95 protein-coding genes and 3 pseudogenes (2 of these 98 running past the window's edge) are annotated in these 115,343 nt (G+C 72.8%); 52 read left to right on the forward strand and 46 right to left on the reverse strand.

All coding sequences use genetic code 11. The features are described 5' to 3' along the window. The 5 genes from ACGH2B_RS26540 to car all read left to right on the forward strand — a co-directional run. Positions 1 to 1,325: the final stretch of an amino acid adenylation domain-containing protein gene (locus ACGH2B_RS26540; RefSeq protein ID WP_399094925.1), read on the forward strand. The gene continues 7,963 nt to the left of window position 1, outside the view; the window shows 1,325 of its 9,288 coding nt (coding positions 7,964-9,288); its start codon lies off the left edge, out of view; its stop codon occupies positions 1,323 to 1,325. Continuing rightward, the gene (locus tag ACGH2B_RS26545) at positions 1,312 to 2,955 is read left to right on the forward strand and encodes a phytoene desaturase family protein (RefSeq protein WP_399094928.1); all 1,644 of its coding nucleotides are present in this window, start codon (positions 1,312 to 1,314) and stop codon (positions 2,953 to 2,955) included. The genes ACGH2B_RS26540 and ACGH2B_RS26545 overlap by 14 nt, the downstream gene beginning before the upstream one ends. A 17-nt stretch (positions 2,956 to 2,972) precedes the next feature. Next, a complete protein-coding gene (locus tag ACGH2B_RS26550; RefSeq protein ID WP_399097355.1) occupies positions 2,973 to 4,637 on the forward strand; it encodes a phytoene desaturase family protein in 1,665 nt (554 codons plus the stop codon). Between the two features lie 79 nt (positions 4,638 to 4,716). Further along, positions 4,717 to 4,902 carry a hypothetical protein gene (locus ACGH2B_RS26555; RefSeq protein ID WP_399094931.1) on the forward strand — a complete coding sequence of 62 codons (186 nt, stop codon included), beginning with the start codon at positions 4,717 to 4,719 and terminating at the stop codon, positions 4,900 to 4,902. A gap of 301 nt (positions 4,903 to 5,203) precedes the next feature. Beyond that, positions 5,204 to 8,749, forward strand: coding sequence for a carboxylic acid reductase (gene car / locus ACGH2B_RS26560; protein ID WP_399094934.1), 3,546 nt, complete (start codon positions 5,204 to 5,206; stop codon positions 8,747 to 8,749). 115 nt (positions 8,750 to 8,864) lie between these two features. On the opposite strand, the gene ACGH2B_RS26565 is transcribed toward car, so the two are convergent. From ACGH2B_RS26565 to ACGH2B_RS26580, 4 genes are all read right to left on the reverse strand, one after another. Continuing rightward, positions 8,865 to 9,026 carry a hypothetical protein gene (locus tag ACGH2B_RS26565; RefSeq protein ID WP_399094937.1) on the reverse strand — a complete coding sequence of 54 codons (162 nt, stop codon included), beginning with the start codon at positions 9,024 to 9,026 and terminating at the stop codon, positions 8,865 to 8,867. A 306-nt stretch (positions 9,027 to 9,332) separates the two neighbouring features. After that, positions 9,333 to 9,992 (reverse strand): rhomboid family intramembrane serine protease, encoded by a 660-nt coding sequence (locus ACGH2B_RS26570; RefSeq protein WP_399094940.1) that lies wholly within the window; start codon positions 9,990 to 9,992, stop codon positions 9,333 to 9,335. Between the two features lie 789 nt (positions 9,993 to 10,781). Further along, the gene (locus tag ACGH2B_RS26575; protein WP_399094944.1) at positions 10,782 to 11,141 is read right to left on the reverse strand and encodes a hypothetical protein; all 360 of its coding nucleotides are present in this window, start codon (positions 11,139 to 11,141) and stop codon (positions 10,782 to 10,784) included. A gap of 466 nt (positions 11,142 to 11,607) precedes the next feature. Then, positions 11,608 to 12,750: an FAD-dependent monooxygenase gene (locus ACGH2B_RS26580; protein ID WP_399094947.1), complete on the reverse strand. Its 1,143-nt coding sequence runs from the start codon at positions 12,748 to 12,750 to the stop codon at positions 11,608 to 11,610. A 165-nt stretch (positions 12,751 to 12,915) separates the two neighbouring features. Here ACGH2B_RS26580 and ACGH2B_RS26585 point away from each other — a divergent pair, with 165 nt between their 5' ends. Together ACGH2B_RS26585 and ACGH2B_RS26590 are read left to right on the forward strand one after the other, a co-directional pair. Continuing rightward, entirely contained in the window at positions 12,916 to 13,251 is a 336-nt protein-coding gene (locus ACGH2B_RS26585; RefSeq protein WP_399094950.1) for an ArsR/SmtB family transcription factor, read from the forward strand. Positions 13,252 to 13,464: 213 nt separating this feature from the next. Continuing rightward, a pseudogene (locus ACGH2B_RS26590) lies at positions 13,465 to 13,994 on the forward strand (transposase family protein); the annotation flags it as partial. Here the strand turns inward: ACGH2B_RS26590 and ACGH2B_RS26595 are convergent. Continuing rightward, positions 13,989 to 14,499 (reverse strand): annotated as a pseudogene (locus ACGH2B_RS26595) (transposase); the annotation flags it as partial. The pseudogenes ACGH2B_RS26590 and ACGH2B_RS26595 sit on opposite strands and share 6 nt — an antisense overlap. A gap of 402 nt (positions 14,500 to 14,901) precedes the next feature. Here ACGH2B_RS26595 and ACGH2B_RS26600 point away from each other — a divergent pair. Continuing rightward, positions 14,902 to 15,621, forward strand: coding sequence for a DinB family protein (locus ACGH2B_RS26600; protein ID WP_399094953.1), 720 nt, complete (start codon positions 14,902 to 14,904; stop codon positions 15,619 to 15,621). 6 nt (positions 15,622 to 15,627) lie between these two features. Here the strand turns inward: ACGH2B_RS26600 and ACGH2B_RS26605 are convergent, their stop codons facing one another. After that, positions 15,628 to 15,723: a DUF3418 domain-containing protein gene (locus ACGH2B_RS26605; RefSeq protein WP_399094956.1), complete on the reverse strand. Its 96-nt coding sequence runs from the start codon at positions 15,721 to 15,723 to the stop codon at positions 15,628 to 15,630. Between the two features lie 148 nt (positions 15,724 to 15,871). Here ACGH2B_RS26605 and ACGH2B_RS26610 point away from each other — a divergent pair. The 3 genes and pseudogenes from ACGH2B_RS26610 to ACGH2B_RS26620 all read left to right on the forward strand — a co-directional run. Next, positions 15,872 to 16,024: pseudogene (locus tag ACGH2B_RS26610) on the forward strand (NAD(P)-binding protein); the annotation flags it as partial. 439 nt (positions 16,025 to 16,463) lie between these two features. Next, positions 16,464 to 16,622: a hypothetical protein gene (locus ACGH2B_RS26615; protein WP_399094959.1), complete on the forward strand. Its 159-nt coding sequence runs from the start codon at positions 16,464 to 16,466 to the stop codon at positions 16,620 to 16,622. Between the two features lie 647 nt (positions 16,623 to 17,269). After that, on the forward strand, positions 17,270 to 17,758 hold the full coding sequence (locus ACGH2B_RS26620; protein ID WP_399094962.1) for a hypothetical protein: 489 nt from the start codon (positions 17,270 to 17,272) through the stop codon (positions 17,756 to 17,758). A 28-nt stretch (positions 17,759 to 17,786) separates the two neighbouring features. Here the strand turns inward: ACGH2B_RS26620 and ACGH2B_RS26625 are convergent, their stop codons facing one another. Beyond that, positions 17,787 to 18,839 (reverse strand): LuxR C-terminal-related transcriptional regulator, encoded by a 1,053-nt coding sequence (locus ACGH2B_RS26625; protein WP_399094965.1) that lies wholly within the window; start codon positions 18,837 to 18,839, stop codon positions 17,787 to 17,789. 823 nt (positions 18,840 to 19,662) lie between these two features. On the opposite strand from ACGH2B_RS26625, the gene ACGH2B_RS26630 reads away from it, so the two are divergent. Together ACGH2B_RS26630 and ACGH2B_RS26635 are read left to right on the forward strand one after the other, a co-directional pair. After that, positions 19,663 to 19,821, forward strand: coding sequence for a hypothetical protein (locus ACGH2B_RS26630; RefSeq protein WP_399094968.1), 159 nt, complete (start codon positions 19,663 to 19,665; stop codon positions 19,819 to 19,821). Between the two features lie 299 nt (positions 19,822 to 20,120). Beyond that, a complete protein-coding gene (locus ACGH2B_RS26635; protein ID WP_399097358.1) occupies positions 20,121 to 21,425 on the forward strand; it encodes a helix-turn-helix domain-containing protein in 1,305 nt (434 codons plus the stop codon). Positions 21,426 to 21,758: 333 nt separating this feature from the next. Here the strand turns inward: ACGH2B_RS26635 and ACGH2B_RS26640 are convergent, their stop codons facing one another. The 9 genes from ACGH2B_RS26640 to ACGH2B_RS26680 form a co-directional block, all read right to left on the reverse strand. Beyond that, positions 21,759 to 23,069 carry a PLP-dependent aminotransferase family protein gene (locus ACGH2B_RS26640; protein WP_399094971.1) on the reverse strand — a complete coding sequence of 437 codons (1,311 nt, stop codon included), beginning with the start codon at positions 23,067 to 23,069 and terminating at the stop codon, positions 21,759 to 21,761. Then, positions 23,066 to 24,223, reverse strand: a complete 1,158-nt coding sequence (locus ACGH2B_RS26645) for an alpha-hydroxy acid oxidase (protein ID WP_399094974.1) — start codon at positions 24,221 to 24,223, stop codon at positions 23,066 to 23,068. The genes ACGH2B_RS26640 and ACGH2B_RS26645 overlap by 4 nt, the downstream gene beginning before the upstream one ends. Further along, the gene (gene hppD / locus ACGH2B_RS26650) at positions 24,220 to 25,281 is read right to left on the reverse strand and encodes a 4-hydroxyphenylpyruvate dioxygenase (RefSeq protein WP_399094977.1); all 1,062 of its coding nucleotides are present in this window, start codon (positions 25,279 to 25,281) and stop codon (positions 24,220 to 24,222) included. The genes ACGH2B_RS26645 and hppD overlap by 4 nt, the downstream gene beginning before the upstream one ends. A gap of 127 nt (positions 25,282 to 25,408) precedes the next feature. Next, complete coding sequence (ddaH, locus tag ACGH2B_RS26655; RefSeq protein ID WP_399094980.1) at positions 25,409 to 26,269, reverse strand: dimethylargininase; 861 nt, start codon at positions 26,267 to 26,269, stop codon at positions 25,409 to 25,411. Between the two features lie 4 nt (positions 26,270 to 26,273). After that, positions 26,274 to 26,486: an MbtH family protein gene (locus ACGH2B_RS26660; protein WP_399094983.1), complete on the reverse strand. Its 213-nt coding sequence runs from the start codon at positions 26,484 to 26,486 to the stop codon at positions 26,274 to 26,276. A 176-nt stretch (positions 26,487 to 26,662) separates the two neighbouring features. After that, positions 26,663 to 27,139, reverse strand: a complete 477-nt coding sequence (locus ACGH2B_RS26665) for a hypothetical protein (protein ID WP_399094986.1) — start codon at positions 27,137 to 27,139, stop codon at positions 26,663 to 26,665. Positions 27,140 to 27,185: 46 nt separating this feature from the next. Further along, a complete protein-coding gene (locus tag ACGH2B_RS26670) occupies positions 27,186 to 35,021 on the reverse strand; it encodes an amino acid adenylation domain-containing protein (RefSeq protein WP_399094988.1) in 7,836 nt (2,611 codons plus the stop codon). A gap of 27 nt (positions 35,022 to 35,048) precedes the next feature. Continuing rightward, positions 35,049 to 35,390, reverse strand: coding sequence for a hypothetical protein (locus tag ACGH2B_RS26675; protein WP_399094991.1), 342 nt, complete (start codon positions 35,388 to 35,390; stop codon positions 35,049 to 35,051). Beyond that, on the reverse strand, positions 35,380 to 35,817 hold the full coding sequence (locus ACGH2B_RS26680) for a hypothetical protein (RefSeq protein ID WP_399094994.1): 438 nt from the start codon (positions 35,815 to 35,817) through the stop codon (positions 35,380 to 35,382). Before ACGH2B_RS26680 ends, ACGH2B_RS26675 begins: the two co-directional genes overlap by 11 nt. 412 nt (positions 35,818 to 36,229) lie before the next feature. Between ACGH2B_RS26680 and ACGH2B_RS26685 the strand changes: the two genes are divergently transcribed. The 21 genes from ACGH2B_RS26685 to ACGH2B_RS26785 all read left to right on the forward strand — a co-directional run bounded on the left by ACGH2B_RS26685 (position 36,230) and on the right by ACGH2B_RS26785 (position 59,330). Then, a complete protein-coding gene (locus tag ACGH2B_RS26685; protein ID WP_399094997.1) occupies positions 36,230 to 37,981 on the forward strand; it encodes a condensation domain-containing protein in 1,752 nt (583 codons plus the stop codon). Positions 37,982 to 37,998: 17 nt separating this feature from the next. After that, positions 37,999 to 38,250, forward strand: a complete 252-nt coding sequence (locus tag ACGH2B_RS26690) for a response regulator transcription factor (protein WP_399095000.1) — start codon at positions 37,999 to 38,001, stop codon at positions 38,248 to 38,250. Positions 38,251 to 38,363: 113 nt separating this feature from the next. Continuing rightward, entirely contained in the window at positions 38,364 to 38,636 is a 273-nt protein-coding gene (locus tag ACGH2B_RS26695) for an MbtH family protein (RefSeq protein WP_399095003.1), read from the forward strand. Continuing rightward, positions 38,633 to 39,403: a thioesterase II family protein gene (locus ACGH2B_RS26700; protein ID WP_399095006.1), complete on the forward strand. Its 771-nt coding sequence runs from the start codon at positions 38,633 to 38,635 to the stop codon at positions 39,401 to 39,403. Before ACGH2B_RS26695 ends, ACGH2B_RS26700 begins: the two co-directional genes overlap by 4 nt. Before the next feature lie 10 nt (positions 39,404 to 39,413). Beyond that, the gene (locus tag ACGH2B_RS26705) at positions 39,414 to 43,382 is read left to right on the forward strand and encodes an amino acid adenylation domain-containing protein (protein ID WP_399095009.1); all 3,969 of its coding nucleotides are present in this window, start codon (positions 39,414 to 39,416) and stop codon (positions 43,380 to 43,382) included. Between the two features lie 23 nt (positions 43,383 to 43,405). Then, positions 43,406 to 44,668, forward strand: a complete 1,263-nt coding sequence (locus tag ACGH2B_RS26710) for an MFS transporter (RefSeq protein ID WP_399095012.1) — start codon at positions 43,406 to 43,408, stop codon at positions 44,666 to 44,668. 149 nt (positions 44,669 to 44,817) lie between these two features. Continuing rightward, positions 44,818 to 45,765 carry an aspartyl/asparaginyl beta-hydroxylase domain-containing protein gene (locus tag ACGH2B_RS26715; RefSeq protein WP_399097361.1) on the forward strand — a complete coding sequence of 316 codons (948 nt, stop codon included), beginning with the start codon at positions 44,818 to 44,820 and terminating at the stop codon, positions 45,763 to 45,765. 58 nt (positions 45,766 to 45,823) lie between these two features. Next, complete coding sequence (locus ACGH2B_RS26720; RefSeq protein WP_399095015.1) at positions 45,824 to 46,600, forward strand: 2OG-Fe dioxygenase family protein; 777 nt, start codon at positions 45,824 to 45,826, stop codon at positions 46,598 to 46,600. A gap of 171 nt (positions 46,601 to 46,771) precedes the next feature. Further along, complete coding sequence (locus tag ACGH2B_RS26725; protein WP_399095018.1) at positions 46,772 to 48,358, forward strand: amino acid adenylation domain-containing protein; 1,587 nt, start codon at positions 46,772 to 46,774, stop codon at positions 48,356 to 48,358. 17 nt (positions 48,359 to 48,375) lie between these two features. Next, on the forward strand, positions 48,376 to 48,627 hold the full coding sequence (locus ACGH2B_RS26730) for a phosphopantetheine-binding protein (RefSeq protein WP_399095021.1): 252 nt from the start codon (positions 48,376 to 48,378) through the stop codon (positions 48,625 to 48,627). 317 nt (positions 48,628 to 48,944) lie between these two features. Continuing rightward, positions 48,945 to 49,745, forward strand: a complete 801-nt coding sequence (locus ACGH2B_RS26735) for a phytanoyl-CoA dioxygenase family protein (protein WP_399095023.1) — start codon at positions 48,945 to 48,947, stop codon at positions 49,743 to 49,745. Then, positions 49,742 to 51,259, forward strand: a complete 1,518-nt coding sequence (locus ACGH2B_RS26740; protein WP_399095025.1) for an AMP-binding protein — start codon at positions 49,742 to 49,744, stop codon at positions 51,257 to 51,259. The genes ACGH2B_RS26735 and ACGH2B_RS26740 overlap by 4 nt, the downstream gene beginning before the upstream one ends. Before the next feature lie 365 nt (positions 51,260 to 51,624). Beyond that, on the forward strand, positions 51,625 to 51,939 hold the full coding sequence (locus ACGH2B_RS26745; protein WP_399095028.1) for a phosphopantetheine-binding protein: 315 nt from the start codon (positions 51,625 to 51,627) through the stop codon (positions 51,937 to 51,939). Continuing rightward, positions 51,936 to 53,186, forward strand: coding sequence for a cytochrome P450 (locus tag ACGH2B_RS26750; protein ID WP_399095032.1), 1,251 nt, complete (start codon positions 51,936 to 51,938; stop codon positions 53,184 to 53,186). The genes ACGH2B_RS26745 and ACGH2B_RS26750 overlap by 4 nt, the downstream gene beginning before the upstream one ends. Further along, on the forward strand, positions 53,183 to 53,920 hold the full coding sequence (locus ACGH2B_RS26755) for a thioesterase II family protein (protein ID WP_399095035.1): 738 nt from the start codon (positions 53,183 to 53,185) through the stop codon (positions 53,918 to 53,920). The genes ACGH2B_RS26750 and ACGH2B_RS26755 overlap by 4 nt, the downstream gene beginning before the upstream one ends. Before the next feature lie 598 nt (positions 53,921 to 54,518). Continuing rightward, entirely contained in the window at positions 54,519 to 55,346 is an 828-nt protein-coding gene (locus tag ACGH2B_RS26760; protein WP_399095038.1) for a HipA family kinase, read from the forward strand. Next, positions 55,343 to 55,738, forward strand: a complete 396-nt coding sequence (locus tag ACGH2B_RS26765; RefSeq protein ID WP_399095041.1) for a DUF3037 domain-containing protein — start codon at positions 55,343 to 55,345, stop codon at positions 55,736 to 55,738. The genes ACGH2B_RS26760 and ACGH2B_RS26765 overlap by 4 nt, the downstream gene beginning before the upstream one ends. Before the next feature lie 233 nt (positions 55,739 to 55,971). After that, entirely contained in the window at positions 55,972 to 56,733 is a 762-nt protein-coding gene (gene fabG / locus ACGH2B_RS26770; protein WP_399095044.1) for a 3-oxoacyl-ACP reductase FabG, read from the forward strand. Between the two features lie 28 nt (positions 56,734 to 56,761). After that, positions 56,762 to 57,532 (forward strand): SDR family oxidoreductase, encoded by a 771-nt coding sequence (locus tag ACGH2B_RS26775; RefSeq protein WP_399095047.1) that lies wholly within the window; start codon positions 56,762 to 56,764, stop codon positions 57,530 to 57,532. Positions 57,533 to 57,712: 180 nt separating this feature from the next. Continuing rightward, positions 57,713 to 58,393 (forward strand): uracil-DNA glycosylase, encoded by a 681-nt coding sequence (locus ACGH2B_RS26780; protein WP_399095050.1) that lies wholly within the window; start codon positions 57,713 to 57,715, stop codon positions 58,391 to 58,393. A 166-nt stretch (positions 58,394 to 58,559) separates the two neighbouring features. After that, a complete protein-coding gene (locus ACGH2B_RS26785; RefSeq protein ID WP_399095053.1) occupies positions 58,560 to 59,330 on the forward strand; it encodes a hypothetical protein in 771 nt (256 codons plus the stop codon). A gap of 305 nt (positions 59,331 to 59,635) precedes the next feature. On the opposite strand, the gene ACGH2B_RS26790 is transcribed toward ACGH2B_RS26785, so the two are convergent. Then, on the reverse strand, positions 59,636 to 60,094 hold the full coding sequence (locus tag ACGH2B_RS26790; RefSeq protein ID WP_399095056.1) for a hypothetical protein: 459 nt from the start codon (positions 60,092 to 60,094) through the stop codon (positions 59,636 to 59,638). 876 nt (positions 60,095 to 60,970) lie between these two features. Here ACGH2B_RS26790 and ACGH2B_RS26795 point away from each other — a divergent pair. After that, positions 60,971 to 61,873, forward strand: a complete 903-nt coding sequence (locus ACGH2B_RS26795; RefSeq protein WP_399095059.1) for a Gfo/Idh/MocA family protein — start codon at positions 60,971 to 60,973, stop codon at positions 61,871 to 61,873. On the opposite strand, the gene lnt is transcribed toward ACGH2B_RS26795, so the two are convergent. Both lnt and ACGH2B_RS26805 read right to left on the reverse strand, forming a co-directional pair. Then, positions 61,848 to 63,398 (reverse strand): apolipoprotein N-acyltransferase, encoded by a 1,551-nt coding sequence (gene lnt, locus ACGH2B_RS26800; protein ID WP_399095062.1) that lies wholly within the window; start codon positions 63,396 to 63,398, stop codon positions 61,848 to 61,850. The two genes, ACGH2B_RS26795 and lnt, sit on opposite strands and share 26 nt — an antisense overlap. Positions 63,399 to 63,579: 181 nt before the next feature. Then, the gene (locus tag ACGH2B_RS26805) at positions 63,580 to 65,493 is read right to left on the reverse strand and encodes an ABC transporter ATP-binding protein (RefSeq protein WP_399095065.1); all 1,914 of its coding nucleotides are present in this window, start codon (positions 65,491 to 65,493) and stop codon (positions 63,580 to 63,582) included. Between the two features lie 203 nt (positions 65,494 to 65,696). On the opposite strand from ACGH2B_RS26805, the gene ACGH2B_RS26810 reads away from it, so the two are divergent. Further along, positions 65,697 to 66,185, forward strand: coding sequence for a glutathione peroxidase (locus ACGH2B_RS26810; RefSeq protein WP_399095068.1), 489 nt, complete (start codon positions 65,697 to 65,699; stop codon positions 66,183 to 66,185). Positions 66,186 to 66,261: 76 nt separating this feature from the next. Here ACGH2B_RS26810 and ACGH2B_RS26815 read toward each other — a convergent pair whose 3' ends face one another. Then, on the reverse strand, positions 66,262 to 66,558 hold the full coding sequence (locus ACGH2B_RS26815; RefSeq protein WP_399095071.1) for a hypothetical protein: 297 nt from the start codon (positions 66,556 to 66,558) through the stop codon (positions 66,262 to 66,264). 625 nt (positions 66,559 to 67,183) lie between these two features. On the opposite strand from ACGH2B_RS26815, the gene ACGH2B_RS26820 reads away from it, so the two are divergent. The 4 genes from ACGH2B_RS26820 (at position 67,184) to ACGH2B_RS26835 (ending at position 71,407) form a co-directional block, all read left to right on the forward strand. Further along, the gene (locus tag ACGH2B_RS26820; RefSeq protein WP_399095074.1) at positions 67,184 to 67,567 is read left to right on the forward strand and encodes an ArsR/SmtB family transcription factor; all 384 of its coding nucleotides are present in this window, start codon (positions 67,184 to 67,186) and stop codon (positions 67,565 to 67,567) included. 190 nt (positions 67,568 to 67,757) lie between these two features. Beyond that, entirely contained in the window at positions 67,758 to 68,189 is a 432-nt protein-coding gene (locus ACGH2B_RS26825; protein ID WP_399095077.1) for a DUF6126 family protein, read from the forward strand. Positions 68,190 to 68,684: 495 nt separating this feature from the next. Continuing rightward, positions 68,685 to 70,886, forward strand: a complete 2,202-nt coding sequence (helR, locus tag ACGH2B_RS26830) for an RNA polymerase recycling motor ATPase HelR (protein WP_399095080.1) — start codon at positions 68,685 to 68,687, stop codon at positions 70,884 to 70,886. A gap of 80 nt (positions 70,887 to 70,966) precedes the next feature. Next, the gene (locus ACGH2B_RS26835; protein ID WP_399095083.1) at positions 70,967 to 71,407 is read left to right on the forward strand and encodes an SPW repeat protein; all 441 of its coding nucleotides are present in this window, start codon (positions 70,967 to 70,969) and stop codon (positions 71,405 to 71,407) included. 88 nt (positions 71,408 to 71,495) lie between these two features. Here ACGH2B_RS26835 and ACGH2B_RS26840 read toward each other — a convergent pair whose 3' ends face one another. From ACGH2B_RS26840 to ACGH2B_RS26850, 3 genes are all read right to left on the reverse strand, one after another. Then, entirely contained in the window at positions 71,496 to 72,758 is a 1,263-nt protein-coding gene (locus ACGH2B_RS26840) for a cation:proton antiporter (protein WP_399095085.1), read from the reverse strand. 6 nt (positions 72,759 to 72,764) lie between these two features. Beyond that, complete coding sequence (locus ACGH2B_RS26845; protein ID WP_399095088.1) at positions 72,765 to 73,250, reverse strand: cation:proton antiporter regulatory subunit; 486 nt, start codon at positions 73,248 to 73,250, stop codon at positions 72,765 to 72,767. A 157-nt stretch (positions 73,251 to 73,407) separates the two neighbouring features. Next, entirely contained in the window at positions 73,408 to 73,611 is a 204-nt protein-coding gene (locus ACGH2B_RS26850; RefSeq protein WP_399095091.1) for a hypothetical protein, read from the reverse strand. Positions 73,612 to 73,969: 358 nt separating this feature from the next. Here ACGH2B_RS26850 and ACGH2B_RS26855 point away from each other — a divergent pair, with 358 nt between their 5' ends. Next, positions 73,970 to 75,019, forward strand: coding sequence for an enoyl-CoA hydratase/isomerase family protein (locus ACGH2B_RS26855; protein ID WP_399095094.1), 1,050 nt, complete (start codon positions 73,970 to 73,972; stop codon positions 75,017 to 75,019). Between the two features lie 7 nt (positions 75,020 to 75,026). Here ACGH2B_RS26855 and ACGH2B_RS26860 read toward each other — a convergent pair whose 3' ends face one another. The 5 genes from ACGH2B_RS26860 to ACGH2B_RS26880 are packed head-to-tail and all read right to left on the reverse strand — an operon-like array spanning position 75,027 to position 78,829. Continuing rightward, positions 75,027 to 76,046 carry a serine hydrolase domain-containing protein gene (locus ACGH2B_RS26860; protein WP_399095097.1) on the reverse strand — a complete coding sequence of 340 codons (1,020 nt, stop codon included), beginning with the start codon at positions 76,044 to 76,046 and terminating at the stop codon, positions 75,027 to 75,029. Continuing rightward, a complete protein-coding gene (locus tag ACGH2B_RS26865) occupies positions 76,043 to 76,966 on the reverse strand; it encodes a DUF6895 family protein (protein ID WP_399095100.1) in 924 nt (307 codons plus the stop codon). The genes ACGH2B_RS26860 and ACGH2B_RS26865 overlap by 4 nt, the downstream gene beginning before the upstream one ends. Next, positions 76,963 to 77,934 carry a DUF6895 family protein gene (locus tag ACGH2B_RS26870; protein WP_399095103.1) on the reverse strand — a complete coding sequence of 324 codons (972 nt, stop codon included), beginning with the start codon at positions 77,932 to 77,934 and terminating at the stop codon, positions 76,963 to 76,965. The genes ACGH2B_RS26865 and ACGH2B_RS26870 overlap by 4 nt, the downstream gene beginning before the upstream one ends. Further along, positions 77,931 to 78,593, reverse strand: coding sequence for a hypothetical protein (locus tag ACGH2B_RS26875; protein ID WP_399095106.1), 663 nt, complete (start codon positions 78,591 to 78,593; stop codon positions 77,931 to 77,933). The genes ACGH2B_RS26870 and ACGH2B_RS26875 overlap by 4 nt, the downstream gene beginning before the upstream one ends. A gap of 50 nt (positions 78,594 to 78,643) precedes the next feature. Next, positions 78,644 to 78,829: a hypothetical protein gene (locus ACGH2B_RS26880; RefSeq protein ID WP_399095109.1), complete on the reverse strand. Its 186-nt coding sequence runs from the start codon at positions 78,827 to 78,829 to the stop codon at positions 78,644 to 78,646. Positions 78,830 to 79,442: 613 nt separating this feature from the next. Between ACGH2B_RS26880 and ACGH2B_RS26885 the strand changes: the two genes are divergently transcribed. From ACGH2B_RS26885 to ACGH2B_RS26895, 3 genes are all read left to right on the forward strand, one after another. After that, positions 79,443 to 79,835: a molybdopterin-binding protein gene (locus tag ACGH2B_RS26885; protein WP_399095111.1), complete on the forward strand. Its 393-nt coding sequence runs from the start codon at positions 79,443 to 79,445 to the stop codon at positions 79,833 to 79,835. Between the two features lie 57 nt (positions 79,836 to 79,892). Beyond that, entirely contained in the window at positions 79,893 to 80,678 is a 786-nt protein-coding gene (gene modA, locus ACGH2B_RS26890; protein WP_399095114.1) for a molybdate ABC transporter substrate-binding protein, read from the forward strand. Between the two features lie 286 nt (positions 80,679 to 80,964). Next, positions 80,965 to 82,926 (forward strand): ABC transporter permease, encoded by a 1,962-nt coding sequence (locus ACGH2B_RS26895; protein ID WP_399095117.1) that lies wholly within the window; start codon positions 80,965 to 80,967, stop codon positions 82,924 to 82,926. 18 nt (positions 82,927 to 82,944) lie between these two features. Here ACGH2B_RS26895 and ACGH2B_RS26900 read toward each other — a convergent pair whose 3' ends face one another. Further along, positions 82,945 to 83,391, reverse strand: a complete 447-nt coding sequence (locus ACGH2B_RS26900) for a nitroreductase family deazaflavin-dependent oxidoreductase (RefSeq protein ID WP_399095120.1) — start codon at positions 83,389 to 83,391, stop codon at positions 82,945 to 82,947. 292 nt (positions 83,392 to 83,683) lie between these two features. Here ACGH2B_RS26900 and ACGH2B_RS26905 point away from each other — a divergent pair, with 292 nt between their 5' ends. Then, on the forward strand, positions 83,684 to 85,147 hold the full coding sequence (locus ACGH2B_RS26905; protein ID WP_399095123.1) for an APC family permease: 1,464 nt from the start codon (positions 83,684 to 83,686) through the stop codon (positions 85,145 to 85,147). Positions 85,148 to 85,210: 63 nt separating this feature from the next. Here the strand turns inward: ACGH2B_RS26905 and ACGH2B_RS26910 are convergent, their stop codons facing one another. The 6 genes from ACGH2B_RS26910 to ACGH2B_RS26935 form a co-directional block, all read right to left on the reverse strand. Beyond that, positions 85,211 to 86,662, reverse strand: a complete 1,452-nt coding sequence (locus ACGH2B_RS26910) for a SulP family inorganic anion transporter (protein WP_399095126.1) — start codon at positions 86,660 to 86,662, stop codon at positions 85,211 to 85,213. A gap of 32 nt (positions 86,663 to 86,694) precedes the next feature. Beyond that, positions 86,695 to 87,297, reverse strand: coding sequence for a carbonic anhydrase (locus tag ACGH2B_RS26915; protein ID WP_399095129.1), 603 nt, complete (start codon positions 87,295 to 87,297; stop codon positions 86,695 to 86,697). A gap of 88 nt (positions 87,298 to 87,385) precedes the next feature. Beyond that, positions 87,386 to 87,724 carry a hypothetical protein gene (locus tag ACGH2B_RS26920; protein WP_399095132.1) on the reverse strand — a complete coding sequence of 113 codons (339 nt, stop codon included), beginning with the start codon at positions 87,722 to 87,724 and terminating at the stop codon, positions 87,386 to 87,388. Between the two features lie 196 nt (positions 87,725 to 87,920). Beyond that, on the reverse strand, positions 87,921 to 88,442 hold the full coding sequence (locus ACGH2B_RS26925; RefSeq protein ID WP_399095135.1) for a hypothetical protein: 522 nt from the start codon (positions 88,440 to 88,442) through the stop codon (positions 87,921 to 87,923). 30 nt (positions 88,443 to 88,472) lie between these two features. Then, positions 88,473 to 89,717: a hypothetical protein gene (locus ACGH2B_RS26930; RefSeq protein ID WP_399095138.1), complete on the reverse strand. Its 1,245-nt coding sequence runs from the start codon at positions 89,715 to 89,717 to the stop codon at positions 88,473 to 88,475. Between the two features lie 86 nt (positions 89,718 to 89,803). Continuing rightward, a complete protein-coding gene (locus tag ACGH2B_RS26935; protein ID WP_399095141.1) occupies positions 89,804 to 89,983 on the reverse strand; it encodes a hypothetical protein in 180 nt (59 codons plus the stop codon). Between the two features lie 627 nt (positions 89,984 to 90,610). Here ACGH2B_RS26935 and ACGH2B_RS26940 point away from each other — a divergent pair. The 4 genes from ACGH2B_RS26940 (at position 90,611) to ACGH2B_RS26955 (ending at position 95,534) form a co-directional block, all read left to right on the forward strand. Next, positions 90,611 to 91,567 carry a hypothetical protein gene (locus ACGH2B_RS26940; RefSeq protein WP_399095144.1) on the forward strand — a complete coding sequence of 319 codons (957 nt, stop codon included), beginning with the start codon at positions 90,611 to 90,613 and terminating at the stop codon, positions 91,565 to 91,567. 207 nt (positions 91,568 to 91,774) lie between these two features. After that, positions 91,775 to 93,226, forward strand: a complete 1,452-nt coding sequence (locus ACGH2B_RS26945) for an amino acid permease (RefSeq protein WP_399097364.1) — start codon at positions 91,775 to 91,777, stop codon at positions 93,224 to 93,226. 86 nt (positions 93,227 to 93,312) lie between these two features. Then, positions 93,313 to 94,176, forward strand: coding sequence for a GNAT family N-acetyltransferase (locus ACGH2B_RS26950; RefSeq protein ID WP_399095147.1), 864 nt, complete (start codon positions 93,313 to 93,315; stop codon positions 94,174 to 94,176). Positions 94,177 to 94,316: 140 nt separating this feature from the next. Beyond that, positions 94,317 to 95,534: a GNAT family N-acetyltransferase gene (locus ACGH2B_RS26955; protein ID WP_399097367.1), complete on the forward strand. Its 1,218-nt coding sequence runs from the start codon at positions 94,317 to 94,319 to the stop codon at positions 95,532 to 95,534. A 55-nt stretch (positions 95,535 to 95,589) separates the two neighbouring features. Here ACGH2B_RS26955 and ACGH2B_RS26960 read toward each other — a convergent pair whose 3' ends face one another. The 11 genes from ACGH2B_RS26960 to ACGH2B_RS27010 all read right to left on the reverse strand — a co-directional run bounded on the left by ACGH2B_RS26960 (position 95,590) and on the right by ACGH2B_RS27010 (position 112,453). Next, a complete protein-coding gene (locus ACGH2B_RS26960; RefSeq protein ID WP_399095150.1) occupies positions 95,590 to 100,365 on the reverse strand; it encodes a molybdopterin-dependent oxidoreductase in 4,776 nt (1,591 codons plus the stop codon). Positions 100,366 to 100,542: 177 nt separating this feature from the next. Then, complete coding sequence (locus tag ACGH2B_RS26965; RefSeq protein ID WP_399095152.1) at positions 100,543 to 101,718, reverse strand: Ig-like domain-containing protein; 1,176 nt, start codon at positions 101,716 to 101,718, stop codon at positions 100,543 to 100,545. A 191-nt stretch (positions 101,719 to 101,909) separates the two neighbouring features. Continuing rightward, on the reverse strand, positions 101,910 to 102,404 hold the full coding sequence (locus tag ACGH2B_RS26970) for a MarR family winged helix-turn-helix transcriptional regulator (protein ID WP_399095155.1): 495 nt from the start codon (positions 102,402 to 102,404) through the stop codon (positions 101,910 to 101,912). A 598-nt stretch (positions 102,405 to 103,002) separates the two neighbouring features. After that, positions 103,003 to 103,899, reverse strand: a complete 897-nt coding sequence (locus tag ACGH2B_RS26975) for an SRPBCC family protein (protein ID WP_399095158.1) — start codon at positions 103,897 to 103,899, stop codon at positions 103,003 to 103,005. Then, positions 103,899 to 104,423, reverse strand: coding sequence for a (2Fe-2S)-binding protein (locus ACGH2B_RS26980; protein ID WP_399097370.1), 525 nt, complete (start codon positions 104,421 to 104,423; stop codon positions 103,899 to 103,901). Before ACGH2B_RS26980 ends, ACGH2B_RS26975 begins: the two co-directional genes overlap by 1 nt. 74 nt (positions 104,424 to 104,497) lie before the next feature. Next, positions 104,498 to 107,008, reverse strand: a complete 2,511-nt coding sequence (locus ACGH2B_RS26985) for a xanthine dehydrogenase family protein molybdopterin-binding subunit (RefSeq protein WP_399095161.1) — start codon at positions 107,006 to 107,008, stop codon at positions 104,498 to 104,500. Beyond that, positions 107,005 to 107,847 (reverse strand): FAD binding domain-containing protein, encoded by an 843-nt coding sequence (locus tag ACGH2B_RS26990; protein ID WP_399095164.1) that lies wholly within the window; start codon positions 107,845 to 107,847, stop codon positions 107,005 to 107,007. The genes ACGH2B_RS26985 and ACGH2B_RS26990 overlap by 4 nt, the downstream gene beginning before the upstream one ends. 752 nt (positions 107,848 to 108,599) lie before the next feature. Then, on the reverse strand, positions 108,600 to 109,778 hold the full coding sequence (locus ACGH2B_RS26995) for an NAD(P)/FAD-dependent oxidoreductase (protein ID WP_399095167.1): 1,179 nt from the start codon (positions 109,776 to 109,778) through the stop codon (positions 108,600 to 108,602). Between the two features lie 28 nt (positions 109,779 to 109,806). Beyond that, complete coding sequence (locus ACGH2B_RS27000) at positions 109,807 to 110,595, reverse strand: amino acid ABC transporter ATP-binding protein (protein WP_399095170.1); 789 nt, start codon at positions 110,593 to 110,595, stop codon at positions 109,807 to 109,809. After that, a complete protein-coding gene (locus tag ACGH2B_RS27005) occupies positions 110,592 to 111,530 on the reverse strand; it encodes an amino acid ABC transporter permease (RefSeq protein WP_399095173.1) in 939 nt (312 codons plus the stop codon). Before ACGH2B_RS27005 ends, ACGH2B_RS27000 begins: the two co-directional genes overlap by 4 nt. Beyond that, complete coding sequence (locus ACGH2B_RS27010; RefSeq protein WP_399095176.1) at positions 111,527 to 112,453, reverse strand: ABC transporter substrate-binding protein; 927 nt, start codon at positions 112,451 to 112,453, stop codon at positions 111,527 to 111,529. The genes ACGH2B_RS27005 and ACGH2B_RS27010 overlap by 4 nt, the downstream gene beginning before the upstream one ends. 267 nt (positions 112,454 to 112,720) lie before the next feature. Between ACGH2B_RS27010 and ACGH2B_RS27015 the strand changes: the two genes are divergently transcribed. The 3 genes in view from ACGH2B_RS27015 to ACGH2B_RS27025 are tightly spaced (at most 49 nt apart) and all read left to right on the forward strand, a layout consistent with a single transcriptional unit that may run on beyond the window. After that, positions 112,721 to 113,659: a LysR family transcriptional regulator gene (locus ACGH2B_RS27015; protein WP_399095179.1), complete on the forward strand. Its 939-nt coding sequence runs from the start codon at positions 112,721 to 112,723 to the stop codon at positions 113,657 to 113,659. Between the two features lie 49 nt (positions 113,660 to 113,708). Continuing rightward, the gene (locus ACGH2B_RS27020) at positions 113,709 to 114,131 is read left to right on the forward strand and encodes a hypothetical protein (protein WP_399095182.1); all 423 of its coding nucleotides are present in this window, start codon (positions 113,709 to 113,711) and stop codon (positions 114,129 to 114,131) included. Positions 114,132 to 114,136: 5 nt separating this feature from the next. After that, a protein-coding gene (locus ACGH2B_RS27025) for a tetratricopeptide repeat protein (RefSeq protein ID WP_399095185.1) crosses the window boundary here: on the forward strand, positions 114,137 to 115,343 show its 5' portion. Its footprint extends 1,079 nt past the window's final position; only the first 1,207 of its 2,286 coding nucleotides appear in the window; it begins with the start codon at positions 114,137 to 114,139; its stop codon lies off the right edge, out of view.

Here is a 115,343-nt window from a genome sequence, read left to right on the forward strand (position 1 = left end):
CCGGTGACCTGGCCCGCTGGGACGCCGACGGCGTGCTGCACCTCCTCGGCCGGGCCGACGCCCAGATCAAGGTCCGCGGCCACCGCGTCGAGCCCGGCGAGATCGAGGCATGGCTGACCGGCCGGCCCGACGTGGCCCAGGCGTGCGTCACCGTCCGCCCCCACCGGGGCGACGACGTGCTGTGCGCCTACTACGTCCCCGCGGCGGACCCCGCGCCCACCGCGGCCGAACTCCGCCGCCACCTCACCGAACACCTCCCGCCGTCCATGGTCCCGGCCCACCTCACCGCGGTACCCGCCCTGCCGCTCACCCCCAACGGCAAGGTGGACACCGCGGCCCTCCCCGAACCCCGGCCGGACGCGGACCCGCAGACGTTCGCACCGCCGGTGACGCTCTACGAACGGCGGATGGCCGACCACTGGCAGGAGCTGCTCGGCCTGGCCGAAGCCGGACTCGACCACGACTTCTTCGCGGCGGGCGGCAGCTCCGTCGGACTCATCGAACTGATCGCCCGCCTCCAGGACGAGTTCGCCGTCACGCTCCCGGTCGGCCTGCTGTTCCAGGCCACCACCGTGCGGGGCATGGCCCGCGCACTGGAGTCCGTCGTCACCGGCCGGATCTCGGGCGCCCACCCGTACCTGCGCTTCAACGACGGCGCCGACGCCGACCGTACGGTGTTCTGCTTCCCGCCCGCCGGCGGCCACGGACTGGTCTACCGCGGACTCGCCGCGCTCCTCCCCGACCGCCCGCTCCTCGCCTTCAACTACCTGCCCGGCGAGGACAAGACGGCCCGCTACGCCGACCTCGTCGAGTCCGTACGGCCCGACGGCCCCTGCACCCTCTTCGGCTACTCGCTCGGCGGCAACCTCGCCTTCGAGGTGGCCAAGGAGCTGGAACGGCGCGGCCGCGAGGTGACCGACGTCGTCCTCATGGACGCGCACCGCATCACCGAACCCTTCGCACCCGGCCCGGACCACCTCGCCGCCTTCGAGGAGGAACTCCGCGGCCATCTGCACCAGCACACCGGCTCCGACACCGTCGCGCGGCACACGCTGGAGCAGGCCCGCGAGTTCATCACCTTCTGCGGCCGCACCCCGAACCTCGGGACCGTCCGCGCCCGGATCAGCGTGATCGCCGACCGGGAGAAGCTGCCCCTCCACACGTCGGAACGGCCCGGAAGCTGGCACGGCCGCTCCGCCACCCGCACCACCGTGGTCCCCGGCCACGGCCGCCACGCCGACATGCTCACCGAGCGGTTCCTGACCGGCAACGCGGAGCTGACCCGCCGCATCCTGACGGAAGGCACCGGCCATGACGGCGCGTAACGCACCACGGGTGATCATCATCGGCGCCGGCATCAGCGGCATGGCCGCCGGCTGCTATGCCCGGATGAGCGGCCTGGACACCCTGATCCTCGAAAAACACGTCCTGCCCGGCGGCTGCTGCACCGCCTGGTCCCGCGACGGCTACCTCTTCGACTACTGCATCGAGTGGCTGAGCGGCACCGCCCCGGGCACCGCCGCCCACCAGGTGTGGCAGGAGCTGGGCGCGCTCGACGGCAAGACCGTCACCCACTTCGACCGCTTCAACCACGTGGTCGACGAGGACGGCCGCGGCGTCAGCTTCTACAACGACCCCGACCGGCTGGAGCGCCACCTGCTGGCGCTCTCACCCGCCGACGCCCGGCCCATCCGCGCGTTCTGCCGCGACCTGCGCCGCTTCGCCACCCTCGACCTCCACCCGCTCACCCCGCCGCCGCTGCGGACCGTCCGCGAGAAGGCGCGCATGGCACGCACCGTGCTGCCCGCCTTCCGCCTGCTGTGGCGCACCGCCGCGACACCGATGGACCGCTTCGCCGACCGCTTCCAGGACCCGCTGCTGCGCCGGGCGTTCCGCCACATCTTCTTCCAGGACACCGGCTTCCCGATGCTGCCCTACCTCTTCGGGATGGCTGCCGCCCACACCGGCAACGGCGGCTTCCCGCAAGGCGGCTCTCTCGGCCTGTCCCGGTCGATCGAGCGGCGGTACACCTCGCTGGGCGGTGAGATCCGCTACCGCTCCCGCGTCGAACGCGTCCTGGTCGAGGACGGCCGCGCCACCGGCGTCCAGCTCAAGGACGGCACCCGCCACGAGGCCGACCACACCATCGCCGCCTGCGACGGCCTGACCACCGTCCACCGCCTCCTCGACGGCCGCTACACCGGCCCCCGGATCGACCGGCTCTACCAGGACGTCCTGCACCGCCCCGGCACGGTCTTCCCCGCGATGGTCTCCGTCTTCCTCGGCGTGGACGGCGACTTCTGCGCCCGCGAACCGCACAGCACCACCCACCTGCTCCCCGCCGACCAGGCCGCACGTCTGCCCGGCGCACTCCAGAACAGCCTGGTGGTGCAGGTGCGCTCCCGCTACTCGGACGGCTTCGCCCCACCGGGCAGGACGGTCCTGCACTGCACCTACTTCAGCGACTACGACTCCTGGAAGAGCCTGCGCCGCACCGACCGCCGCGCCTACCGCGCCCGCAAGGAGCAAGCCGCCGCCTTCGTCCGCGACTTCCTCGAACGCCGCCACCCGGGCATCGGCGCCCGCACCGACGTGGTGGAGGTGGCCACCCCCGTCACCACCGAGCGCTACACCGGCAACCGGCAAGGCAGCGTCCTGGGCTGGATGGCCTTCTCCGAGGCCGACGACCTGGTGGCGGAAGTGGTCAACCGGGACCGGCTGCGGCTGCCCGGTCTGCGCGGCTTCTCCCTGGCCGGCCAGTGGGCCGGGATGGGCGGCCTGATCCGCGCCGCCACGACCGGCCGCTACGCCGTCCAGTACCTCTGCGACGAACTCGGCACCGAGTTCCGCGCCACCCCGAGCGGCGGCGGACCCCCCTGGCACCCGTCGATGCTGGGCCATCTCCCGCAGCTCGACCCACGCCCCCGGCGGACGACCGCTCGGAGGCCGGTATGAGCACCCGGCGACGCTCGATGGTCGTCATCGGCGGCGGGCTCGGCGGCCTGTCCACCGGCTGCTACGCGCAGATGAACGGCTACCGCACCACCATCGTCGAGATGCACGAACTCCCCGGCGGCTGCTGCACCTCCTGGGACCGCGGCGACTTCACCTTCGACTGCTGCGTCAGTTGGCTGCTGGGCAGCGGCCCCGGCTCGGAGATGCACCGGATCTGGCTCGAACTCGGCGCCCTCCAGGGCAAACAGATGCGCCACTTCGACGTCTTCAACATCGTCCGCGGCCGCGACGGCCGCTCGGTCCGCTTCTACTCCGACCCCGACACGCTCCAGGCCCACCTCCTGGACCTCGCGCCCCAGGACGCCCGGCCGATCCGGCAGTTCTGCGCCGGTCTGCGCGCCTTCCGCTCCCTCCTGGCCCGCTACCCCTTCCTCAAGCCGGTGGGCCTGATGGGCACGGTGGAACGCTGGCGGATGCTCGCCTCCTTCCTGCCGTACCTCAACGTCGTCCGCCGGTCCCTCACCACCCTGATGACGGACTTCTCCGCACGCTTCACCGACCCGCTGCTGCGCGAGGCGTTCAACTTCATCCTCTACGAGAAGCACCCGGCCTTCCCGGTGCTGCCGTTCTACTTCCAGCTCGCCTCGCACGCGAACCGCTCCGCCGGGGTGCCCGAAGGCGGCTCGCTCGGCCTCGCCCGTTCCGTCGAACGCCGCTTCCGTGCCCTGGGCGGCGAGATCCGCTACAACGCCAAGGTGGTGGAGATCCTGGTCGAGGACGACCGGGCGAGGGGCGTGCGGCTGAGCGACGGCCGCGAGATCCGGGCCGACATCACCGTCTCCGCCTGCGACGGCCACACCACCTTGATGGAACTGCTCAAGGGCCGCTACCTCACCCCCGCCTACCGCGACCTCTACACCCGCACCATCGACGAGCCGGGCATGCTCTTCCCCGGCTACGTCACGGTCTTCCTGGGCCTGCGGCGCCCGTTCCCCGAGGGCGACCCCTGCACCACCCACCTCCTCGACGCCGCCGACGCCGCACCTCTGCGGGGCATCCGGCACCCGAGCCTCAACGTCCAGTTCCGCGCCCGCCACTATCCGGAACTGGCCCCGCCCGGCTCGGACATCGTCTACGCCAGCTACTTCTGCGACATCGCCCCGTGGCGCGCCGTGAGCACCGGGTCCGAACACGGCAGCCGGGTGCGCCGGGGCGAGGAGATCCACACCCTCCCGGTGCGCCGCGGCCGCGCCTACCAGACGGCCAAACGCCAGGTCCGTGACGCCGTCGTGGACCTCCTCGACCGGCGCTTCTCCGGCCTGCGGGACGAGATCGCGGTCTGGGACGTGTCCACCCCGCTCACCCAGGTCCGCTACACCGGCAACTACGACGGCACCGTGCTCGGCTGGCAGCCGTTCGTGGCCGGCGGGGAGACGGTGGAGAAGGAGATCAAACGGCACGGCCCCGCGCTGCCGGGGCTGCGGGACTTCTACCTCTCGGGCGTCTGGGCCACCACCGGCGGCCTGATCCGCGCGGCGACGGCGGGCCGCCACGTCCTCCAGTTCATCTGCCGCGACGACGGCAGACCCTTCACCGCCACCGTCGACGAGAGCGCCCCGCCCCCGACCCACGTCCTCACCCGCGTCGGCCCTCCGGCAAAGACGGCACGGCCCGGACCCTGACGGCCGGCACCGCCCGCCGCGGCACTGCGGAGCCGCGGGTACGCCTCGTCGGCACGCTGCTGGAGGAGATCTGGAGGAGATGAAGGAGCGCGGCGGGATCCGCGCCGACGTCAACACCGGGCACGCGGCGGCGATGCTCTTCAGCGCCCGCTTCGTCGCTTCGCCACGGACCGGAGCCGGGGAGAGCGACCTCGACCGGGACAGCGACCTCGACCGGGAGAGCGTCGCACTGCTGCGGAGAGCGGTCGCGGCCGATCCCGTGTGAGGCATCTGCGCCGACCTGCCCCGCCGGGGACATCGCCGACCTGCCCCGCCGGGGACATAGCGGACCGGCGCCCGCGCCATCCGCTTGCCGTGACCGGCGGGTGAACCCGCCCGGAGCCGGTCCGCGGCGCGTCACCGAACCTGCCGCTCCGCCGCCCACGGAAAGCCGGCTCCGTCCACTGACGAGCCATCAAAAACACCTGTCTCGCCTTGTTCTGATCACCCATCATCACTTGTCGGACCAGTAATTAACGTGACCGCACAGCACCCGGCGCCCGACCGTCGTGCTGAGGAAAGCGGTGATGTGGGTGAGCGCAGGACCGGACATCGAAGGCGCCCCGAGGATCACCGACGCGGAAGCCGGACCGCCACGACCGGACCCGCGGTCGCACGTCGCCGGACCGCTGGCCCCGGTGAGCGAGACCGCGCGGGAACCCGGACTCGGCCTCGCCCAGGTCATCGACCGCGTCATGAACGGGTACGCGGACCGCCCCGCGCTGGCCGAGCGGAGAACGGAGCTGGTGACCGACCCCGCCACCGGCCGGCGGTCCCTGCGGCTGCTGCCGGAGTTCGGATACGTCAGCTACCGCGACCTGTGGTCGCGGGCGGGGGCGCTCGCGGCGGACTGGGCGTCCACCGGCATCCGGCCGGGCGACTTCATCGCGGCGATCGGGTTCACGAGCGCCGGCTACGCGGCACTGGACCTCGCCGTGGTCCGCCTGGGCGCCGTCGCGGTGTCACTGCAGGCCGGCTCGGCGCTGCCCCCGCTGCGGGACATCACGGCGGAGACCGGGCCCCGGGTCCTCGCGGCGACCCCCGAGTACCTGGACAAGGCGGTGCGGCTGGCCCTGGAGACCCCGTCGAGGCCGCGGGTGCTGGTCTTCGACCACCACCCGGACGCCGACACCGAACGGGAGGCGTACCAGGACGCGGCGCGGCGGCTGGCCGGAGCCGGGCTGGAGATCAGCACCTTCGACGAGGCCGTCGCCCGCGGACGGACGCACCGCGCGCCGCTGTACGAGCCCGGTCCGGACGAGGACCCGCTGGCCATGCTGCTCTACACCTCCGGGAGCACGGGCACTCCCAAAGGCGCGATGTACCCGCAGAGTTCGCTGCTGAGGTACTGGCGGGGCGGAGGGCTGGCGGCGGTCGACCCGCGGAGCCCGGCCTGCATGGTCAACTACATGCCGATGAGCCACATGTACAGCCGGGTGACGCTCGCCGCCACCTTGGCCCGGGGCGGCGTGGTCCACTACACCGCGCGCAGCGACCTCTCCACGCTCCTCGACGATTTCGCGCTCGCCCGCCCCACCGAACTGTTCGCCGTACCGCGCGTCTTCGACATGCTCCACCAGGAATACAAGGCCCAACTGTCCCGGCGCGCGGGCGAGTTCGCGGACGACGCGGAGCTGGACGCCGCCGTGAAGGAGGATCTGCGCACGCGCGTCCTCGGCGGCCGGCTGCTGATGGCCATGGTGGGCAGTGCCCCCATGGCCCCGGAGATGAGGGCGTTCGCCCGGTCCTGCCTCGGCGTCCCGCTCCAGGAGTGCTACGGATCGACGGAGGCCGGCATCGTCGTGACCGACGGCCGGGTCACCCGCCCGCTCGTCACGGATTACCGGCTGATCGACGTCCCCGAGCTGGGCTACCACACCAGCGACCGGCCGCACCCGCGCGGTGAACTGCTGCTCAAGACCGAAGGACTCTTCCCCGGCTACTACAGGCGCCCGGAGATCACCGCCTCGGTGATCGACGCCGACGGCTACTACCGCACCGGCGACATCATGGCCGAGACCGGCCCCGACCAGCTCGCCTACGTGGACCGGCGCAACAACGTGCAGAAGCTCTCCCAGGGCGAGTTCGTCACCCTCTCGAAGGTCGAGTCGGTCCTCACGGCGAACCCCCTCGTCCGCCAGATCTACGTCTACGGCGACAGCGCCCGCGCCTATCTGCTCGCCGTGCTCGTCCCCACCGAGCAGGCCCTCGAACAGGCCGGCGGCCCGGAGGCCCTGAAGCCGCGACTCGCCGAATCCCTCCGGCGGACCGCCGAGGAAGCCGGCCTCGAACCGTACGAGATCCCCCGCGACTTCCTGGTCGAGACCGAGCCGTTCAGCACGGCCAACGGGCTGCTCTCGGACATCAGGAAACCGATCCGCCCCAGGCTGCGGGAGCGCTACCAGGAGCCGCTCGACCAGCTCTACGACACGCTCGCCCGGCGCCGGAGCGAGGAACTGCGGGCACTGCGCGACGCCGGACGCGACCAGGCGGTGCGGCCCGCCCTCACCCGCGCGCTGAGCGCCCTGCTCGGCACCGCGCCCGCGGACATCGACCCCGCGGCCCGCTTCACCGACCTGGGCGGGGACTCGCTCGCGGCGCTCTCCTTCAGCAAGCTGCTGGAGGAGATATTCCACGTCGAGGTGCCGGTGAGCGTGGTGACCGGCCCGGCCTACGACCTGGCGGGGCTCGGCCGGTACATCGAGGCCCGGTCCGCGGCCGGCGCCGAGCGCCCCACCTTCGCGCGGGTGCACGGCCCCGGCGCCACCGAGATCCGCGCCGCCGACCTGCGGCTGGACGCCTTCCTGGACGCACGGACACGGGCGGCGGCGCGGCGGCTGCCGGCCCCGGCCCCGGGCCACCCGGGAACCGTGCTGCTGACCGGAGCCACCGGCTACCTCGGCCGTTTCCTCTGCCTCGACTGGCTCGAACGCCTCGCCCCGCGCGGCGGCAAACTGATCTGCCTGGTCCGCGGCGCCGACGACGCCGCGGCCCGTGCGCGGCTGGAGCGCGTCTTCGACACCGGCGACCCGGAGCTGCCGGCGCACTTCCGGAAGCTGGCCGACGGCCACCTGGAGGTCTTCGCGGCCGATCTCGGCGAGGCCCGCTGCGGACTCGACGAGACCACCTGGCTACGGCTGTGCGACGAGGCCGACACCGTCTGCCACCCCGGCGCACTCGTCAACCACGTCCTCCCCTACGACCAGCTCTTCGGGCCCAACGTGGCCGGCACGGCCGAACTGATCCGCCTGGCGCTCACCCGCAGGATCAAACCCTTCATCAACGTCTCGACGGTCGGGGTCGGGGACCAGGCCGCCCCCGGCGCCTTCACGGAGGAGGCGGACATCCGGCGGATCAGCCCCGTACGGCGGTGCGGCGACGGCTACGCCAACGGCTACGCCCTGAGCAAATGGGCGGGCGAGGTGCTGCTCCGCGAGGCCCACGAACACTTCGGCCTCCCGGTCAGCGTCTTCCGCTCGGGCATGATCCTCACGCACCGCCGCCACCCCGGCCAGCTCAACGTGCCGGACATGTTCACCCGTCTCCTGCTCAGCCTGGTGACCACCGGAATCGCCCCCGGCTCCTTCTACACCGGCGGGAGCGGCGACCACCGGCCGCGGGCGCACCACGACGGCCTGCCGGCCGACTTCAGCGCCGAAGCCGTCAACGTCCTCGGCGCCCTCCACCCGCACGACGACGGGGGATACCGCACCTACCATCTCCTCAACCCGCACGACGACGGCATCTCCCTGGACACCTTCGTGGACTGGCTGACCGACGCCGGGTGCACCGTGCGGCGGATCCCCGGATACGACGAGTGGCTGCGCCGCTTCCGCACCGCCCTGCGAGGACTGCCCGAAACGGTGCGCCGCCGCACGGTCCTCCCCCTGCTGCACTCCTACGAGCGTCCCGCGTCGCCCACGCGCTCCGGCACGGCCCCGGCACCCCGCTTCGAAAAAGCCGTCCGGAAGGCCGGGCTCGGCACCGAAGGGAACATCCCGCACCTCACCCCCGAACTGATCGTCAAATACCTCACCGATCTCCGCATGCTCGGCCTGCTGCCCTCCACCTAGCCGCGCGGGCCGCCGATGCCGTTCCCCGGCCCCGGCGCCGCGACAGCGCTCCTGCCCTGTCGCGGCGCCGGCGGCCTTTCACGCAAAGGGTTCCACCACCGCAGCAAATTCCCCTTCAGGCCAGGCAGTTGGGCCCCTCCTCCACACTCCACCCCATGTAAGGCGGGTAGTACTGGGTGAAGGCCGCACACTTGTCCTGCGCCGCGGCCCTCTTGATGGGGTTGAGGTAGATCGCGCCTCCGACGCCGCCCACCGCTCCGCGGAGAGCGGCTGCCACCGGGTGCGCGGCGCACGAGGCTCCGAGGACACCGGCGAGGGCCGCGGGGCCCTGGTCCGCCGTCGGGGCGAGGGTGCCTTTGGTGAAGCCGCGGGTGAAGTAGAGCGAGTTCCAGCCCAGCCCCGAGACGAGCCTACCGGACGACCGTGCCGGTGCGAGGGGCGTGCAGGAGCTGTCCGTTGCCGGCGTAGAGGCCGACGCGGTGCAGGTCGTCGAAGACGAAGACCAGGCCGTCGGCGTGGAGTTGGCTCCGGGTGCAGGCGGGTCGACGCGGGGCCCGTGCAGGGAGCCGGACCGTATCGAGCGTCAGACTGCCCGGGGCGTGCGGGCAGAAGTTGCCAGTCCGACTCCCAGCGCGCTGCCGACAAGAAGGCCCACGCCGTGGTTGTTCGTGAGAAGGCAGAGGACAAGACCTGCGGCGGGGATGAGGAGCGCCCCCCGCCGCAGGGCGACGACGCTGCCGCGCGCCGTGTACCAAGTGGCGAGCGCGCCCACGAGGCCGCAGATCGCCACGGAGTCCCCGCCGCCACGGAGGCTCCAGCCGGCCATGCTCACCGCCTGCGCCGTCACGCCGCTTGCCCCGAAGACCAGCAACGTCCGCCAGGACCCGAACTGCCGCTCGGCGAGCGGGGCGACGACCACGAGCGCGGCCAGGTTGAACAGGAGTTGGAACCAGCCCGATGACTGCACCGTCAAGGCGGTCACGGCTCGCCACCACGCACCATGAGGGTGTCGCCCGAGCGCGTCGATCATGGCGGGGGCGGCTGTCTGGGCCACGCCGAGCACCACCATGGCGGCCACCAGCACCGCGGCGGCCCTCGGGACAGGCTGCCGCCACGCCCGCAGCAAGGCCAGGGGGGCGGTCTTCTCCTCGCAGTCCTTCGTGGCGAGCGTCGCCAGGAGCTGGAAGCCCGACACGATGACGATCACCGCGCACCCGTAGAGCAACACACTGTGCATGTTCATGATCGAAGCCTGCCAGATGGCGCAGCCGCACCGACAGGCACGGCCATGCGAACGGCGCCGCACACCCCTGCCCCGGTCGGTATCAACGACACGGGAAGTGACGCGCCAACCGGCCGTAGGCTCCCGCCGTGGACCCGGCTCTTCGGTGCCGGGCGTCGCCACCTTGTGGTGTGACTCCCTGATGGCTCAGCTCCGGGGAGGGCCTCGCCGGTCCGGCGTGATCCCCAAGGTCAGAGCGCGTATAGCCCGGGAAAAAGCTGACAGAAGTCATTGCGACCCGATATGTGACACCCCTGCGAGAGGGGGATCACTGCTGGGGATCGTCGAGGCCGACGACCTCGGCACGTACGTCATGAAGTTGTCTACGTGGTGACGCTGGCCTGCGGCGATGGGACCTTTTCCCGCCCCTGGCCTGCGCGGACAGGTCTTTCGGTGTCTTTCGGGATCGTGCTGCGTTATGCGGCCGATTCTCCCCACGCGCTCCCCAGGACCGTCGATACTCCCCAGATTCTCCCCAGGAAGTGGCGTTGCGGAGTGCCTGGGGGTACGGCACGCCATGCTGTCTGAGGTGCTGTCAATGGCGCGCTGGGCGACTCCTGAGGCAGCCTCAAGTACGCCCCGCCATCGGAAGCCGACATCTTTCCGATGGCCCACCATGTGGAGTGCGTGGCGATCCTTGAAAAGGCAGGGAGGGCGTCTGACCTGTGACTTTGTCCGTGCGGATTATGTGGGGTGTGGGCGTTACGGGCGATATCTTGACGCTGAGGTGACGCTTGTTCTGATGTGTCGTCAGGTCATCCCGGCCACGTCCCCGCACACCCAGGTCCCGCGGTCGGCAGTCAGCACGGCGTGATAGCTGCCCACTCCGCGCATCAGCGCCGCGACGGTGCCGACCGAGGGAGCCGCAGATAACGCGGCAGCCAGCGTCTGTTCACCGTATTCACGCGTCCCGGGCAGTGCCACGGAGGCACCCGCTGTGCGGGCCGTGACGACGGGACGGGCAGAGCGACCGATGATCAACGGCTTCCCCTCGTGACGGGCCAGGACCTGGACGCCGGGGTCGACCGCGGCGAATCGGGCGGTGGTCCGCTGTGCTGCCGAGGAAGCCCCCGGCAGCACAGCGAACCACTCACCAAGCATCAAGCTCACGTCACTGAGCCTTTTCCAGCCTCAGGTTGAGGCGTGACGAAGGGCGGGGGATGGTCTTCACGGTGGCGGTGACTCGGTTGGTGCTACAGCGGAGTTTCCGCGGGAGGCGCCGGCCCTTCAGGACGGTCATGGCTTGCTCGCCGAGGCAACGGGACCGGGCGTGGGTGCTGGTTGTGCTGACGTTGCCGCAGCTTGAGACGCGGGCCGCGGAAGGGCGCCCGGGTGGCGCCGTCGGCGCCTCGATACGCCTTGTCCGTCCAGCACTTCACCTCCGCGTCGGGGGGGGGCACCGGCAGCACCCATGTCGTGGCGAGCGCCGGGAACGGTGGGTGGGGCCGACAGCAGGCGATCTGCCGCATCGGCGATGGCCTGCCACGCCGGGCTCGTCGGACCTGGCGGCGCCGACATGGCGGAGAGCTACCGCGAAGCTGCGCACCGACCGGTGACCGGTCGGTGCGGGCCCGGTCTACCGGTTCGCGGCTTCGCGAGAGGCGATCCGGTTCGTGCGACCGACCGCGCGGCCCACCGCATTGCGCACCGCGAGGCCCGGCCGGGTGCGGGGCACCATGAGCCGGGAGAGCAGCCCGACGCGTCGCTGCCGCGGGCCTACCTCACGGCGGAGCCGGGACTCGTAGGCGGCGAAGGCGCGGGCGTGATCACCGGGATGGGCGGCGAGCTCTTCCGCGAGGGCGTACGCGCCCGCCATCGCCATGCTGGACCCGTCGCCCAACAGGGCTGTCGCCGCGGCCGCGTCCCCGAGCAGTACGACCCGTCCGCGGGACCACGAGGGCATCCGGACGGTGGTCAGGGGATCGAAGAACGGAGCCGGGTGGTCGAGGAACGCCGCCACGAATTCCGGTGCCCGCCAGCCCACGTCGGCGTAGGCATCGGCCACGGTCTGCTTGTGAAGGGCGATGTTCTTGCGGTCGTGGGGCGCTAGCTGTGCGGCCCGGAAGGTGAAGATCGCGAGCGGGGTGGTCCGCGAGGGGTGGAGGACCAGCATCCGGTTCGGCATGGTCAGCATCGTCATCTCGGTCGGGTCCTCGATGGCATCGGGTTCCAGCGGGACGGTCGCGCCGTACAGTCCCAGGTCGCTCACGAACTGCCGCTCGGGTCCGAACACCAGGCGCCGTACGGTGGAGTGCATCCCGTCGGCACCGACCACCAGGTCGAAGCGCCGCGGCGCGGACCGCCGGAAGGTGACGTCCACCCCGCCTTCGTCCTGGTCGAGAGCGGTGACCGTGTCGTCGAACAAGAACTCGGCCTCGGTCTGCGCCGACCGGTGGAGCACCTCGGACAGGTCGGCTCGGGTCACCTCGACCGTCGGCGCCTTGGCCGAGGTGAGCGGGAGTTGCAGGATTCGCCTGCCGCCGGGGTCGAGCAGGGTCAGCGACCGATTGCGGGTGGCGAGCTCGCGGAGCTGCGGGAGGACGCCCATGCGCTCGGCGACCGGGATCGCGGGCCCCTTCACGACGATCGCGCTACCACCGGAGCGCAGCTGCCGGGCGTGTTCGACGACCGTCGGCCGGTATCCGTTCCGGGACAGCCAGTACGCGAGTGCGGGCCCTGCGATTCCGGCACCGACTATCAGCACCTCGGGCTTCTTCATGACGATGACCTCTCGGAGTGTCGATGACCAGGTCCCCGGTGAGCGCCGGGGCCCAGGGCGCGGCGGCACGGGGCAGCGCAACCCGGGCAAGGTACGAAAGATTTCGTACCTGAGTGGAGCACGTCCTTCAGGTACGATGCAAGTCGTACTTGAAGGAGGTGCGGCGTGGCCGGGAAGAACCTGGTCGGCCCGGAGGCCGACGCGCTCGATCTGGGTGCGGTGTTTCGCGCCCTCGCCGACGAGCACCGTCGTTCGGTGATGACGGAGTTGGCCGCCGACCGCAGCGACAGCGAGCGGGGCTGCAACTCGTTCAATCTTCCGATCTCGAAGCAGACCCAGACCCACCACTTCCGGGTCCTGCGCGAGGCAGGTCTCATCGACGAGATCGACTACGGCAACCGCAAGGGCATCCGACTACGACGCGCGGACATCGAGAAGAGATTCCCCGGGCTGCTCACCCTCCTGGGCGCAGAGTCCCCGGGCGGTACCGCTCCTCGCTGAACGCATCTGAGCACACCGGAAGGAGCCCGAGCCGGCCTGAGCTGCGAGCTCGACCGGATCCAGCTCGCGCCCGGCTCGCAGGCAGCCGAGCACGACGCGGACACGAAGGGATCGGTGTCGCTTCGACCACCGTCCCGCGCTCGTGATCGGCGCCGAGCACTTCCGCGCGCGCTCCCTCACGCCAACACCCACTGAGGTTTCCCCGCCCGTGAGTTGACCGCACGTCGTCTTGCGCAAGGGACACGAGGGCGCCGGCCGGCCGCCGGACGGCAGGCACTGCTCGTACCGGCTCATCCACGATGCGGCCATACCTACGCCCAGCTCGCCGCCGGATGCGGTGCGGGCACCACCACCGCCTACCGGTACATCGCCGAGGCCGCCGGCATCCTGGCCGCTCTGGCGCCGCCCCTCGCCGAGGCGGTGAGGGCAGCCTCCGGCAAGACCTTCGTGGTCCTGGACGGCACGTTGCTGCCGGTCGACCGGATCGCCGCCGACCGACCCTTCTACTCCGGGAAACATAAGAAGCACGGCATGAACGTGCAGGTGATCGCCGACCCGGCAGAACGGTTGCTGTGGGCCTCGCCCGCGCTGCCGGGGCCTGTCCACGACATCAAGGCCGCCCGAACCCACGGCACCATCGGTTCCCCGGCGGGGGCCGGGGCGGATTGCTGGGCCGACAAGGGCTACCGGGGGGCGCAGCCGGCACCGTGCGAGTTCCTTACTGGGGACGCTGGGACAACGTTCGCCCTGTCGACCACGTCGCGTAGGCGTTGGTCGGCGGCGTGCTTGTTCCGCCAGATGATGTAGCGGCGGATCATGCTGCCCTGCTCTTTTGCGGCTGGTGTGGTCGGTGCCGTCCAGTGCGAAGTGGCGCAGGGCCGTGAACTGGGCCTCGATGCGGTTCAGCCAGGAACTGTTGGTCGGCGTGTAGGCGAACTCGACGTTGTTGGCCGTCGCCCAGTCGCCGACCCGGGTGTCCTTCTTCGTGGTCAGATGTGGGGAGAAGTTGTCGAGCACGATCGCGATGCGGATCTCCGGCGGGTAGAGGCTGCGCAGGTAGCGGCAGAACTCCAGGAACCTCGTCCGGTTCTTCTTCAGCTTGATGTGACCGTAAAGCTTGTCCTTTGCCAGGTCGTAGGCGGCGAACACATGCCGGACGCCGTGTGGGCGGGTGTAGGTCGCCCGTCGGCGGGGCCTCGGCTCGCGGTCGGAGTTCTTGTGCTTCCCGCCGCGCTCGGCCCACTGCCGCCGCAGTTCGAGGCCGTCCTGGGCCGTGTCCGGGTTCCCCGGCTGGGGCCGGGCAGGCCGCGCACCCGGCCGAGGGGGGCCGCGCGGACAAGGCGTACGCCTCCCGCAAGAACCGTGCCTACCTGCGACGGCGTGGCATCCGCTGCACCATCCCGGACAAGGCCGATCAGGCCCGCAACCGCAAGAAACGCGGCTCTCAGGCGGCCGGCCGCCTAAGTCCGATCCGGTCGACTACCGCGAGCGGCACGCGGTGGAATGCGGCATCAATCGCCTCAAGAGGCACCGAGCGGTGGCCACGAGGTACGGCAAGTCGGCGGTCCGCTACGAGGCGACCGTCCTCGTAGCGGTCATCAATGAGTGGCTGTGACCAGCACATTCGATCCACGCCCTAGTATGCGGAGCATGACGCGGTATGTCGACGAGGATCTGCACGGTGCGGAGTTCCGCGAGTGCGACCTGACCGGGGCACGCCTGATCGGCGTCGTCATGCAGGATGCCGTGATCGACGGGCTCATCACCAACCTCGTGGTGAACGGTGTCGAGGTCACCGAGTACGTCGAGGCAGAGCTCGACCGGCGTCATCCGGTGCGGGTGCTGATCCGCTCCGAGGACCCCGCCGATCTGCGCGAGGCATCGCGTCAGCTCCATGCCGGCTGGGCCGCCACGATCGAGCGAATCCGCCGTACGCCCGGCATCGAGCGCCGCAGCGTGAACGACGAGTGGTCGGCGGTGCAGACGATGCGCCATCTGGTCTTCGTCCACGACTCGTGGTTCCGCCGCTGCTGCCTGGGCTCGACGGAGCTGTTCACGCCGATGGGCATCGGGACGACCGTCGAGCCCTACCGTGGAGCGCACGGGCTTGACCTCTCGCTCGATCCGGCCCTCGACGAGATCGTGAGCGTGCGTGACGCACAGGCCGCCGAACTCGAGGCCTGGCTCGAGGAGGTCACCGCTGTGCGGCTCGCAGCGCGAGCGCCGGTGCCCGACGACGATGTCTGGCCGCCGTACGCCCGGGGCCGCTTGGTGCGGCAGTGCCTCGGCACGGTGCTCAACGAGACCTTCGAGCACCACGGCTTCTGCGTCCGCGACCTCGATCTGATCGAGGCACAGGACGCCGAGTAGGGCCGGCTACGGACTCAGCATCTTGCGGATGCGGGCATCGCTGACCATCTGCGCGGTGCCGAGCTGCTGGGCCCAGACCTGGACGCGGTACTTCTCGAGCATCCGGCGGGCCCTAGGCCCGCCCTTCGGGCGGACGACGCCACTTCGGACTTACTCATCTAGGTGACGGAGCCCTGTCGGTGTGATCCGGCAGGGCTCCGTTATGTGAGGGGCGGCGGTGCACGGACGGGGCTATGCAGGGGGGCAGAACCTGTCCTGGCGAGCCAGGGGGACAGTTCATCTCGTGGTGGTCGGCGGTGGAAAGAGCGGGCTCGCCGCCGACTTCCACCTGCGCCGCCTGGGCCTGGCCTTCGTCATCCTCGACGCTCAGGCGCGGGCGGGCGGCGCCTGGCAGCACATCTGGTCGCGCGCGACCCTGGCCACCGGCAGCTACGACAAGACGGCACGGTTGTGGAATGTGGAGACCAGGAAATCCAAGGTGGGCGACGGCTGCCTGGCAGGACTCGGTGGTCTTGTCGTAGCGGGTGAAGATGGCGCGCCATTGCTTCAAGCGGTTGAAGCGGCGTTCCGATGCCGTGCAGCGGTGTGCGTTCGCCGGTGCCGCGGCAGTCGTCATCGAGGGCGATGCACGGGCCGGACAGCCATGGCCATCCATATTGCCGTTATTTGGTGTCATCTGGGCGTTTCGTTCACCCCCCGCTTTGGTGCCGGAGAACTTGGTGAATGGTTCCGTCTGTGGATTCCGGGACGGGGGCCCACCATTCTGGAAGAGCGGAAGGGGACGGCAGGGCAATCCGGACCGGACCATTCCATATTCACCACTCTGAATTCTGGGAGAAATTATGAAGTCTGCCCGCGTGTTCGTGGTCACTGTTCTCTGCGCGATGATGATCGGTGCCGTCGCCGGTACGGCTGCCGCCGAAACCGGCAGTGCCGGCATCCGGGTGACGTCCTCCGCCACGCCCGGCGACGACAGCGGCTGGGGCCGTGTCGCAGGATGACCTGCAGGTACGCACGGGGAAGCCGACCCGTGGTCAATTCCGGAGTCTGTGGTCCACGAGATCCCGGAAAGCGGGAATTGTGCAGAGGGGAACGCTCGACTCCTTGATCGATGGGCGACGGGAAGTTGTCCGTAAATTCAGTGACCAGGAAAGAGGAGTGCTCGGATATATCGCGCGCGGAACCACCTGCGGGGAGACCATCCCGCGCATGAATGTCGGTCCGCGCACCGTCGGCAGGTGCATGCGCCGGATGTGCGCGAAAACCGGAACCCGGAACCGAACGTATTTTGCTGCTGGCCCTGTGGGTCGAGGGCTCCCTCATGAACGCGATTGAGGACATGGGGCTACTGGCGACGCCGAAACTTCCCGACCGGGCTCAGGTTTGACCGGGTCCAGGCCCGACCGACTCAGGATCGAGCGCCGAGTCGTCACCGCGGGCGCCGTATGAACGTGCGAATACGTGGCTGTCGGACCGACGTCCGTGCGGCAGTATCCTCACCGCGGCCGCGGCGCCGCTCGGAAAACTCCTCTCTTTTTCTCCATGCGTCCGGGCGTCGTGGTGCCCCGCACGCCTCATTCACCTGCACCGCCCGGACTTACGACGAGATCGGAGAACTGTGCCTGGACGGCGAGCTCTGAGCCAGCCGATGCAGTCCTTCGTCGAAGAGCTGGTCCTGTGCGTGGCGGTCAACGGCGGCCGAGTGCCCGCCCTGTTGTGGCCTGAGGATCCGGCGACCTTGTCGGCCCTGCTGGAGCTGCTGCCCCGCCCGGTCCGTCCGGAACAGGGCGCCGAGCTTTCCGTGCCGGGCGGGCCGGGCGCGGAGGAGCTGGCGGACGAGCTGGGCCGCAGGCTGCAACTGAGGGTGCGTCCCCTCTTCCGCTTTCTGCCGGTGGGTTCCCCTGTCGTGGAGAGCGCGCTGAACGGTGCCGAGTCCACGGTCACGGTCCTGGAAGGAGCCTGCCGCTGCGCTCTGTCGCGTGTCGGGGAAGCCCCGGCGCCTGGCCCTTCGGGCCCGCTCGGCATGCGGTTGCGTTCCGGCGGCACCCTCTTCACGCCCCAGGGCCACAGCTACCGGCTGTCGGAGATCCACGCCCCGACCACACTGCTCGAACTCCACCTGGAGGGCCCGGGTTGACGGCGTGCGCCACCGGGCCGCCGCCGGATCAGGTCGGGGCCGCCGTGGGTGCTGCGTCCGGCTCTCCGCCGTCGTTGAGCAGCCCTCTCTCGGCCACCGCTACGCCGGCCTGGAAACGGCTCTCGGCGCCGAGAGCCTGCATCATGTCGGCTATGTGTTTGCGGGTGGTGCGCAAGGACATGCCGAGCCGCCGCGCGATCGTCTCGTCCTTCAGCCCTGCCGCCAGCAGTCGCAGGATCGTGCGGTCCAGATCCTTGGCGACCGCCTCCAGACCGTCGGTGGCCGCGTCGGAGAACGGCTGGGCCTGCGACCACACCTGCTCGAACAGCTCGTACAGGAAGTGCACGACCGACGGCTCCCGGATCACCACCGCGCCCAGCCGGTCGTTGCGGTTGGTCATGAACGCGAGTTCCCGGTCGAAGATGATCATCCGGCCGACGAGCTGATGGGCGGTCCGGTACTCGCCGCCCAGCGCGCTCACCGTGGCGACGTACGCCTGGCTGGGGCCGTTGAACCGGGCGGTGTGGTGGTACACGGTCCGCATCCGCACCCCCCGAGCGAGTATCTGGCTGTCCCGGAGCAGTGCGTCCTGGAGCACCTCGGGCGGGCGGGTGCCGCCGGGCTGCACGGTGACCATGTCCTCGCGGCACTGCTCGGCCGCCCGGTTCAGCGCGGCCCGCACCTGGGTGAGCCCGGGAATGACCTCCAGATCCTTGGAGACACCGTGCCTCCCCTCGTTGTAGTCGGCGGCCAACCGGGCGAACTGGTCGCGGAAGAGGTGCAGTTGCGTCTGCTGTTCGGCGATGGCCCGCTCCACCGGTGCGGTGGCCACGGCCGCGACGAGGTGCGGGTCGACGGCCCAGAGACGGCTGTTGCCCTCCCTGCCTCTGTGCACCAGGCCGATCCGGACGAGGCGGTCCACCGCACCGCTCACCGCGGTCGCGTCGGCCCCCGTCTCCTCGGCCATCAGCGCCGGGTCCAGCCGACCGTGCAGAGCCAGAGAGCGGTAGACGGCCACTTCCTCGGCGCTGAGTGTGTCTCCCACGGTGAAAACATCGTCATCGGTCTGCTGATCCGCCATCAGTCCTCCGCTCCTGGTACCCACATGGACACGTGCCGCACGCCCTCACCGCATTCAACGTATCCCGGCTGCCGTGTACGGGCCGTTCACCGGTTGCCCGCACGTGCTGCGGATCGCTTCGTACGGGACGGGCGACCGCGGGAGCAGGTTCATACGGGGCGACCGGTTCTGCTCATGGCGGTGATCAAGCCCCCGTCGGGCTGTCAGCTCCGCTGCCTCTAGAGAGTCGTAAGCCGGGGGATCGGTTCCTCCGACACGCCGGTCGGGTCGCTCCCCTCCTGGATTCGCCCTGCGAAAGCGCTCCTTCCTCCTGCCCCGTGCGGGGGAGAGGAGCCGTTGCCGCCGTCGCGGACCACGCGCCGCCCAGCCGGTCCTTTCCGGGGCGCCGGACCGGGGCCGGGGTTCGCACCAGCCCTCGCCAGGTCGTTTTGACGGCTCTTGGACGGTGTCCCGCGACCACCGGCCGCGCGGTACCACCGCGCGATCACGCCGGCCCTGCCTGGGGCCGGCTTTTGCCTCTACGGAGTCCCGGAGGGCAACCGGCCAACGGTGTCCGGCCGGCGGACTGCCCGGCGGCCGGAACGACGCTGCCGACCGCTCGTCGCGGGAGGACGTCGGACGGCCACGACCATCCGACTTGCCATTACTTGATGCCGCATGGGCGTTTCATCCACCCCCCGCTTTGGTGCCGGAGAACTTGGTGAATGGTTCCGTCTGTGGATTCCGGGACGGGGGCCCACCATTCTGGAAGAGCGGAAGGGGACGGCAGGACAACCCGGACCGGACCATTCCATATTCACCACTCTGAATTCTGGGAGAAATCATGAAGTCTGCCCGCGTGTTCGTGGTCACTGTTCTCTGCGCGATGGTGATCGGCACCGTTGCCGGTACGGCCGCCGCCGAAACCGGCGGTGCCGACATCCGGGCGACGTCCTCCGTCGCGCCCGGCGACGACAGCGGTTGGGGCCGTGTCGCGGGATGACCTGCGAGTATGTACGGGGGAGTCGGTCCGTGGTCAGTTCCGGAGCCTGTGGTCCAACAGGTCGCGGAACGCGGGAATCAGACAGAGAAAGGGCGCCCGACTCCGTGAGCAAAAAACCACGGAAATCTGTCCGGGAAATCGGTGACCGGGAAAGAGAAACACTCGGACATCTGGCGCGCGGGGAAACCCGCGGGCAGATCGCCCGGCGCATGAGTGTCAGCCCGCATGCCGCCGGAATAAGCGCGGCAACCGGGCTTTCGATACGGGAACGCGCAGTGGGTGGCCAGCGGAAACGGTCGGTGCCGGCACCGTCTGAGGGGCCCCGCGAAACAGTTTCCTTCGCCGAACTGCTGAAGAGTTATCGGGGCCGGTCCGGGCTGACCCAGCAACAACTGGCGGACTTCGCGACGTTGAGCGTCCGAGCGATCCGGGACCTGGAGAGCGGACGGGTCCGACGGCCCCGGCGGGAGAGTGTGGGGCTGCTCGCCGATGCGTTGCGGCTGGGCGATCCCGAACGCCTGCAACTGCACGCCGCCGGTGGAAGCCCGGCGGACCTGCGGGTTGCACCGCGCCCACTGCCCGTGCCCTCCGCTCCGCCCGCCCTACCCGCTCCGCCCGGCACGCTGGTGGGCCGGGAAGCGGAGCTGCAGGTTTTGCTCGATCAGGTGACCGTATACGGTCACCGCCTGGTGAGCGTGGTCGGCATCAGCGGCATCGGGAAAACGCATCTGGTGCTCGAGGCGGCCCGGGTGCTGCGTGCCAAGGGCTGGGGGGTCAGGTGGCACGCGTCGGCCGGGGAGCCCCTTTGCTGCGGTGCGGCTCCCGCGGCCGGTTCCGGCGGGCCGCCGCCGGGTGCCGCTGACCTGACGGACGACCTCGCCGGGGCGATCGGTGAGAGGCATGAACTGTTGGTGATCGATGGCGGCGACGCTTCGGGCTCCGGCAGGGTGGACGTTGGCGAGTTGCTTCGGCGCTGTCCGGGGCTGCGCGTCGTGGTGACCGGTCTGACGCCGCGATATCTGCCGGGTGAGCGGGTACTGCCGCTCACCGCGCTGGCCATGCCAGAGGAGGCGCGGGACTATGACCACGCCCGGTTGAGCGAGGTCGAGTCCGTGGCGTTGTTCCTGTCCCACATGCGTCGGTCACGGCCGGGGTTCCGGCTTCGGGAGGACAACGCGCACGCGGTGGTGCAGTTGTGCCGCTGGCTCGACGGTGTACCCAGAGCACTTGAATACGCGGCGGGCTGGTGCCTGGTGTATCCGCCTGAGCGCCTGCTGGCCCGAGCCGGTCAGGACTCCTCCCTCCTCTCCTCCCCGGCGGGCTGCGGCTGCCAGGACCTGCTGCGTTCCCTGGCGCGCAGCGTCGACATCGTGGCCGAGGGCTGTCGCCAGGTACTGGCTGAGGTTGCGGACCGTCCGCACTGGACGGTCGGGGACCTCGACCATCTGGTGCCGGATCCGGCTGCCGCCCTGCACGCGTTGCTGGTCCACGGCCTGGTGCGGCCGGCGGGCGCCCGCTTCCCGGAGCGGTTCACGGTGCTGCAACTCGTGCGGCTCCTGTACGTGCGGGACCGAGCTTTGACGCGGGTGGCCCGTGTCGGCTGAGACCGCCGCTGTACGCGCCCACCCGCACAGGAACGCGTTCACGTCCTCCACGATCGCCTTGACCGGCAGCAACAGCCCTCGCCGGTCCGTCAGTTCACGATCCGGTCACGGGCGCGCCGCACCGCCCCGTCCGAGGGCCGACGGGCGAGTAGCGCACCTGGCCCTCCCGCACCCCGGTCCGGGCGATCACCCCGGCCCGGTGAAAGGCGTGGAGACCGCGCCGGCCGGCGACATCGACATCCGAGGCGCACCGGCGTCGACAGGATCGGTGCACGGTGCTGCCGTGGGCATAAGAGTCCTCTCCGTGTTTGCGCGATCAGTCGCGCCCGGTGGTCAGATCCGCTCGGTGATGAGATCGGTCAGCCGGTCGAGCCCCGCCTCGATCTGATCGGTGGTCAGGGAACTGCACGACAGCCGCATCTGGTACGCGGCCACCTCGTCGTCGTGGAAGTGACGCATCGGCGTGAACAGCACGCCGTACCGGTTCGCCGCCACGTCGAGCAGCTCGTCGGTGACCGGGAACGGCACCGTCAGCCCCACGAAGAAGCCACCGCCGGGGGTGTTCCAGCGCACCCCGTCCAGACCGCCGAGACGTCGGGCGAGCCCCCGCAGGAGGCAGTGGAGGTTACGCCGGTAGGTGTCGATCTGCCGCCGGTTGGCCCGCAGCAGGCTCCCCCCGTGCTTCAGCAGCATCCCGCCGATCAGGGCCTGGCTCACCGGCGAGGTGTTGACGGTGAGCATGCTCTTCGCCTTCGACAGCTCGTCGGCGAGCAGCCCGCCGGCACCGTCGCGTCCGGCGATCCGCTGGTCCGCGACCGCGAAACCCACCCGGGCACCGGGGAAGCAGGTCTTCGACAGCGAACCGAGATGGACCACCCGCTGCCCGGTGTCGAGCGCCTTCAGCGTCGGCGGACGCTCCCCCTCCACCGCCTGGAAGAACCCGTACGGGTTGTCCTCCAGCAGAAGCAGGTCCTGTTCGGCGGCGATCTCCAGCAGCCGGGCCCGGCCACGCACGGTCATGCTGCGGCCGCTGGGATTGGAGAAGTCGGGGACGAGGTAGAGCGCCCGGGGCCGCAGACCCTCGGCACGGGCGGCCGCGAGCCGCGCGAGCAGATCGTCCGGGTCCACCCCGTCGGGGCCCTCCCGCACCGGACGGACCGGCCAGTCCAGCAACCGCGCGGCGCCGGTCAGCCCGACGTAGGTGGGAGCCACGGCCAGCAGGACGTCGCGGTCGGTGGCCCGCAGGGCGCGCAGCACCAGCCACAGCGCCTCCTGGGCGCCGACGGTGACCAGGATCGCCTCCGGGTCCACGGTGATCCCCTCGTCCAACTCCAGTTGCCGGGCGATCAGTTCGTGGACGATGCCCTTGGTGCGCCCGTACTGGAACAGTTCCCGGTGGACCCGGGCCCGGTCGTACCCCTTCGTCTCCGTCAGGTGCAGGGCGTAGGCGTCGAGGTAGCGGTGCAGGTCGGCGAGGTCGAAGCCGTCCTCGGCCGGCCTGCCGGGCGCGAAGGAGATCGCGTCCGGGAAGCGGTTCGCCACCTCGTTGAGGAAGTTCATCGACAGCATCGCCGGGTCGGAGAGCGAGGCGTGCAGGTCCGCCGGGTCGAGCTGGACGGGCGTGGAGGTCACGGGCGCGGTCATCGGACACCTTCCGAAGGAGTTCCGCCCGGAGAAGTACGACCGTCCGCCACTCGTGCCGTCAGCCGCCGGGCGGCGTCGAGGTCGGCGCAGCCGGACAGCTCCAGGGCGGAGCGCAGTTCGGCGGCGAGCAGGTCGAGGACCCGGCGGACGCCTGGCTCGCCGCCGGCGGCGAGCCCCCACAGGACGGGCCGGCCGAGCAGGACACCGCTTGCGCCCAGCGCCAGCGCCCTGAGGACATCGGTGCCGCCGCGGATGCCGCTGTCCAGCAGTACCTCGCACCGCTCGGGCAGGGCCTGGCGTACGGCGGGCAGCATGTCCACGCTGGCCACGGCACCGTCGAGCTGGCGTCCGCCGTGGTTGGAGACCACCACGGCGTCCGCGCCGAGTTCGGCGGCGAGCGCCGCGTCCCGGGGATCCAGGATCCCCTTGACGATCAGCGGCAACCGGGTGCTCTCCCGTAGCTGGGCGAGGTCGTCCCAGCTCAGCCCGGCCGCGAAAGCCTCGGCGGTGTGCTCGGCCACGGCGGAGACACCGGGCCGCCGGTCGTGGGTCACCCGGAGGCTCGCCGGGTCCAGGTGGGCGGCGGCCACGTCCGTCGGCAGGGCGAAGCCGTTGCGCAGGTCGCGCAGTCGGCGGCCCATCCGGGGGACGTCCACGGTCACCACGAGCGTCGCGCAGCCGGCTTCCTCGGCCCGTCGGACCACGTCGGCCGTGGCCCCGGCGTCCCGCAGGCAGTACAGCTGGAACCAGGTGACTCCGCCCGGCGTGGTCACGGACTCGATGGGCCGGCTGCTCAGCATGGAGAGGGTGAACGGCACCCCGGCCGCCGCGGCGGCCCTCGCCGTCGCCTGCTCCCCGTCCGGATGTACCAGTCGCTGGTATGCCATCGGCGCGACGGCGACCGGCAGGGCGGCGGCCGGGGCGCCGGGCAGCTCGGCGCTGGTGTCGCAGCCGGGGCTGCCGGCGAGAACCCGGGGGACGAGCCCGATCCGGTCCAGTGCCGTCCGGTTGGCCGCCAGGGTCAGTTCGGTGTCGCTGCCGCCCGCCACGAAGTCCCAGATCCCGGCGGGCAGCACCCGCTCGGCCACGGCCGCGAACTCCGCCACGGACACCGGTTCCGAGCCGGTCGTCACGGGATCGGCGAGGGCGGTCACCGGGACGCTCCCTCGGAGGCCAGCCGCTCGGCCTCGACCGCTTCGTAGAGGGCCTTGATGTTGCCGCTGCGGAAGGTGCGGGCGCCGAAGCGTTCGATCACCTCGTAGAACAGCGTGCTGTTCGGATGGGTGGAGCGGGTGAAGATCTGGAACAACTGGCCGTCCTGGTCCTCGTCCACCAGCACGTTCAGCTCACGCAGCCGGGCAAGGGTGTGCCGGGTCAGGTCGAGGCGGCCCGCCAGCAGGGTGTAGTAGGACTCGGGGGTGGACAGAAAGTCGACTCCGCGCCCGCCCAGGGTGCTGACGGCCTCGACGATGTCCGCGGTGGCGAAGGCGAGATGCTGCACTCCGGGCCCGCCGTGCCGCTCCAGGAAGCGGTTTATCTGGCCGGGTTCGGCGGTGGCGTCCGGCTGGATCAGGGTCAGGGCGATCGCCCCGGACGCGCTCTGCACCACCTGCGACTCCATCGCCTGGGCGCCGACCCTGATGTCCTCGGTGAAGATCGTCCGGAAGCCGAGCACCCGGGTGTAGTACTCCACCGTGCGGTCGAGGTCGCCGGCCTCCAGGCAGACCGCGAGGTGGTCGAGTTCGGTGAGGAGTCCGTCCGCTCCCGCCGCGCCGGCGTCCGGGACCGGGGTGAAGGACGGCGGCACCGCGAAGTCGCCGGCTTCGGTCAAGGTGTGCACCACGTCCCCGAAACCCTCGATCACCGCGGTGGTGCGGCCGTCGGGGTGCCGGTGCGGCGGGGCGACCGTGACGGCCCCGCGTGCCATGGCGTCGGCGTAGGCCAGGGACACGTCGGGCACGGTGAGCGCGATGTCCGCCACACCGTCCCCATGGGTCCGTACATAGCGGGCCGCCGGGTGACCGTCGGTGCGGGCCTGGGTGAGGACGAGGGTGATCCGGCCCTGCCGCAGGGCGAGGGAGTCGGCCTCCGCCGAGGCGGCGCGGCCGACCGGACGGAAACCGTAGTGGTCGGTCAGCTCGGCCGAGGCCGCCGCCAGGTCGGCGACGTGGAACTCGACATGGCTGATGCGGAAGTCGGGCGTGTGGGTCATGACAGAACCATTCGTCGGGCGGTGGGGATATCGGGAGCGATGCGGGGTGCGGTGAGCGCGGGGATCCGTGCCGGGTCCTGCGCGGTCGCGGAGGTGCAGGGTTCGGCCGGCCGGACGAGCGGGGCGGTCACCGGGTGCCTCCCGGAACGGGGTGGCGCAGTTCGAGGGTGCAGCACTTGACGCTGCCGCCGCCCTTGAGCAGCTCGGACAGGTCCACGCCGATCGGCTCGAAGCCGCGCTCGGCCAACTGGTCGGCGAGGCCGCCCGCCTGGGGGGAAAGGAGCACATGGCGTCCGTCCGAGACCGCGTTCAGACCGAACACCTCGGCGTCGGCGTCGGTGGCGATCACGGCGTTCGGGTACAGCTCGCGCAGGGTCCGCCGGCTCTCCGGGGAGAACGCCGCCGGGTAGTACATGATCTCGTCGTCATCGAGTACGGCCAGAGCCGTGTCCAGGTGGTAGAAGCGCGGGTCGACCAGGGTCAGGCCGACCACGGGGCGTCCCAGCACCCGCTCGGCCTCGGCGTGCGCGGCGAGGTCGGTACGGAAACCGGTACCGGCGAGGATCCGGTCGCCGGCCACCAGAAAGTCGCCCTCGCCCTCGTTGGTGTGCGAGGCGGTGTGGACGACCGGGTATCCCCGCTGCTCGAACCAGGTGCGGTAGGCGGGTCCTTCGGCGGCGCGCTCCGTGTGCCGGAAGCTGGCGACCAGGACGCGGTCGTCCACCACGGTCGCGCCGTTGGCGGAGTAGACCATGTCGGGCAGTCCGGGCTCCGGCTCGATCAGCTCGACGGTGTGGCCGAGTTCCCGGTAGAGCTCGTACAGCCGCTCCCACTGGAGGACGGCGAGCGCGGTGTCGGTCGGCTTGGCCGGGACCATCCAGGGGTTGATGCGGTAGGAGACGGTGAAGTGGGTGGGTCGGCACATCAGGTAGTGCCGGGGGCGGGCGATGTACCGGGCGCGGGTCCGGGGCTGCGTCTGGGACGGCATCGGATCACACCTCGCTCATGGCGGCGGTGAGACCGGCCGGACGCGGGTCCGTCCAGCTCTCCTCGATGGAGGACGGGCGGGCCTGCCGGGGCTCCGGACCATGGACGGTGGTCCAGCCGGCGGGGACATCGAGAGCGGCCGGCCGGAGCGAGTGCTGGTTCTCCTGGTTCACCAGGACGAGGCAGGCGGCTTTCTCGTCTTCGAAGGGATGGGTCATGGGTGTTCCCTCTTCTCACTGAATGGGGGCAGAGGATCGGTTCCTGGCGCGTTTCTTGTCCTTGTGCCGAGGCGGTGTGATCACCCCGGCCCGGTGCTTCCGGCCTGAGGGAAGCGCCTGTGGCCAGGCGAGAGACAGACAGGAGGGCGGAGCGCCGACGGATGCCGGAGCCGGGGTCAGCCGCTCGGGACCAGGTCCGCTTCACGGGTATCCACAGCGGCCCGCCCGTCGCGCCGCGGCTCCGTGGGAAGGCCGCCGGTCGCCACGGCCGGGACCGGGACGCTCACCCGGTCGCCGGAGCCCTCCGCCTCGACAGCGTTCACGGTGCCGTCGGCAGCGGACACCACGCCGAAGACGCGGGCGAGTTCACCCGGCGCCCGGCCGGCGGGCACCTCCATGGCGGTACGGACGACGAACGGCGCCGCGCCGGCCCCGCCGACACGTTTCCGGCCGGCGGCTCCCCGCCCGGGGGCCGCCGCGAACACCGTACGGCCGTCGGTACATCCGGTACGTCCGCCACGGGTGTCGGCCAGGGCGACGCGGCCGAGCGGGCCGCGCAGCCGTACGGTCAGGGGGTGGTCGCGGGCGGGGCCGGCCCCGGACATCCGGCTGAGGAACCACAGCCGCGGCCGGGCGAAGGACACGGGATACACGGGATCTCCAAGGAAGGGGGTGTGCACGACGGAGGGAGGGACCGGCTCAGACCGGGGAGCGGCGCAGCGCGGGGCGGGCCTTGGGCGCGGTGGCCAGCCGGGCGGCGATCGCGGCCGGCGTCGGGTGCTGGAACACCTCGCGGATGCGCAGGTCGAGACCGAATTCCGCGCGTACCCGGCTGATCAGCCGGGTGACCAGCAGTGAGTGGCCGCCGAGCGCGAAGAAGTTGTCGTCGGCCCCGACCTCGTCGCGGTCCAGCACCTCGGCGAACAGCTCGCGGATCCGCCGCTCGGCTCCGGCTCCGGGAGCCGTGCCGGTCGCGGCCTCGGTACCGGGCTCGCCGGGCAGGCCCTGGTGCCGGCGCGCACGCCCCGCAACCGTGTTGACCCGCTGCCCGGGGTCGGCCGCGCACCGCTCCAGCAGGTCGATCAGCGCGGCGGCCATGCGCTCGGCGGTCCCGTGCTCGAACAGCTCGGTCGCGTAGGTGAGTTCGCCGCGAAGACCGGCCGGGGTCCCGTCGGCGGCGCGCTGTTCGGTCAGGTCCAGGGTGAGGTCGAACTTGGACACCCGCGAGCTCACCGGATACGACCGCGCCGTGATCCCGGGGAAGCGGGGCACCGCCGCCGGCTCGTTCTGGAGCTGGACCATGACCTGGACGAGGGGGTGGCGGGCGAGGGAGCGTTCGGGGTTGAGCGCCTCGACGACTTGCTCGAAGGGGAGGTCCTGGTGGTCGTAGGCGGTCAGGTCCGATTCCCGTACCCGGGTGAGGAGTTCGGTGAAGGTCGGGTCGCCGGAGAGGTCGGTGCGCAGGACCAGGGTGTTGACGAAGAAGCCGACGAGGTCGTCGAGTGCCTCGTCCGAGCGTCCCGCCACTGGTGTGCCGAGCGGGATGTCGTCTCCCGCGCCGAGCTGGGACAGCAGTGCCGCGAGTCCGGCTTGGAGGACCATGAACAGGGTGCAGCCGTGTTCTCGGGCCACCTGCGACAACCGCGCGTGCAGCTCACCGTCCAGGACCAACGGCACCGAACCGCCGGCATAGCTGGCCACCGGCGGCCTCGGCCGGTCGAACGGCAACGCCAGCTCGGTAGGTGTGCCGGCGAGGTGCCGCGTCCAGTGGCCGAGCCCATCCGCGGTCGGCAACTCGCGCTGCCAGAGCGTGTAGTCGACGTAATGCACCGCCAAGGGGGTGAAGTCGGGCCGCTCACCGCGGGAACGGGCCGTGTAGGCCTGCGTCAGGTCGCGCAGCAGCGGGTCCCAGGACCAGCCGTCGCCGGCGATGTGGTGGACCACCAGGTTCAGTACGTGGTCGTCCAGGCCGACCTCGAAGAGCCCTGCCCTGACCGGCAGATCGGCGGCGAGGTCGAACTCGTGGGCGGTCAGCGCGGCGACCGCCCCGGGCAGCCCGGTCTCGGTGACCGTCCCGGTCTCCAGGGTCAGCCGGGAGCGGGCCTCCTCCTCGGAGAGCAGATGGAGCCGGGGCCGGCCCTCGGTCTCGGGGAAGACGGTGCGCAGCACCTCGTGCCGGGTGACGACATCTCCGAGTGCCGCTTCGAGCGCGGCCCGGTCCAGGGCGCCGTGCAGCCGGAAGGCGGCGGGCATGTTGTAGCTCGCGGACTGCTCCTCGGCCTGGTGGACGAACCACAGGCGCTGTTGCGCGAAGGAGAGCGGCGGGTCGGCGGGCCGCTCCCGGCGGCGCAGGGGAGTCCGGGCGCGTGCGGCCCGGCCGGCGCGTTCCGCGAGGGCGGCGACCGTCTGGGCCTGGAACAGCTCCCGCAGTGAGAGTTCGACGCCGAGTGCGGTCCGGATGCGGCTGACCAGCCTGGTCGCGAGGAGGGAGTGCCCGCCCAGGTCGAAGAAGCTGACGTCGGTGCCGACCTCGTCCAGGCCCAGCAACTCCGCGAAGAGCCCGACGAGTATCTGCTCCTGGGGAGTCCTGGGTGCCCGGCCCGCCGTGGCCGCGGGCTCGGGCACCCGCAGTGCCTTGTAGTTCACCTTGCCGTTGGCGGTGAGCGGCAGCTCACCCAGGACGACCAGGGCCGAGGGCACCATGAACTCGGGCAGCAGCGCGGCGAGGTGGGCGCGCACCTCGGGAACGGTCGCCGTCCCTGTCAGGTGGCCGACCAGCCGCTTCTCGCCGTCCGGCCCCGGCCGGGCGGTCACCACGGCCTGCCGGACCCCGGGGCAGCCGGACAGCGCCGCCTCCACCTCGCCCAACTCCACCCGGAAACCACGGATCTTGAGCTGTTCGTCGGCCCGGCCGACGAACTCCAGAAGACCGTCGGCCCGTCGGCGGGCCAGGTCACCGGTGCGGTACATCCGCGTGCCGGGGGCGCCGTACGGGTCTGCGAGGAACCGCTCGGCCGTCCGGCCGGGCAGCCCGTGGTAGCCGCGGGCCAGCCCGGCACCCGCGAGATACAGCTCGCCCGGAGCGCCCGGCGGCAGCAGCCGCAGGTTCTCGTCCAGGACGTAGGCGCGGGTGTCGTCCAGTGGCCGGCCGATCGGTACCGGTCCTGACACATCGCCCGTGACCAGGTGCGATGTCGCGCACAGGGTCGCCTCCGTCGGCCCGTACAGGTGCCGGACCGCAGTCCCGGGGCAGGCGGCACGTACGGCGCGTACGGCGGCGGGCGTGACCACGTCACCGCCGGTCAGCACCTCCCGTACCCCGGCGAGGATGCCCGGCCGTTCCTCCGCGACCACCCGGAACAGTCCGGCCGTGAGGTGGACCGAGGTGATCTGCTCGTCGCGGATCAGCCGGCCCAACTCGGCGACGCCGAGGTCGCCCTCGGGCGCGACGACCACCTGCCAGCCGGAGAGCAGGGCCACCCACAGCTCGTAGTTCGCGATGTCGAAGGCGTGCGGCGCGTGGAACAGGACGCGCTGCGGCTCGGCGGTACGCCAGCCCCGGTCCGCCACCAGGTCGAGCACGGCGCGGTGGCTGACGGCGACGGCCTTCGGTACGCCGGTGGAGCCGGAGGTGTGCATGAGGTAGGCGAGCTGGTCGGGGTGGCAGTCGGCCGTCACCGCCGCTCCGCCGCCGGGGCCCTCGGCGCCGGTCACCTCGACGATGTGCCCGGTGCGCAGCCCCTGTGCGCGGGAGGCGTCGTCCACGAGCAGCACCGGGTCACCGGTGTCGTCCAGGATCCGCTGGGTACGGGCGGCCGGTGAGCTGTGGTGCAGGGGGACGTAAGCGCCGCCGGTCTTGAGTACGGCGAGCAGTGCTACGACGACCTCGGGAGACCTCGGCATCAGCACGGCCACCGGGTGCTCGGGGCCGACGCCGAGTGCGGTCAGGCGGTGGGCCAGCCGGTCCGCCCGGTCGTTCAGCTCGCGGTACGTCACCTCGACGGGCCCGGACCTGAGGGCCACGGCCTCGGGGGTGCGGGCGGCCTGCGCCTCGAAGGCCCGGTGCACGCCCGGGTGGGCGGACGGCTCCGCCGGGCTCCCCGGGCCGTCCAGGAGGCGGCCCCGCTCCTGCGGCAGGAGCGTGTCCAGCTCCGAGACCCGGCCGCGCGGCCGTGCCACCGCCTGGGCCAGGACCGACCGCAGGCGCCGGCCGAGGGTGTCGACGGTGTCGTGGTCGAACAGGTCGGTGCGGTACTTGATCACGGCGTGCAGGCCGCCCTCGGCCACCGGCCTTTCGACGAACTGGAAGGCGAGGTCGAACTCGGCCACGGGGAAGTCGACTTCAGTGGTCTCCCCGTCGAGGCCGACCAGTTCGAGCGCCTGCCCGACGGCCCTCCGCATGGTCAGCATGACCTGGAACAGGGGGTGGCGGGCCGGCGAGCGGCGCGGGTTGACCGCCCGGACGACCTGCTCGAACGGCACGTCCTGGTGGGCGAAGGCGGCCAGGTCCGACTCCCGGACCCGGCGCAGGAGTTCCGTGAAGCTCGGATCGCCCGCCACGTCGGTGCGCAGCACCAGGGTGTTGACGAAGAACCCGGCCAGCTCCTCCAGGGCCTCGTCCGGCCGTCCGGCGGTGACCGTGCCGAGCGGGATGTCGGTGCCCGCGCCGAACCGGGAGAGCAGCACGGCGAGCGCGGCCTGCACCACCATGAAGGGCGTGCAGCCGTTGGCGCGGGCCAACTCGGTCAGGCGCGCGGTCAGTTCCGGGCCCAGGTCGAGGCCGGCCGTGGCCCCGCTGTGGTCCGGCACCGGGGGCCGGGCGCGGTCGAGAGGCAGGGCGAGTTCCTCCGGAAGGTTCGCCAACGCGTCGCGCCAGTACGCGAGTTGCGCCTCGCCCTCTTCGCGGATCAGCTCCCGCTGCCAGAGCGTGTAGTCGGCGTACTGCACCGGCAACGGGTCCCAGCCGGGCCGCTCGCCTCGGCTGCGGGCGGCGTAGGCCAGGCTCAGGTCGCGCAGCAGCGGTTCCCAGGACCAGCCGTCGGTGGCGATGTGGTGGATCGCCAGGACCACGGTGTGCTCCCGTGGTCCGGTTGTCAGCAGGGCGGCGCGCAGGGGAGCGTCGGTGGTCAGGTCGAAGGGGCGGGCCGCGATCTCGGTGACGTCGGCGTCGGCCGCGTCGAGGACCAGGAGGTGCGGGCGGGCGTCCGGCAGCACGACCTGGCCCGGTTCGCCGTCCGTGGTCGCCGCCGGGTAGACGGTACGGAGGGTCTCGTGGCGCTCGACCAGGTCGGCGAGAGCGGTGCGCAGCGCCGGTAGGTCGAGCGGGCCGGTGAGCCGGGTGGTCACCACGCAGTGGTAGGCGGGGCTGGGGCCGTCGAGGCGGTGGAGGAACCACAGCCGGCGCTGGGCGGCGGACAGCGGGAGGGCGGTGGGGCGGTCGGCGGGGCGCAGCGCCGGGCGGGCCTGGCCGGCCCCGTCCAGGGACGCGGTCAGGGCGGCGACCGTGCGCGCGCCGAAGATCTCACGGATCCCGGCCTCCACCCCGAGCGCGGTACGGATCTGCGCGGCGAGCCGCATGGCCAGCAGGGAGTTGCCGCCGAGTTCGAAGAAGTCGTCGTCGGTGCCCACGGCGTCAAGGCCCAGCACCGCGGCGAACAGCCCGGCCAGGATCTCCTCACGGGCGGTGCGCGGTGCGCGGCGGCCGACCCGGTAGCCGGGTTCGGGCAGGGCCCGGCGGTCGAGTTTGCCGTTCGCGGTGACCGGCAGTTCGTCCAGGACGACCACGGCCGACGGGACCATGTGCTCGGGCAGCTCCCGGGCCGCTCGGGACCGCAGCGCCTCGGGCGCCGGATCGGCGCCGGGGCGCGGGACGACGTACGCGACGAGACGGCGGTCGCCCGGCCGGTCCTCGCGTACGACGACGGCGGCCGAGGCGACCGACTCCGCGCGGGCGACGACGGCCTGGATCTCGCCCGGCTCGACACGCAAGCCGCGGATCTTGACCTGGTCGTCGGTGCGGCCGAGATGTTCGAGCACCCCGTCCGCCGTCCAGCGGGCGAGGTCCCCGGTACGGTACATCCGCTCGCCGGTGCCGAACGGGCAGGCCACGAACCGTTCGGCGGTCAGACCCGGCAGCCCCACGTAGCCGCGCGCCAGTTGTACGCCGCTCAGGTACAGCTCTCCCGCGACGCCGGGCGCCACCGGCCGCAGCCACCTGTCCAGCACGTACGTACGGGTGTTGGCGGCGGGCCTGCCGATCGGGACGGTGGCCGCGGGGCCGGGCCGGCAGGCCCAGAGGGTGACGTCGACGGAGGCCTCGGTGGGCCCGTAGAGGTTGTGGAGCCCGGCCTGGGGGAGTACCTCGTGGAAGGCGTCCTGGGTGTGGGGGGACAGGGTCTCGCCGCTGCAGATCACCCGGCGGAGCGAGCGGGCCCGGGAGGCGGTCGGCTCGCGGAGGAACACCTCCAGCATGGACGGCACGAAGTGCGCGGTGGTGACCGACTCACGCTCGATCAGTTCGGCGAGATACACCGGGTCACGGTGTCCGCCGGGCTCGGCGACCACCAGGGTCGCGCCGAACAGCAGCGGCCAGAAGAACTCCCACACCGACACGTCGAAACCGCACGGGGTCTTCTGCAGGATCCGGTCGTCGGCGGTGAGCGGGTACTCCTTCTGCATCCACAGCAGCCGGTTGACCATGCTCTCGTGCGGCACCAGCACACCCTTCGGCCGGCCGGTGGAACCCGAGGTGAAGATGGTGTACGCCGGGTGGCGCGGCGAGCGGACCGGCGGCCGGAAGGGCCCGGCGTCGGGCAGCGGGGTGTCCATCCGCAGGACCGGGACGGGGCCGTACGACTGCGGACCCGCGGCGAGGATCAGGGCCGGGGTGGCGTCCTGGAGGATGCCCTCGACGCGTGCCGTGGGCTGGTCCAGGTCGAGGGGGAGGTAGGCCGCGCCGGCCTTCAGCACCCCATGGAGGGCGACGATCAGCTCGACCGAACGGGGAAGCGCGACCGCGACCAGCGACTCGGGGCCGATGCCGTGCGCGGCCAGTACGGCCGCCAACCTCTCGGCGCGGTGGTCGAGTTCGCGGTAGGTGAGGGATTGCTCCTCGAAGACGACGGCCGTGGCGTCGGGGGTGCGGGCCACCTGGGCCTCGAACAGTTCGGGCAGGGTGGTGGCGGGGAGGTCGGCGGCGGTGTCGTTCCACACCGTGACGACCTCGTCGTACTCCTCATCGGTGAGGGCGTCGAGCGCGCCGAGCGGGAGGTCGGGGTCCGCTGTCCAGCGCTCCAGCAGCCGGGCCAGCCGGCCGCCGAGGTCCGCGACCCGGTCCCGGTCGAGCAGTTCGGGGTGGTGGCTGAGCCGGAGTTCGAGCGCGGGGCCCGGTTCCACGGCCAGGGCGAGCGGGAAGTGGGAGGTGTCCCGGAAGCGGATCTCGACATCGAGCCCCGGCACGTCGAGCGCGTAGTCGCTCATCGGGAAGTTGTCGAAGACCAGGTTGGTGTCGAAGAGCGCGGTCGACGAGCCTGCCAGGCGCTGGATCTCGGTCAGCCCGAGGTGGTCGTGGTCCAGCAGCTCCGCACGCTGTCGCTGCAACTCCGCGCACAGCTCGCGCAGCGATCCGGCGCGGTCGAGACGGGCCCGGACCGGCACGGTGTTGATCAGCATGCCGATCATGTCGTCGGCGCCGGGCAGGTCTCCCGGACGGCCGCTGACCGTGCAGCCGAAGACCACGTCGTCCTGACCGGTGCTGCGTGCCAGCAGAACCGCCCAGGCGCCCTGGATGACCGTGGTGAGCAGCAGGTTGCAGCCACGCGCCCGGTCCCTCAGCGCCGCCGTCCGCTCCTGCGTCAGCCGGACGACGACGTCCTCGGGGGTCGCACCGGGAGACACCGCGCGGTCGGCCGGGGCCAGTCGGGTGGGCTGTCCGGTGCCGGCGAGCGCGGTGCGCCAGGCATGCTCGGCCGCCGGGCGGTTCTGTGCGGCCAGCCAGGTCAGGTAGTCGCGGTAGGGCCGGACCGGGGGGAGTTCGGTGCCGGCGTACAGGGCGAACAGTTCACGGAAGAGAAGGGCGAACGACCAGCCGTCCAGCAGGAGGTGGTGGGCCGTCACCAGCAGGCGGTGGCGCTGCGGGCCGAGGGTGATCAGGGTGAAGCGCAGCAGCGGCGGCTGCCGGCCGTCCACACCGCGCGCCCAGTCCCGCTCGGTGACTTCGGCGGAGTACGCCTCCGGGTCGCCACCGCTGCCGGGACCGGCCTCCTCCCAGGCCAGCGGCATGTCCCGGCGGACCACTTGGATGGGAGCGCCCGTCTTGCGGTGGGTGAAGGAGACACGGAGGTTGGCGTGCCGCTGGAGCAGTGCGCCGGCCGCCGCCTTCAGCTCGGACGCGTCCAGCTCGCCCCGGAGGTCGACGGTGAACTGGGCGATGTAGAGGTGCCTGGACTCCGGGTCGAACCCCGAGTGGAAGAGCATGCCTTCCTGCAGCGGGGAGAGCGGCAGAATGTCCTCCACCGCCGGCTGGCTGGTGTTCATGAGAGGTCAACTTCCTGTCAGAAGAGGTCAGATGCGTTCGAGGGCCGCTGTGGGACCGTCCAGTTCCTCCTGGTCGGTCCCGGTCAGGGCGAGGCCGGCAGGGGGAGACGACGGTGGGTCGTGCGGGGCGGTCCGGCCGGGTGGCGGCGCGACGAGGGCGCCGGGCCTCCGGAACCGGTCCTCGGCGAGCCGCCGTACGTCCGAGTCGTCCACCACGTCCTCGGCCCAGGACCGGTCGCCTGCGACGACCCCGCCGGCCGGCAGGACGTCAAGGCCGGCGCCGGCGACTCGCCGCCGCCACACGTCGTGCCGGTCGAGCAGGGCTTGGAGCACGGCGACGGGGCGGAGTGTGGGGAGGTCATCGGGCATGGAACGCTTCGGCGCATCCGGTGTCCGCGACCTCCGCGGCGCGTTCCCGGTGCGGTGTGCGATCCGGCGTCGCGGCGAGGGCGGCCAGTGCCTCGCGGTGGTGCCAGACCTTCTCGAACGCGTCGGCGTACCGGTCGAGCAACGGTCCTGAGCCCGGATGCAGGTGCGCCTTCTGGATCGTGAAGGAGTCGTCGAGGACTCGCAGGGTGGCCGGGAAGTCCTCGGGACGGTAAGGGCGGCCCACGACGCCGGACGACGTCCACGGGTAGGCACCCGACCTGCGGCGGCCGGTGAAGACCCGCTGCGCGGGCGACGGCCGTAGATGGTAGGGCACGGCGGGCACCCCTTCGGCACGCAGGGCCCGCTGCACGACAGAGCGCAGCGGGCCCGCGAACTCGTCGGCCAGCCCGAAGGCGGCGGGATTCACCCGGATGCGCAGAGGTGGACCGTCCGGACCGCGGTACCCGATGAACCGCCGGCCCGTCCTGACCGGTCACCATCGGCCAGGGCTTGATCCCGAGTTCCCCGGGGACGGCCCGGCCACCGCCGAACATCGCGAGGCCGACGGCCGGCCGGGCCGGTTGCTGGATTGTCACCGCTGAACCTCTTCTCGATGTGATTCCGTCCGAACGTCGCGCATGTCATCGTCGGCGTGCGCCGTCGCGTCCGTCGGCAATCACACCGGCAATTCGCCTGCGTTCCTTCGCGGTGCTCCCGCGAATTGCCGTTTTGACTGCCGCCGGTGGCGAGCGCCGCTCGCTAACTTCGTTCCCGATTCCTAAGCGGACCCCGGAATGAGGGAATACGTGACCAGCCCTTTCGAAGAAGCGAATTCGCGTGTGGCCGGGAGAACTCCGGTCACCCGTCACCAGCGCGTCCTTTGTCAGCTGGTCGCCGACGTCCTCGGGGTGAGCGGTGTCGGGATCGACGACGGGTTCGTGGCGCTCGGCGGTGACAGCATCATCGCCATGCAACTCGTCAGCCGGGCGCGGAAAGCCGGTCTGCGCATCACCGTCGGCGATGTGCTGACGCGGCGGGACATGGAAGCACTGGCGCGGACGGTCACCACGCTGGACCAGGAGCCGGCGCCCGTCACCCCGGACAGCGGGGTGGGACCGGTCGTCACCACTCCGATCATGCACTGGTTCCGGGAACGCGGTGGCGTGGTCGACACCTACAACCAGTTCGCGGTCCTGCGTACGCCTTCAGGACTGACCAAGGCCCGTCTGATGTCGATGGTGCAGGCTCTGCTCGACCACCACGACGTCCTGCGCCTGCGGCTGTCCGCGCCGGGCGACGGGGCGGACTGGGCGCTGGAGACCCGGCCGGTGGGCGCGGTCGACGCGGCCTCGGCCGTCCGGCGGACAGATGTGGCGGGGCGCCCCGAGGACACATGGGCCGCGCTGGTGCGACAGGAGTCGGACGCGGCGCGCGACAGGCTGCGCCCCCGGGAGGGCAACGTCCTCCAGGCCGTGTGGTTCGATGCCGGACCGGATCGCCAGGGCATGCTCGCCCTGGTCGTCCATCATCTGGCCATCGACTCGATCTCCTGGCGCATCCTGGCCGCCGATCTCGCGACGGCCTGGCAGGCCGCCGAGAAGGGTGCCGCCATCACTCTCGATCCGGTGCCGGTTTCGTTCCGCCGCTGGTCCGAAGCGCTCGGCGAGCAGGCGCACGCGCAGGCCGGTGTCGCGGAACTCCCCGGCTGGCTCGAACGGCTACGCCCCGGCGCCGCCCGGTTCGGCGACCGGGCGAGGGTGCCCGGTCAGGACGTGGAAAGCCGTGACCGGAGTTTCACCGAGTCCCTGCCGGCCGAGTTCACGGAGGCGTTGCTGACGACAGTGCCGTCGCTGTTCCACGCCGGAATCAACGACGTGCTCCTCGCCGGTCTCACGCAGGCGATGGGCGACTGGCACCGGGCACGCGGCACGGCGGGCGACGGCACCGCGTTGCTGCACCTGGAAGGCCACGGCAGGGAAGAGGCACTCGCGGAGGTGGATCTCTCCCGGACCGTCGGCTGGTTCACCAGCCTGTTCCCGATCAGGCTCGACCTGGGCGAACCGGACCGGACGGATGTGCGTGCCGCCGGGGCGGCGGTGGGGGACGCGGTGAAGCGGGTCAAGGAGCAGGTGCGCGGCGTTCCCCACAAGGGAGTCCGGTACGGCCTCCTTCGCTATCTGAACCCGCAAACGGGTGCGCTGCTGGAGAAGGCGGCCCAGCCGGAGTTCGTCTTCAACTACCTGGGCCGCTTCGGGGTCTCGGACGATGACTGGTCGGTCGTACCGGAGTACGGGACCGGCTTGGACGACACGGGATCAGGCATGCCCATGGCCCACAGCATCGAGGTCAACGCGGCCACGGTGGACCGGGCGGACGGGCCGGTGCTACGGGCCACCTGGACCTGGGCCGACAGCGTCGTGTCCGAGGCGGATACCCGCGAGCTGGCGGAAACGTGGTTCCGGATGCTCCGGGCCCTGGTCGCGCACGCCCGCGAACCCGGAGCGGGTGGACTCACCCCGTCCGACCTGACCCTGAGCTCGCTCAGCCAGCACGAACTCGATGAGATCGCATCCGACCTGCGGGCCTTCTGAGGAAGTGGACACTGAAGATGACCCCATCGGCAGCCGAGGACATCCTTCCTTCCGGCACACCCCCCGCCGCGACGGACGACACCTTGAACGGCAAGGAACTGGCGCTGCTCAGGCTGGTCGCCGAGGGGCGTACAGATGCGTCCGCCGCAGGTCGGTTGCATGTTTCGCACCGGACCGTGCGACGCATGATGGCGGCGCTGATGGAACGCCTCGGGGCTCGCAGCCGCTTCGAGGCCGGAGTGAAGGCCGCCCGGCGCGGCTGGCTCTGACCACCGAACGGGCCTTGCCCGCGCCTGCCTCTGACGCCACGGCATCCCAGCTCGGCCGAGCTCCACGGACCGGCTCGATCGCCATGACATGACCACTTTGAAAGGACAATTCCGTGAACAATCCGTTCGATGACGAAAATGGCTCCTATCTCGTCCTGGTCAATGCGGAGCGACAGCACTCCTTGTGGCCCGCGAACATCGACGTGCCCGCCGGCTGGTCCACCGTCTTCGGAGCGGGAACGCGTGCCGCGTGCCTGGCCCATGTCGAGGAGAACTGGACGGACATGCGGCCGGCCGGTCTGGTGGCCGCGATGAACGGGGCCCGGCCGCCGGCAGCGAACGAGATCGCCGGCGCCGGCCCGACGTTCACCGGGAAGTCGCGGTGAGCGGCGTACGGGACACCACGATCGTGCCCCTGCACCGGAGTCCGCACGCCGAACGGACTCTGGTCGGCCTGAGTTTCTTCGGCGGCGGCACGGCCGCGTACCAGCCGTGGACCGCGCACATGCCCGCAGGGACGGACCTGGCCGTGCTCTGCTACCCCGGCAGGGAAGGGCGGTTCGCCGAGGATTTCGCCCGTGACTGGGACGGACTGGCCGCCGATGTCACACGATCACTGCGTGCGGCCGATCTCGGCCCGTACACCCTCTTCGGGCACAGCATGAGCGGCTGGATGGCCTTCGACGTGGCCGCCCGGCTCGACAGTGACGAGGCGCGCAGGCCGGAAGCGCTCGTCCTGTCCTCCTGCAACGCCCCGGACCGCGGCCTGACCGCCGGCGAACGCCTTCCCACCCCCCAGGACGCGGACGAGCGGCTCCTGGAGTGGCTCGGAACCCATGGCCTGTTGCCCCGGCACGTCCGTGAACACGCAGGGCTGACCGAGGTGGCGCTGGAGCTGGTTCGGGCGGACATCGAGGTCCGCGACACCTTCGTCTACGGCGGCGCCGAGGTGAGCGTGCCGCTCCAGATGTTCTTCGGTGCCGACGATCCGTTGATCAGCCCCGACGCGGCTGCTCGGTGGAGCGCCCTGACCTCCGGCCCGTACCGGCACGACGTGCTCGGCGGCGGTCACTTCTACACCCCGGAGATCTGGCAGACCCTCCCGAGCCGGATCGCTTCGATCAATTCCGCCGCAACCGGCTCCGCCTCCTGAGGAGTTGCGCATGACGCCCGTGTCCTACGCCCAGCGGAGGCTGTGGTTCCTCAATCGTGTGAACGGCGGGTCGGCGGTCTACAACTGCCCGCTCGTCATCCGGGTGAGAGGAGAACTGGACCGCCCCGCCCTGGCGGCGGCGCTCGCCGACCTGGCAGACCGGCACGAAGTGCTGCGCACGGTGTACCCCGGTGTCGAGGGCGAACCCGTACAGCGTGTACTTGCCCGACGACCCGAGCTGGACGTGGTCGCGTGCGACGAGAGCGGGCTCACCGACGCGCTGTCCGCCACCGTCGGCCGCGGCTTCGACCTGACGGCCGATCTCCCCGTCCGGGCGACGGTGTTCGCGCTGGCACCGCGGGAACACGTGCTGGCGTTGGTACTCCACCACATCGCCTGCGACGAGGGGTCCTGGCAGCCACTGCTCACCGACCTGGCCGCGGCGTACCGCGCCAGGGCCGCGGGCGAGGCACCCCGGTGGCCGCCGCTTCCGGTGAGTTACCGGGACTACGCCGTATGGCAGCGTGACCTGCTGGGCGAGGAGGAAGACCCGGCGAGCCCGCTCGCGACACAGCTGTCCTTCTGGCGGGAGCGGTTGGCGGGGCTGCCCGCCGAGCTGGACCTGCCGTTCGACCGGTCGCGCCCCGCGATCGCCGACCACCGCGGTGACTGCGTGCCGCTGAAGCTCGACGGCGACCTGCATCGCCGCCTCCTCGCGGTCGCCGCCGACCACGGGTGCACCACCTTCATGGTGCTCCAGGCCGGATTCGCGGTACTGCTGTCACGGCTGGGGGCCGGTACGGACATCCCCATCGGGACCGCGGTGGCGGGACGCCCGGATGATGCGCTGGAAGGCGTCGTCGGTTTCTTCGTGAACACCTTGGTACTGCGCAGCGACGTGGCCGGTGATCCCACGTTCAGCGAGCTGCTGCACCGGGTGCGGGACGCCGATCTCGCCGCCTACGACCACCAGGACGTTCCCTTCGAGCGGCTGGTCGAGGACCTGAACCCGGAACGGTCACTGGCACGGCATCCGCTCTTCCAGGTCATGCTCACCCTGTCCAGGGGTGAGGAGGCGACGCTCTCGTTGCCGGGCCTGACCTGCACCGAGGAGCAACTGGGCTGGGAGGTGGCGAAGTTCGACCTGTCCGCCGACTTCCGGGAGCATCGCACGTCGGACGGAGAAGCGGCCGGCATCGACGGATCCCTTGAGTACGCGACCGGCCTGTTCGACCGGGCCACCGCCGACCACATCGCCGATGCCCTGCCCAGGCTGATGCGGCAACTCGTCTCGGCCCCGCACCGCCCCATCGGCGACGCCGATCCTCTCTCCGCCGAACACCGGCACCAGGCCCTCGTCGCGTGGAACGACACCGCCCGGCCCGCCTCGCCGGCCACCGTGCCGGAGCTGTTCGAGGCGCAGGCCGCACGAACGCCGGGAGCGACCGCGGTGGTGTGCGCGAGCACGAGACTCACTTTCGCCGAACTCAACGCTCGTGCCAACGTGCTCGCACGTCGTCTGCGTGTTCAGGGAGCCGGGACGGAACGGGTGGTCGCGCTGGCCCTGCCCCGGTCGGCCGAGTCCGTCGTCGCGATGCTGGCGGTACTCAAGACGGGTGCGGCCTACCTGCACGTCGACCTCGAATACCCACCGGACCGCATCGACCACATGCTGTGCGACGCCGCACCCGTCGCCGTCGTCACGGACACCGCGACCGCGGCGGCGCACCGGCTCGGCGAGCTGCCCGCGGTGTTCGCCGACCGGATCGAGACGCCATCCGGCCCCGTGGCCGACCTGAAGTGCCGTGTACTGCCGGACAGCGCCGCGTACGTCATCTACACCTCCGGATCCACCGGCCGTCCCAAGGGCGTGGTGACGCCGCATTCCGCCTTGGGCAACCTCTACGCCTTCCACCGCGCGGGTCTGATCGCGCGCACCGAGGCCGCGGCGTGCCGGCGGCTGAGGTCCGCCGTCACCGCCTCGCTGTCGTTCGACACCTCGTGGGAGGCGCTGTTCTGGATGCTGGCGGGACATGAGCTCCATGTCATCCGCGACGACGTCCGGCGCGACGCCGCCGCGTTGACCGCCTACGTCGAGGACGCCGGGATCGACGTCCTCGACGTCACCCCCACCTACGCGGAGCACCTGCTCGACGAGGGCCTGCTGTCCGGGCCACGGGCGCCACAGGTGCTGCTGCTCGGTGGGGAAGCCGTCGGTCAGTCGCTGTGGACCCGCCTCCGGGAGGCGTCCGGCACGCTCTGCTACAACCTCTACGGCCCCACGGAATGCACTCTGGACGCGCTGTGGTGGGACACCGCGGACAGCCCGCACCCGCTGATCGGAAGACCGATCGGGAACACCAGGGTCTTCGTGCTCGACGAGCGGTTGCGACCCGTCGCGCCGGGTGTGCCGGGCGAGCTGTACGTGACGGGCCCCGGCGTGGCCCGCGGCTATCTGAACCGCCCGACCGCGACCGCCGAACGGTTCGTCGCCTGCCCCTACGTGGGGGAAGGGGAGGCGGGAAGCCGCATGTACCGCACCGGTGACCTGGTCCGGTGGGACCGCCAGGGCAGGCTGGACTATCTGGGCCGCCTCGATGACCAGGTCAAGGTGAGGGGCTTCCGGATCGAGCTGGGCGAGGTGGAGGCCGCGCTGACCGACTGCCCCGGCGTGGCCCAGGCCGCCGCGGCCGTGCGCGAGGACGCACGGGGCGACAAGCGGCTCGTGGGGTACGTGCAGCCGGCCGCGGACCACGCACTCGACCCGCGCGAGCTGCGCAACCGGCTGGCCTCGGTCCTGCCCGACCACATGATCCCGTCGTTCTTCCAGCCGGTGGGACGGCTGCCGATGACGCCCAACGGGAAACTCGACCGGGACGCGCTGCCACCCCCGGACTTGGCGCACCGTCCGGCGTCGCGTGGCCCACGCGGCCCCTACGAGGAGGTCCTCTGCGACCTGTTCGCGCAGGTCCTGGGGCTGGGCCGGGTCGGAGCCGAGGAGAGTTTCTTCGATCTGGGCGGCCACTCCCTGCTGGCCGTCAGGTTGCTCTCCCGGGTACGAGCGGTGCTCGGCGGCCAGCTCACCATCGTGGACCTGTTCCAGGCGCCCACCGTCGCCGATCTGGCGGACCGGCTGGCCGCGGGCGCGCACCACGACCCGCTGGCACCCCTGCTCCCCCTGCGGACAGGAGGCGATCGTCCCGCGCTGTTCTGCGTGCATCCGGCCGCCGGGATCAGCTGGGGTTACGCGGGCCTGCTCGGCCACATCGACGCCGGCTACCCCCTATACGGCCTGCAAGCCAAAGGCCTCAACGACACGAGGGCATGCGGCGGATCCTGGCGCCAGATGGTCGAGGATCACGTGGAGCAGATCCGGTCCGTCCAACCCGAAGGGCCCTACCGGCTGATCGGATGGTCCTTCGGTGCCGTGCTCGCCCACCTCCTGGCCACCGACCTCCAGGACCGCGGGGCCCAGGTCGACCTGCTCGTACTGCTGGACGGCTACCCGCCCGATTCGGTGTCCGGCCACCGGCCACTCGAAGACGGCGGCTCGGAGACATTCACCGAACTCCTCGGTTCCTTGGGGTACGACCTTTCCGGGTGCGGCGAGAAGCCGCTGCGCTTCGACGACTATGAGCGGACGGTCCGCCGACCGGGCAGCACGCTCGAATGGCTGACGCGTGAGGAAGCCGCCGCGCTGGCCCGGGTGTTCGTGGACAACGACCGGATCTACGAGGAACTCCGGCCCCGGACGTACCGGGGGGACATGGTGTTCATGTCCGCCACGGAGGGGAAGCCCAAGGACGCCCCCGCACCGGAATCCTGGCGTGACCACGTGACCGGGAGGCTCGAAGTGCACGACATCGCCTGCGCCCACGGTGAGATCACCCAGACGGAGCCGATTTCGCGGATCGGCGCCATCCTTGCCGGGAAACTCGCCCTGCTGGACACTCCGCGGCCCACGGCGGGGGAACGATGAGCGGCAGGGCCCCCCAAGGCTCGGTGTCCGGGCGCGAGTTCCGGTTGTTCTGGTTCGGGGAGACCACGAGTCTGCTCGGCAACGGGATCGCCGTGGTGGCGCTGCCGTTCGTCGCCGTCCTCACCCTGCACGCGGGCACCTTCGTCGTCGGACTGCTGACGTCCGTCGCCCATCTGCCGTGGCTGATGCTCGGTCTGCCCGCGGGCGCCTGGGTGGACCGCCTTCCCCGGCGCCCGGTGATGCTGGTCTCCGATGCCGTTTCCTTCGTCGCTGTCCTCAGTGTTCCGGTCGCGGCCTGGGCAGCCGTGCTCACCATTCCGCACCTGCTCACCGCCGCCTTCGTCTGCGGTTGCGCCAACGTCTTCTTCACCACCGCGCAACGTGCGTATCTGCCGGCACTGCTCCTTGACACGGAGCTGCTGGCCGGCAACGCGCGGTTGCAGGGCAGTGAGTCGACAGCCGAGGTCATCGGCCCCGGCCTGGCCGGAATGCTGGTGCAGGCATTCGGTGCCGTCGCCGGACTGGTGGCCAACGCGCTGAGTTTCCTGGTGTCCTGGTTCTGTCTGCGGGCGATCCGGATCACCGGACCGCCGCCCTTGCCGCCCCCGGAGGCCCGGCGGCGCCGGCTGCGCACCGAGGTCGGCGACGGCCTGAGATTCCTGTTCCGGGATCCCGTCCTGCGCACACTCGCGATATTCAGCGCCGTGTCCAACATCGCGTTGACCGGCCTGAGCTCGATCGAAGTGGCCTTCCTGGTACGGACGGTAGGGGTCGGCGAGGCCGCGGTCGGCGCGGTGCTGACGCTGTGCGGTCTCGGCGGAGTCCTCGGAGCGCTGTTGTCCCACCGGGTGTCCCGGCGATACGGCAGCGCGCGGGCCGTGGTGATCTGCCTGGTGGGCGCCGCGCCCTTCACGGTGCTGTTTCCGCTGACCGGCCCGGGGGCCGGCCTCGCGTTCTTCGTGGTCGGCGGTGTCGGTGTCGGCGCGGGTGTGGTCGCGGCGAACATCATCACCGACACCTTCCGCCAGCGGTACTGCCCACCCGACCTGATCGGGCGCATCAGCGCCAGCGCGGCCGTGATCAGCTTCGGAGCCATCGCTGTCGGCGGGTTGCTCGGCGGCGCGCTCGGCGAGTTGTCCGGTATCCGGGAAACGATGTGGATGATGACCGGTCTGCACGTGCTGGCAACAGCCATTTTGCTGTGCAGCCCGATACGAAGACTGCGCGATTTCCCCGAATCCGATCGTGCCATTCTTGCGGCCGAGGCGGGAAAGGTCATGTCCTGAAGTGTCCTGGCTGCTTCTGCCCGCCGTCAGGCGATTTCCCGGCGCGACAGAGAAGTATGATTTCGACAGCAAGGAAAAGTGAAAAATCTCATTGAAGCGAGGTCTTCATGAAAGAGATAAGCTCCTTGGAAAACCTTCCGGCCGCAGTGATGCTACGGGACGACCTGGATATCGACCGACTGAAATCGGACCTCGTGGAGCTCAGCGGTTCCGAATTCTGGGCATTGCAACGGTCCTTGGAGGACGGTGTCGTCGGAGAGGAATCCGATGTGGACTGGAGGGTTCTTTCCCTGCGTGCGCCGGGCGGGGACCTCCGGCGCACCGACCCCGGTGGCCCGGGACGTGACGGGTTCGCCGACACGCCTTTGATGGCGAAGACGCCCTACCTCCGTCAGATCCTGTCCGAACTGGGCACCGAACTGCGCAGCGTCCGCTTGATGGCCCTGGCCCCCGGTGCGTCCGTCGAAGAGCACTCGGACACTCCGCTCGGGCTTCCCTACGGCTACGTACGGCTGCACATCCCGCTGGTCACCAATCCCGGGGCGGTACTGGTGATGGACGGGGTCGAACAGCGGTGGCAGCCGGGAACGCTCTGGTACGCCGACTTCGAACGACCGCATTCGCTGCGGAACGCCGGCGACCGCACCCGGGTCCACCTGGTCGCGGACTGCGCCACCAACGACAAGCTGCTGGCCCTGTTCCCGGACAGCTTCCGGGCGGAGCTGCCTACCAGCGACATCGCCTACTACCGCCCCGTGCTGCCGCTCACGTCGCGCGAACTCGCCGAGTTCAGCTGCACCTTCGCGGTGCCGTCCTCCTTCATGGAATGGGGGCTCCCCGTGGTCGACGACCAGGAGAGCGTCCTCGCCGCCGAAGTGACCGCCGAGGACGAGGGCCTGGTCCTGCGCGTCGAAGGGCGCGCGCCCGTGGAGCTGCTGCACCTGGGAGCCGGCGAGTTCCGGTTCCTCGGCTGGAGCGAGGAACGCCTGCTCCGCCTCGACCTCTTCGACGACGATCCGCGGGTGGAGCTCTCCACCCGGCGCGGACGCCGGCGCCAAGTGGTCGTCCGTCCGGCGCGCAGGCTCGCCACGGTCTGACGACCCGAACCGACAGCCACCACAGTCCAGCCCTCACGACCACTGCTTGGGGACAGTCATGCAGACACTGACCGAATTGCCCGCCCTCGTCGAAAACGGATTCGCCCGCTGGGACCTCGCCGAGGAATTCGGGATAGCCGAATCCGACGCGTCCTTCCAGAGCCTTCGCGCCGAGTTCGTCGACCTGCCACCGGACCCCTACGCGACGGAGGAAGGGCGCAACCGCCGCTACGCCCGCGGCATTTTCCTCCCCTGGTCGCGAGAGTTCAGCTGGATTCCGGACACGCACCTCGGCGAACAGGGGTGGATGAACGGCTACTGGCAGGCCGACCACAACCCCGACTATGTCGGCGTGGTCCGCAAGCTGCCCGCCATGAGGGAAACCGCCCGGAACAACCCGATCATCCACAAGATCCTGTCCTTCGACTTCGACCAGACGCGATGGTCGCGGAACGACGCGGCGTTCCCGCTGCACGTCGGGGTGCATCTGATCAAGCTGGCGGTGGACGACCCCGGACACGAGGCCATCTCCTCGCCCAATGAGCTGCATCAGGACGGCGAGCCGTTCGTCTTCGCGCACCTGGTCCATCGCCGCAACGTCGTCGGCGGCCGGAACGTGATCGCGCCGCCGAAGTACCGGGGCAAGCTGCCCGAGGACGTGCCCGAGGGCGAGGCTCTGGCCGATTTCGAACTGATCAAGCCGCTGGAGTCCTACGGCGTCACCGATGAGAAGGTCAGCCACTACGTGTCACCCATCAGGCGCGGGGCCGGCCCGGAGACGGGCGAGCGTGCGGTGCTCCTGGTCGACTTCACCCCGATGCGGCAGCACATCTGAGACCGCCGAGTGCCTGGAGTTCGCCGAGCCGAACGGGACCGGCCTGTGCCGCGGAGCGCCGGACACCGGAGCGCCCGAGAGCGCACCGCCCCGGTGCGCCCGGGACGAACCCTCTACCCAGGTGCCGCGGCGGCGCGCCCGACCGGACACCTCGTACATCGGAGTCAGTTGATGAAACTTCAGGGAAAGCGGGTGGCCCTGCCGCCCACGCCCGTCGTCCACCGCCGCTTCGAGGAGCACGTACGGGCCACCCCCGACGCCGTCGCCGTCGTGTGGTCCGGCCGGCAGGTGACGTACGCGGAACTCGACGCGCGGGCCAACCGGTTCGCGCACCTGCTCACCGCACGCGGCCACGGCCGCGGCGCGAAGATCGGCGTCTGCCTCGACTACTCGATCGACATGATCGTCGCCATCCTCGGCACCCTGAAGGCCGGCGCGGCCTACGTGCCCTTCGATCCCACCTACCCCGCAGCCCGCCTGCGGCTGTTGCTCGGGCAGGTGCCCGACCTCGCCCTGATCGTGGCCTCCCCGGCGACGGCCGCGATCGTCGAGTCCGCGGATGCCGAGGTCATCGACCTCGAACAGCTCACGGGCCATCTGGCGACCCTTCCCGCGACCGTCCCCGACGTCCACGTCACCGGCGACGATCTCTGCTACGCGGTGTTCACCTCCGGCTCGACCGGCATCCCCAAGCTGACCGCGATCCGCCACGAGGGCTGGTTCAACCTGATGAACTGGCTCCAGCTCGACTACGGCCTGCACCGGGGCTCCCACCACCTGGTCGTCTCCGCCTTCGGCTTCGACCTGTCCCAGCGCGCCCTGATGACACCACTGTTCTGCGGCGCCACCCAGCACCTGATGGCCAGCCGCAACTTCGACGCCATGCTGGCCTACCGCATGCTCACCCAGTACGACATCCGCGTCGTGCACTGCGCCTCCAGCACCCTGTACCTGCTGGTCGACTGGGAGGACGCGCGCGGCGGCGACGCCCTCGCCCGGCTCGACTACGTACTGTTCGGCGGGGAGGCGCTGAAGAGCGAACGCCTCGCCCGCTTCGCGCGCCGCCCGGACACCACCTGCACCCTGCTGCACCAGTACGGCGTCGCCGAGTGCACGGACGTCGCCACCTCCTACGACCTGGCGCACCACCGGCCTGGCGAGCACGGCATCGCCCCGGTCGGCCGGCCCGCCCACAACACCGCCGTCCACCTCCTGGACAGCGAACTGCGCGAGGTCGAGGCGGGCCGGTACGGCGAGATCTGCATCTCCGGGGCCGGCGTCGGCGCGGGCTACCTGGGCGCCGGCGGCCCCGAGAACGCCAAGTTCACGACCATCGACATCGAGGGGACGCCTGTGCGCCTGTACCGCACGGGGGACCGCGGCCGGATCGACGACAGCGGTGATCTCGTCGTCGCCGGGCGGATGGACGCCCAGGTCAAGGTGCGGGGCATGCGGATCGACCCCACCGACGTCGAACGCGCTCTGGGGAGGCTGGCCGGCGTCCGCGAGGCGGCCGTGGTGGTCACCTACGACGACGGCGGCGAAGCCGAACTGAACGCGTTCGTCGTCCCCTCGGGCAAGGACCTCGCCGAGGACGACCTGCGCACCCGTCTGCTGTCGGCTCTGCCGCGGAACATGGTGCCGTCCCGGTTCACGAACATCCTGCGCCTTCCACTGAGCCCGCACGGAAAAGTGGACCGCGCCGTTCTGGCGGACATCTGCCGCGGCCGGAGCACCGACAGCGACTCCGCGGCATGACCAGACCCTTGGCCGTGATGACGAACGAGAGGAACGCGATGACCGCCGACCGGGTCCGCGCCATCTGGTGCCGGGAACTCCAGCGTGACGACATCACCTCGGACGACGATTTCTTCGCCCTGGGCGGCCAGTCCCTGATCATGGTCAGGATTCAGGGCGCATTCATCGAGGAACTGGGCGCCGAGGTCCCCATGGACCAGATGTTCCTCAACCCGACCGTGGCGTCGATCGCCGCCTACATCGACTCCCACACCGCCCTCGCCCCCTGACACCGCCGGGAACGACGGTCGCCACGCCTTCCATCACCAGGCGGCGCGACCTGGTCGCGGACCAGCGGCGTATTCCGTGCGGCCATGCCCGGACGGACAGCGGCCCACGGCGTCGAGGATGAATGAGACGTACGACGGCGTGTGTTCGGTATCGGTACGGCGGTCGACGAATGGGGATCGAGGCTGTGACGCCATGGGGGCGCTCTTTCGTAAAGCGCCCCGGCCGGTTCTGCCCGGACAGAAGTATTTCTTCTCCGGCCAGACCTGCGTAACGATTTACATCACCCCGGAAATTCGGACAGAGAGGTCATCGCATTATGCTCACCGAAAGTCAGATAGCGGAATACCGGTCCGAAGGGTTCCTGCTCCTCGAAGACGTCTTCGATGCCGGCGATATCGCCGCTCTGCGACGTGAGGTGACCGATCTCTACGGGACCGAGCACCCTGGGCGGATCTTCGAGGAGGACGGGACCACGGTGCGGGGCATCCACGGCTGCCACACCACGGGCGCGCTGTTCTCCAGGCTGGTGCGTCTGCCCGAGTTGCTTTCCGCGGCGGAGGAATTGCTGGACAGCAAAGTGCATGTGTTCCAGTGCAAGGTCAACGCCAAGCAGGCGCTGCGCGGAGAAGTGTGGCAATGGCACCAGGACTACAGCGTCTGGGGGGCCAAGGACGGCATGCCGGAACCGCGGGCGGTCAACGTCGCGCTGCTGCTGGACGACGCGACCGAGCACAACGGCCCGCTACTGGTCGTTCCCGGTTCGCATCGAAACGGCGCGATAGCCCCGTGGCGTCCCGAGCCCGAGGGTACGTCGCCGTGGGAGACCGACCTTTCGGCGAAGCTGGAGTTCGCGCTGGACGCCGAACAGATGGCCAAGGTGACCGCGGAGTCGGAGATCCGGTCCATTGCCGGACGCGCCGGCAGCCTGCTGTTCTTCCACCCCTGCATCGCGCACGGCTCCGGTGCGAACATGTCGCCGACCGACCGGACCATGGCGTTCGTCAGCTACAACAGTGTCGACAACGAATTGCGCGAAGTGTCCAGTCCACGCCCGGAGTTCGTGGCATCGCGCGACTACCGGCCGTTGGAGCTCGTCGACGGAGGTCTGATCGCATGAGCGACCTCGATGTCTCACTGATCCGGACGCTGATCGACGCCCTCACCCGGCACCGGGACGCGGTCGCGGTCATCGACAACGGCGTCTCCCATACCTACGCCGAGCTCGACGAGGTGTCGGCCGAAATCGCCGGCGGCCTCGCCGCGCACGGCATCGGCCCCGGTGACGTCGTCGACGTGCATTCGACCCGTTCGTGGTCCCGTTGTGCGGCGGTCCTGGGCGTGTGGCGCGTCGGAGCCGGCGTACTGTCCATCGACCCGGCCATGCCGCCCGCCTGGACCGGCAAACTGGTGAACAGCGCCGGCTGCGCCATGATCCTGCGGGCCGAGGAGTGCGCACCGGTCGAGGCGGGTGTCGCGGAGCACACTTTCCGATCGATTCGGGGAGCGAGGCGGGACGAGGTCGCGACCGGACCGCTCTGTTATGTCATCCCCACCTCCGGGTCGACAGGCGAACCCAAGGCTGTCGCGGTGCCACCGGTCGTTCTGGCGGATCTGGGTAACTGGCACGTCCGGCGGTGGAGCCATGACCGGCCCCCGAACACGCTGCACATGTCGTCCATCGGGTTCGACATGGTCTACGAGGACACGGTGGCGACCTGGCTTGCCGGTGCGACCCTGGTCGTGGTGAACGATCAGGACAGGCTGGACCCCTTCACGTTGGTCGACATCATTCGCGAGCACGATGTCGCCCGGCTCTTCCAGCCGGTGGTCGGACTGCACGGACTGGCCACCGCCGCGTGTGTCGCGGGCGTGAGGACACCGAGTCTGCGGGAGATCTCGGTGGCGGGTGAACAGCTTGTGATCAACGAGGAGGTGCGGAAGTTCTGTGCCGACAATGACCTGACGCTGGTGAACCAGTACGGGCCGAGCGAGACGCATGTGGTCACTCAGTACCGGCTGACGGGTGACGTCACCGGCTGGCCCGACCGGCCGCCCATCGGCACCGCTGTCGTCGATGCGGAGCTGCTGTGTCACGTGGACGGACGGCTGCGCCCGTTCACGGCCGGCGAGACCCGGGAACTGGTCATCGCCGGGAATTGCGTCGGGATCGGGTACGCCGGTGACGACACGCTCACCGCGAAGAGATTCCGGGAGGTCGCACACCGGGACGGCAGCATGCGTCGCTGCTATTTCAGCGGAGACCTGGTCACGTTCGACGGCACCGACTTCCACTTCGTCTCCAGGCTCGACGACCAGCTCAAGGTGAACGGCTACCGGGTCGAGCCAGGTGAGGTGGAGTCCGTGATCGCCGGGGTCGCCGGTGTCCGTCGAGCCGCGGTCGTCGGGGTCAAAGTTGCCGCGTCCACGCAGTTGGCGGCGTACTACACCCGCGCGACCGGCGCGGAGGTCGATCGGGACGACCTGCTCCGTGCGTGTGCCTCCCGCCTGCCCCGGTTCATGCTCCCCAGACACTTCATCGAACTGGAGGAGCTCCCCTCCACACCGAACAGGAAGATCGACCGGGCGAAACTCCGGGAGATGTTCCACGAACCTTCGATGAGCCGAGGCTGACACGTACCCCGTCCGGACTGTCGTGAGGGGCACCTGCCGACGGCTGAAGGCGTCACTCGCCACATCGGACGCGTTGAGAGGCGCCTTCGGCCACACCCTCACCGCGGCCGCAATGCCGCTCGGGAAGGACCCGGCACCTGGCCCCTCGGCACGCATCAACGCGTGTGCCGCCCTCACGTCCACGCGTACCTCACCAACCGGCCGACGAAGCCTGTGCCCGAAGAGGGCCCGCCGCGGGCGTCCTCGTCACCGTGCCGTCGGCGGAGCAGCGCACCAGCCCCCGCGGCCAGGCAAAAGATGACACTCACACCAGAACTACGGGACCGAGCGGGAACTCCCGATCGGCGGAGGAAGGAGCCCTGACCATGGAATCGGCACCGCAGGTGATCCACCCGCGAGGTGGACAGGACGAGACCGCACAACGCCATGACGCACCCTCGGGCGGCCCGGTGCCGCTGGTGCACGAAATCGCCGCACTGTGGGGGGAACTCCTCGGCTGCCCCGAGGTCGAGGCGGAGGACGACTTCTTCGCCCTCGGCGGCAACTCGCTGATCGGCATCAAGATCATCGAACGGGTGGCGCTCGACTACGGCGTCCAGCTCTCCGTCCGCGACTTCTACCTGGCGCAGACCCCCGCCCGCGTCGCCGGGCTGATCGAGCAGGGGAGGTCCGGCACATGAGACTGACGCCGGGCCCCGCGCGCGACATCGACCTCGACACCGTCGACCTGTTCGACCTCGACCTCTACGGCACGGGCGACCCGCACCCCGTCTGGGACGCCATGCGTGCCAAGGCGCCCCTGCACCACCAGGTCCTGCCCGACGGACGCGAGTTCTGGTCGGTCACCCGCTACGAGGACGTGTGCCGCGTCTTGGGCGACCACCGCGCGTTCACCTCCGAACGCGGCACCGTGCCCACCCACCTCGGCCAGGACGACGTCGCCGCCGGTGTGCTGCTCACCTCCACCGACCCGCCCCGGCACACCGAGGTCCGCAGACCGCTGGGCTCCAAGCTCACCGCCCGCGCGGTCACGTCCTGGGAGGACTCCATCCGCCGGTCGGTGACCCGCTTCCTGGAGCCGGCCCTGGACGGCGAGGTGTTCGACCTGGCCGAGAAAGCTCTGCTCCTTCCGGCGATCGTCACCGGCCCGCTGCTGGGCATCCCTGAGAAGGACTGGGAAGAACTCGTCCAGCTCACCGCCATGGTGACGGCCCCCTCCGACCCGCACTTCCAGCTCGGCAGTGAAGCCGCCACCCTGGCCATCTCCCACCACGAACTCGTCAGTTACGTCACCGAGTGGGTCAAGGAACGCCGTGACGTGGGAGCCGAGGACGACAGCCTGCTCCACCACCTGATGAGCGTGCGTCCCGGCGGGGCACCGCTGAGCGACCAGGAGATCGCCCTCGACGGCTACAGCATCCTGCTGGGCGCCAACGTGACGACCCCGCACACCGTCTCCGGCACCGTGCAGGCCCTCATCGAGCGGCCCGAACAGTTCGGCAAGGCCCAGGCCGACCCGGCCCTGATCCCCAACCTGGTCGAGGAAGGGCTGCGCTGGACCTCGGCCGCCTGCAACTTCATGCGCCACGCCGCGACCGACGTCCCCGTCGCGGGCGGCGTCATCCCGGCCGGCGCAGCGGTCGTCGCGTGGATCGGCTCGGCCAACCGGGACGCCGCCCAGTTCACCGACCCGCACACCTTCGACATCACCCGCCCCAACGCCAAGCGGCAGGTCGCCTTCGGGTTCGGCCCGCACTTCTGCATCGGTGCCCCGCTGGCCCGCCTGACCCTGCGCGTTTTCTTCGAGGAACTCCTGCACCGGTCCGACTCCCTCGACCTGGCCGGCGAACCGGAGCACCTGCGCTCCTACTTCATCGCCGGCATGACCCACCTGCCCATCGCCGCCCGGAAACGGCTCACCCCATGACGACCGGACCCGCCCCCGCCCCGCCGTGGTTCGTCCGGCCTCCCGCCGCCGGTGCGCCCGCCGCCCGCCTGTTCTGCTTCCCCTTCTCCGGCACCGGCGCCTCCGCGTTCAGCGCTTGGCCCGCCACGGTCGGCGACGCAGAGATCTGCCCGGTGCAGTTCCCCGGCCGCGAGAACCGCCTCGCCCACCCCCACCACACCAGCTACGAGAACCTCGCCGACCAGCTCGTCGAAGCCCTCGCCCCGCTGCTCGACATGCCGTTCGCGTTCTTCGGGCACTGCGCGGGCGCCCTGCCCGCCTACGAGAGCGTGCTGCGCCTGGCCGCCGCCGGCCTGCCCACCCCCCAGCGACTGTTCGTTTCAGGCCAGCCCGCCCCGCACGAGGCCGTCCGCGACCGGATGCTCACCCTGGGCGAGGACGAACTGCGCGCCGAACTCGTCACGTTCCTGCGCAGCCGGGGCATCGAACCCCGCCCCGACATGATCGACATGGGCATGTTCGTGCTGCTGCGCGACCACGCCGCCGCCGGCGCCTACCGGCGCACCGAACCCGCCCGGATCGACTGCCCGATCACCGTCCTGCACTGGAGCCGGGACACCGACGTGAGCCTGGCGGACCTCCAGGGCTGGCGCCGCTACGCCGACTCGGTCGAGTTCCACGTCGTCGAGGGCGGCCACTACGACTTCATGGACGCGCCCGCCCGACTCCTCAAGTTGCTCGCCGCCGGGGGGTGAATGCCCGCCACGCGCCGCGGTCGCCGTTGGCGTCGTGGTACAGGAGGAAACTGAAAGTGACTGAAGCCTCACATCGAAGCGTTCCCGCCGGTAGAGGTGGAGCTGCCGTGGGGGAAGCCGGAGGGGGAGAGGAAGAAGCACTCTCTGTTGCTCACCACGCGCTTCGGTAACGCTGTGGCGGTTAACACATGGAACACCCGCACCTGGAAGCCCGCCTTGGCCAAGGCGGGAGTCATCCCGCCACGTGCCGAGGGGCGAAATCTTGGCAGTGGGCGGCGGCCCCGAAGGACGGTTCCCCGTGCTTCGGCACACCTACGCCTCGGTCGTGCTGGAATCCGGAGAGTCCGTCGTAACCCTTGCCCGATGGCTCGGGCACTCCTCGCCCGCGATCACTCTCAGTTACTGTGCCCGCTTCGTGCCGGAAGCTGGCAGCAAGGGACGCGGCGCCTTCGACGGTCTGCTCGGGGAGCGGGGGAAACGGCTCGCTGGACGGAACTCCCCAGATTCTCCCCAGGGGATTCAGGTCGGACCGCCAGGTCGGAGGGTCTTGTCGCCCCGTCGTGATTCCCAAGGTCAGAGGGCCGTATAGCCTGGGGAAATGCTGACAGAAGTCATTGCGACCCGATATGTGACACCCCTGCGAGAGGGGGGATCGCTGCCGGGGATCGTCGAGGCCGACGACCTCGGCACGTACGTCATGAAATTCACCGGTGCGGGCCAGGGCCGGAAGACCCTGATCGCGGAGATCATCTGCGGGCGGCTGGCGCGGCGGCTGGGGTTGCGGGTGCCGGAGCTGGTGCGGATGCAGCTCGACCCGGTGATCGGGCTGGGCGAGCCCGATCAGGAGGTTCAGGAGCTGCTCAAGGCGAGCGGCGGGCTCAACCTCGGGATGGACTACCTGCCCGGGTCTCTCGGCTTCGACCCGCTCGCGTTCGAGGTGGGCGCGCGGGAGGCGGGCCGTGTGGTGTGGTTCGACGCGCTGATCAACAACGTCGACCGGTCCTGGCGGAACCCCAACCTTCTGGTCTGGCACGGCAAGCTGTGGCTGATCGACCACGGCGCCACGATGATCTGGCACCACAACTGGCCCGGCGCCGAGAAGGCCGCGGTCAAGCCGTACGACGCGTCCGACCACGTACTGGCCACCTTCGCGCCCGATCTCGCCTCGGCCGCGGCGGAGTTCGCCCCGCAGATCACCGAGGGCCTGCTCACCGAGGTCGCCGCCGACGTCCCCGACGAATGGCTGGCCGACGAGCCCGGCTTCACCTCCCCGGACGAGGTGCGCGCCGCGTACGTCCGGACGCTGCTGGCCCGCTCCGAGGTCATCGGCGACCACATCACCCTGGGGGAGCGCACCCAGGACGGACCGTCCCGGGCGCCGGAGTGGCTGGCCGGCAAGCTTCCCCCGCGGAGGGCAGTGAAGTGACCGGACTGCACAACGGGCGCGACGTCTTCGAGTACGCGCTCCTGAAGGTCGTGCCCCGCGTCGAACGCGGCGAGATGATCAACGCCGGAGTGGTCGTCTACTGCGGCGCCCACCGCTTCGTCGAGGCCCGCACCCACCTCGACGAGGCGCGGCTGCTCGCACTGGACCCGGCCGCCGACGTGGAGGGCGTACGCGCCGCCCTCGCCGCCGTCGAGGGCGTCTGCCACGGCGGTGAGCGGGCGGGACAGGCGGCGGGCGAGGACGCCGGCCGCCGCTTCCGGTGGCTCATCGCACCGCGCAGCACCATCGTCCAGCCGGGACCGGTGCACACCGGTCTGACCCGCGATCCGGCGGCGGAGGCCGGGCGCTTGCTGGAGCTGCTGGTGCGCTGAGCGGCGGGGCACGGGCAGCGGGAGCCGGAGCGGGGCCACGGGCCGCGCTCCGGCTCCCGCGTGTGCGGGGGCGGCCCGCGCGGGTGAGCTGCGTAACGGCGCGGCGATGGGCGTTGACAGGGGGTTGCCGGGCTTCTAGCGTCACCGGTGCTGGAGATACTAAGCGGTTGCTCACTCGGGCACGGTGCGGCACACCGCTTGTCGAGGTCGGTTCCGAGCTAGGGAGAACCCGCATGTCCACCACCGAGCAGCGCGTCGCCATCGTGACGGGCGGGGCCCGCGGCATCGGCGCCGCCACCGCGGTCCGGCTGGCCGCCGAGGGCCGCGCCGTCGCCGTACTCGACCTCGACGAGGCGGCCTGCAAGGACACCGTCGACACGATCACCGCGGCCGGCGGCCGGGCCCTCGCGGTGGGCTGCGACGTCTCGGACGCCGGACAGGTCGAGGCGGCCGTGGAGCGGGTCGCCGCCGAACTCGGCGCGCCCACCGTCCTCGTCAACAACGCCGGTGTCCTCCGCGACAACCTGCTCTTCAAGATGAGCGACACCGACTGGGACACCGTCATGAACGTGCACCTGCGGGGCGCGTTCCTGATGGCGCGGGCCTGCCAGAAGCACATGGTGGACGCGGGCTTCGGCCGGATCGTCAACCTCTCGTCCAGCTCCGCGCTCGGCAACCGCGGCCAGGTCAACTACTCCGCCGCCAAGGCCGGTCTCCAGGGCTTCACCAAGACCCTCGCCATCGAGCTGGGCAAGTTCGGCATCACCGCCAACGCCGTCGCCCCCGGTTTCATCGCCACCGACATGACCGCCGCCACCGCCGAACGCGTCGGCATGGGCTTCGAGGACTTCCAGGCCGCGGCCGCCACCCAGATCCCGGTACGGCGCGTCGGCGAGCCGGCGGACATCGCCAACGCCATCGCCTTCTTCACCGGCGACGCGGCCGGCTTCGTCTCCGGCCAGGTCATGTACGTCGCCGGCGGCCCGCTCAACTGATCGCACCATCCACCGGGAGATACCACACATGACCGAGCAGCACAGCGCGCTCCCCGCCCTCTCCGGCAAGGTGGCGCTGATCACCGGCGCCAGCCGCGGTATCGGCTACGGCATCGCCGAGGCCCTGGTGGCCCGCGGCGACCGGGTCGTCATCACCGGCCGCAACGAGGACGCCCTCAAGGAGGCCGCCGAGCGGCTCGGCGCGGAGCGCGCGATCGGCGTCGCGGGCAAGGCGCACGACGAGGCCCACCAGGCCGTCGCCGTCGAGCGGGCGATGGAGACCTTCGGCCGGGTCGACTACCTCGTCAACAACGCCGGGACCAACCCGGTCTTCGGTCCCCTCGCCGACCTCGGCCTCGACGTCGCCCGCAAGATCTTCGAGACCAACGTGCTCTCGGCGCTCGGTTTCGCCCAGCGCACCTGGCACGCCTGGCAGAAGGAGAACGGCGGCGCGATCGTCAACATCGCCTCCATCGCCGGCGTCAACGCCTCGCCGTTCATCGGCGCGTACGGCGTGAGCAAGGCGGCGATGATCAACCTCTCGCAGCAGCTCGCGCACGAATTCGCGCCCGTGGTCCGCGTCAACTCCATCGCGCCCGCGGTGGTCAAGACGAAGTTCGCCGCGGCGCTCTACGAGAACCGTGAGGAGGAGGCCGCGGCCTCCTACCCCATGGGGCGGCTGGGCGTGCCGGAGGACATCGGGGGCGCCGCCGCGTTCCTGCTCTCCGACGCGTCGGGCTGGTTCACCGGCCAGACGCTCGTCGTCGACGGCGGGCTCGCCCTCAACGCCGGGCTGTAGCCGGGCGGCCGGCCATCTCAGCGGCGGGGCGCCGGTCACTGCGGGCCGGCGCCCCGCGCACGTCCGGGCGGCGGACCGGGGCCGCCGGGCCGGGGCGGTGCCCGCGCGGTGCGGCGTTGTCAGTGGTCGCCGGTAGGTTCTGGAGTGCGAGATACCGAACGCACACCGGAGGTTGTTCACGTGGTCACCGACACGCTGCCCGAGTCCTGGCGCGGCGCCCTCGGCGAGGAGCTGGCGAAGCCGTACGTCGAGGAGCTGGCCGGTTTCGTGGCGCAGGAGCGGGCCCAGGGGCCGGTCTACCCGCCGCACGACGAGGTCTTCGCGGCGCTGGAGGCCACGCCGTACGACCAGGTGAAGGTCCTCATCCTCGGCCAGGACCCGTACCACGGCGCCGGGCAGGGCCACGGCCTGTGCTTCTCGGTGCGGCCCGGCGTCAAGACCCCGCCGTCGCTGCGGAACATCTACAAGGAGATGAAGGAGGAGCTGGGCCACCCCGTGCCGGACAACGGCTATCTGATGCCGTGGGCCCGCCAGGGCGTCCTGCTGCTCAACGCCGTGCTCACCGTCCGCGAGGGCGAGGCCAACTCCCACAAGGGCAAGGGCTGGGAGAAGATCACCGACGCCGTGATCCGCGCCGTCGCCGCCCGCCCCGACCCGGCGGTCTTCGTCCTCTGGGGCAATTACGCGAAGAAGAAGCTGCCGCTGATCGACCAGGAGCGCCATGCGGTGGTGCAGGGCGCGCACCCCTCGCCGCTGTCCGCGAAGAAGTTCTTCGGCTCCCGCCCGTTCACCCAGATCAACGAGGCGGTCGCGGCCCAGGGACACGCCCCGATCGACTGGCGCATCCCCGACCTGGGCTGACGGGGCCCGGCGCCGTCCGGGCCCGGGGCGGGGCGCGGCCCGTCCGGGGGTGGCCGCCGCGCGTCCCGGGCGTGGCGCCCACACCGCGCGGGGGCGGCGCCCGGCGGTTAGCGTCGGGAAGCAGCGGCGGGTGCCGGAGCCGCGGCGGACCGACGTGGGAGCGAGCGTGACGGAGCGGCAGCAGGAGCGGACGGCCGAGGGCGGCGTACCGACCCGGATCGGCCAGGCGGTCATACTGCACCGCGCCGGAGACCGGGAGGAGGCGCGCAACCGCCTCGCCGCCCTCTGGCAGGAGATCGGCCCCGCCGCCGACCCGCTCCACCGCTGCACCCTCGCCCACTACCTCGCCGCCACCCAGGACACCCCGCAGGCCCGCCTCACCTGGGACCTCACCGCCCTGGAAGCGGCCGAGGGCTTCGTCACCACACGGGGCGCCGGAGCACCGGGGGCGGACGTCGCCGAGTCGGCGGGCCTTCCCGGGCCCGGGGCGGACGGGGCGTTCGTGGCGGGGGCCGGGTCCGTCCTGGCCCGGGACGTGACGGAGGCCCCGGGCGCGGCCGCCGGACCGGCCGTTCCGGACGAGCGGCCGGGCGGCAGCGACGGCCCGCGGACGCGCGGAGGGACGAGCGGTGACCCGGCGGAAGCGGGCGAGCGCCGTACCGACGACGGCCGGGCCCGGGGCGATGGCCTCGGCGGGGACGGCGAACGCCGCGGGCCCGGGAGGCCGTTGGCCGGGCTCCGCGCGCTCTTCCCGGTGCTGCACCTCAGTCTCGTCGCCGACTACGCCGCGCTGGGGCGCCCCGCGGACGCCCGGACACATCTGCTGCGCGCCCGCACCTGGACCGCCGCGCTGCCCGACGGAGCCCACCGCCAGACGCTGTACGCCGATATCGACCGCCTCGGAACGCGGCTGGACGGCGGCCCGGGCCGCCGCTGACCGGGCGCTCGCGCCAGGCTGGGCGCCCGCGCCGGGACCGGGCGGCTGCGCCGGGCGGCGGCTGACCGGGCGCCCGCGCCGGGACCGGGCGCTGTGCCGGGCGGCCGCTGACCGGCGCTGCGCCAGAGTCAGGCGGCGCGCCGGGTAGCCGCTGACCGGCGCAGCACAAGGGCCGGGCGCCGCGCCGAAGCCGGGCCGCGCCGTGGCCCGGTGGTGCCGCGACGGGCCCGGCCCCCGGCACCGCGACGGGCCCGGCCCTCGCCCGCGACCGGTCCGGCCGGCGCCGCACGCCCCGGCCGGGGGCGTCAGCCGTAGGTCTGCCGGCAGATCCGTAGCGCCGGTCCGTCCTGCTGCCAGCGGCCGTACTTCCGTCCCAGCGCGCACAGTTCCGCGCCGGACGGCAGTTTGCCCAGGCGGGGCGGCCGGGAGGACGGGGGCGGCGCGGGAGCGCGTTCCCGGGCGGGCGCGCCCCCGGGCGGCAGCGGCCCGGCGCCGGACCCCGTGCCGTGGCGGGTGCCGCCGCGCCGCGGGGGCCTGTCGGGCGGTGGTGCGTCCCGGCGGGCGGCGTCGGGCCGCCGGGGCGAGGGCTGGGGGATCACCGGCCCGAGCCGGTCCCGCGGGGCTGACGGCGCGGTGGGTCCGGGCCGGCCGATGGGGGCGGGCGGCGCGGGGTGAGAGCCCCCGGGGGCCGGCCGGGAGGGGAGTGTCACGCACCCGGTGGTGGTCGCCGCGACCATCACCGAGAGGACGACGAGAGCGGACAAACGGTGCATCCTTGCAGCTTTACCCGGCCGTACGGGCGGGGGAAGTCCCCGCAGGGGTGATCGCGAGGGTGCCCGGACGACGCGCGGCGCCCCCTGCCGCATCCGCGCCACAGGCGGAACGAGCCCCCGGCAGTCACCGTGGACCGCATGCCCCGCCGGTCCCGGAGATCGCCCCCCGTGCCGCCCAAGCCCCCCGAGGGCACGCGCCGGACGCCCCGGAGTCCCCTCCTCCGGGCGGACGGCGGGGCGCCGCGGCCCCCGTCCGACGGCCGACTGCACGCGCAGGCCGACGCCGCCGCGAGCCGGCCGCTCGTGGCTGCCGCGCCGGAGACCGTCCGGGCGGCGGCCGGGCCCGCGGTGGCCGGAAGGCCGCCGGTCGGTACGGCGGCGCTCACACCGGCCGCGCGCAACATACGTACGCGGGACATGAGTCGCGCTCCTTCGCCGTGCCGGGCGTGAGCGCGCGGCCGGCTGAGCGACCGTCCCGGCGGAGGCGTGCGGAGCGGTCCGGGTTCCGGCGCTCCGGGACGTCCGCCCTTCGGGGCGACGGACCGCGCGGATCCACGACCCTCCGGCACCTGGCGGCGCGGATCCACGGCCCTCCGGCACTGGGCGGCGCGGATCCACGGCCTTCCGGCACTGGGCGGCGCGGATCCACGGCCTTCCGGCACTGGGCGGCGCGGATCCACGGCCTTCCGGCACTGGGCGGCGCGGATCCACGGCCTTCCGGCACCGGGCGGCGCGGATCCACGACCCTCCGGCACCGGGCGGCGCGGCCGGGCGGCTGTCCCGCCGGGCCCCGTCCCGGCCCCCGGCCCGTAAACTCCCCACCCGGACGGCCCGCCGCCGGGCGGCCGACCGGCATCGGGAGAGTGTATGAGGATCGGCTGCATCGGGCTCGGGGACATCGCGCGGAAGGCGTATCTGCCGGTGCTCGCCGCCCGGCCCGGGGTGGAACTGCACCTGCAGACCCGCACCCCGGCCACGCTCCGGGAGGTCGCCGCCGCCCACCGGATCCCCGCCGCGCAGTGCCACGCCGATCTGGACGCGCTGCTCGCCGCCGGGCCCGACGCCGCGTTCGTCCACGCCCCGACCGCCGCGCACCCGGAGATCGTCACCCGGCTCCTCGACGCCGGGGTGCCCACCTATGTCGACAAACCGCTCGCGTACGAGCTGGCGGACGCCCGGCGCCTCGTCGAGCTCGCCGAGGCGCGCGGCGTCGGCCTCGCCGTCGGCTTCAACCGCCGCCACGCCCCCGGGTACGCCGACTGCCTCGCGCACCCCCGCGAGCTGATCCTGCTCCAGAAGAACCGCACCGGGATGCCCGAGGACCCGCGGACCATGGTGCTCGACGACTTCATCCACGTCGTCGATTCCCTGCGCTTCCTGGCCCCTGGGGAGATCGAGCACATCGACGTCCGCGCCCGGATCCGCGGCGGGCTGATGGAACACGTCGTCCTCCAGCTCTCCGGCGACGGATTCACCGCGATCGGCACCATGAACCGCCGCAGCGGCTCGGCCGAGGAGATCCTCGACGTCTCCGGTGGCGACGCCCGCCGTCAGGTCGTCAACCTCGGCGACGTCATCGACCACCACGGCGCGCCCGTACTCCGGCGGCGCGCCGACTGGGTGCCGGTCGCCCGCCAGCGCGGCATCGAACAGGCCGTGTCCGCCTTCCTCGACGCCGTACGGGCCGGGGAGCGGCCCTGCGCGCGCGACGCGCTGCGCACCCACGAGCTGTGCGAACGGGTCGTCACCGACGCGCTCGCCCGGACCTGACCCGCCGCACCGCCACCACCGCGCCCGCCAGGACCAGCGCCGTCACGGCCGCGTACACCGGCCAGTCGCCGAACCGGGTGTACGGGCTGGTGCCGCGGGCGAGCGGTACGTCGTACACGGCGGCGGCGCTGCGGTCGGTGGACAGCCGTTCGCCGACCGGTTCGCCCCGGGGGCCGTAGACCGCGCTGATGCCGGTGAGCGTGGCGTGCACCATCGGGCGCCAGGTCTCGGCGGCGCGCAGCGCGCCGAGCGAGGCGTGCTGCGCGGGGGCCCAACTGTCCTGGAACGTCGAGGTCGAGGACTGCGCGACCAGCATCCGCGCGCCGTCGGCGGCCAGGCTCCGGCTCATGTCCGGGAACGCCGTCTCGAAGCAGACCAGCGGGCCGATCGGCAGACCGTGCGCGGCGGGCAGGTCCATCACCACCTGGCGGGTGCCGCGCATCCGGTCGGTGGCCGCCGCCTTGCCCACATGGGTGGCCCAGCCCAGCAGCGGGCGGGCCGGGATCGCCTCGCCGAACGGCACCAGCCGCATCTTGGCGTACCGGTCGCCGGTCGGCCCGCCCGGCCCCACCAGCACCGCGCTCTTGTAGATGCCGGGCCGCCCGGCGCGCGGCGCGTCCACCCCGACCAGCAGATCCGCGCCGGTGCTCCGGGCCAGTGCGGCGAGCCGCCCGGCCAGCGCCGGATCGTCCGCCGGATCACGGGTCAGACTGCTCTCACCCCAGACCACCAGGCGTACGCCCCGGCCCGCCAGCCCCCGGGTCAGCGCCTCGGCGCGCGCCAGCCGCTCGCCGGGACCGCCGTCCGGCCCCGGCTGGACGACCGCGACCCGCACCGTGCCGCCGGGGCGCGGCACGGGCGCCGCGTACCGGACGCAGGTCACCGCCGCCGCGCAGATCAGCAGCGCGGCGACGGCGACCGTCCGGGCCCGGCGGAGCGCGGCCAACTGCGCCAGCGCGGTGTTCACCCCGACGATGACCAGGCTCACCAGCCACACCCCGCCCAGCGAGGCGAGCCGCAGCGCGGGCGGCACCTGCCACTGCCCGGCGCCGAGCAGCCCCCACGGGCCGCCCAACTGCTCCCAGGACCTGACCAGTTCGACCATCAGCCAGCCGGACGGCACCAGCACCAGGGCGGCCAGGCACCGCCGCACTCCGGGCGCACCGCCCAGCAACGTCCGCACCAGCGGCCCCCACGGCGCCCACAACGCACCGAGCAGCGCCCCCAGCACCAGCAGGAACACATGCAGACTCGGCAGCAGCCAGTGGTGCACCGCCACCATGAACCCGAGGCCGCCGAGCCAGCCCTCCAGCGCCGCCCGCCGGTTCGTCCGCGCCGTCCGCAGCAGCAACAGCCACGGGACGAGGGAGACGTACGCCGTCCACCACAGCGACGGCGCGGGAAAGGCGAGCGCCGGCAGCGCACCGCACAGCGGCGCGGCGACGGCCCGCAGCCACCGCGACCGGCGGCGTGGCGGCGCCGCCGTAGCGGTCGGCGAGGTGGTGGCGGCACTGGGTGTGGCCATGCGTTTCCCTTCCGGCGATGCCGTCCGGGCCCGCTTCGGCGGCGGGCGACGCGGCCAGTCTGCGCGCTTCGGGGCGGTGCGGACAGGGGGCGGCGGCGATGCCCACCGTTCCGGGGGCCCGCGGGCGGCTGAGCGGCCGAACGCCGCGCCCCGCGGAACGGGGGCGCGGCGTGCGGTCAGCTCAGCCCACCAGCGCGGACTCCCCGGCGGGCCCGGTGGCGCGCGGTGTGCCGGAGCCGTCGGCGAACTGGGTGCGGTACAACTCGGCGTAGCGCCCGTCCGCGGCGAGCAGCGTGTCGTGGGTGCCGCGTTCGACGATGCGTCCGCCCTCGACCACCAGGATCTCGTCGGCGGCGCGGACCGTGGACAGCCGGTGCGCGATGACCACGGACGTACGGCCCGCCAGCGCCTCGGTGAGGGCTTCCTGCACCGCCGCCTCCGAGCTGTTGTCCAGATGGGCGGTGGCCTCGTCGAGGATCACCACCCGCGGCCGGGCGAGCAGCAGCCGGGCGATGGTCAGCCGCTGCCGCTCACCCCCGGAGAGGCGGTAGCCGCGCTCGCCGACGACGGTGTCGAGACCGTCCGGCAGCGACCGGATCAGCTCCGCCAGCCGGGCCCGGCGCAGCGCGTCCCACAGGTCGTCCTCGGCCGCGTCGTACCGGGCGAGCAGCAGGTTCTCCCGGATCGTGGCGTGGAAGAGGTGGCCGTCCTGGGTGACCATGCCGAGCGTGTCGCGCAGCGACTCGGCGGTCAGGTCCCGGACGTCGACCCCGCCGATCCGCACCGCCCCGGTGTCCGCGTCGTACAGCCGCGGCAGCAACTGCGCGATGGTCGACTTCCCGGCGCCCGAGGAGCCGACGAGGGCGACCATCCGGCCCGGCTCGGCGCGGAAGGAGATGTCGTGCAGGACGCGTTCGCCGCCGCGGGTGTCGAGGGTGGCGACCTCCTCCAGGGAGGCGAGCGAGACCTTGTCGGCGGACGGGTAGCCGAAGCGCACGGCGTCGAACTCGACGGACACCGGGCCCTCGGGGACGGCGCGGGCGTCCGGCTTCTGCGTGATCAGCGGCTCCAGGTCGAGCACCTCGAAGACCCGCTCGAAGCTGACCAGCGCGCTCATCACCTCGATGTGCGCACCGGACAGCGCGGTCAGCGGCGCGTAGAGCCGGGTCAGCAGCAGCGCCAGGGAGACGACCGCGCCCGGCTCCAGGCTGCCGCGCAGCGCCAGATGGCCGCCGAGCCCGTAGACGACGGCCAGCGCCAGCGCGGAGACGAGGGTGAGGGCGGTGACGAAGGACGTCTGGACCATCGCGGTGCGCACCCCGATGTCCCGGACCCGCGCGGCCCGTTCGGCGAACTCGGCCGACTCATGGGCCGGCCGCCCCATCAGCTTGACGAGGGTGGCGCCGGGCGCGGAGAACCGCTCGGTCATCCGGGTGCCCATCGCGGCGTTGTGGTCGGCGCCCTCCCGGCGCAGCGCGGCCAGCCGCCGCCCCACCCGGCGGGCGGGCAGCACGAACACCGGCAGCAACGCCAGCGCGATCAGCGTGATCTGCCAGGACAGGCCCAGCATCACCACGAGGGTCAGCAGCAGCGTCACAAGATTGCTGACGACGCCGGAGAGGGTGTCGCTGAACGCCCGCTGCGCGCCGATCACATCGTTGTTGAGCCGGCTGACGAGCGCGCCGGTCCGGGTCCGGGTGAAGAACGCGACCGGCATCCGCTGCACGTGGTCGTAGACGGTGGTCCGCAGATCCAGGATCAGCCCCTCGCCGATGCTCGCCGACAGCCACCGGGTGAGCATCCCCAGCCCCGCCTCGGCGAGCGCGATCCCCGCGATCAGTCCGGCGATCCCGAGGACGAGCCCGCTGGATCCGTGGTGGACGATCGCGTCGACGACCCGCCCGGCGAGCAGCGGCGTCACCACCGCCCCCGCCGCCGTGACGGTGCTCAGGACGAGGAACCACACCAGGCGGCGCCGGTGCGGCCGGGCGAAGGCGGCGATCCGGCGCGGCGTGGCGCGCGACAGGCGCCGGCTGCCCTGCTGCGCGTTGGCCGTGCCGTGCAGTGCGTGCCAGGCGGTGACTTCCATGTCCATCGCGGTCTCCTGTCATCGGTACCTCAAGGCGCCGCGGTACGGCGGCAGAACGGAAACCTAGAACCTCAAGCATTGTTGAGGTCAAGGGGCGGCGATCCGCCCGGCGGGCTGCCCGGTCGTACGGCCCGGCGGGGAGCGGCCCGGCGGACACGGCGCGGACGGGGTGCCGCCCCCGGGCGCGGAGGCGGCTACGCTCCCTTGCCATGTCTGTTCACACCGTGGAAATCGACGCCCTCCAGGGCGGACCGGCCGACCTCGCCCAGTACCGCGGCAAGGCCGTACTCGTCGTCAACGTCGCCTCCAAGTGCGGCCTCACCCCGCAGTACTCCGCACTGGAGCGACTGCACGCCCGCTACGCCTCGCGCGGCTTCACCGTCCTCGGCGTGCCCTGCAACCAGTTCATGGGCCAGGAGCCCGGCACCGCCGAGGAGATCGCGCAGTTCTGCTCCGCGACGTACGGCGTCACCTTCCCGATGACCGAGAAGATCGACGTCAACGGCGACGCGCGGCACGCCCTGTACACACAGCTCACCGACGCGCCGGACGCGGAGGGCTACACCGGCGACATCCGCTGGAACTTCGAGAAGTTCCTGATCGCCCCCGACGGCTCGGTGGCCGCCCGCTTCGCCCCGAAGACGGAACCGGACGCGCCGGAGGTCATCGCGGCACTCGAGGCGCAGCTTCCCGCGTGAGGGCCCGGCGCGCATCCGCCGCGGCGGGTGCGCGCCCCGACGGGGCGGGGCTGAAGCGCCGTCACCCCGCCCCGTCTCAGCTCCCGGTGCCCCCGCCCGTCCCCTTCGGCGGCGGGTCGTGGCGGCGGGAGCGGGGGATGACGGGTTCCTCGTCCGTGGTGCCGGGCGGGCGGGGGTCCCCGGGGGGCGGCGTGGCGTCGGCCGCGGGGCGGGCGACGGGGAGCGGCACGCCGGAGCGCCACTCCCGCAGTAGCTGATCGAAGATCGGGGTGGCCTCCTCCCGGCGCCTGGCCTGCGGCGTCGGGGCCACGGGTGATGACGGGGGGAGAGCGCGGCGCCGGAAGGGGGGACCGGCGTTCTGCTTGGCGTCCATGACCGGACTCAACCAGCCGACCCGTCGCCGGGTTGCGGGCGCGGCGCCGGTACCGCCTCAGATGCGCCTGCGCCGGTGACGCGCAGAAGATACGTTCCCGCGCGCGTCGCGGTTGACATTCCGCCGTGCCGGGCAGGCGGCCCACAGCCGGACGGGCGTGACGCCGGACGGCGACAGCGGGCGAACGGCCCGGGGCGCGCACCCGGACCGTGCCGCACGGGCCCGTGAGCGGGGCGACGGGAGAGGGGAGTGCGGGGTGTCAAGGCGATCTTCGGCCGGTCCGTTCCCGGGGTGCGGGCGGCGGGGGAGCGGTGATTCCTCCGGCGTGCGGGCGCATGTCCCGTCGGCGCGCCCCGGCGGGTGCCGTGAACATGCTCGATGTGTCGGATGTCCCCCGCCGGAAAGCCGTCCCGGTCGGCCCCTGCCCGCCCACGGACGGCCGGATGTCGTCTACAGTTGCAGAAGTCTGCAATTCAACAGTGGGTGCGGTTGTCGGCGGACCGTGAGTGGAGGCGTACGTGGGCGGATGGGCCGGAGCGGCAGAGGGACGGACCCCGGGCGCCCGGTGCCGCACGGCGCGGGCCCCGCACCCCGTACGACCCCCCGCCGCGGCGGGAGCGCGCGGATGAACGACACCGCAATACCGCTGTACGAGGCGAAGGCCGCGTTCTTCCGGGTACTCGGCCACCCGGTGCGCATCCGGGTGCTGGAGTTGCTCCAGGAGGGCCCGTTGCCGGTACGGAAACTGCGTGGCGCGATCGGCGTCGGACCGGCGGCGCTCTCCCAGCAGCTCGCGGTCCTGCGCCGCTCCGGCATCGTCACCGCCACCCGCACCGGCACCACCGTCGTCTACGAGCTGACCGGCGGCGACGTCCCCGGGCTGCTGGGCGCCGCCCGCCGGACCCTTCCCGTGGTGCTGACCGGTCGCGGTGAACTCCCCGCGGAACCGCTGCGGGTGGCCGAGGAGCGGGTGGCGGCGCAGCCGCCCCGCGTCCGGGAGGCGTCATGAGTGGAGCGGCAGGGAGCGGAGCGGGTGTGAGCGGCATGGGGATGAGCGGGGTGCGGCGCCGGGCGCGCGCCGCCGGCATGGCGCCGTGGGGCGCGGCCGGGGGCGCCGCGTGGCGGCCGGCCCAGGTGGCACGCCGGGTACGGCCCGCGTGCCACCGCGACCGGGGCAGGCCGTCCGGCGGCCTCGCCGGGTGAGCGCCGTGCCCGGCGCCGCACGGCGGAAGGGGCCTCCGCCGTGGCGCGCGGTCCACTCGCGCACCTGCCTGCCGGTCACCGGCACCCCGGACGCCCGCCGCCCGTGCACCGGCCCGCACCACCATCCGTACGACGAGGGCGCGGTCGCGTCCCGGGGGCGGCGCCCCTGTCCGTGGCGTCCGGCCGGCGGGCGGACCGCGGCGCGCTGCGGGGTGCGCCGGCGTGCCGTGCCGACCGGGCGGCGCACCGGTCGGCCCATCGGCCGTCCGCTGGTCCGGCCGTCGGCTCCGCCGCGCGTCCTCGCGCTGCTCTCCGGGCACAAATCGCACCCGACGACCCGTCAGGTCCTGCTCTACATAGCCGTGGGCCATCTCGTGGCGGGCTTCCTCGCCCTGCTCGTCTACCTGGGGCGGCACGCGGGCACCTGACGCCCGCCGCGGATGCCCGGCGGCTCCACCGGAAAGCGGCGCCCTCGTCCAGGGGACGGGGCGCCGCTTCGTGTTGCCGGGTGCCGTCCGGCGAGGGCGGAACGGCGGCGGAAAAACCAGAGGCAAGGAGGTCACCGCCTCCTTGCCACTCTCAACGTATAGCTGACGGGGGGCCTTGCGGCAAGGCCCCCCTGGTGCCGCACAATCTCGGGCCCAGGCCCTGTCGCCGCACTTCCTGTCTCCCTTGTCGCCCCGGACGCGCCCGTCGTGGTGCGGCCGGTTCATCCCGGTACGTCCTGCTCCGGTGGGTGGCGAGGGGAGGGGAGGGAGCGGTAGGGCCTGGGCCCGAGATGGTGCGGAAGAGGAGAGCTACGAGGTGTGTGCGGTGTTGGCGGTTCACGGGAGGTACGGGGGCGGCGGGCCGTCGGCGGGGGCCGCGGGCCGGGTGGGCGCGCCGGTCGGCGTCGTGTCCCAAGCAGGGGCGGAGGTGCGGGGATGAAGCCGCTGACCAGCGTGTTCGACCTTTCCGGGCGGCTTGCGGCCAAGGCCGATCCGGGGCTGATCGCCGGGGACGAGCGGCACTTCGCCGCCCTCGCGGAGAGTCTGGAGCGGTCGGTCGCCGAACTGTCCGGCCGGCTCGCCGACGTACAGAAGGGGCCGGGCGGCGTGGGGCGGGCGGCGATGGAGCGGGATCAGGAGGTCCACCGGCTGACCGGCCGGCTGCGCACCCTGCGCCGCTTCGGCCTCGACCTCTGCCTGGGGCGGATGGTCGCCGCGGACGACCCCGAGCCGGTGTACATCGGGCGGCTCGGCCTCACCGACGGTGCCGGGCGCCGGCTGCTGATCGACTGGCGTTCGCCCGCGGCCGAGCCGTTCTTCGCCGCGACCCACGCCGACCCGATGGGGCTGGTCAGCCGCCGCAGATACCGCTGGACCGGCGGCCGCGTCGGCGACTACTGGGACGAGGTGTTCACCGCCGACGGGCTCGACGGGCACGCCGCCCTCGACGACCAGTCCGCCTTCCTCGCGAGTCTGGGCGGCAGCCGGTCGGCCCGGATGCGGGATGTGCTCGCCACCCTCCAGGCCGATCAGTCCGCCATCATCCGGGCGGACTCCCGGGGCGCGCTCGTCGTCGACGGCGGTCCGGGCACCGGCAAGACCGTCGTCGCCCTGCACCGCACCGCCCACCTCCTGTACGCCGATCCCCGTCTGGGGCACCGCCGGGGCGGCGTGCTCTTCGTCGGCCCGCACCAGCCGTATCTCGCGTACGTCGCCGACGTCCTGCCCGGCCTCGGTGAGGAGGGCGTACGGACCTGCACGGTGCGCGATCTCGTCCCCGAGGGGGCCGCGGCGGTGCCGGAGGCCGATCCGGAGGCGGCGCGGCTGAAGGCGTCCGTGGGGATGGTGCGTGTGATCGAGAAGGCGGTCCGGCTCTACGAGGAGCCGCCCGCCGAGGGGAGGGAGGTCACCACGGAGTGGGGTGAGGTGTGGCTGAGTCCCGCCGACTGGGCGGAGGCGTTCGGCGCGGTACCGCCGGGCACCCCGCACAACGAGGCGCGGGAGGCGATCTGGGAGGAGCTGGTCGCGATCCTGCGGGACAAGCACGGCGCGGCGGTGCCGGCCGAGGAGTTCGGCCGGGAGCTGCGGCGGGACCGGGAGCTGCTGCGGGACCTCCACCGCGCCTGGCCGACGCTGGACGCCGCCGAGCTGGTCGGCGACCTGTGGGCGGTCCCCGCGTACCTGCGGATGTGCGCGCCGTGGCTGACCCCGGACGACGTCCGAAGGCTCCGGCGCGCGGAGGGATCGGCCTGGACGGTGGCCGATCTGCCGCTGCTGGACGCGGCGCGGCGGCGGCTCGGCGACCCGGAGGCGGCGCCCCGCGCGCGGCGGCGGGCGGCGGTGGCGGCCGCCGAGCGGGCCCGGATGGCCGACGTCATCGACCACATCGTCGCGGCCGATGCCGACGGCGAGGGCGCGGTGACCATGCTGCGCCACCAGGACCTGCGAGAACGCCTGGCCGACGAGGGGGCGTCGCCGGCCGGGGAGGCGGATCCGTTCGCCGGGCCGTTCGCGCACATCGTGGTGGACGAGGCCCAGGAACTGACCGACGCGGAGTGGCAGATGCTGCTCTCGCGCTGCCCGTCGCGGAGCTTCACCCTCGTCGGGGACCGCGCCCAGGCCCGGCGCGGCTTCACCGAGTCGTGGCGGGAGCGGCTGGAGCGGATCGGCCTGGACCGGATCGACGTCGCCTCACTGGGCATCAACTACCGCACGCCGCAGGAGGTCATGGCGGAGGCGGAGACGGTCATCCGCGCGGCGCTGCCGGACGCCAATGTGCCGGTGTCCGTCCGCCGCGGCGGCGTCCCCGTCATGTACGGCCCGGTCACGGAGCGGGACGCGGTGCTGGACGCCTGGCTCGCCGGGCAGGAGGACGGGATCGCCTGTGTCATCGGCGATCCGGGGTTCCGTCCGGTGCCCCGGGTGCGGTCGCTCACCCCGGAGCTGGCGAAGGGCCTCGAATTCGACCTGGTGGTCCTCGTCGATCCGGAGGCGTTCGGCACGGGCACCGCGGGGGCGGTCGACCGGTACGTCGCGATGACGCGGGCGACCGGGCGGCTCGTCGTCCTCGGCCGCCGCGGGGACGGCGCGGCCGCCGCACCCTCCGGCGGAAGTCGCGTACCGCCCCACTACACATAAAGGCGACATAAGTGCAGAATGGAGAGGTGCGGTGCTCCACCGCGATACGGCCAGGCTTGCGGACGAAGGAGGCGAGTCGCATGGCCGACGTCTCACACCACAGGGGAGATCTCGCAGGTCACCCCGATGTTTCGGAGATGCAGGCCCGGTACGAGCGGGTGCTCGGCGGGCATGACGTGGCTCTCGTGGACGGGCCGGTCTTCCTCGTCGGTCTGTTCTGCGCGGTCTCACCGTGGATCGTGCACTTCACCGCGAGCCAGCCGGCGCTGATGACCCACAACCTGATCATGGGCGTCGCCATCGTCGCGCTGGGCCTCGGCTTCACCGTCCGGCCCGCCCGGATGTACGGACTGAGCTGGGCGATGTGCGCCATGGGCATCTGGATGATCATCGCGCCCTGGATCGTCGGCAGTGGCCCGGACCGGGGCGTGATCTGGACCAACGCCGTCATCGGCGCTCTGACGTGCCTGCTCGGGCTGGTCTGCGTCGCGGTGTCCGGCAGAGGCCGGCGCCACGGCTGATCCGCGCGCACGGCTGGTGACCGTGCGGACGGCACGGCGGCCGGTGTCCCTCGCGGGCACCGGCCGCCGTCGTGTCCCGTGGACGCGGTCAGCCGCCGGTGCGGGCGGTGTCACCCGGGGCGACCGGGGACTCCTCGGCCGGCGCGGGGCCCGGTGCGGCGGGCGCGGCAGGGGCGCCCGCCGTGGCCGGGGCGCGGCCCAGCAGCCGGGTCGCGCGGCGCGCCACCGGCTCGGTGAAGCGGGCGGCCAGCGGTCCGAGGATCACCAGGATCAACACGTACGCGGTGGCCAGCGGGCCGATGCGGGGCTCGACACCGACCGCGAGCCCGGCGATGACGATGGAGAACTCACCGCGGGCCACCAGCGTGCCGCCGGTCCGCCAGCGTCCCGCCGTACGCACCCCGGCGCGGCGGGCCGCGAACCACCCGGTGGCGATCTTGGTGCCGGCGGTGATCACGGCCAGGATCAGCGCCGGGACGAGCACCGGCGGGATCGCCGCCGGATCGGTGTTGAGGCCGAAGAAGACGAAGAACACCGCGGCGAACAGGTCCCGCATCGGCGCCAGCAGATGGTGCGCGCCCTCGGCCACCTCACCGGAGAGCGCGATGCCGACGAGGAACGCGCCGACCGCCGCCGACACCTGCAACTGCTGCGCCACCCCGGCGACCAGCACCGTCAGGCCCAGCACCACCAGCAGCAGCATCTCCGGGTTGTCCGAGGAGACCGCCCGGCTGATGAGTCTGCCGTGCCGCAGCGCCACATACAGGACCGCGCCGACGGTACCGAGCGAGATCAGCAGGGTCAGGCTGCCGCCCGCCAGGCTCAGGCCGGCCAGCAGCGCGGTCAGCAGCGGCAGATAGACCGCCATCGCCAGGTCCTCGATGACGAGGACGCCGAGGATCACCGGCGTCTCGCGGTTGCCCAGCCGCCCGAGGTCGCCGAGCACCTTGGCGATCACCCCCGACGACGAGATCCAGGTGACACCGGCCAGCGCCACCGCGGCCACCGGCCCCCACCCGAGCACCAGCGCGGCCACCGCGCCCGGCACGGCGTTCAGCGCGAAGTCGACGATCCCGGAGGGATATTGCGTCTTGAGGTTGGTGACCAGCTCCGAGGCGCTGTACTCCAGGCCCAGCAGGAGCAGCAGCAGGATGACGCCGATCTCGGCGCCGGTGGAGACGAATTCCTCACTGGCGTTGAGCGGCAGCAGCCCCCCGTGGCCGAAGGCGAGTCCGGCGAGCAGGTAGAGCGGAATCGGTGAGAATCCCACCCGCCCCGCGAGCCGGCCGAGTATGCCCAGGCCGAGGATGATGGCCCCGAGTTCGATGAGCAGCGCGGTGGTGTCGTGCACGGGCGGTTACCCTCCGGTGATCAATGCGGCGACGGCGTCCACGCCTTCCCGGGTGCCGACCACGACGAGGGTGTCGCCGATCGCGAAACGGAAGTCCGGGGTGGGCGAGGGCACGGCGTCGGTACGGCGCAGAACGGCGACGATGGACGCGCCGGTACGGGTGCGGGCCGCGGTGGCCCCCAGGGTCCGCCCGGCGTACGGGGAGCGTTTGGTGACCGGGATGTGCTCGGTGACCAGGTCGATCTCCCGGTGCTGGTGGAGGTGGGCGACGGGGTCGGGGAAGAGGAGTTTGGACAGTGCGCCCGCCTCCTGCGGGGCGAGCGCGACGGAGTCCTGGCAGCTCTCCTCGTCCCGCGGGTCGTGGAAGGCGAGGATGCGGCGGCCGTCCTGGTGGACGACGACCGAGACGTGCCGGCCGCCCTCGGTGTCGAGGTCGTAGCGGGTCCCGACCCCGGGGAGGGCGGTCTTGCCGACGTGGGCCGATGGCTCCATGGAGGTGCTCCCTGCGGGGGTGCGTGCAGCGTGCGGGCGTGCGAGGCCCCTGGCCGGACGGACCGGTACGACCGGCCGTCACTGGTCAGGCATTGTGCAGCATCCGGCGCCGGTGACCGGGGCCGGGCGAAGGGGGCCCCGAGGCGGTGACGTGGTGTCAGCCGGCGCAGGACATATCGGGAATACCGCTGCGCGCGCAGGGAGCGAGGCGGGGCCTGCGGTGCGGGACGAAGCCGTGGGCGTGCGCGGCGGTCCGCCGGACCCGGCGCGGCCGGATCGCGTCGCAGGCGGCACCGTACGGACGGTCACCGGAGGCGGGGTGCGCGGCGGGAACGGCGGGGGACGGGGCGGTGGTCGGCATGTCCGTTCCTCCCGTTCGTCCCGGAACGTACGGCCGCTCACCGCGGAACGGGTGACGGCCGCACAACAGTGCGTTGTCGGCCCCGGCAGTTTAACCCAGCCCCAAATGGCCGGATTTGGGGGATCAGGGGGCGGGCGTGGTGCCGCCGGACCGGGCCGCGCACGGCCTCCGGTACCGCACCGTCACGGACATCCGGCGCCGCCCGGGCCGGGAATCCCGCCCGCACCCGCCCGTGGACGCGCGCCGTCTGATGGAGTGGGGGCGTCACCGACCGCCCGCGGCCCGCGGGCGCCGTACCGCTGAAAAGGACCGACGAGAAGATGCCGTTCACCACCCCGCAGCGCACCGGAGACGCCCGATGACCACCGCCGACGACTCCGTACTGCGCCGCACCGAGGGCCACGCCGGACACCTCGTTCTCAACCGGCCCCGGGCGCTCAACTCCCTCACCCACGGCATGGTGCGGCACCTGTCCGCCGCGCTCGACGCCTGGCGGGACGATCCCGCCGTCGCCACCGTGGTGCTCTCCGGGGCGGGCGAGCGCGGGCTGTGCGCGGGCGGCGACATCCGCGCCATCCACGACGACGTCCGGGACGGCGACACCGCCGCCACCCGCGCCTTCTGGCGCGCCGAGTACCACCTCAACGCGGAGATCGCCCGCTATCCCAAACCGTTCGTGGCGTTCATGGACGGCATCGTGATGGGCGGCGGCGTCGGCGTCTCCGCGCACGGCGGCGTCCGGATCGTCACCGAACGCTCCCGTGTCGCCATGCCGGAGACCGCCATCGGCTTCGTGCCCGACGTCGGCGGACTCCATCTGCTGGCCGCCGCCCCCGGCGAACTCGGCACCCACCTCGCCCTCACCGGCGCCCCGATGACCGCCGGTGACGCCCTGCTGTGCGGCCTCGCCGACCACTACGTGCCCGCCGCCCGGCTGCCGGAGCTGGCCGCCGCCCTCGCCACCGGCGACGTGGCCGGGGCCGTGGCGCGGTACGCCGAGCCCGCGCCCGAGGCCCCGCTCGCCGCCCACCGCGGCTGGATCGACGCCTGCTACGCCGCCGACACCGTCGAGGAGATCGTCGACCGGCTGGAGCACAGCGGGGAGCCCGCGGCGAAGAGCGCCGCGCAGAGCCTGCTGGAACTCTCGCCGACGTCGCTGAAGGTCACCCTCGCCGCGCTGCGCCGGGTGCCGCGCCTAGGCTCGCTGGAGCGCGTCCTCGACCAGGACTTCCGCATCGCCTCCGCGGCGCTCGCCTCGCCCGACCTGGTGGAGGGCATCCGCGCCCGCATCGTCGACAAGGACCGCGCGCCCCGCTGGTCGCCCGCGCACCTGGCGGACGTCACCGACGGCGAGGTCGCCCGGCACTTCCGCTCCCTGGGCCCGGACGAACTCGGGCTGAGCGGCTGACGTCCGCTCAGCCCCCGGCCGCGTCGCCGCACAGCGCGTACAGCAGCTCGTACGCGGTGCTCGTCAGGCGGCAGGCGCGGCCGCGCCGGGTGGCGAGCGCGGCCACGCCCGTGCCGCTGGCCGGATGGAACCCGATGAACGACTGCTGCCCGAACGTCGCCCCCATGTGGAACAGGAGCGGGCCGCCCGGCGCCGGGTGCCGGAACCACGTCAGCGTGTGGGTGTGCACGCGCCCGGCGCCGTGCCGCAGTTGCGGTACCTGCACCGCCCGCACCGCCCCGGCCAGCGGTGTCGCACCGGGGTCCAGATGCGCCTCCAGGAAGGTGAGCAGATCGCCGGGGGTGGCGCGGACCGCCGCCGCCGGGGCGAACGCGCCCATCGAACCGGCCGGTACGGGCGTGTGCCCGTCGGCCCGGTGCCCGAGCGCGTCGGTCCCGGTGGTGCCGGGCTCCAGCGCGGTCCCGGTCAGCCCGAGCGGGACCAGCACCCGGCGGGTCAGCAGGGCGGGGAAGGCGGTGCCGGTGGCGCGGGCCAGCGCGCAGCCCAGCAGCGCCAGGCCGAAGTTGGAGTAGTGCCAGCGGGTCCCGGGCGGCCGGGGCCGGGTGCGGGCGAAGGCGTGCAGCAGCCGTTCGGTGCCGTAGCCGTGGTAGCCGTTGGCGTACGGCTGGAGCAGCGCGCCGGGCACCATCTCGCGCGGGATGCGCGGCAGCCCGGAGGTGTGGGTGGCCAGATGGCGCAGGGTGATGCGGTGCGCGGTGCGGTGCGGCGGCGCGGGGCGGGGCAGGTGGGCAGTGAGCCGGTCATCGGTGCCGACCGCCCCGTCGCCGGCGAGCGCCGCGAGCAGCAGGACCGTGAACGTCTTGCTGAGCGAGCCGAGTTCGTAGCGCAGCGCGTGGCGGCCTGCGGGCGGGGGCGGGGCGGTGCCGCCGGTCAGGACGGTGCGGACGCCGCGGCGGGTGACGGCGACGACCACGTCCGGCGCGTCGATGGCGGCGACGGCGTCCGCCGCCCGGTCCGCCGCCGTCACCGGGCGTCCGACAGGGCCCGCGAGGTCGCCATCGCGGAGGCGAACGCGGCGACCAGCGTCGGATGGTGGACGGTGTCGAAGACCGTATCGGCGTCACCGTCCGGCATCTCCCGCTGGAGCGGCATCGCCCCGCTCGCGTCCTGCGCCGCCGCGAACCGCTCCCACACCCCCGCGTCCAGCGACGGCCGCGGCAGACACGCGTCGACGACGAGGAGTTCGCCCAGCAGGTCCCAGTGGCCCAGGTCCGCCCAGTCCTCCAGCCACGCGGGGAGGTAGCGGGTGAGGTAGTCGGCGATCTTCGGCGGGATCCGGCCGGGGGCGGCACCCCAGTTGGTGAGGTGGAAGACGGTGTGCGTCACGTCGTACGCGGTGTGCAACTGCACCGTCCACGGCTCGGGGAGCTGCGCCAGCCAGGTGCGGGACAGCGCCCGGCCGATGTCGCCGCTCGGTGTCAGCCCGAGTTTGCGTTCGGCGTTGAGGACGCCCAGGCGCCGGTTGGGCACCATCTCCAGCGCCGACCAGCCGAGCGTCTGCCGGGCCGTGGCGATCGCGCGTTCCAGCTCCGGATGGCGGTGGCCCAGCTCGTGGAAGCTGCCGTAGATCTCCAGCGGGACGGGGGAGAACGGCTCGTCGTGCTGGAGCCCGGCGAGGATGTTGCCGCCGTCGAGCAGTTCGCGCCAGGCGAAGTCCAGCAGCCGTCCGGCGCGGGCCCGTTGCCGCGAGCCGGCCACGCCCTCCCGGAACAGCACCTGCATGTTGATCACCAACTCGCCGACCGGCTTGAGCCGTTCCAGCAGCGCGCGGTTGGTGGCGCGGTCCTCGGATGTCAGCCGGAAGTGCTCACGGTGGTCGTCGAGCCAGGTCAGGGCCCGGTCGCCGACCCCGTGCAGCAGCGCCGGTGGCGCGGCCGTCACGATCACGGTGCTGCCTCGCTCTCCCGGCCCGAAGCCGCGTGGGGAAGGTCGTCGGGGGCGGCGTCCGTACCGGCGCGGGCGAGCGTGGCGGCGAACGCGGTCACCAGGGTGGAGTGATAACAGAGGAGGAACGGATCGTCCCCGTACGGGAACTGCGCCGGATCGCCGGTCTCCGGCACCCCGCCGTCCGGCCGCTGCGCCGCGGCCAGCCGGTGCCAGGCGTCCGCCGGGCACCAGGGCTCGGGCAGGCATCCGCCGACGGCGAGGAGTTCGCCCGCCAGATCCCACAGTTCCCGCTCCAGCTCGCCCTCCAGCCAGCAGGGCAGCCACAGCCGCAGATAGGCGGCGAGCGGTGCGGGCATCCGGTGGCGGGCGCGCCCCCAGTCGGTGCGGTGGAAGACGTCGTGGGTGATGCCGTACGCGGCCCGGCGGTCCAGCAGCCAGGGCTCGGCGCGGACCCCCAGACCGGTCAGGGCGAACACCGCGTCGGGGTCGGCGTGGAGCGGCAGCCCGATGCGCCGTTCGGCGTTGAGGACGCTGAGCGTCCGGGTGTGGTCGCCGCCCGCCACCCGCCAGCCGCGCAGCCCGGTGACGGTCGCGAGCAGCGCGTCGGCCTCCGGATGGCGCAGCCCGGCGCGGGCGAAGACGCCGTACAGCTCCACCGGGTACGCCGCCTGCGGCTCCCCGCGCACCAGCTCCGCGTGGAGCGCGCCGTATCCGAACTCCTCCCAGGTGAACGAGAAGAGTTCGCCGGCCCGCTCGCGCACCTCCGCGCGCGGGTGCCGGGCGTGGATCAACTGGGTGAGTTCGGCCAGTTCGCCCAGGGGTTTGAGGGTGAGGTTCGGGTCGGCGTCGGTGGCGACGTCGGCGGGCAGCCGGAAGCGGTCGCGGTGGGCGCCGAGCCAGTCCAGCGCGCCGGCGACGACGGAGTCCAGCAGGTCGGGGTCGGCCGCCGCGGGCGGCGGGCCGCTCACTCCCCCCGCCCGTAGAAGCACCGGGCGGCGACGAGATGCAGGGCCACCCGGGCGTCGTCGCCGCCCATGTGGCCGATGAAGGTGAGTCCGGCGTCCAGCCCGAGCGTGGAGGGGACCCCGGGCAGCCGGGCCAACCAGCGCCCGAGCCCCGCCGCCTGGAGCCAGTCCCGGCGGCGCACCGCGCGGACGAAGCCGCGGGCGAGATCGTCGGTACGGGTGGTCAGCGCGTCGGCGAGGGCGGGGGAGAGGCCCGGCAGTGCCAGCGCGGCCAGTTGGGAGGCGCGGTGGGCGAGCTTGGGCCAGGGGTCGGTGTCGATCCAGCCCGACGCGGCGTCCGGCGCCTGCGGCCAGGTCTCCGTCCCGCCGGGCAGGAACGCGTGGGACGCCTCGACCAGGCCCCGGTAGCTCCAGACCGAGACCGCCGAGGCGTCGGCCCCCGGCGGAAAGGCCGCCAGCGCCGCTCGTACGACGTCCCGGTCCGCGGGGTCCGCCGCCGGGGTGCGGTCGTCCACCGCGTACGGCGCGAGCGCGTCGGCGCCCAGGACACGGACGGCGGCCGGTGCCAGCGCGTCGCCCGGTCCGAGGACGCGGGAGAGCGCATAAGGGCCGCCCTCGCCCCGGAGGGCGAGGGCGACCCCTGATGCGGCATCGGCGATCACGGTTCTCAGGGCTCCGGAACCCTCGGCCTGATCTACCAACGCACTACCTTTCAGCGCGGGTCCGGCTTGGGACGGGGGGTGGGGGGCGACGCGAGCAGGAGGCCGGCGAGCAGGGCCGCCCCGGCACACTCACGGGTGTCCCGGAAGGCGCCGTTCGGTTCGGTGGAGTCCAGCAGGTCCTCGACCTCGACGGCGAGGGTCGCCGACTTGACCGAAGCTGTGCGATCCGTGGTCATGGGATCATCTCCTTCTACGGCAGTGACTTAACTCTTACATCACCTTTAATCCGCCGCAATCGGAAGAAAGGGTCATGTGCGGTCACCTGTGGAGGGGTGGGGGTTTCCCGGGAGAGCGCGGGGCGACGCCGCGTCAGGGTGGGGGCGGTGGGCCACCGGCGCCCTTCCTGTCGGGCGGGGCGCCGGTGGCCCACCCCGAGGCGATCGGGTGACGTGCCGTCAGAAATGCCTGCTGCCGGGCTTGTTGGCGAGGGTGGGGGCGCCCATCTCGAAGCCCCTGCCCTGGGGCGGCCGCTATCTCGGCGCCCCTTCCGGGAAGGGCCGCACCCGGAGGCGTGCCCGTCGGTGGGTGACGCGGGCCCCGCGCGGAGCCGTTCAGGGCCGGCCGGTCCGCTTCGAGACATCGGCGTCCGGGCATCGGCGCGTACGCGGCGCCGGGACCGTACGGCACGGAGAACGGGCCTGCGGACGGGGCTGCGGGACGCCTCGCCCGCGGGCCGCCCGACGGCCACCCGACCGTGCCCGGAGGAAGCTCCGGCGCGCCTCGCGGCTGCACCGGATGATCACCCGAAGGGATTGCAGATGCGTCAGAATCCCGCATATCTTTCCGCACATGCATCCCTACACCCTCAGCCGGGCCGCGCGGTTGCTGGGCGTCAGCCCGGACACCGCGCGCCGTTGGGCCGACGCCGGACGGGTCGCCACCCACCGCGACGAGAACGGCCGCCGCGTCATCGACGGCAAGGACCTCGCCGCCTTCGCCGTCGAGATCGGCCGCGGCGACGCGGGCGAGGAGGGGTCCTACACCTCCGCCCGCAACGCCTTCCCCGGCATCGTCACCGCCGTCACCCTCGGCGATGTGGCGGCCCAGGTGGAGATCCAGGCCGGACCGCACCGCCTGGTGTCCCTGCTCACCCGGGAAGCCGTCGAGGAACTCGGCCTGGAGGTCGGCACGGAGGCCACCGCCCGGGTCAAGGCGACCAGCGTGCACATCGACCGCGCCTGAGCCGCGCTCCCGCCCCGCCCGCCCGGACCGCCCCGCCCCGCCCCGAAGGAGCCCGCCATGCCGCACGCCGTGACCCGCCGCCGCGCCGCCGCGCTCGTGACCGCCGCCCTGCTCGTCCCGCTCGCCGCCTGCGGCGGCAACGACAAGGAGAACCGCGGCAAGGACACCAAGGGCGCCGCCACCGAACTGACGGTCCTCGCCGCCGCCTCCCTCACCGATGTCTTCAAGACGGCGGGCGCGGCGTACGAGAAGGCGCACCCCGGCACCGAGGTGCGCTTCTCCTTCGCCGGTTCGCAGGAACTGGCCGCCCAGGTACGGCAGGGCGCGCCCGCCGACGCGCTGGTCACCGCCGACACCAAGACCATGGACGGGCTGCGCGCCGACACCGGCAAGCCCACCGTCATCGCCAAGAACCGCCTGGTCATCGCCGTAGGCAAGGGCAACCCGAAGAAGGTCCACACGCTGAAGGACCTCACCGGCCCCGACGTGAAGGTGGTCCTCGCCGCCGCCGAGGTGCCCGTCGGGCGCTACAGCGAGCAGGTGCTCGGCAAGCAGCATCTGACGGTCAGGCCGGTCTCGCAGGAGCCCAACGTCCGCGCCGTGCTCAGCAAGGTCGAACTCGGCGAGGCGGACGCCGGGATCGTGTACCGGACGGACGCGGCCACCGCACCCGGCAAGGTCGACGCCATCACCGTCCCCGACGCGCAGAACGCCGTCGCCGACTACCCCGCCGCCACCCTCAAGTCCTCCCGGCACGCCGCGGACGCCGCCGCGTTCGTGAAGTGGCTCGGTATGCCCGAGGCACAGCGGATCCTCCGCAAGGCCGGTTTCCAGCAGCCGTGATCCGCGCCGCGCACCGGCCCCGGCCGGTCCCGGCGCCGGGACCGGCCACTCCGTGACACGGTGACGAGCGGGCCCCGGCCCGCCCGGACGGCGGCCCCGCGGCGGTACGGCCACGGACCCGCGGCCCGCACGCCGTACCACCGGCGCACCGGCCCGCACGCCCGTGGCCGTACGGCGGTGGTCCGGTGGCCCGGAGCGCCGCCGTACCACCGGCCACCGCCCCGGCGCACCGGCCCGCACCCGCCCCGCCCCGACATACAGGAACCGCCATGGCACAGGAGCCGCGATGAGAAGCCCCCGCCCCCCGCGGGCCCGGTGGTCCGGGGGGCGTACGCCCGTGGCGCTGGCGGTGCCCGCGCTGCTGGCCGTGGCGTTCCTGCTGCTGCCGCTCGTCGGCATCCTCGCCCGTACCTCCTGGAGCGAGCTGGGCACCCACCTCACCAGCCCCGGCGTCACCGAGGCGCTGCGGCTCTCGCTGCTGGTCTCCTTCTGGGCGCTGGGGCTGTCCCTGCTGCTCGGGGTGCCGCTCGCCTGGCTGCTGGCGCGCACCGCGTTCCCCGGCAAGGCGCTGGTGCGCTCGCTGGTGCTGCTGCCGATGGTGCTGCCGCCGACCGTCGGCGGCGTCGCGCTGCTCCTCGGCTTCGGCCGCCGCGGGGTGCTCGGCCCGTGGCTGGAGGACACCTTCGGGCTGACCCTGCCGTTCCACACCTCCGGCGCGGTCGTCGCCGCCACCTTCGTCGCCATGCCGTTCCTGGTCATCAGCCTCGAAGGTGCCCTCGCCGGACTCCGCCCCGCCTACGAGGAGACCGCCGCCTCCCTCGGCGCCTCCCCGCTCCGCGTCTTCGTCACCGTCACCCTCCCGATGACCGCGCCGGGCCTCGCCGCGGGCGCCGCCCTGACCTGGGCCCGCGCCCTCGGCGAATTCGGCGCCACCATCACCTTCGCCGGCAACCTGCCCGGCACCACCCAGACGCTGCCGCTCCAGGTCTACCTGCTGCTCCAGGACTCCCCGGAGGCCGCCACCTCGGTCTCCCTGCTGCTCCTCGCCATCGCCATGGCCGTCCTGGTGGCCCTGCGCGGCCGCTGGGCGGGCACCCCCCGCCGCACACCGCGCCGCCCCGCCCCCGCCGGCCGGCCGGGCGCCACCGCCGCACCCGACGGCCCCCAGGACACCGGCCACGAGGACGCCGCCGCACCCCCGGCACCGGAGGACCGCCACGCCCTCCACGCCGACGTCACCGGCTTCACCACCCTCACCCTCGACGCCGCCCCCGGCACCACCCTCGCCGTCGTCGGACCCAACGGCGCGGGCAAGACCACCCTGCTGCGCGCCCTGCTCGGCCTCACCCCGCGCGCCCGCGCCGACCTGCGGCTCGGCGACCGCGACGCCACCGCGCTGCCCCCGCACCGCCGCGGCGTCGCCTGGGTCCCGCAGGACGGCGCGCTCTTCCCGCACCTCAGCGCCCTGAGCAACACCGCCTACGGGCTGCGCGCCCACGGCGTCCCGCGCGCCGCCGCCCGCCGCGCCGCCCAGGAATGGCTCGACCGGCTCGGCGTCGGCGCGCTCGCCCACCGCCGCCCCGGCCAGCTCTCCGGCGGCCAGGCCCAACGCGTCGCCCTCGCCCGCGCGCTGGCCGCCCGCCCCCGCCTGCTGCTCCTCGACGAACCGCTCGCCGCCCTCGACCAGACCACCCGCGCCCACGTCCGCCACACCCTCCGCCGCCACCTCGCGGGCTTCGGCGGCGTCTGCCTGATCGTCACCCACGACCCGGTGGAGGCGGTGTCGCTCGCCGACCGGGTGCTGGTCCTCGACGGTGGCCGGACCGTCCAGGACGCGCCGCCCGCCGAGGTCACCCGCGGCCCGCGCTCCCCGTGGGTCGCCCGGATGCTGGGCCGCAACGCCTGGCCCGGAACCGCCACCGCCGACGGCCTCGCCCCCGACGGCGGCGGCCACGTCATCGCCGCCGACCCGCTGCCCGAAGGCACCGCGGCGCTCGCGATCCTCGCGCCGGAAGCCGTCGCCGTCCACCGCGAACGGCCCGGCGGCAGCCCCCGTAACGTCTGGCCCGGCACCGTACGGGAGATCACCGCTGCGGGTGGCCGGCTGCGGGTGCGGATCACCTCGCCGGACGCCCCCGAGCTGATCGCCGAGGTCACCCCGCAGGCCGCCGCCGAACTGGGACTGGCCGACGGCGTCGCCGTGTGGACGGGCGTCAAGGCGACGGAGGTCCTCCTCGTCGCCCTGTGACGCCGCCGGCCCGGCCGGTCAGTGCGGTCGCTCGGCCGGTTCCAGGACGAAGACCGGGATCGTCCGGTCGGTCTTCTTCTGGTAGTCGGCGTAGTCGGGGAAGGCCGCCACGGCCCGCGCCCACCACTCGGCCTTCTCCGCGCCGTGCACCTCACGCGCCGTCATGTCCTGCCGCATCGGCCCGTCCTGCAGCTCCAGCCGGGGATCGGCCACCAGGTTGTGGTACCAGACCGGGTGCCGGGGCGCGCCGCCCAGCGAGGCGACCGCCGCGTACCGGCCGTCGTGCTCCACCCGCATCACCGGCGACTTGCGCAGTTTCCCGCTCTTCGCGCCCTTGGTGGTCAACACCACCACCGGCATCCCGCGCATCGTCGTGCCCTTCGTCCCGCCGGAACTCTCGATCTCCTCGACCTGCTTGCGCACCCATTCCGTGGGGCTCGGCTCGTACTCGCCCGCAAGAGGCATCGGTGGCTCCTCGTCTCGTCGCTGTCACGTCATTGCCGTCACTCGCACCGCCGCACGGCGGCGCGTTCCACTCAACACCGGCGCCCGGCCGTTCACTCCCGAACCGGGCGGTCGTGTCGCGCCCCGGGGGTCGGCGCCGGGCACCGGGCCGGTCGCGCGGTGCCGCCCCGCCCCCGTCCCTCGCCCCCCGTGGCCTCCTCGTCCGCCGCCGGGCGCCCTTCCGCGCGCCACCGCGGCGCCCGTACGGTCGCCCCGCACCCTGCCCGATCCCCGACGCCGATGAGGACCGCACATGTCCGCGCAGCAGACCGCCGCCCCCGCACCGGCGGCCGCACCCACCCTCGAACGCGGCGCCATCGGGACGGGCGACCTCGTCTTCTTCGTGGTCGCCGCGGCCGCGCCGCTCACCGTCATGGCGGGCGCCGCACCCGTCGCCATCGCCATGGCGGGCCCCGCCGTGCCCCTCGGCTACCTCGTCGCCGGGCTGCTCCTGGCCGTCTTCGCCGCCGGCTTCACCGCGATGAGCCGGCACGTCCGCAACGCCGGCGCCTTCTACGCGTACATCGGCCGCGGGCTGGGCCGCCCGGCCGGCGCCGGTGCCGCCTACGTCGCGCTGCTCGCCTACAACGCCCTGGAGGTCGGGCTGCTCGCCGCGTTCGGGCACTTCACGGCGGGCGCGTTCGCCGACCTCACCGGGGTCCGCACCGCCTGGTGGCTGTGGGCGCTCGGCGGACTCGTCGCCATCGGTGTGCTCGGCTACCTCAAGGTCACCCTCAGCGCCAAGGTGCTCGGCGCCGCCCTCGTCCTGGAGGTGCTGATCCTCCTCGTCCTGGAGACCGGCATCCTCGCGCACGGCGGCGGACCGGCCGGACCGGACCTCACCGTCCTCACACCCGGCCGTCTCACCGGGCCCGGCGTCGGCGGCATGTTCGTCCTCGCGATCGGCGCGTTCATCGGCTTCGAGGCGACCGCCCTCTACGCCGAGGAGACCCGCGACGCGGCCCGCGCCGTGCCGCGCGCCACCTGCCTCGCCGTCGCCTTCCTCGCGCTCTTCTACACGCTCACCACCTGGCTGGTCATCAGCGCCTACGGGGCCGACCACGCCCAGGACGTCGCGCGCGGGCCCGGCGGCACCGACATGTTCTTCACCGCCGCCACCCGCTTCGCCGGTGCCTGGGCCGCCGACGCCATGCGGCTCCTCCTCGTCACCAGCGCCTTCGCCGCCACCCTCGCCTTCCACAACGGCGCCACCCGCTACGGCTACGCCCTCGGCCGCGAGGGACTGCTGCCCCGCCGCCTCGGCACCGTCTCCGCCCGCACCCGCGCGCCCGCCGCCGCCGTCCTCGCCCAGTCGGCGTGCGCGCTGGTGACCGTCGCCGTCACCGTCGCCGCGGGCGCCGACCCGTACGCCGTGACGTTCCTGTGGACCAGCGGCACCGGCATCGTCGGCGTGATGGTGCTCCAGGCGCTCGCCGCGGCGGCGGTGTTCGGCTTCTTCCGGGGCGGGCGGCGCGGGCAGCCGCGGTGGCGGGTGGTGGCCGCGCCGCTGGTGGCGTGCGCCGGGCTGACCGCGCTGACCGTCCTGGTCTGCCGGAACTTCACCCTGCTCACCGGCGCCGCCCCCGGCGTCAACGCCGCCCTGCTCGCCCCGCTGCCCCTCGCCGGCGCCGCCGGGACCGCCGTGGCGCTGCGGATCCGCCGCCGCGACCGGACCGCGTACACGCGGCTCACCACCGTCGACGCGGAGCGCGGCTGACCGCACACACCGGTGCCCCGGACCTCCGCGAGGAGGCCCGGGGCACCGGAGATCACCGCGTCCTCAGGACACCAGGACCGGCTCCGGACGGGGCCGGCGGCGCTGCTCCGACCAGGCGTTCAGCGCGGTGGCGCAGGCGTGGTCGAGATGGCGCAGCGCGGTCAGGTCCAGCTCGACCTCGCGCTCCGGCGGCAGCTGCGCCAGCTCGTCCAGCAGCTTCGGCAGCCGCAGGAACGTCGCGTTGCCGACGGCCCGCACCCGGATCGGCGCGTCCCCTTCCGGCACCTCGATCTCCAGATGCACCTTCGAGGTGTCCCACGCGGTCTTGGCGACGGCCAGCAGCAGACCGATCAGCACGCCCTCGAACATGTTGACCGTGACGATCGACACCGCCGTGACCAGCAACACCAGTGCCTCACCGCGGTGTTCACGCCACAGCGGCCCCAGCTCCCGCAGCGGGATCAGCTTCCACCCGGCGTGCACCAGCACACCCGCCAGCGCCGCGACCGGTACGACGCCGAGCGCCGCCGGGAACGCCGCCGCGAACAGCAGGATCCACACGCCGTGCAGCACCCGCGACGCCTTCGTCCGGGCGCCCGCCTGCACATTCGCGGCGCTCCGCACGATCACCGCGGTCATCGGCAGCGCGCCGAGCACGCCGCACACCGCGTTGCCCGCGCCCTGCGCCATCAGCTCCTTGTCGTAGTCGGTCTTCGGGCCGTCGTGCAGCCGGTCCACCGCCGCCGCGCTGAACAGCGACTCCGCCGACGCGATCAGGGTGAACGACAGCACCGTGCCGAGCACCAGCGGCTCGGTCAGCCGGCCGATGTCGGCGAACCCGGGCGGCTGCACCGCCGCCAGCAGTCCGCTGACCTCGACCCGCGCCACCGGCAGATCCAGCACGAACACCGTGGCGGTGGCGAGCAGTACGGCGGCCAGCGGCGCCGGCAGCACCCGCGCCGCCCGCTTCCAGCGCGGCCACAGCACCAGCACGGCGATGGTGCCCGCGCCGACCGCGAAGGCGGTGGCGGCGCCGCCGTCCCCGGCGGTCTCCCAGACCAGGCGGGGCAGCCCGGCGAGGTTGGCGAGCCCGTTGCCGGGCGCCTTGGCGTCGGTGAGGGTGTAGAGCTGCCCGGCGATCAGCACCAGGCCGATTCCGGCCAGCATGCCCTGGACGACGGCCACCGAGATCGCCCGGAACCACCGCCCCCACCGCAACGCGCCCATCAGCAACTGCAGCGCACCGGCGGCCAGCACGATGGCGCCCAGCGCCCCCAGCCCGTACTCCTGCACCGCTTCGTACACGAGGACGGTCAGACCGGCCGCCGGGCCGGAGACCTGGAGGCTGCTGCCGGGCAGCAGGCCCGTCAGCAGACCGCCGACGATGCCGGTGACCAGGCCCAGTTCGGCGGGGACACCGGAGGCCACCGCGACGCCCACACAGAGCGGTACGGCGACGAGGAAGACGACGAGGGATGCGGCGAAGTCCGCCCGGAAGGCCGGAAGTCGGTTCACGATCAGTCGATTCATGGTGGGTGGAACCGCCTTCACAGCGGGAGGAACGAGTCGGACGCCGGGTCGTGCACGGTGACCCGGCCGGTGTGTACCTCGTAGAACCAGCCGTGCAGGCGGACGGCGTCGTCCGCCAGCCGTTCGCGCACGCTCGGGTACGCGCGCAGCCGGTCGACCTGTTCGCAGACATGGCGGCGGACGGCGTTGGCCGCGGCCGGTTCCGCGTCGTGGGGCAGGGAGTCGGAGAGTTCCTGGCTGAGCCAGTCGTGGACGTCCGGCGCCGAGGTCAGATCCTCACCGCGGGACTTCGCGCCGACCGCTCCGCAGTGCGAGTGGCCGCAGACGACGATGTCGGCGACCTTCAGCACCCGCATGGCGTACTCGATCGTGGCGGCTTCGGAACTCGCCGCCCGGCCGGGGGAGTAGAGGGGCACGGCGTTGCCCGCCGTGCGCAGTTCGAAGAGTTCGCCCGGGCGCGCGCCGGTGATCAGCGACGGGATGACCCGGGAGTCGGAGCAGGTGATGAAGAGGGCGAGCGGCGACTGTCCGGCGGCGAGCTTGCCGTACGTCTCCCGCTCCTCCTCACGATCGGCGATACGGGCACTGTGGCCCCGGGCGTGCTGGATGAAGGTGTCCATCAGGACGGGTTCTCCTGCTGATGAGGGTGGCCGTGGAACGCCGCCCGGGGGCGGCGGAAACGCGTGGTGCGGTCGGTCCGTGGCGTGCTCAGCAGCGGAATACGCAGTGCAGGAGGGGCAGTTCGGCCGGCTGGTGCCTTCCGTCGTCGGTCCGTGGCGGTATGCCGTGCCCATCGGACGCGGGGGTACGGACGGCCGGGGCGCGGTCCGGGGCACCGGGGGTGCCCGGGGGCGGCAGCGGGGCGGCGTTGCGTGCGCCACGCCGTATCCCCTGGCCGCGGTCGTTCTCACGTTCGGCGAGTTCACCGTTGGTGTAGCTCGGCGAGACGACGACGGGCGGTGCCGCCGGGCCGGTGGCCGCGGTCGCCGGCACCGCCGCGAAGTTGGCGGTCGGCACCGAGGCGCCCAGCAGGAAGAGAAGGATCACGGTGAGCGTGGTCAGCGGTAGTACGGCCGGACGGCGTCCGCCCGGTGTGGTGTTGTCCCGGCGCATCATCGCCTCTCGGGTTCGGTCGGCCTCGGGTTCCCGGGCCGATCGTGGTCGGGATGGGTGGTACGGGCGGGAAGACGCGCGGCTGCCGTGGGGCGGCCGCGCGGGGCCGGGGCGCCCGTGCCCCGGCCGGTCAGGCGGCGGCGCTCCGCAGGGCGGAGATCTCCGCCAGCGACATCTCCAGCCGCCGGTGCAGGAACCGCACGATCGTCCAGTGCGGCAGCGCGCCCTCGTCGAACGGGCCGAACGCCGCGCAGTACAGCGGTATCCAGCGCAGCGCCTCCTCCAGCACCTGCTCGCGGCCGGGCTCGCGCTGGTAGTCCTCGTACGCGATCGAGCGGTGCTCGATGAAGAACCGGCCGGGCAGCCGCTCCTCGCACAGGGCGCGGTACTCGCGGGTCTGGAGGATCAGGTAGTGCCAGATCTCGTCGATCTCCTGCTCCACGGGGAGGAAGAGACCGCCGAGCCGGTCGTGGTGGCGCGAGACGAGGTAGAGGTAGCGCAGGCACTCGGTCACCTGCCGTTCGGCGAACTCCCGGGGCACACCGGTGGTCCGTACGGCGTGGGCGACCGTCTCGGTGTGCAGCTCCGCGCCGAGCAGCGCGGTCAGATCGCCGGCGGTCACGGCGGCGGGCGGGGCGGCGGCGTCGGTCATGGTTCTCCCGTGGGCGGTCGGTGCCGTGGGTCAGGCGCCGGTGGCGAGCCAGGCGTACTTGCCGGAGGCGCCGATCGGCAGGTGGGCGTGGTGGTCGGCCCGGCAGTCGCGGCCGGTCAGCGCGCGGACGCCGCCCTCCAGCGAGGTGCGCTCCGCAGCGGTCAGCGGCGCTCCGTCGAAGGTGGTGTACGCGAGGGTGGCCGGTCCGTCGCCGCCGGTCCGTAGCTGGTGCAGGAAGATCCGGGGGCTGGCGGCGCCGATCCGGTCGTCGAGATCGCCCTGCGCCACCGGCCCGTGCGCGGTGGCCAGCAGCTCCTTCTCCCGCCCGCAGAACCGCACGATCCGCTCCGGATCCGGCACCCCGCCCTCGGTGCGGACACAGTCCCCCGAGCGGTAGCGCACCAGCGGCATGTACGGGTTGCGGACGCTGGTGACGATGAGCTGGAAGATCTCGCTGCCGGGGGCGACGGGCAGCAGCTCGACGCTCATCTTGTCCAGGTGCGGGCGGTAGCGCCCGCGGCGGTCGCTGGAGAAGAGGTAGCCCAGCTCGGTGGAGCCGAACAGGTCGATGACCGGACAGGCGAAGTGCTGCGCCAGGAAACGGCGGACGTTGACCGGCGTGTACTCGTACGCGTGGATGATGCTGGCCGGCGGCGGAAAGGCGTCCCACAGGCCCCACCGGCCGATCTTCAGCAGCAGATGCGCCAGGTGGTAGCCGGAACAGTCGAGGTGGTACCAGCCGCGCGGATGCGCCTGCCGGGCCTCGTCGATCTCGTCGAGCATCCGCACGACCTCGTCGCGCTCCCAGAGCGCCGGGTCGAGCCGGAGGTTGACGTAGGAGGTACGGGGGTCGAGCCGCCGGTCGGCGGGGCCGGGGGAGGGGTCGGGCGCGGCGCCGCGCTTGGCGGCGTTGACGCGCGCGACGTGCTCGGTGGCCAGGACGGTGGTCAGCGACACCCGGCGGCAGCCCTCCTGCCAGGTGTGCGCGATGTCCGGGTGCTCGCTCCACAGTTGGTAGTAGGAGCGCAGCAGGAAGTAGGGCGGCCGGATGATCTGCATACGGGCGTGGTGGGTGCCGGTGGACAGGACGAACTCGGCGTCGCCGTTCTCCAGCGCGCGGGCCAGCTCCGGGGTCATCCAGTTGTCGGGGAAGCCGCGGGCGATCTCCGGCTTGTCGAGCAGGGGGAAGTGCCCCCGCTCCAGTGCGTCGCGGTAGATCGGTATGTCCTTGATCTGCGCGCGGACCTCGGCCGTCGGCTGGCCGTCCCACTCCATGTGCGTACCTTCACTCGTTCGTGCTCGGAAACGGGCACCCGGCGGGAGACGACGGGCGCGGGGCCGTCGCCTCCCGGGGCGGACGGTCAGGAGATACAGCCGGCCTTCGTCGCGCTGATGCAGCCGGACTTGGGCGCGGCGCTGATGCATCCGGTCTTCGGGGCGGCGCTGATGCAGCCGCTCTTGGCCGCGGCGCTCGCGGAGTTGGCGGCGAGCCAGCCCTGCCAGACGTCGTCCTGCGCCATCTTCTTGATGAGCTGCTCCATGTCGGCCTCCGAGGTGTGCGTGGGTGGGGGTGTGCGGCACCGGACGTCGCCGCACTCCCTCGAAAGTAAAAGGATCACCAAGTGCGTGTCAATGAAAGGCAATCTGTCCTTCGGGTGAAGGAACCTCCACGCGCCATCTTTGGCGCGATTTCGCCGCTCGCGGTGGCGCGGGGAGAGGGGCGGGGCCGGTCATGGCGGCCGGTCGGCCGGGTGTCCGTCAACGAGGTGGCGGCCGTGGGGTGTTGAGGGCGACCCGGCCCGCCCCTGCTCAGGTGGCCCCGTCGGGGTGCCGCCGGGTGGGGTGCGCGGGTGGGCCGACCTGGTATGACGCATCATCAGATATGAAGATGTTGAAAAGATGTGCATATGCCAATCGGCCGGTGAGCTGCGGCATTGAATGGGGGAGAAGGGGTGGCCCGACGGTTCGAAGGGTGACGGGATAACCCCTCGAATGGGTGGGGCAAAAGGTGCGGAAGTCGATATTCCCGGCGACTATTTTCGCTCTCACTTGGAGGTGAGTAGGGTGTGCCCCGCCACAGACGGATCGGGGGAAACGATCCGGCTTAATTCGGCACGCAGAGAATGTGAGCGGGGGGACGATGACGCCTTCAGGACCAGGAGGGGCTCATGGCGGCGGGCTCATTCGAAGGGCAGTACGTGTGGAGTCCGGCGGCCAATGACCGGCAGTTGGCGCAGGCGTGCATGGATGTCAGGGCCGGCCGGTACTTCAGCGCACATGAGGTACTCAAAGAGGCTCGGGGGGATTTCGAGGTCCGGGCACACCGGTCGCTGGTGCTGGCATCGGAAGCCGCCGACTCGGACCTGTCGGAACGCTGGATAGCGGAAGAACCCGGACCCGAAGCCGCACTCATGTGGGCGCGGGTCGCGATGATCCGGGCATTGCGCATGGCGGATACCGCGGACCGGCGGCACGAAGCCCTGGTGCGTATCGCGCGGACGGCTGCCGAGCGCGCCGCCCAGATGCTGCCCGACGACCCCACCCCCTGGGTCTGCCAACTGGCGCTCGCCCGCTTCGCCCGGCCCCGTGACCCGGCCCCGCAGGGCCTGCTCACCGCGCCCACCGGACCGTGGTACCTCTTCGCCCACATCCTCCGGATCGACCCCTGGCACCGCGAGGCCCACCACCGCTTCCTCTCCTTCTTCTTCAGCCGCAACGGCGGTTCGGCGAGCGCGAGCTGGGACGTCGCCGCCTTCCTCGGGCAGCGCGCCGCGGCGTCCTCACCGCTCCGGCTGCTGCCGCTGGTCGCGCTGGTAGACGAGTACGACCCGACGGCGCTGCTGGCCGACCGCACCTGGGAACAGCCGCAGTGGACCAGCACCGCGCTGAGCATCCACCGCCACTGGTTCCCGCACGTGGCCGACTACCGCTTCGTGCCGGTGGTCGACCTCTCCCATCTCGCGCACGCGCTGTTCATGGCGAAGCGTGAATTCGAGGCGCGCGAGGTCTTCACGGCGATGGGGCCCTACGCGGCCCGTATGCCGTGGAGCGCCTTCGGGCCGCCCGAAGAACAATTGACGAAGGCCAGGCGCGCCTGCGGCCTGCCGGTCCCAGGGGCCGCCTGAGCGCCTTCCCCCTTCTGTTGCGGACGCATGCGTGAGATCGACGTGTGCCGATAGCGCCGAAAGAGCGACTGTTCGCCCCCACCGAAGTCCCCTATCAGCTCTGTCAGAAAGGATACGGTTGTGTCCGAGCGCATTGCGCCGCCCCGCTCGAAAACATCCGGCCCGGTGGACACCGGGACGCTCGATGACGATGCCACGCTGCATGCGATGGGATATCCACGGAAACTCACCAGAAGATTCCGTGCCTTCGATAATTTCGCGATCTCCTTCACCATCATCAATATTATTTCCGGGATCTTCTCCTCCTTCGGTTTCGGAATGAACGCGGGCGGCCCGCGTATTTTGGTGTTCGGCTGGATCGGCGTCTCCGTCATGGTGCTTTTCGTCGGCGCCGCGATGGGAGAAATCGCGTCCGCCTATCCCACCAGCGGCGCCCTCTACTTCTCCGCCGGAAAGCTCGCCAAGCGCCACCGCGGCGCCTGGTCCTGGTACACCGGCTGGCTCAACTTCGTCGGTCAGGTCGGCGGCACCGCGGCCACCAACTTCGCCACCGCCACCTTCATCCAGGCGTTCATCGGCATGCAGTGGCCCTCCTACGTCGCCACCCCGCAGCAGACCGTCGGCATCACCGCCGTCATCCTGCTGCTCCAGGCGCTGGCCAACACCTACACCGTGCGGCTGGTCGCGGTGTTCAACCGCATTTCCGTGTGGTGGCTGCTCATCGGCCTGGTGGTGATCGTCACCGCTCTGACGGTCATCCCCGACAGCCATCAGCCGGCGTCGTTCGTCACCCATTTCGCCAACAACACCGGCTTCACCCACGCGATTTACGGCGGAATGCTCGGGCTGCTGGTCACCAGTTGGACGTTCACCGGCTTCGACGGCAGCTTTCACATGTCGGAAGAGACCGTGAAGGCCACGGTCAACGCCCCGCGCGGGATCATGCGTGCGATCAGCTACTCCGCGCTCACCGGTCTCATCCTCATGCTCGCACTGGTGTACGCGATCAAGGATTACGGGCATGCGGCGAGCGCCGACGCGCCGCCCGTGCAGATTCTCATCGACGCGCTCGGACCGGGCACCGCCAAGCTGCTCCTGCTGATCGTCATCGGCGCGATGCTCTTCTGCGGGCTCGCCAACATGACGAGCAATACCCGGCAGATCTTCGCCTTCTCCCGCGACGGCGCGATGCCCGGTTCCCGCTGGTGGCATTCGGTCTCCGCGCGTACCCGCACACCCGTCAAGGCGGTATGGCTGGCCGCCGCCTGCCCGCTCGTACTGGTGCTGCCCGGATGGTGGTCACACACCGCGTTCACCGCGGTCGTCAGCGTCAATGTCGTGGGTCTCTTCCTCGCGTACGGGGTGCCGATATTCCTCCGGCTGCGTCTCGACGACTTCCGGCCGGGCCCGTGGAACCTCGGGCGATTCGGTAAGCCGGTCGCCTTCATCGCGGTGGCCTGGATCCTCATCAGCAATGTGCTGTTCATGCTGCCGCAGGCGTATCCGATCACGGTGGAATCGTTCAACTACGCGCCGATCGCCCTCGCGGTGGTCCTCGTCATCGCCACCGTCTGGTGGTTCGCCACCGCCCGCCGCCGCTTCCAGGGACCGGTCAGCTACGGCCGCCCCGACGAGGTCGCCGCCATGGACCTCATCTGACACTCCGCCCGGCCTCGGGCCCGGCGGGGGACGCGGCGCGCCGCGCTCCCCACCGGGCCCCGGCCCCGACCGAAGGGACGCCACCGATGTCCGCCTCCGGCACCTCCGCCCCCGAACTCACCGTCGCCGCCGCCTCGTCGGAGGAGTGGCTCCTCATCGAGGAGTGGGCGGCCGACGAGGAGTGGAACCCCGGGCTCGCCGACACCGGGTGCTTCCACCCCACCGACCCGGCCGGGTTCTTCACCGGCCGCCTCGGCGACCGCACCGTCTCCGCCGTCTCCGTCGTCACCTACTCCGACAGCTACGCCTTCCTCGGCTACTACCTCGTCCACCCCGAACACCGCGGGCGGGGACTGGGCCTGGCCACCTGGTGCGCCGCCCTGCCGCACGCCGGGAGCCGCACCATCGGCCTCGACGCCGTCCCCGCCCAGAAGGCCACGTACGAGCGCGCCGGGTTCACCGCCGCCCATGAATCGGTCCGCTACGCCGGGCGCCCCGCCCCGGCGGACGGCCCCTCGGCCGCCGAGCCGTACACCGCGGCCCACCACGACGCGGTCCTCGCCTACGACCGGACGTGCTTCCCCGCCGACCGGGCCGGATTCCTCGCCCGCTGGCTGGCCGCGCCCGGCCACACCGTCCGCGTCGTCCTGCGCGACGGGGTCCTCACCGGCTACGGCGTGATCCGCCCGGCCCGCAGCGGACACCGCGTCGGCCCGCTCTTCGCCGACACCCCCGAGGACGCGGCCACGCTCTTCGACGCGCTCGCCGGAGCCGCCGGACCGGACGCCGAGATCGTCATCGACGTGCCGGAAACCGCCCCCGCCACCCAGGAGTTGGCGCAGGCCCGGGGACTGGTGCCGGTCTCCCGCTCCACCCGGATGTACACCGGTCCCGTACCGGCCGTCCGCCAGGAGCGGGTCCACGGGGTCACCAGCCTGGAACTGGGCTAGCACCGAGGCTGGCCGGCCGTACGGACACGGCCGGCCGGTCCGGCGCCCGTAATTCGGTTGACCGGGCCGCGGGCCGGCGCCGCATGGTGGCCGGGCGTCGCACGGTGTGGCGCGGGTACCCCGAGGAGGCAGCGGCAGTGGTGGAGATCCGTCCCACGACCGATCAGGATCTCGACATCTTCGTCGAGACGGTGCACGCGGCGTTCGGACGCTTCCCGGAGACACCGGCCGACGGCGGCGGGCTGTGGTGGTCGGCGCTGGAGATGGACCGCGGTCTGCTCGCCCTGGCCGGGGACGGGCGGCCCGTCGGCACCGCCGCCGCGTACTCCTTCGAACTCACCCTGCCCGGCGGGGCCCTCGCACCGGCGGCCGGGGTGTCCGCCGTCGGTGTCCTGCCCTCGCACCGGCGCCGGGGCGTGCTCAGCGCGATGATGCGCCATCAGCTCGCCGCGCTGCGGGCCCGCGGGGAGTTCCTCGCCGTGCTGCTGGCGTCCGAGGCCCCGATCTACGGCAGGTTCGGCTACGGACCGGCGACGTACACGACGCATCTGACGGTGCCGCGCCACCGCGCCGCCCTCGCCGCTCCCCGGGCGGGCACCGACGGCGTACCGGCGGACCCGGGCACGGTCGAGGTCCTGCGGCGTGACAGGTGCGGCGGTCTCCTGGAAGAGGTCCATGACCGGTACCGCCGCGCCCGGCACGGGGCGCTGTCCCGGCCGCACCGCTGGTGGGCCCGGCGCGCCGGGCAGCCCCCGCTCGCACCGGCGCCGCGCCACATCGCCGTCCACCGCGGCGCCGGCGGCACACCGGACGGGTACGCCAGTTACGCGGTCGAGTCCGGCACCTTGACGGTCGATGAGATCGTCACCGCCGACGACGCCGTCTTCACCGCCCTGGCCCGCTTCGTCCTCGGCCACGATCTGGTCTCCGAGGCCGTGTTCCGGCACGTCCCGCCCGGCCACCCGCTGCGTTGGCAGCTCGGGGACTTCCGTGCCGCCCGGGTGAGCGAGGACACCGACTGGCTCTGGGTGCGGCTGCTGGACGTCCCGCGGGCACTGACCGCGCGCGGCTGGTGCGCGGACGGCGAACTCGTCCTCGACGTCACCGACCCGTTCCTCGGCGAACGCCACCGCCATCTGCTGACCGTCCGGGAGGGCAGGGCCGAGTGCGTCCCGACGGGCCGGGAGCCCGATCTCTCCCTGGACGTACGGGACCTGGGCGCGGTCTACCTCGGCGGCACCGCCCCGAGCACGCTGGTGCGCGCCGGGCACATCCGGGCCCACCACCCGGGCGCGGCGCCCCTCGCCGACGCCCTGTTCCGTACCGGGACGCCGCCGCACTGCCTGCACTGGTTCTGACCGGCGCGCCGCCCGTTCCGCGCGTGCCCGGCCGTGTGCCGGGCGGCGCGGCGCGTCAGTAGATGTCGCGGACGTAGCGCCGTTCGGCGGCGAGGCGGGCGACATGGGCGGCGGCGCCGTCCTCGTCGAGACCGCCGTGGGCCATCGCGACGTCCCGCAGCGCCCGGTCGACGTCCCCGGCCATCCGGGACGCGTCCCCGCAGACGTAGAAGTGCGCGCCGTCACGCAGCCAGGACCACAGCAGTGCGCCGTGTTCGCGCATCCGGTCCTGGACGTAGATCTTCTCCGGCTGGTCGCGGGAGAACGCCGTGTCGAGCCGGGTGAGGGTGCCCGCGTCGCGCAGCGCTTCCAGTTCGGCGCGGTGGTGGAAACCGCCGGCGCGGTGCCGTTCGCCGAAGAACAGCCAGTTGGGGGCGGTGTGGCCGCGGGCCGCCCGGTCCTGGAGGAAGCCGAGGAACGGGGCGACGCCGGTGCCCGGCCCCACCATCACCATCGGTACCGCCGGGTCGGCCGGTGGCCGGAAGTGCGCCGAGCGCTGGACGAAGACCCGCACCGGGGCGCCCGCCGCGGCGTCGGCGAGGCAGGCCGACGCGACACCGTGGCGCGGCCGCCCGCGGTGACCGGCGAAGCGGACGACGGAGACCGTCAGCCGGATCAGATACGGGTCGCGGAGCGGGCTGGACGCGATGGAGTACAGCCGGGGCCGCAGCCGGGGCAGGGCGGCGGCCCACTCGGCGGCGGAGGCCCGCACCGGGTGCTCGGCCAGCACGTCGAGCGCCTGGCGCCCCCATGCCCACCGCGCGCGCTCGGCCTTGGCCGCGGGCTCCAGCAGGCGGGTGAGGAGACGGTCCCCGGTGCGGTCGGCGATCAGCCGGAGCAGCCCGGTGGTGATGCGGGTGGGGTCGAGGTGGCGCTCCAGCGCGGTGGCGAGCGGGACGGTGCCCACGCCCGCGACCTCCACGTCGGCCGCGGCGTCGGCGCCGGTCACCGCCAGCCACTCCGCCACCACCGCGGGGCCGGTGCGCGGCAGCACCCCCAGCGCGTCCCCGGCCTCGTAGCCGAGCGGTGCCCCCGCCTCCCGGGTGTCGAGGGTGAAGCTCCGGACCTCCTTGCCGGAACCCGGCCCGCTCAGCAGCCGGTTACCGATGAGGCGCGCGGTGGCGGGGGAGTTACGGGACGGGGTGCGGGGGGTGGGGGGAGTGAGGGCGGTGGGGGCTGGGCCGGGTGCGGTGGGGCCGGTGGTGGCAGGCGTGGGGCCGGTGGTGGGCGGCGTGGCCGGGGCCGGTTCGGTTGCGGGCCCGGCGTCGGCCGGTTCGGTGGCGGCCGGTTCGGCGCCGACTGGTTCGGTGGCGGCCGGTGTGGTGCCGGTGGGGCCGGCGCCGTCGGACGGGGAGGTGGCGGCGGGGATGAGGCCGGTGGCGGGCAGGGGGGCCGCGGCGGCGGGCGGTGGCCCGGGCGGAGCGCCGCCGTCGTCCGGTGGCCGCCCGGTGTCCGGGGCGGCGAGGGCGGTGAGGACCGTGGTGAGCCAGCGGTCCGCGGGCTCGGCGTCGTCCGGTTCACACTCCGTGCGGGGGGTGAGCCGTTGGGCGCCGAGGGCGGCCAACCGCTCGTCGAGGCGGCGGCCGTGGCCGCAGAAGTCGTCGTAGGACGAGTCGCCGAGGGCGAGAACGGCGTAGCGCCTGCCGTCCAGCCGGGGCGCGTCCGGGGCGTTGAGCGCCGCCCAGAAACGGGCGCCGTTGTCGGGGGCGTCGCCGTCGCCGAAGGTGCTGGTGACCAGGAGCAGCGTGGCGCCGGGCGGCAGGGCCGCGGGGGCCCCGTCGTCCATCCGCAGCAGCCGGGCCGGCCGCCCGCGCTCCGTCAGCCCGCGGGCCACGGTGGCCGCCGCCTCCTCGGCGTTGCCGGTCTGCGAGGCCCACAGCACCAGCACCTCCGGGGCGGGCGTGCCGTCCCCGTCCTCGGCGGCGGGCGCGGGGCCGGTGCTCCCGGTGCCGGGCGTGGGTTGCGTTTCCCGGTCGGCGGGCGCGGGTTCCGCCGTCGGCAGCGGGGCGCGGGAGAAGGCCCCGGCCAGCCAGCCGTTGACCCACAGGGCGTGCTCCGGGGCGAGCGGGGCGCGGTCCGGCAGCACCGGGGCGCCCGGCGCGCCCGCCCCCACCCCGGCGAGGAACCCGGCGAGGTAGCGCCGCTCCGGCTCGGCCAGCGCGGGCGGGGCGATGCCGCCGGTACGGAACACCTCGGCGGCCGTCCCGGCGACCGCCGAGGCGGCGCGGGAGGCGACGGGCGTCGCGGTCGCGGCGGCCCGGGGCAGGCAGGCACCGGCCGCCGCACCCGCCGGTGCCTCGGCTGCCGCCGGGACGGTGGCTCCCGCGCCGTCCACCGCGCCCGCCGCCACCGTGCCCGCGGGCAGGGGCGTTCCGCCCGCCGCACCCGCCGGTGCCGGAACGGTGGCCACCGCGCCGCCCGCCGCACCTGCCGCCACGCCGCCCGCCGGTACCGGACCTCCGGATCCCGCTCCGGCCCCCGCCGTCCGCCCGGCGCGCGCCACGTCCCCGTCGTCCGCCCGCGCTCCGGCGTCCCCGCGGCCCTGGGCCGCTTCCCGGGTCCCTTCGCGGAACAGGCCCGTCCCCGTCGGGACCTTCGTCGGGGCCTTCGTCAGGGCCACCGCGCACGCCTTCGTCTCCGGTTGGAGGGAGACCGGGTCGACCGCGTCGTGGGTGACCTCGTTGACGCTGAGCTGCTCGCCGAAGAGGTCGTTCCAGTGGAACGGGGCGAAGCAGTCGCCGGGCCGGACCCGGTCGCCGATCTTCGCGGGGAGTACCGCGCGGCCGCGCCGGGAGGTGATCTCCACCGCGTCACCGTCCGCGAGGCCCAGGGCCGTCGCGTCCCGCGGGTGGATCTCCACGAACGGCCGCGGGTCCAGCGCGTCGAGCCGGGGGATCTTCGCGGTCTTGGTCAGGGTGTGCCACTGGTGCGGGAGCCGGCCGGTGTTCAGCAGGAACGGGTAGCTGTCGTCGGGGAGTTCGGCGGCCGGCAGGTAGGGGCGGGGGTGGAAGACGGCCCGCCCGTCGGGGGTCGGGAACCACAGCCGGGGGCGGCTGCCGTCCGCCCGCTTCCGCGGTGGCCGTACGGAGCCGTCGTTGAGGTAGCGCACCGGGTTGCGGTCCGGTCCGTCCGGGGTGGCGCTGGGCCACTGCACCGGGCCCCGGCGCAGCCGCCGGTGGCTGACCCCGCGCAGGTCGTAGCCGGTCCGCGGGTTGTACGCGCGCGACAGTTCGGCGAAGACCTCCTCGGCACTGTCGTACGCGAACGCCTCGCCGTAGCCCATCTCCCGGGCGACGGCGGCGATGATCCGCCAGTCCGGCCAGGCGTCGCCGGGCGGTTCGACCGCCTGCCGCATCAGGGTGAGGTTCCGCTCGGAGTTCACCATCACGCCCTCGGTCTCCGCCCACATCGCCGCGGGGAGCTGGACGTCCGCGAAGCCCTGCGTCTCGGTCGTCGCGAACACGTCCTGGGTGACGACGAACTCCGCGGCCCTCAGCCCCTCGACGACGGTGCGGCGGCGGGCGACCGACGCGACCGGATTGGTGCACAGGATCCACGCCGCCTTGATCTCGCCGCGTGCCATCCGCCGGAACATCTCGATGGTCCCCGCGCCGCCGCTGCCGGACCGGATCGTGCCGGGCGGCAGCCCCCACAGCTCCTCGGTGAACGCCCGGTCCTCCGCCACCTGTGCCGACCGCTGTCCGGGCAGCCCCGGGCCCATGTATCCCATCTCCCGGCCGCCCATCGCGTTGGGCTGCCCGGTCAGCGAGAACGGGCCGCAGCCGGGGCGGCAGATCGCGCCGGTCGCCAGATGCAGGTTGATCAGCGCGTTGGTGTTCCACGTGCCGTGCGTGGACTGGTTGAGCCCCATCGTCCAGCAGCTCATCCACGCCCCGGCGGTGCCGATCCACTCCGCCGCCCGCCGCAGCGCAGCCTCCGGCAGACCGGTCAGCGCGGCGACGGTGTGCGGCGGATGGTCCGCGAGGACGCCGTCCATCGCCGCCCAGCCCTCGGTGTGCTCGGCGATGAAAGCGGGATCGGTGTGGCCGTCCTTCGCCAGCAGGTGCAGCAGCCCGTTGAGCAGCGCCAGATCGGTGCCGGGCCGGATCTGGAGGAAGAGGTCGGCCTTGGCGGCGGTGGCGGTGCGCCGCGGATCGACGACGATCAGCTTCGCCCCGGCCCGGACCCGTTCCATCATCCGCAGGTACAGCACCGGGTGGCAGTCGGCCATGTTGGCGCCGATGACCAGGAAGACGTCCGCGTGCGCGAAGTCGTCGTACGAACCGGGCGGCCCGTCGGCGCCCAGCGACAGCTTGTAGCCCCCGGCCGCGCTCGCCATGCACAGCCGGGAGTTGGACTCCAGCCAGCCGGTGCGCAGATACCCCTTGGCCAGTTTGGTCGCCAGGTACTGGGCCTCCAGCGTCAGTTGTCCGGAGACGTACAGCGCCACCGCGTCCGGGCCGTGCGCGTCGGCGGTGGCGCGCAGCCGCCGGGCCGTCTCGGCGATCGCGGCCTCCATGGCGACCGGCTCGGGTTCCGCCCCGCGGTGCGGGCGGCGCAGCGCGGTGGTGAGCCGGCCGGGCGCCGCCATCAGCTCCGCGCCGGTGGCGCCTTTGGCGCACAACCGCCCGGAGTTGGCCGGATGCGCCTTGTCGCCGGCGGCCCGGCGGACCGTCCGCCGCCCGTCCGGACCTTCCGCCACATCGAGGACGATGCCGCAGCCCACCCCGCAGTACGAGCACACGGTCCGCACCTGGGGCAGGGGGCGCGGTCCCGGTTCGGCTGCGGTCATCTGCGGCTCCTCCGTGCTCGGACGCGGTACGCGTACGACGGTAGGGAGCGCAGGTTTCCCGGGTGTCACGGCGGTTGATCTTGCGGGGTTACGCCTCGTACACAGCGGCCCGGCGCCGTCCGTGAGGGACGGCGCCGGGCCGGGGCACGCGGAGTGCGGGCAGGGGCGGGGTGCGGCTCAGCGGAGGGCGGAGCGCTGCTGCCACTGGGGCCAGCTCTCCTGCCAGACCTCCAGACCGTTGCCGACGTCCGTCCGCTCGGTGTTGCTGGTGCCCCGCACCTCGACGGTGGAGCCGACCGGCAGGAAGTCGTAGACCCGCTTGGCGTCCGAGGTGGTCATGCCGAAGCAGCCGTGGGAGTTGTTGACCACGCCGATGGAGTTGTTCCACGGCGCGGAGTGCAGGAACGTGCCGGAGGCGGTGAGGTGGGTGACCCACTTCGCGTCCAGCATCCACTGGTCGCCGTAGCCGATGGTGGAGGAGTCCATGGTCTCGTCGGCGTTCTTGCTGCGGACGGTGTGCACCCCGCCGCGGGTGGGGGCCTGCGGCGAGCCGGCCGAGCCCTTGACCGTGCCGACGGCCTTGCCGTTCTCGTACATGGTCAGGGTGTGCGACGGGACGTCGATGACGGCCCTGTGGTCGGCGCCGATGGAGAAGCCGTAGTCGTAGTCACGGACGAACCAGCCGCCCTTGCCCGAGTCGACGCCGGTCAGCGCGCCCTTGACGGTGACCTTGGTCCCGGCCGGCCAGTACGTCTTCGGCCGCCAGTCGATGCGGTCCTTGCCGGAGTAGTCGGTGACCCAGCCCCAGGCGCCCTCGACCTTCGGTGCGGTCGTGACCTTGAGCGCCTTCTCGATCCCGGCACGGCGGGCCTTGTCGACGGGGTTGTCGAAGAGGATCGAGACCGGCATCCCGGTGCCCACGGTCTGGCCGTTGCCGGGGGAGTTGGTGAGCTTGTTGACGCGTTCCGCCGCCGCAGTCGTCAGCACGGTCTTCTTCGTGGCCTTCCGCCCGCCGTCGGAGGTGGTGCGGGTGGTCAGGGTGTACGTGGTGCCGGGCCGGACCTTGCCGTCGGAGGTCCAGGACGTGCCGCCGGAGGCCAGCTTCCCCGGGACCGTGGCGCCCTTGTCGTCCTTCGCCTCGACCGAGGTGATCGTGCCGCCCTCGGTACGTATCGCTATGGGGGAGCCGAGCGGCGCGGCCTTGCCGGCGGCGGACGGGGTGACCGTGACCTTGGCCGCGGGCTGCTCCTGGGCCTGGGAGGCGGTCGCTCCCGTACCGCACGAGGTCACCAGGGCCGCCGCGAGCAGGGCGGGTATCCAGCGGACGGCATGACGGCGTGGTGCGGCGAGCACGGGTTCCTCCAGGGCACAGAGCGCAGACAAACGGGTGCGGAACGTGGGCGCGGCGCACCGCGCGGACGTTCCGCCATGAGAGAAGACGGTTTGTCGGCTTCCGTGGTTGTCCGCCGGATCGCACCTCAATGACACGATTCGGTATCGGTCGGAGAAAACCCGTGTCCCGGAGCGGACGGCCTGCGGACGGGCTACGGGGCGGAGTCCTGGGCCAGCCCCTCCCAGCGGTCGGCCAGCGAGGTCAGCAGCCCTATCAGCTCGGTGCGCCGCTCGGCGCCGTACGGGGCGAAGAGCCGCTCGTCGAGCAGGGTGAGGCGGTCGCGGGCGGCGCGCAGCGCCCGCTCGCCCGCCTCGGTGAGGTGGAGCAGTTTGCGGCGCCCGTCGGCCGCGGCGGTGTGGCGGACGAGCAGACCGCGGCTCTCCAGGCGGCGGGCCACGTCCGCCATGGTCGAGGTGTCCAGCGCCACCGCCGTCGCCATCGACCGCTGATCACGGCCGGGCGCCGCCTGCACCGCGGTCAGCACCGCGAACTGCGGCCCGGTCAGGGTCGGATCGACCTCACGCGCCCACAGCGCCAGGTACGCCTGGTGGAGCCGGCGCACCTGATAGCCGGCGGCGCCGTTGAGCGCCGGAGGGATCGCGGGCCCGGACGCGGGAACGGTGCCCGCAGGGGTCTCGTCAGCCATGGGGCCACTCAATCACGGTGATCGCGGAGGGGACGGAGCCGATCCCGGCCCTGGGGGAAAGATCAGGGCCGGGCCCCGAGCCTTCCCCGGTACGGGCCCTGAGTTCCGGTGCGGGCCGGACCCCGAGCTTCCCCAGGTACGGGCCCTGAGTTCCGGTGCGGGCCGGACCCCGAGCCTTCCGCGGGCCGGACCCCGAGCCTTCCGCGGTACGGGCTCCTGGCCCCGGTGCGGGCCGGGCCCGAGCTTCCCCGGTACGGCCCCTGAGCCCCGGTGCGGGCCGGACCCCGAGCCTTCCGCGGTACGGGCCCTGAGTTCCGGTGCGGGCCGGGCCCCGAGCCTTCCGCGGGCCGGACCCCGAGCCTTCCGCGGTACGGGCTCCTGGCCCCGGTGCGGGCCGGGCCCGAGCTTCCCCGGTACGGCCCCTGAGCCCCGGTGCGGGCCGGGCCCGAGCCTTCCGCGGTACGGGCCCTGAGTTCCGGTGCGGGCCGGGCCCCGAGCCTTCCGCGGGCCGGGCCCCGAGCCTTCCGCGGTACGGGCTCCTGGTCCCGGTGCGGGCCGGGCCCCGAGCCCTGCGCGGACCGGGCCCCGGCGTGGGCGTTCAGCCGCGCCGGGCCCGTGCCACCTCGCGGCGTAGCTGGCCGAAACGGGTCAGCAGCCAGCCCTCGAAGACGCCGAAGGCGAAGGCGGCCACCAGCGGTCCGTACCGGGTGGCCGGTGGACCGGCCGGGAGCGCCGGGCCGTTCGCGACGGGCGCGGGTGCGGGCCCGGCGGCGACCGGTGCGGGCCCGGCGGCGACCGGTCCGCCGGTGTGCTGCGCGGTGTTCGCGGGCGCCGCGCGGTCCGCCCCGGAGTCCGAGAGGCTCGTCCCGGAGCCCGGGAGGCTCGCCCCGGAGCCCGGGAGATCCGCCCCGGTGCCGGTGGGCCCCACTCCGGGGCCCGAGGGGCCCGCCCCGGGCCCCGGGGTACCCGCCGGCCCCGCCCCGGGCCCCGAGGCACCCGCCGGCCCCGCCGCCTCTTCCTCCGCGCCCGCCCCGCCCGTCCGTTCCGCCGCCAGCAGTTCGCCCAGGTTGACCGCGAACCGCTGGAGCAGCCGCTGGGCCACGGCGTCCAGCGCGCCCTTGCCGAACTGGGCGAGTTTGCCGCTGATCACGAGGTCGGTGGCGACGTCCAGCCGGGCGCCCGCCGGGTCGCCGGTCACCGTCAGCACCACCTCCGCCTCGGCGTCGCCCCGGCCGTGGCGGTCGGCGCCGCGCGCCTGGAGCCGCAGCCGCCGCCGCCCGGCGTCCGACTCCAGGAACCGCACGGTGCCCCCGTACGCGGCGGCGACCGGGCCGACGCGGACCGTCACCCGGCCCCGCCAGGCGTCACCGTCCGCCCCGTCGGGGCCGTCGAGAACACAGCCCGGCATACAGGACGCCACCCGCCGTACGTCGTTGAGGAGCGCGAACACCGCCGCCGGCTCCCCGGCGACGGGCACGCTGCTGCCGATCCGCATCAGTTCTCCTTCCGGGCGGCGCGCCGGGCCGCGGCGCAGTTGTGGATCGCGTCGGTGATCGGCTGGTAGCCGGTGCAGCGGCACAGGTTCGCCGCGACCAGCTCACGGATCTCCGCCCGGCCGGCGTCCGGCCGTTCGGCGAGGAACCCCTCCGCCAGCATCAGGAAGCCGGGGGTGCAGAAACCGCACTGGAGCGCGTGGTGCTCGGCGAACTCCCGTTGTAGATCGCTCAGTTCACCTCCGCCGGAGAGCGATTCGACGGTGCGGACCGCGGCGCCCTCCGCCTGGACGGCGAAGAGCAGACAGGCCCGTACCGGCCGGCCGTCGAGCAGCACGGTGCAGGCGCCGCAGACGCCGTGCTCGCAGCCGACATGGGTGCCGGTCAGCCCCAGATCGTGACGGAGCACGTCCACCAGGGTGCGGCGCGGCTCGCACAGCACCTCGTACGCGGCGCCGTTGACGTCCAGCTCCAGCAGCAGGCGCTCCAGCGCGGGGTCGGTTCCGGCGTCCGCCGGATCGGTCAGCGGCAGGTCGGGCGGATGGTCGCTCACGGCGGGGCTCCTGGGTCGGTCGGCGGCGGTCCGGGGCGCGGCGCGGGTCAGCCGCCGTGCAGGGCGCGGTGCACCGCCCGGGGGGTGACGGGCAGGGTGTCGAGTTCGGTGCCGGTGGCGCGCAGCGCGTCGTTGACGGCGTTGAGGACGGCGGCGGGCGCGCCGATCGTGCCGCCCTCGCCGACGCCCTTGGCGCCCGTCGCGTTGGTCGGACACGGCGTTTCCAGGTGGAGGAGGGTGATGTCGGGGATTTCCCGGGCGGTGGGCACCTTGTAGTCGCCGAATCCGGTCGCCGACGGCTCGCCCCGCTCGTCGTAGGTGATCCGCTCGAACAGCGCGCCCGCGATGCCCTGGGCGATGCCGCCGCGGCACTGCCCCTCGACGACCCGCGGGTTGATCGCCACGCCGCAGTCCTCGACGCAGACGTACCGCAGCAGCGTGACGCCGCCGGTGCCTTCGTCGATTTCGGCGACGACGCCGTGGGTGGCGTTGGAGAACGTCCCGTCGTGGTGGACGTCGAACGACGCCGTCGCGGTCAGCCCCGGCGCCGTGCCCGCGGGCAGCAGATCGGCCCGGAAGTGCGCGAGCGCGGCGAGTTCGGCGTACGGGAGCGCGGTGTCCGGGGCGGCGCGGAGCCGCACCGTGCCGTGGTGCAGCTCCGTCTCCTCCCAGGGGACGTCCCAGCGCGCCGCCGCCAGCCGCCGCAGTTTCTCCCCGAGCCGCTCGGCGGCGAGCCGTACCGCGCTGCCACCGATCGTCACCGACCGGCTGGCGAACGTCCCCCAGCCGTACGGCACCCGGTCCGTGTCGCCCTGGTGGAGCTTGACCCGCGCGAGGCCCACCCCGAGGGTGTCGGCGGCGATCTGCGCCAGCGTCGTCTCATGGCTCTGGCCGTGGCTCATCGTGCCGGTGGTGACGCTCACCGCGCCGCCCGGATCCATCCGCACCTCGGCGAGGTCGTAGCCCGGGACCAGCTCCATCTTCCGCCGCGCGAACGCGGTGGAGCCGTAGCCGGTGCGCTCGTTGAAGCAGGCGTAGCCGATCCCCAGCCACCGCCCCTCGGCCGCCGCCGCGTCCCGCCGCTCGTACCAGCCCTCCGCGCGCAGCGTCCGCTCGCACAGATCCAGCGACTCACGGTACGAGCCGGGGTCGTAGGTGATGTTGTTGACGCCGGTGTACGGGAAGTCGGTGATGAGGTTGCGGCGGCGCAGCTCCACCGCGTCGGCGTCCAGTTCCCGGGCGGCGCGTTCGAAGAGCCGCTCCATCACCATCACGTACTGCGGGCGGCTGACGCCCCGGTACGGTGCGCTCGGCGCCTTGTTGGTGGCCACCGCCCGGCCGCGCACCCGGTAGGCGGGCACCCGGTAGACGCCCGGCAGCTCCGCCGCGGCCATCAGCGGTTCGATACCGGCGGTGAACGGATAGCAGGAGTACGCGCCCATGTCGCAGACGATGTCGGCGTCCAGGCCCAGGATGCGGCCGTCGGCGCCGAACGCGGCGCGGACGTCGTAGCGCTGCTCGCGGGCGAGGAACGACGCGGTCAGCGCGTCCTTGCGGTCCTCGGTCCACTTCACCGGGCGGCCGAGCCGCAGCGCCGCCGCGGCGGTCGCGATCTCCTCCCGCCCCACCACGCACTTCAGGCCGAAGCCGCCGCCCATGTCCGGGACGAGGACCCGCACCGCCCGCTCGTCGAGCCCCAGACAGCCCGCCGCGACCGTCCGCACCTGGTGCGGCACCTGGGTGCAGGTGCGCAGCACCAACTGCTCGGCCCGGTCGTCCCAGTGGGCGAGCGCGCCGCGGGTCTCCAGCGGCAGCGCGTTCTGCCGCCCGGTGCGCGCCTCGACCCGCACCACACGGTGGGCGGCGGCGAAGATCTCGTCGATGCCCTCGGTGGCGAACGGGGCGACGTCCACCAGGGTGTTGCGGGGCGCCGCGTCGTGCACCAGCGGCGCCCCGTCGGCCAGCGCCGCCGCCTCGCTCACCACCGGCCGCCACGCGTCGTAGCCGACGCGGGCGGCCTCCAGCCCGTCCTCGGCGGCGTACGCGTCCCGGGCCACGACGATCGCCAGCGGTTCGCCGACGTACCGCACACGGCGCCGCGCCAGCACCGGCATCGAGGTCTCGGCGAACTCCTCCGGCGGCCGGTCCAGCCGGGCGGTGATGTCCCCGAGCCCCAGATCGGCCGCGTCGAACGCGGCGACCACACCCGGCACCGCCCGCACCGCGTCCAGATCGAGCGCGGTGACCTCACCGTGCGCGACCGTCGAGCGGACGAACTGGGCGTACAGCACCCCCGGTTCGGTGAGGTCGTCCACGAACCGGCCACGCCCGGTCAGCAGCCGGGGGTCTTCCTTCCGCGGCACCGAGCGGCCGATCAGCGGCGCGCGCTCCTCGCCGGGCGGGGGGCCGGGGTGCCCGGCGGCGGAGGGGCGGTGGGTGCCGCCGTGGCCGCGGCCGTCCGTCCCCCGGCCGGTGGCGTCCGGCCGGCAGGCGTGCCCGCCGCGCCCCGCGCCCGTGTGCTCCCCGCCGCGCCGCTCCTCGGGTGTGCTCGCCGTCATCGTGCGTCCGCCTCCTCACAGGCCCGCCGCACCAGCGTGCGGATCAGGTGCCGCCGGTACGTACCGTCGTCCCCGGGACCGTCGTCCGGGAGGGCGGTGGCCGCCGCCTCGGCGCAGTCGGCGAAGGTGCCGCCGTCCGCGAGCACCCGCTCCGCCCCGGTGGCCCGCAGCGGCACCGGTCCGACGCCGCCGAGCGCCACCCGCCCGCCGCGCACCGTCCCGCCGTCCTTCTCCAGGACGACGGCGGCGGAGGCGAGCGCGAAGTCCCCGTGCCGCTCGGCGAACTCGGTGACCGCGGCGTACGGAGCCGGGCGCGGGAAGACGATCTCGACGAGGAGTTCGTCCGGCTCCAGGGCGGTGGTGTAGGGGCCGAGGAAGAAGTCCGCGGCGGCGATCCGGCGCGTCCCGCCGGGTCCGAGGACATGCAGTTCGGCGTCGAGGACCACCGCGAGCAGGCACCATTCGGCGGTCGCGTCGGCGTGCGCGAGGCTGCCGCCCGCCGTGCCCCGGGTACGGATCGGCAGATGCCCGATCCACCGCATCGTCTCCCGCACCACCGCGAAACCGGCGCCGAGGACGGAGTCCGGCGCCCGCTCGACGGCGTGATGGGTGGTCAGCGCCCCGACGCGCAGCGCCCCGCCGTCGTGCGCGAGACGGTCGAGCCCGCGTAAGGCGCCGATGTCGACGAGGTGCCGGGGCCGGGCGAGCCGGTACGCCATCATCGCCACCAGACTCTGGCCCCCGGCGAGCACCTTGGCGTCCTCACCCAGCTCGGCGAGGAGCCGCACCGCGCCGTCGGCGTCACGGGCCCGGTGGTAGCGGAACGCGGCGGGTTTCATCACTCACTCCAGTTCGTACGGCGACCGGCCCGCCGGGGAGTGCGTACGGCGATCGCCCGCCGGGACGGGGCGGTACGGAACACGGCCGGGGGAGCGGGTCCGGTGCGGGGAGGGACGGCGGCGTGCGGGGCGTACGGGACGGATGGCGCGGAGGGCCGGGGCCGCGCGGGCACCGGGACGGCGGCTGCTGTCGGACGGAAACACGCTGATCGGCGGTGATCCCGCGGGGGATGCGGGACCACCGCCGAGATAATCCGAACACGTACGATCGGGTGGTGGCAAGGGGGCACCCACCGCGTTCACCCGGAGGCCCGCCGACCCGGACCGTCCGGCGGAGCCGCCCGGAACGGGGCGCCGGGGCGGCCGGGGCGCCCGGGGCGCCGGGACGCGGCGCCGGTGACCGGCGCCCGTGACGTGGTCCGGCCGGCCCGCGCACCCAGGCTCCGGTCCGGCCTGCCCCGGCCCGCGCGGAGCCGTATGCCGTCGGCCCGCGTACCCAGGCCCGCGCACCCCGACCCGCGCACCCCGACCCGCGCACCCTGGCTCCGGTCCGCCCCGCCCCGTCCCGGCCCGCGCGGAGCCGTACGCCGTCGGCCCGCCTCGTACGGTTCCGTACGCCGTCGCCCTGGCCCGCACGGTTTCCGTACGCTCCCGGCCCGCACGCAGCACGGCGGCGCGAGGCGGGGCGGTCCGCACCGGGAGGGGCGCGGCCACCGGCCACCGGCCACCGGACACCGCACCGTCCGAGCGGTCTACGGACGTGCCGCGGTCCCCGGCCGGCCGCGCATCACCTGAAGGCTCTCGTCCCGTACGCCGGTCGCGGGCTCGCGTCCGGGGCGGTACGGCGCCAGTTCGGCCACCGGGGCGGCGGCGGTCAGCTCCCGGGCGGTCAGTTCGCCCAGCAGCGGGGCCAGCGTCACCCCGCTGTGCGTGACCACGTGGTACAGCCCCGGCGCGCCCGGTGCCTCGCCGACCAGCGGCAGTCCGTCGGCCGGTACCGGGCGGATCCCCCGGCGCACCGCGGTGGCCGCCGCGCCCCGCAGGGCGGGCAGCACCTCCTGGCCCAGCCGGTGCAACTCCGCCTCCAGGCCCGGGTCCTGGGCATCGCCCGGAGTGCCGTCCGGGGCGAGCCGGGCGTCCACCGGCCAGGAGATCGAGCACACCCGGTCGCCCGGCGCCGGACGCAGATCCACCCCCGGCGTCGCCAGGATCGCGCCCAGCCGCGCCTCGGGCACCGGCACGCTCTCGCCGACCAGCCCCGGGATCCGGGTCAGCGGCAGCGCCGCCCCGGCCAGCGCCGCGATCCGCCCGGCATCCGGACCGGCGCAGTTGACGACGTGGTCCGCCTCCCAGCGGCGGCCCTCGCTCTCCACACCCGTGATCCGGTCGCCGCGGCGCAGCAGCCCGGTGACGCGCAGCCCGTGGTGGACGGCCGCGCCGCGCCGCACCGCCCGGTCCAGCAGGGTGCGGACGAAGAGCGGCGCGTCGTACCACGCGGCATGGTCGTGCACCACCAGCTCCTCGGCCCGGCACGACGCCGGATCGACGCCCGGCGCCAGCTCCGCCAGCGCCTCCGGGCCCGTCGTCCGGCACGGATGGCCCCACTCCCGCAGCCGCCGCGCCCGCTCCTCGATCACCCGCCGCTCCTGCGCGGTGTGCCCCCACTGCACCAGCGGCACCGCATGCCGCCAGCGCGCCCCGGCACCGTCCTCCTCGCCCAGCGTCAGATGCGCCGCGGCGCTGCGGCGGTTCAACGCGTAGTAGGAGTACGGGGTCTTGAGGTGGGTGACGTCGATGGCGAAGGTGGCGCCGGACGTGCCGGATGCGGGGCCGCCCGCGTCGAGGACGGTGACCGCCACCCCGGCGCGCGTCAGATGGTGGGCGACGGACGCGCCGAGCACTCCGGCGCCGATGACTACTGCACGGGACATGATCTCTCCTGCCGAGGGCGGGCGCGGGTCACAGGACCTTGCGGAGGAAGGCGCGGGTACGGGCCTCGCGCGGGGAGGAAAGGACATCGGCGGGGCGGCCGGATTCGACGACGACGCCGTCGTCCATGAAGACCAGCGCGTCGCCGACCTCCCGGGCGAAGCCCATCTCATGGGTCACCACGACCATCGTCATACCGTCGTCGGCGAGGCCCCGCATCACCTCCAGCACCTCCCCGACCAGCTCCGGATCGAGCGCCGAGGTCGGCTCGTCGAAGAGCATCAGCCGCGGGCGCATGGCGAGCGCGCGGGCGATGGCGACGCGCTGCTGCTGGCCGCCGGAGAGCTGCGAGGGGTAGGTGCCGGCCTTGTCCGCCAGGCCGACCCGGGCCAGCAGTTCCCGGCCACGCTCCCGCGCCGCCGCCTTCGGCTCGCCGTTGACCAGGACCGGCGCCTCCGTGACGTTCTCCAACGCCGTCAGATGCGGGAAGAGATGGAACTTCTGGAAGACCATCCCGATGGCGCGCCGCTGCCGCGCGATCTCCTTCTCGCCCAGCTCGTGGAGGCGGCCGCCGCGCTCCGCGTAGCCCATCAGCTCATCGCCGACGTACAGCCGGCCCGCGTCGATCCGCTCCAGATGGTTGACGCAGCGCAGGAACGTCGACTTGCCGGAGCCCGACGGGCCCACCAGGCACATCACCTCGCCCGCCCGCACCGTCAGATCGATGCCCTTCAACACCTCGACGGAGCCGAAGCTCTTGCGTACGCCCTCGGCCCGTACCACATCAACTGCCTTCTGCTGTACGGGAGTTGAAGTCATGACCGGTCCTCCTCGGCGGTGGCGGCGGCCCCGCGGCGGGCGCGTGGCGCGGGGGCGGAGCGGTCCGCTCCCCGGCGGAAGCGGCGCTCCAGGTAGTGCTGGCCGACGTTGAGCACCGACGTCGCCACCAGGTACCAGACACACGCCACCGCGAGCAGCGGCACCTGCTGGAAGTTGCGGGAGTAGATGCCCTGGATCGACGTCAGCAGCTCCGGGACGGCGATGGCGAACACCAGCGAGGTGGTCTTCAGCATCGAGATGGCCTGGTTGCCGGTGGGCGGGATGATCATCCGCAGCGCCTGCGGCAGCACGATCCGCCGCAGCGTCTGCCGCCGCGTCAGCCCCAGCGCGTGCGCCGCCTCCGTCTGCCCCTCGTCCACCGACGCCAGCCCGGCGCGCACGATCTCCGCCATGTACGCCGCCTCGTGCAGGCCCAGGCCCAGCACCGCCGCCGTGAGCTGGGTGATGAGGTGGTTGGTGTCGACCTGGAAGAATGTCGGCCCCCACGGCACGCCGAGGCCGATGACCGGCACGATCGCCGACAGGAAGTACCAGAACAGCAACTGCACCAGGAGCGGCGTCCCGCGGAACACCCAGATGTACAGGGCGCTCAACCGCGCCAGTACCGGGTTCGGGGACATCCGCAGCACCGCGACCGCCACCCCGCCCACGATGCCGACGGCCATCGCGAGGACGGTCAGCATCAGCGTGGTCCGCAGCCCCTCCAGCACCACCGGCGCGAACAGGAACTCCCCGACCGTCGCCCACTGCATCCGCGGATTGGCCGCCCACCCCTGCACCAGGAACACCAGCAGGAAGAGGAGGACCGCCGAGGTCACCCACCGCCCGGGGTGCCGCTGCGGCACCGCCCGGATCCGCTCGTCCGGCGGGGTCTTCGCCGCGGGCCCGCCGCCCGCCCGCACCTGCTCGCTCATACCGCGCCCCCGTTCACCGTCGCCTGCCGGAGCGCACCCGACCGGACCTTCCACGCCGTGAGGATCTTCGTGTAACCGCCGTTGTCGATGACCTTCTGCAACGCCCGCCGCACCGCCGTGACCAGCGCCTTGTCCTCCTTGTCGACGAGAATCCCGTACGGCAGGAAGCGGTAGGGCTCGCCGGTCCTTCGCAGCCGCCCGCTGGATTGCGCCGCCTGGTACTCGACGGTCGGGGTGCCGCCGACGAACGCCTCGGCCCGGCCGGTCGACAGCGCCTGGAAACAGCCCACCGAATCGGGGAATACCAGCACCTCCGGCGCCCTCTCCCCGGCCGCAGCGCACTTCTTCTTCTGCGCCTCCAGGTCGTCCACCTGCGCGGTGCCCTGCTCCACCGCGACCTGCCTGCCGCACAGGTCCGTCAGCGCCGCGATGTCCTCCGCCCGCTGCTCGGGCACGAGGATCGAGCTGCTGGTGCGGAAGTAGTCGACGAAGGTGATCCGGCCGCGCCGCTCGGGCTTGTCCAGCATCGCCTGGATCGCCAGGTCGTAGCGGTGCGACTGCACCCCGCCGATGAGGCTGTCGAAACTCGCCTTGGCGAAGGTCACCTTGACCCCGAGGGTCTGCGCGATCGCCTGGATCAGATCCGGCTCCACCCCGACCAGCGTCCGGTTGTCCGTCCCCAGCGACACCAGCGGCGGATAGTCGTCGCCCGTCGCGACGGTCAGGGTGCCCGCCGCCCGGATCTTCTGCGGCAGCAACGCGTGCAGCGCCGGATCCTTCTTCTGCACCGGCGCCGCGGACCGGGTCGTCGGATCGGCGCCGCCGCAGGCCGCGGTGAGCGGCAGGAGCGCCGTGACGCAGAGACCGGCCACCGCCCGGTGCGTCCTGCCACGGGCCCGGGGGCCCGGGAGCGGTCTGTCCATGGAGTTGCCCTTCTGCCGGGTCGGCCACTGACCGCTCAATGTGCGGCAGCCCGCGGCCGCACACAAGATGAGGCAGGGTGAGCATCCATGGACATTCTGTTCAGCTCATCTGTCGCATCTCAACGGACGGAACAGGGGTGTGCGAACGGCATCACCCGGGGTAGAACCCGTGATCGCCGACGCGCACGGCAAAGCCCCGCCGCCCGCTCGCCCGGCCACGAGAACCACCCCTGGTGACCTCTCACCCCATGCTGTTAACGTCACCTGATGCTGACCCCCACGCAGCTCCAAGCGGTACGTGACGTCGTGGCGACGGGCTCGCTGCGCACCGCGGCGCGCCTCCTGGGGTACACCCCCTCCGCCGTCTCCCAGCAGATCTCCTCCGTCGAACGGGCCCTGGGCGTCCAGCTCTTCGAGCGGTCGCCGCGCAGTGTCCGGCCCACCGCCGCCGGGGTGCAGTTGGCCCGCCGCGCCGCCCGGCTGCTGGCCGAACTGGAGTCGGCCGAGGACGAGTTGCGCTCCTTCGCCGCCGCCGAACGCGGCCGGCTGCACCTGGGCAGCTTCTGGTCCGCGGGCTTCCGCCTCGTCCCCGACGTCCTCGCGGAATTCCTCCGCGACCGCCCGCAGGTCGATGTCCGCTACGAGGAGGGCGATCCGCGGACCACCGTCCCCGCCGTCTCCGAAGGCCGCCTCGATCTCGCGGTGATCTTCGAGTACGGCATGGTGCCGCACAACTGGCCCGATGACCTGGAAACCACCCTCCTCCTGGAGGAGCCCCTCTACGTCCTCGTCCCCACCGGCCACCGCCTCTCCCGCCGTAAACGCATCCGGGTCGGCGACCTCTCCGGCGAACGCTGGATCTGCTACCGCGAGGACACCGACGCCGCCCGCTCCCTGCTGCACATCTGCGCCGAGGGCGGCTTCCGCCCCGAGGTGCTGTTCCGCACCAACGACTACAACCTCCCCTTCGAACTGGTCCGCAAGGGCCTCGGCGTCGCCATCGTCCCCGAACTCGCGCTGCTCGCCTCCGACGAGGTCCACCTCATCCGGCTCGCCGGGCCCTCCCACGTCCGCCGCGTCTTCGCGGTCCGCCGCGCCGCCGACCCCAACCCCTTCCTGGACGGCGCGATCCGCACCCTGCGCACCGCCGCCGACGCCATCGACGCCGAACGCCGCACCCGCCCCGAGCCGCCCGTAGCCGTCTGATCACCCCGGTAGGCTGAACGTCCGAACGGTTCGACCCCGAGGGGGAGTTGTGGATCCGGAGATCGCGGCACTGGCGGGCAGTGCGGGCACGGCGCTGGTCGGCGCGTTGACGACGGACGCCTGGCACGGCGTACGCGACCGTTTTCTCGCACTGTGGCGGCGCGCCCGCCCCGAGCAGGAACCGGGCGTCGCCCGTGACCTCGACGACACCCGCGAGGAGCTGCTCGCCGCCCCCGAGGGCCCGGGCCGGGACACCGTCGCGGAGGGCAGCGGCACCGAATGGCAGAGCCGCCTGCGCCGCCTGCTCACCGCCCACCCCGAACTCGCCGCCGACCTGCGCGCCCTCGTCACCGACCTCACCCCGCCCGAAACACCCGCGCCCGGCGTCACCCAGCACGCCACCGCCTCCGGCAACGCCCGCGTCTACCAGGCGGGCCGGGACATGCGGATCGGGGGCGCGGACGGGGTATGAGCGGCATGAGCGAGGACAGGCCGTTCGCCGCCGCGTACGAACACGGCCGTATCTTCCAGTCGGAACGAGACATCCGGATCACCGAGCATCACCACCACGGGGCGGAGGCGGCGGCCGGGGCGAGTCCGGCGTCGGTGCGAGTGGCGCTCTCCGCCCCTTTGCGCACCGCGTTGCGCGACCGCGAGGAGCTGCGGGCCGAACTTCTGACGGCGGTGGCCACCGGCGGCGGGGTGCACGTCCTGCACGGCTTCGGCGGTTGCGGGAAGACAGCCGTGGCCCGCTGGCTGTTCGAGCAGGTCGTGCCGGAAACCGTGGGGCTCTGGGTGGACGCGTCCACCACGTCACAGCTTCGGGCAGGGATGTTGGCGGTGGCGGCCGACCGGGGCGCGTCCACCGAGGAGGTGCGGGCCGCGCAGGAGGGGCACCGGGCCGCAGCCGACCTGGTGTGGCAACAGCTGGACGCCTCACCGGACCCGTGGCTGCTGGTGATGGACAACGCGGACGACCCGCACCTGCTGCGCGGCGGCTGGCTGCGGACCTCCCGGCGCGGCACGGTTGTGGTGACGTCACGGCAGGCCACGGATCCGGTGTGGGCAGCGGCGGGCGCCCGGCTGCATCCGGTCGATGTGCTGCCCGTGGCGGAGGCGGCGCAGTTGCTGCACGACCTTGCGCCGGGACCGCATCATCACGAGGCGTCGATGCTTCTGGCCCGGCGGCTCGGCTGCCATCCACTGGCCTTGACGCTGGCGGGCGGCTTTCTCGCCCAGCAACTGCTGGAGAGCTGGTCCGTCGAGCAGTATCTGGAACGACTCGGTGCGGATCCCGTGGCGCTGCTGGACCGCGGAGCGGGCATCGGCAGCGGTGCCCGGGAGACATTGAGCCGGACCTGGCAGCTCTCGCTCGATGCGCTGGCCTCGCGCGGTCTGCCCGAGTCGGAGGTGGTCCTGCGGTTGCTGTCGTGCTGGGGGGACGCCCCGGTGCCGCTTTCCCTGCTGGCGCCGTCCGCGGTGCAGACGACACAGGTGCCGAAGCTCAGCCCGGAACGGATCGAAGCGGCCCTCCACGGATTGCTCTCGGCCTCCCTCGTGAGTCTGGTGGACATGCCGACCGGCGGCGGGGAGCGGCCCATCCGCTGTGTGACGGCGCACGGTCTGCTGCTCGAAACGGTCGCCTCGGGCATGCCGGGGGAGCTGCGGACCGAGCTGTCCGCCG

This window comes from Streptomyces sp. BBFR2 (genome assembly GCF_044497305.1).
Lineage (GTDB): Bacteria > Actinomycetota > Actinomycetes > Streptomycetales > Streptomycetaceae > Streptomyces.

Bases quoted from the DNA above. Each gene is read 5' to 3' on its own strand.
- ACGH2B_RS26545 (WP_399094928.1), top strand. From the start codon at position 1,312: ATGACGGCGCGTAACGCACCACGGGTGATCATCATCGGCGCCGGCATC.
- ACGH2B_RS26550 (WP_399097355.1), top strand. From the start codon at position 2,973: ATGGTCGTCATCGGCGGCGGGCTCGGCGGCCTGTCCACCGGCTGCTAC.
- ACGH2B_RS26555 (WP_399094931.1), top strand. From the start codon at position 4,717: ATGAAGGAGCGCGGCGGGATCCGCGCCGACGTCAACACCGGGCACGCG.
- car (WP_399094934.1), top strand. From the start codon at position 5,204: ATGTGGGTGAGCGCAGGACCGGACATCGAAGGCGCCCCGAGGATCACC.
- ACGH2B_RS26570 (WP_399094940.1), bottom strand. From the start codon at position 9,992: ATGAACATGCACAGTGTGTTGCTCTACGGGTGCGCGGTGATCGTCATC.
- ACGH2B_RS26580 (WP_399094947.1), bottom strand. From the start codon at position 12,750: ATGAAGAAGCCCGAGGTGCTGATAGTCGGTGCCGGAATCGCAGGGCCC.
- ACGH2B_RS26600 (WP_399094953.1), top strand. From the start codon at position 14,902: ATGACGCGGTATGTCGACGAGGATCTGCACGGTGCGGAGTTCCGCGAG.
- ACGH2B_RS26605 (WP_399094956.1), bottom strand. From the start codon at position 15,723: ATGCTCGAGAAGTACCGCGTCCAGGTCTGGGCCCAGCAGCTCGGCACC.
- ACGH2B_RS26615 (WP_399094959.1), top strand. From the start codon at position 16,464: ATGAAGTCTGCCCGCGTGTTCGTGGTCACTGTTCTCTGCGCGATGATG.
- ACGH2B_RS26620 (WP_399094962.1), top strand. From the start codon at position 17,270: ATGCAGTCCTTCGTCGAAGAGCTGGTCCTGTGCGTGGCGGTCAACGGC.
- ACGH2B_RS26625 (WP_399094965.1), bottom strand. From the start codon at position 18,839: ATGGCGGATCAGCAGACCGATGACGATGTTTTCACCGTGGGAGACACA.
- ACGH2B_RS26630 (WP_399094968.1), top strand. From the start codon at position 19,663: ATGAAGTCTGCCCGCGTGTTCGTGGTCACTGTTCTCTGCGCGATGGTG.
- ACGH2B_RS26640 (WP_399094971.1), bottom strand. From the start codon at position 23,069: ATGACCGCGCCCGTGACCTCCACGCCCGTCCAGCTCGACCCGGCGGAC.
- hppD (WP_399094977.1), bottom strand. From the start codon at position 25,281: ATGACCCACACGCCCGACTTCCGCATCAGCCATGTCGAGTTCCACGTC.
- ddaH (WP_399094980.1), bottom strand. From the start codon at position 26,269: ATGCCGTCCCAGACGCAGCCCCGGACCCGCGCCCGGTACATCGCCCGC.
- ACGH2B_RS26660 (WP_399094983.1), bottom strand. From the start codon at position 26,486: ATGACCCATCCCTTCGAAGACGAGAAAGCCGCCTGCCTCGTCCTGGTG.
- ACGH2B_RS26670 (WP_399094988.1), bottom strand. From the start codon at position 35,021: ATGAACACCAGCCAGCCGGCGGTGGAGGACATTCTGCCGCTCTCCCCG.
- ACGH2B_RS26675 (WP_399094991.1), bottom strand. From the start codon at position 35,390: ATGCCCGATGACCTCCCCACACTCCGCCCCGTCGCCGTGCTCCAAGCC.
- ACGH2B_RS26690 (WP_399095000.1), top strand. From the start codon at position 37,999: ATGACCCCATCGGCAGCCGAGGACATCCTTCCTTCCGGCACACCCCCC.
- ACGH2B_RS26705 (WP_399095009.1), top strand. From the start codon at position 39,414: ATGACGCCCGTGTCCTACGCCCAGCGGAGGCTGTGGTTCCTCAATCGT.
- ACGH2B_RS26715 (WP_399097361.1), top strand. From the start codon at position 44,818: ATGCTACGGGACGACCTGGATATCGACCGACTGAAATCGGACCTCGTG.
- ACGH2B_RS26720 (WP_399095015.1), top strand. From the start codon at position 45,824: ATGCAGACACTGACCGAATTGCCCGCCCTCGTCGAAAACGGATTCGCC.
- ACGH2B_RS26725 (WP_399095018.1), top strand. From the start codon at position 46,772: ATGAAACTTCAGGGAAAGCGGGTGGCCCTGCCGCCCACGCCCGTCGTC.
- ACGH2B_RS26730 (WP_399095021.1), top strand. From the start codon at position 48,376: ATGACGAACGAGAGGAACGCGATGACCGCCGACCGGGTCCGCGCCATC.
- ACGH2B_RS26735 (WP_399095023.1), top strand. From the start codon at position 48,945: ATGCTCACCGAAAGTCAGATAGCGGAATACCGGTCCGAAGGGTTCCTG.
- ACGH2B_RS26740 (WP_399095025.1), top strand. From the start codon at position 49,742: ATGAGCGACCTCGATGTCTCACTGATCCGGACGCTGATCGACGCCCTC.
- ACGH2B_RS26745 (WP_399095028.1), top strand. From the start codon at position 51,625: ATGGAATCGGCACCGCAGGTGATCCACCCGCGAGGTGGACAGGACGAG.
- ACGH2B_RS26750 (WP_399095032.1), top strand. From the start codon at position 51,936: ATGAGACTGACGCCGGGCCCCGCGCGCGACATCGACCTCGACACCGTC.
- ACGH2B_RS26755 (WP_399095035.1), top strand. From the start codon at position 53,183: ATGACGACCGGACCCGCCCCCGCCCCGCCGTGGTTCGTCCGGCCTCCC.
- ACGH2B_RS26760 (WP_399095038.1), top strand. From the start codon at position 54,519: ATGCTGACAGAAGTCATTGCGACCCGATATGTGACACCCCTGCGAGAG.
- fabG (WP_399095044.1), top strand. From the start codon at position 55,972: ATGTCCACCACCGAGCAGCGCGTCGCCATCGTGACGGGCGGGGCCCGC.
- ACGH2B_RS26775 (WP_399095047.1), top strand. From the start codon at position 56,762: ATGACCGAGCAGCACAGCGCGCTCCCCGCCCTCTCCGGCAAGGTGGCG.
- ACGH2B_RS26795 (WP_399095059.1), top strand. From the start codon at position 60,971: ATGAGGATCGGCTGCATCGGGCTCGGGGACATCGCGCGGAAGGCGTAT.
- lnt (WP_399095062.1), bottom strand. From the start codon at position 63,398: ATGGCCACACCCAGTGCCGCCACCACCTCGCCGACCGCTACGGCGGCG.
- ACGH2B_RS26805 (WP_399095065.1), bottom strand. From the start codon at position 65,493: ATGGACATGGAAGTCACCGCCTGGCACGCACTGCACGGCACGGCCAAC.
- ACGH2B_RS26810 (WP_399095068.1), top strand. From the start codon at position 65,697: ATGTCTGTTCACACCGTGGAAATCGACGCCCTCCAGGGCGGACCGGCC.
- ACGH2B_RS26815 (WP_399095071.1), bottom strand. From the start codon at position 66,558: ATGGACGCCAAGCAGAACGCCGGTCCCCCCTTCCGGCGCCGCGCTCTC.
- ACGH2B_RS26820 (WP_399095074.1), top strand. From the start codon at position 67,184: ATGAACGACACCGCAATACCGCTGTACGAGGCGAAGGCCGCGTTCTTC.
- helR (WP_399095080.1), top strand. From the start codon at position 68,685: ATGAAGCCGCTGACCAGCGTGTTCGACCTTTCCGGGCGGCTTGCGGCC.
- ACGH2B_RS26835 (WP_399095083.1), top strand. From the start codon at position 70,967: ATGGCCGACGTCTCACACCACAGGGGAGATCTCGCAGGTCACCCCGAT.
- ACGH2B_RS26845 (WP_399095088.1), bottom strand. From the start codon at position 73,250: ATGGAGCCATCGGCCCACGTCGGCAAGACCGCCCTCCCCGGGGTCGGG.
- ACGH2B_RS26850 (WP_399095091.1), bottom strand. From the start codon at position 73,611: ATGCCGACCACCGCCCCGTCCCCCGCCGTTCCCGCCGCGCACCCCGCC.
- ACGH2B_RS26855 (WP_399095094.1), top strand. From the start codon at position 73,970: ATGACCACCGCCGACGACTCCGTACTGCGCCGCACCGAGGGCCACGCC.
- ACGH2B_RS26880 (WP_399095109.1), bottom strand. From the start codon at position 78,829: ATGACCACGGATCGCACAGCTTCGGTCAAGTCGGCGACCCTCGCCGTC.
- ACGH2B_RS26885 (WP_399095111.1), top strand. From the start codon at position 79,443: ATGCATCCCTACACCCTCAGCCGGGCCGCGCGGTTGCTGGGCGTCAGC.
- modA (WP_399095114.1), top strand. From the start codon at position 79,893: ATGCCGCACGCCGTGACCCGCCGCCGCGCCGCCGCGCTCGTGACCGCC.
- ACGH2B_RS26895 (WP_399095117.1), top strand. From the start codon at position 80,965: ATGAGAAGCCCCCGCCCCCCGCGGGCCCGGTGGTCCGGGGGGCGTACG.
- ACGH2B_RS26900 (WP_399095120.1), bottom strand. From the start codon at position 83,391: ATGCCTCTTGCGGGCGAGTACGAGCCGAGCCCCACGGAATGGGTGCGC.
- ACGH2B_RS26905 (WP_399095123.1), top strand. From the start codon at position 83,684: ATGTCCGCGCAGCAGACCGCCGCCCCCGCACCGGCGGCCGCACCCACC.
- ACGH2B_RS26915 (WP_399095129.1), bottom strand. From the start codon at position 87,297: ATGGACACCTTCATCCAGCACGCCCGGGGCCACAGTGCCCGTATCGCC.
- ACGH2B_RS26925 (WP_399095135.1), bottom strand. From the start codon at position 88,442: ATGACCGACGCCGCCGCCCCGCCCGCCGCCGTGACCGCCGGCGATCTG.
- ACGH2B_RS26930 (WP_399095138.1), bottom strand. From the start codon at position 89,717: ATGGAGTGGGACGGCCAGCCGACGGCCGAGGTCCGCGCGCAGATCAAG.
- ACGH2B_RS26935 (WP_399095141.1), bottom strand. From the start codon at position 89,983: ATGGAGCAGCTCATCAAGAAGATGGCGCAGGACGACGTCTGGCAGGGC.
- ACGH2B_RS26940 (WP_399095144.1), top strand. From the start codon at position 90,611: ATGGCGGCGGGCTCATTCGAAGGGCAGTACGTGTGGAGTCCGGCGGCC.
- ACGH2B_RS26945 (WP_399097364.1), top strand. From the start codon at position 91,775: ATGGGATATCCACGGAAACTCACCAGAAGATTCCGTGCCTTCGATAAT.
- ACGH2B_RS26950 (WP_399095147.1), top strand. From the start codon at position 93,313: ATGTCCGCCTCCGGCACCTCCGCCCCCGAACTCACCGTCGCCGCCGCC.
- ACGH2B_RS26960 (WP_399095150.1), bottom strand. From the start codon at position 100,365: ATGACCGCAGCCGAACCGGGACCGCGCCCCCTGCCCCAGGTGCGGACC.
- ACGH2B_RS26970 (WP_399095155.1), bottom strand. From the start codon at position 102,404: ATGGCTGACGAGACCCCTGCGGGCACCGTTCCCGCGTCCGGGCCCGCG.
- ACGH2B_RS26975 (WP_399095158.1), bottom strand. From the start codon at position 103,899: ATGCGGATCGGCAGCAGCGTGCCCGTCGCCGGGGAGCCGGCGGCGGTG.
- ACGH2B_RS26985 (WP_399095161.1), bottom strand. From the start codon at position 107,008: ATGACGGCGAGCACACCCGAGGAGCGGCGCGGCGGGGAGCACACGGGC.
- ACGH2B_RS26990 (WP_399095164.1), bottom strand. From the start codon at position 107,847: ATGAAACCCGCCGCGTTCCGCTACCACCGGGCCCGTGACGCCGACGGC.
- ACGH2B_RS26995 (WP_399095167.1), bottom strand. From the start codon at position 109,778: ATGTCCCGTGCAGTAGTCATCGGCGCCGGAGTGCTCGGCGCGTCCGTC.
- ACGH2B_RS27000 (WP_399095170.1), bottom strand. From the start codon at position 110,595: ATGACTTCAACTCCCGTACAGCAGAAGGCAGTTGATGTGGTACGGGCC.
- ACGH2B_RS27005 (WP_399095173.1), bottom strand. From the start codon at position 111,530: ATGAGCGAGCAGGTGCGGGCGGGCGGCGGGCCCGCGGCGAAGACCCCG.
- ACGH2B_RS27010 (WP_399095176.1), bottom strand. From the start codon at position 112,453: ATGGACAGACCGCTCCCGGGCCCCCGGGCCCGTGGCAGGACGCACCGG.
- ACGH2B_RS27015 (WP_399095179.1), top strand. From the start codon at position 112,721: ATGCTGACCCCCACGCAGCTCCAAGCGGTACGTGACGTCGTGGCGACG.